Source organism: Sivoneniella epilithica UHCC 1019, from assembly GCF_040830845.1.
Lineage (GTDB): Bacteria > Cyanobacteriota > Cyanobacteriia > Leptolyngbyales > Leptolyngbyaceae > ULC077BIN1.
Map to the genome: position 1 here is coordinate 1 of NZ_JBFPDP010000015.1, position 115,343 is coordinate 115,343.

The following is a 115,343-nucleotide window of genomic DNA, read 5'->3' on the forward strand; positions in this document are numbered from 1 at the left end:
AGATGTTGTGTTCCGCTTGGAAGACGAACATGAAGTTGAAGGTGCCACTGATGCCGAGGGGCATACCGTCGGAGAAGCTGCCTTGTCCGATGGGGTAGATCAAGAAGACTGCGGTTGCGGCTGCAACGGGGGCTGAGTAGGCGACGCAGATCCAGGGGCGCATTCCTAGGCGGTAGGAGAGTTCCCATTCCCGTCCCATGTAGCAGAAGATGCCGATTAGGAAGTGTAGTACAACGAGTTGGTAGGGTCCGCCGTTGTAGAGCCATTCATCTAAGGAGGCTGCTTCCCAGATGGGGTAGAAGTGTAATCCAATGGCGTTGGACGATGGGACGACTGCACCGGAGATGATGTTGTTTCCAAACATTAAGCTACCGGCTACGGGTTCCCGGATGCCGTCGATGTCTACGGGGGGGGCAGCGATGAAGGCGATGATGAAGCAAATAGTGGCAGAAAGCAGGGTGGGAATCATCAGTACGCCGAACCAGCCTACGTACAGGCGGTTATTGGTACTGGTGACCCATTCGCAGAAGTTCTGCCATAGGGACTGGCGCTCGACGCGCTGTAAGGTCGTTGTCATGGTTTTTATAATTGCGGTAAGAATTCGGATAGATAAATTCGCTAATTGCTTAGCTATGAAGTTAATGTAACTGCTTTGTTAAGCATTGTAAATAGAATTTAGAAAGGATTCTCTTATCGATGACATAAGCTAGCCTTATAAAGGCTTTTAGTTGGGTCAAACGTTTCTACGGCACGGATTCAACCTGCTTGATGCATTTTTAAGGTTCTATGAATTAACCTTCTAGCTCGGATCGGGAATTTCGACTGATTGGGTAGTGTTCTCCTGACTGCTGCTATAAGGGAGTTGCGGCACGATAGAGACATGCAAATGTAAGTCCTCCATCGTCACCAAAACTGACCTATGATAGTCCGCTACTGGCAACCTCTTACTGAAATTGAAACCATGCGCCGTCAGTTTGACCGTGTTCGTAACGACCTAACGACTACAGATTCTGCTCAAACTGCTTGGGCACCCGTTATTGAGTTGAAGGATGTGAACGATGCCTTTACTTTACGGGTTCAACTTCCTGGCATTACTGCTGAGGATTTGGATATTCAGGTGAGCCGAAATGCGGTTGCGATCGCCGGGGAGCATCGCCAAGAATCTGAGCAATCAAACAATGGTACTGTTCGATCTGAGTTCCGTTATGGTAAGTTCCATCGCATCGTTCGCCTACCTGCTGTCGTGCAAAATGATCACGTACAGGCTGAATACAAAGATGGCATCTTGAATTTGACGTTACCCAAAGTGACTGAGGCTCGAAATCAGGTTGTCAAAATTAGCTTGGGCAAACCCGACCCCGCGATCTCGAGTAGTGAATTGGCTGCTGAGGCAGGCGAGTAGTTTAACTGCACACTGAACGGTTCGTTGAATAACTAATGAGTAGAAGGGAGGCACTGTTCTTCCTGCTATTTTAGAGTTAATAAATAGTTTCTGTATAGAGTCAAATACTGGAAAAAAGGGTATGCCTTATCCGCCTGCGCCTTGGATACTTGAGGGATATGGATTTCAGACGCTGCATCTATTAGATGTCGATCTCGCCCGTCGGTTTGTTCCGTCTGATCTGCAAATCATTCAAGTTTTACCTGGTAAAACGTTAGGCGGCGTGTACTTGGTTTATTACAGCAACAGTCCGGTGGAAGCCTACAACGAACTGATCATTGTCAGTGGAATCGTCACTCATGCTGGAAAAGTTGGAGCCTGGATTTCTCATCTTTATGTTGATAATCCCAACTCTGTTGAGGGAGGACGAAACATTTGGGGGCTTCCTAAAGAACTGGCGCAATTCCGCTGGAACCTAGAAGGATTCCCTCAAGTTCACGTTAGCCAGAATGATCTCGCTCTTTGTACGCTTACCTGTGCCAGGCGATCTCCCAGCTTGAACCTACCCTTAGCGGCTCCTGTTTTGAGTCAGCTAGATTCTAAAGTCATGTTGTTTAGTGGACATGGCAAATTTAACCTACAGCTAATTGGCTCAACCTTAGATGTACCTTCAAGTAGCCCGTTTTCTCCTCTAAATTTTGGTAGAAGTGGGTTGAGTTTTTACAGCAATCCGTTAAAGATAACGGTTGAACCTCCGCATATTGTGTAGCACTATTTACAGATGCGCTCATTCAAGTAGCGATCGATTGCAGTTTCCAAGGTTGGCAATAGTACCCCTCCGTTCACTTGCCAATACACTATAAGCCGGACGAGGCGCAATCCAGTTGAGGTCTTTGGTGGGGCGGGCATTAATGCCACGGCTATCTAATCCGGCTAAGTCAGCCACCCCCCGCGCCAAATCTGCCCAGGCGATCGCTCCGGCATTTGCCAAATGCCACAGCCCCGATTCTCCATCGATCAGCAAGTCTAGAGTGACATTGACTAGATCAGACACATAGGTAGGAGAAACAACTGCATCAGATGCGGCGATAAAGGGTTTTCCTGCGGCTAATGTGCGGAGGGCGATCGTCAAGAAGTTGTAGGAATCCCAAGAGCTAAAGAAAGCACTGGTACGAATGATCAAAGAATCGGGATGGGCAGTCAAGACCTGATTGTTCCGCGATCGCGGAACAATCAATGTATTTATCCTTTCCCACGTTAAATCTCAGGAATTGTGTGAAAGAAATGTATCGACTCGATCTAACCAATCTGCTTGGGTTTGATTTTGCTCTAAGGCAACGGCGATCGCCTCGATAAACTCTGGAACCGTATCGGCAATGTGTACTAGTTTCTCGTCACCATAGGGGCGCACCACATCGCGGATCGAGGTTGAAACAACCGGCTTGCCTGCTGCCAAGTATTCCGGCGTTTTGGTAGGGCTGATAAAACGAGTCGATTCATTGCAGGCAAAAGGCAACAACGCCACATCCCACCCGGCTAGATAGTTAGGCAACTCTTGATAGGATTTGCCACCCAAATAATAGACCTCCTGCATAAATCATGAGGCATGGTTTCGCCAGGACTAATCTCGACTCTGAAAGGGCTAAGTCGCTCCGACAAGTTCCATATCATGCAAATTTTAATTTCGGAACTAGCCCAACAAGAAATGGATCTTATTAAACCTAACCAAGCTTATCCAGTATGGTCTCCCTACGATGCTCTTGAGGCAGCAGATACGATGTTAAAAGTGTTATGCGCTGCCAAAGCTCAAGACCATGCGTAACGCTGAACGATATCCCTTTGTTTCTGGTGATACAGCATTGAGCGAAGCGGGTTTTCGCCCGTATTTGCCTTTTACTCTGTTGAATCAACAAGTTTCTATTCGAGCATCTGCGCTATTAGATACAGGAGCAAGTGTAAATGTACTGCCATATTTGGTAGGAGTCGAGCTTGGATACGACTGGGAAAGACAAACAGCAGCACTGACTTTGACAGGAAATTTGGCTCAGTACGAAGCGCGTGTTGTGCTTGTTCAATCTGCCCAACGACAGCTTGAACAAGCACAACTGGTATTTGCCTGGACACAAGCTACAAATGTTCCGCTTATTCTGGGACAGGTGAACTTCTTTATGGAGTTTGATGTTTGTTTCTACCGTTCGCAGCTAGAGTTTGCAGTTAGCCTAAAATCTGCTGCCACAGAGTAAGCTAGTTGTCCTTGCCAGTCACCTAACACTGCGTTGGTGTGGACGTACAGAGGTTATCGGTGAGAGTTCGAGTTTATCTGCCGCCGCACACTTCAACGGTATGCTGAGATCTAAAGCATTTTTAGAAGCACATTCAAAAGGTTTTCATGTCTGTTAGCACTACAATCACCGCTTTTCCTCTCGCTGCTGTCGTTGGGCAAGACGCTATTAAAACAGCGTTGCTTTTGGCGGCGATCGATCCTGGTTTAGGCGGCGTAGTCATTGCCGGACGGCGAGGCACCGCAAAATCCGTCATGGCACGCGCCCTACACGCCCTGCTTCCCCCGATCGAAATTGTGCAAAACTCGCTCAACTGCAACCCCGATTTGCCCGATGAATGGGATGATGGCGCGATCGAGTTGGGAATGGCGAAGCGCGAAGCGCGAAGGGAAGATAATTTGACAAACTCTGAACTCCGAACTCCGAACTCCGAACTTCCTACTCAAATCATTCCCACGCCGTTTATTCAAATTCCTTTGGGGATCACCGAGGATCGGCTGCTGGGGTCGGTGGATGTGGCGCATTCGATTCAGCGCGGTGAGACGGTGTTTCAGCCGGGATTGCTGGCAGAATCACACAGGGGCGTATTGTATGTGGACGAGATCAATCTGCTGGATGACCAGATTTCCAATCTGTTGCTGTCGGTGCTAACAGATGGCTGGAACCAAATTGAGCGGGAAGGAATTAGCTTTCGTCATCCTTGTAAGCCGTTGCTGATTGCCACCTATAACCCGGAAGAAGGGGATTTACGAGAACATTTGTTAGACAGAATCGCGATCGCCCTATCTGCGGATGGCGTGTTGGATCTGGGCGATCGCGTTTTGGCAGTGGAGCAGGCAACTCAATATGCCAACAATGCCCAAGAGTTTTTGAGCCACTATGCCGAAGATCTCGACTCCCTGCGAACCCAGATTATTTTGGCGCGGGAATGGCTGAAGGATGTGCGGATTCAGCCGGAGCAAATTGAATATCTGGTGACGGAAGCTCTGCGAGGTGGGGTGCAAGGGCATCGCGCCGAACTGTTTGCAGTGCGGGTGGCTAAAGCTCATGCTGCCTTAGAAGGACGTACTGATGTAAGCGCTGAAGATTTGCGCCGTGCTGTGGAATTGGTGATCATTCCGCGATCGACGATCGTCCAAACCCCGCCCGAAGAAGCCCCACCGCCGCCACCGCCGCCGCCGCCACAGGATCAGTCAGAACAAGAGCAGGAAGACGAAGAGGACAAAGAAGACGAGGAAGACGAAGAACAAGAAACCCAAGAGCCAGCCAATATCCCAGAAGAATTTGTGTTTGATCCAGAAGGGGTGATTTTAGATCCAGAAGTGCTTTATTTTGCTCAGATGGCAACCAAGCGGGGCAAATCAGGCAGCCGTACCACCATTTTCTCGGACGATCGCGGTCGCTACATCAAACCTGTACTGCCCAAAGGACAGGTACGCCGCATCGCCGTAGATGCCACCCTCCGCGCCGCTGCTCCCTACCAAAAATCGCGCCGCCAACGGGCAGACATAGGGGCAGGTTTATTGAATCGATCGACATCACCAGGGACTTTATCTTCAAACCCGCCCCTACAACCTTCGCCCCTACAAACCCCGCCCCGTAAACGAGTGTTTGTGGAACAAGCCGACATTCGCGCCAAACGGCTTGCCCGGAAAGCTGGGGCGTTGGTGGTGTTTGTGGTCGATGCCTCTGGCTCCATGGCGCTGAACCGGATGAACTCGGCAAAGGGAGCCGTGCTGCGATTGCTAACGGAAGCTTACCAAAATCGCGATCAGGTGTCGCTGATTCCGTTTCGGGGCGAACAGGCAGAAGTGTTGTTGCCCCCCACGCGATCGATTGAAGCGGCAAAACGGCGGCTAGATCGCATGGCGTGTGGCGGGGGATCACCTCTTGCCCATGGGCTGACTCAAGCAGTGCGGGTGGGCATGAACGCGCAGCAATCGGGCGATATTGGGCAGGTCGTGATTGTGGCGATTACCGATGGGCGCGGCAATATTCCCCTAGCGCGATCGCTGGGAGAACCGATGGAGGAGGGCGAAAAACCCGACATCAAAGCAGAATTGCTGGATATTGCGGGAAAAATTCGGGCGATCGGGTTTCAGCTACTCGTAATCGACACGGAAAACAAGTTTATTTCCACCGGGTTCGCGAAAGAACTGGCAAAAAATGCTGGAGGCAAGTACTATCACCTGCCCAAAGCAACCGATCAAGCGATCGCGTCCATGGCAAGAAACGCTATTTCAGATATGAAATCCCGCTAAATCTATTTCGCTAAATCTATTTCACCTGAGTGACGCGCCAGCTTAATTTGAGGTTGATCCAAAAGTTCCAGAGGGTGACAACGGCGATCGCCATCAGTTTTCCGACATAAGGATTAACGTTCAGCCAATTGACAAATAGGTTCAGCAGCAGCACATTCAAAATCAGCCCCATGGTGCAAATAATATTGAATTTTAGAAATCGCTTAATCACCAAGCGTTTCTGCGGCTGCTGTTGAGAGAGATCACCAAAAGTCCAGCGATCGTTCCAAATAAAGTTATTGAAAATCGCCAGTTCTGCTGCAACAATCGCGCTGCGAGTTAGCCCGAAACTAAACACGCTAAATAGCAGGTAGAAAGCCGTCATGTCTACCGCTAAGCCACTCAGCCCAACCACCCCAAACTTGAGGAAGCGCGCCACTGGGAAATTAAGCTTACGACCCAGCCGACCCAGCCGACCCGAAGAAATTCGCAACCTGAGCAAATGCTGTAAATAATCAAAGTACTGTTTCCAGGTGACCTTGCTTTCGCCCGCTTCCCGCTCTTGAAACACATAGCCCACTTCGGCAATTTCCGCGATCGCGCCCCGCCCCAACACCTCAATCAAAATTTTGTACCCCACGGGATCAAGCACTTCTCCCGCGATCGCGCCCCGCCGCACCAAAAAATAGCCACTCATCGGATCAGAAACCCGACTGACCACCTGTGGCAATAACACTAACCCCAGCAGTTGCGCCCCACGAGACAAAAACCGTCGGCTAGCGCTCCAGCTACTCACCCCGCCCCCATCCACATGCCGACTCGCCACCGCAAGATCCGCTCCCTGCTCCATTGCCGCCAGCAGTTGCATTAACGCTTCAGGCGGATGTTGCAAATCCCCATCGATTACGCCCAAAATCTCGCCCTGGGCAGCTTGCCATCCCCGAATCACCGCCGTAGACAAACCGCGCTCGTGCTGACGACGCATCACTCGTAAATTGGGATACTCTGCAATTAGCGATTCTGCCTGCTCCCAGGTCTGGTCAGGGCTATCATCATCCACAATGATTAGCTCATAGGCATTGGGCAAAGCGGCATCTAAAAGCTGGCTGAGTCGCTGCACGATCGCATGAATATTACTGCCTTCGTTGTAGGTCGGCACCACCAACGAGAACAGGACTGGATACAAAGGCTTTGGGTTAGACGGATTGCCCTTGCGATCGTCCAACCAGAGCGGCTTTCTAGACACTTGAAGCGCCCCAGTGGGGGTAGATAATAAGTTATGCTGTTGCGTTGTGAGCATCAAATAATCATAAAGTTTGCGAAAGTTTGCGCTTGATGCAGTGTACAACAAGACGGCTAGACCTGTGTTGTGCGATCGACTAGAAAGCATTTTCAGCATTACTGGACTTGGGGATGAACTGTGTAGCGGCAAACCCAAGAGATAGTTTTCCTCTCTCAATCATTCGTCATTCGTGACTTGATCCATCCGGCATTGTTGCTCTGCGTAAAATAGCCCCCGTTAGGTTAGCGCTACTCAGTTCCGCTTTTGCCAAATTTGCATCCGTCAGGTTTGCCCCCCGCAAATCGGCTCTACCCAAATAGGCTTCAATAAACGTCGTTTCCCTAAGATTGACCCCGCGCAGATCGGCACGGCTGAGATCGGCTCGGTTGAAACGCGATCGCTGCATGGTGGCTTGAGCGCATTTCACCTTCGCCAAGATTGCCGCTGTTAGATTGGCATCATTTAAGTTGCATCCCGTCAGATCCGATTCAGTCAGGTCTACCCGTTCTAACTTGGCATTCACCAACACTGCTTGTCGAAAACTCGTTGCAACCAGAATGGCATCTGTCAAAAAGGTGCCTTTTAGCTCCGCACCATCCAAAATGGCACCCGTTAAATTTACCTCCCGTAAACTTGCCTCGCTCAAGTTTGCCTCACTCAAATCAGCTTTGCTCAAGTCTGCACCCGTCAAATTTGCGCCACGCAGATCGGCATTGCGGAGGTCTGCACCCCGCAGATTTGCGCCTTCATAGCAGCGCTTCTCATAGCGGAGATTTGCCCCCCGCAGACACGCACCCCGCAAATTTGCGCCGCTTAAGTTTACGTTGCGTAAATCCGCACTAATTAAGTTGGCATCCAACAAATTTGCTAGAGCAATATCGGCTCCGCGCAAATCAGCAGCATAGAGAATCGCGCCGTGCAAATCGGTATCCCGCAAGTTGGTTGAGAGCAAATCTGCTTGACTCAAGTTGGCTCCACACAAGCGTGCCCCCGATAAATCAGCGCGGCTGAGGTTCGCCCGATTGAGATATGCCAACACAAAACTGGCTCCTCGCAGGTCACAGTCTGTGAAATTGACTCCAATGAGATCGGCACTATCCAAATCTACACCGCATAGATTTTCTCCTTGAAAGTCTGTAGTACCGGAATCATAGCGCTGTAGTAACTCACTGGCATCCATGGAAATCAACCGGGTTTATCCTTTTGTAATCCAGTGTGGCAGCAGATGGACAAGAACTACTACTCCTGGGCATTAAAGATGCCCGTTTTTGCCGAGTGATCATCGGCAACTGACCGTAACCGAGTGGAGTTAGTCCACGCTTCGGAAACGTCGGGCGATCGCCCAGGTGGAGTCAACTGTTGAGTTTGTTCAAACTCTGCTTCGGGCATCGTTGAGCCTTGGGTAGATTCCTCAAAATCGTCTAGAGTAATTCGGGTTGCTTGTTCAGCATTCCCAAAAATAGAAGCAGGACTACCGTGTAAATACAAAGTTCGTACACATTTAATAATCGTATCGGCAGCTTGCACTCCTTCCTCTGGTTCAGGGAGCCGTCGGGCGGTGCTATATAACACAGCTTCTAAATCGGTGTAGGTTTGAAAATTTTGCACCAACTCTCGCAGCAACCCATCCAACTCATACATTTTTAGCGTGCGCCAGTCTTCTTGGCTAAACGTAAAGTCAGAATGGAGTGTGGAAAAAACTAGAATTTTTGCTCGAAGTGGATTGGTATATTTCAAGATCCCCAATCGCACATCAAACAGACGAGCAACAGATTTTGTAGGCGGGTCTGAATTGGCAGAAACAGGAACTTCCTGGGCAACTGCGGTAGGGGTTGACTGCGGAGAGGCAGGCGATCGCTCTAGAACGGCTGATTCTGCATACATCAAACCCAAATCATGAATCAATTCTTTGGCAACCAGTGTATACTCTGCCTGCTTACTGAGCGTTTTCACTACTGCCTCTAACGCTGTTTGTAGGCGTTGAAGAGTGGGGGCTAGCGTATGTAATTCCTTCAGCAGAATTGCCGTATCAAATGCTCCTAGTTGACTAGAATCGCTAATCCATTGATTTTTACAAACATAAATAATCAGCTTCTTAAAGCGAAGGATGTAGGCGCTTTGCTCAATCTGGTTAGCCACATCGCGGTACGAAAAATTGTCTGGATTTGCAATGGATTGAGTTGCCGATGCTTGGCTGCTTTCAAGAATAGAGGCTTGAAGCTCAGGATAGAGCGGTAGAAAGTGAGTGATTAAGCCCTTGCCAACCACTTCATACTCTGCCGATTTATTCAACGTTTGCACAAACTGCGCGAGGGTTTCACTGAGTTGGTTTCCGTCTACTGTCACACTGTGAATCTCTTGCACTAAAAGGGCGGTATCAACTTGGGTCAGCCGAGTTAGGTCACTTTCCCATTGGCGGCGGCATATGTAAAAAAGCAGCTTTTTCAGTCGGATAGGATCAGTGCTGCGATCGATGCTGCGGGCAACTTGCTGATAAATCGGCTCCATTGCGCTACGCTGAGGCAGTGCTGCAACGGGCGCAAACAGAAGCCTGGTTTGATCGGTGGCAACCTCAGCCGGAGACGATGCTCCCTGATTCGGTTGAGTTGGGTAATAGAATCGATTTGCCTCACTTAACAATTCTTTAGCAACAAGTGCATATTCAGTTTGTTTACTCAGGGTTCTAATCGCGGTTTCTAGCCGATGGCTTAATTGCTCGACGTTAGACGCAAGCCCTAAAAACTCTTGAAATAACCCTTTCAGGTGAATGGCATCGAGCTTAATCGTGTCAGTTTCCCAACGATTTTTGCAAACGTAAAAAAGCAGTTTTTTGATCCGCGTCAAGTTAGGGCTTTGGGCGAGCTTTTTCGCCGCATCGTCGTAGGGATCTTCGATCGCATCTTCTGGGGTAACCAGAATTCTGTAGGCAGGCACCACCTCGCGAATATTTTTGAGTTCACGCGGTCCCAAATACTGAGTCTCCAACTGTAGCCCGTGCTTCGCTACGTCATACACGGTTTGAGAAATACAAATGCCGCCGGGGTCAGCTTCAGTTTGTAACCGGGCTGCAATATTCACCCCGTTGCCCATAACATCGGTTTCAGTGATGTACATATCGGCGAGATGAATGCCAATCCGGTGCATCAAGAAATCTTTGGGCGGCAGAATAATGGCAGTTGCCCTGATTGCCTGCTGGGTCGCGATCGCACATTCTACTGCTTTAACCGCACTAGAAAAACACATCAGCAGCCCATCGCCTGTAGTCTTTAAAACTCGTCCTTCAAACTGCTCACAGAGTCGCGTCATCAGCGCCAAATCACGCCGGATTAGGTCTAGAGTATGCTCTTCATCCACCGACATCCTGGCACTAAAGCCGACGCAATCCGTAAACACCACGGTTGCTAACGTGCGGTGCCCCTTGAGGTCTGCTGTCAGGATCTCGTCTTCCATGAGGGTCATCACCGGCAAACAATTTCAAGCTGCGAAAGATTAATACAGGAAACACAGGAAACCAGACTTAAAGATAATCAAAGTAAAATGGTCAACGCGAAAACCAACAACTCTATTTGCTTTCCTAGGTGCCTATTTTTACCTTAGAAACTCTGTATGAGCGATCGCCAAGATGACGATAGAAAGCAGGATTAGACTAACTTAGATTGGACAAGAGTTCAAATGATTTACACTCCGACTCAATAGATAACCCTGTTCTTCTCTTATTAGAGTGCCCTAGTTGCCTTAGTTTCGCACGACTCTACAAAAATCAACTTTTGAAATAAATTTGCTCTCTCCACCCAAACGACTGAACCAACAAGCCTTTTTGCCAAAAATGCCCGTAGACCCATAGCAACGGATGAATAGGTTAGGACACATAAGGCAATAAAGAATAATGGACGGTTGTTGTCTTGACCTTTCCTTGTACTGCCATAACGGATACCCAGATATTTAGACTGCTGAATAACGGACATGTTGCCTCATTGATAAAAAACAGTATGGATCGCTATTAAAGCTAACGCTCAAAATTTGCTTTTTATGCCTCTGGGGTGAATACTCTAGGTAAATTATTTGTAAAGTGTTCCATAGATGGCTTAATTGCTGGGATTTGCCCTAGCCACTCCATTGCTTGGCACACAGATATTTCAGCACTAATTTATCAGTCGAATTTTATTTAGGGCGGGTTTTAATGCAGTCAACGAAGCAAACCTATGATGTGTTGGTGATCGGGGCGGGTCACAATGGCTTGGTTTGTGCTGCCTATCTTTTGAAGGCAGGCTATAAGGTGTTGCTATTGGAACGGCGTTCAGTTCCTGGAGGAGCCGCAACCACTGAGGAAGCTATGCCAAAAGAGGCTCCTGGATTTAAGTTTAATCTGTGCGCGATCGACCACGAATTTATTCATCTAGCGCCTGTCGTGGAAGAGTTGGAGCTAACCAAATATGGATTGGAGTATTTATTTTGTGATCCCGTCGTGTTTTGTCCCCATCCCGACGGTAAATACTTTTTAGGGCATCGATCGCTGGAAAAAACCTGTGCAGAGATTGCGCGCTACAGTCCGCGTGATGCTCGTAAATATGCTGAGTTTACCGAATATTGGCAGCGGGTAATCCATGCCATGACTCCCATGTTCAATGCGCCGCCGCGATCGCTAATTAATATTGCTGGCAACTATGATCCGGGCAAGATCAAAGATTTACTATCCGTAGTGGGTTCGACCCACAAAGCTTTGGACTTTGTGCGAACCATGCTGTCGAGCGCTGAAGATTTGCTCAATGAATGGTTCGACTCCGAATTTTTGAAGGCTCCGCTTGCCCGTCTAGCTGCCGAAATGGGCGTGCCTCCCTCCCAAAAAAACCTAGGCATCGGCACGATTATGATGGCGCTACGGCACAATCCGGGGATGGCAAGACCCAAAGGGGGAACGGGTGCCTTAACTGAAGCATTGGTCAAATTGGTGCAGGCGTTAGGTGGCGAAATTTTGACCGAGCAGAGTGTGAAGCAGGTGTTAGTAGACAATGGACGGGCGATCGGGGTGCGGACGACTACCGGACAAGAATATCGGGCGGAAAAGGGCGTAATCTCTAATATCGATGCCCAGCGGTTATTTTCACTGATCGATCGCAGTGATGTGGATGCGGCTGATCCGAACCTAGGGGAACGGCTGGAACGGCGCATCGTCAACAACAACGAGACTATTTTGAAAGTCGATCTGGCTATGTCGGAGCCGCTTAAGTTTGAGCGCTATAACCATCAAGATGAATATTTGATTGGCTCGGTGCTGATTGCGGATTCCATGCGCCACGTGGAGATTGCCCACAGCGATCCGGCAATGGGGCGAATTCCCGATGCCGATCCGTCGCTGTATGTGGTGCAGCCCACGACGCTTGACCCGACTATGGCTCCTGCTGGAATGCACACGGTGTGGATTGAATTTTTTGCGCCCTACACTATTGCTGGCTTGGAAGGAACGGGCGATCGCGGCACCGGCTGGACAGACACTTTGAAACATCAGGTTGCCGATCGCGTGATTGATAAACTGGCGGAGTATGCCCCCAATGTGAAAACGGCAACGATTGCCCGTCGCGTCGAAAGTCCTGCCGAACTGGGCGATCGCTTGGGAACCCTTAAGGGAAACTACTATCACATTGATATGACCCTGGAACAAATGGTATTTTTCCGTCCCTTGCCAGAAATTGCGAATTACAAAACTCCCATCGACGGGCTATACCTAACGGGCGCAGGTACTCATCCGGGGGGTTCGATTTCGGGAATGCCGGGACGCAACTGTGCGCGGGTGTTTTTGCATACACAGCAGCCGATCGCCCAAGCCTTTAGAGACGCAAAAAGTTCTTTAGAGTCAGCCGCTAAACACCTGATGGGATGATATGAGCGCACAGGTTTTAATTTTGGGGGGCAGTGGACGGATCGGCAGCAGCGTTGCGGCGGATCTGCTCACCTTCACGCAGGCAGGGATTGTGATTGCGGGGCGCAATGCTGCCCTAGGCAAAAAAGTCTGCGATCGCTTGGGAGCACGGGGGCGATTCTTGCTGCTAGATTTGGGCGATCTCGCGGGATTAACTCACGCGATCGCGCAAGCCGATTTGGTGATTCACTGCGCCGGACCGTTTCACTACCGCGATACGCAAGTGCTAGAAATCTGCATCGATCACGGCGTGAATTATCTGGATGTTAGCGATCATCCCTCGTTTACCCGTAAGGTAATGAGTTGTAGCGCCGCCGCAGAAGCCGCAGGAATTACGGCGATCGTTAACACAGGTATTTTTCCCGGCATCTCAAACAGCATGGTGCGGCAAGACGTGGAGCAGTTGGACGAAGCAGAGACGATTCACCTGAGCTATGGGGTTGCTGGATCAGGCGGGGCTGGCGTAACAGTGATGCGAACCACCTTTTTAGGATTACAAAAGCCGTTTCAAGCTTGGATCGATGGTGCTTGGAAAACCGTGAAACCCTACAGCGATCGCGAAACGATTGAATTTCCTGCTCCCTATGGGCGCACGGGTGTTTACTGGTTTGACATGCCCGAAACTTTCACCCTATCAAGCACCTTTCCCGTCAAAACCGTCATCACCAAGTTTGGCACCATCCCCGATTTTTATAATCATCTCACCTGGAGCGTTGCCCGTTGGTGGCATCCTTGGCTGCTCAAACAAACTCTCGTGATTGAATTTTTGTCCCGGGTGAGCCACTTCATGACCGATGTGACCGATAACTTTAGCGGCATTGGTGTTGCCATCCGCTCTGAAGTCACAGGAACAAAAGACGGCAAAGCTACTCAGGTTTGCTCCACCCTGACCCACCCCAACACCGCGATCGCTGCCGGATGTGGCACTGGCAGCCTTGCCGAATTGCTGCTATCTAAGCAACTCCATAAACCCGGCGTATGGGTCGTAGAACAAGCCCTGCCAACTGATTTATTTAACCAAACCCTACAAAAACGTGGCATCCAAATTCAGCAGTCGATTAGTTGAAAGGTAAAAGGCAAAAGGTAAAAGTTTTCCAACTCCACACTCCTAACTCTCTTCTGTAGTTACTTCTACGCTGCTAACCACTCGATTTCGTCCTGTAGATTTGGCTTTCAATAGGTTTTGGTCTGCCCGTTTGAGTAAACTTCCGCCTCGTCCATCATCTGTGCTTCTCAGCGTGGCAGTTCCAGCACTGATGGTGATTGTCAGGTCGAGTCCTTCGTCAATCATAAAAGGTTGTTCGCCAATTAAGCGACATAGGCGACGAGCAACCAAATCGGCTTCGCTTTCATCGGTGTTGCTGAGGATAATTACAAATTCTTCGCCGCCATAGCGAAACAGGGTATCGCGAAATCTGAGATTGTGACGCAAACGGCTAGAAACCAATTGTAGTGCGCGATCGCCAATTGGATGACCGTAGGTATCATTGATGCGTTTGAAGTAGTCTATATCGAGCATGACCAGGCTAAGTGATTCTGAGCGCGTTTGAGCATTCTGAATTTGTCGGGGCAATTCCCAATCCAGTGCCCGACGATTATTCAGTTCGGTGAGCGGATCGGACAGGGCGATCGCAGACAAAATGTCGTTGGTTCGCATCAACTCGCGATGGGTTTTGACAGCCCGTACCCCTGCTAAAATTTGCGATCGCAATAAGCGATCTTGCTTGGCGATTTCATCCGGCTTTAACTCCTCCCCTTGAGCATCCTTTTGGGGCAACCATAGATAGCCATCGCCTCCGCCTTCCAAAGCCTCAGTCCGGGCTTCCATCTCCCAGGTTCGGCGCAGGTCAGGTTCCAACATTTGAGACGGAATTTCTAACAAGAGGCAATAAATCCACGCAAGTTTTGCCTGCCCTTTAATCTCATAACAAAGCTCAAGGCTGCCGGGTTGGTTGGCTTGCACAATAATCAAGTCAGGTTGTTGCGCTTGAATAAGCGGCACTGCTTCACTAGGACGAGACGCAACTTCTACAGTACAATTCAGCAAATTGTGGAGTCGGTCTAGAAGTGTTGCTAGAAAGCCATCACCTCCAACTAACAGAATTGACGCATCCATCGATATTAGTAGCCCAATCTGACAATGCAGGTCGTGATTTCAACAACGTATCGAATCTCGTAGGCGGCAAGCACACTTAGAGACAAAAAATGGGCACAAACTTTATCAGCAATAAAAAAGCTGGTGACCAAATATACTGATACTTTCGGTATCTACACGATCTATTCTTTCTTTTTCTGAAAGGTATTAAGAAAAACCGAATATGCTAGAGAGTAGCAGCCGAAGGCGATGCATCTGAGGTAAAACATGCATTATGCCATTCAGATCCTACTTTTGGGCAAACGTAATTGGTTTAGTTGATCTTGAAGCGTTCACGGGCTGATGTCCTATAAGGTTGCTAAGCAGAAATGCGTTATCTTCATAGGCTGAATGAATTTATTTTTAATGGGCTTTAATCAGTCAAGTGATGAGTCGCTAGGGAAGTCTTACGGAAGCATATGTTCTATTTATAACTCAGTATAGCAAGATGTTGTATAAGTTATGCCTATCTATGGATAGAGGTTAAACCTTATTGCTTAGGTGAGTGCTAAAAATTACTCATTCATCTACGCTAAAGTCCCATTACTCAACGTAAATGGGGGCTGTGCTAATTAAAACCGTGTGTTCACGGGAATCGTTCTGGTGATAGCTTTATCCAGATTGGAACAAATCATGGGCGAAAAGCGACTGGTAGGCAGGTTATAGTTGCCGCGATCGCAAGGTTATAGTTGCCGCGATCGCATTAGGTGAACTGCCTTGTGGTGAACTGCCTTGTGGTGAACTGTTTTACGGTGAACTGCCTTACTTTGTAGGGATGTTCGTGTTGAATCCGGCATACTCTTTTGTAACCCCTTCTAACCCTGCTTATGCGCTCTTCTAAGCTTCCCTGGTTTTTGTCTAGTCTTGCTGGTTTTCTGTTCGTGTTGCCCAGTTCCGTTCAAGCAAACAGCCTGCAATCTTGGCGCTTTGATGTTCGCCAAAATCGGCTAGAGTTTTCTACGGAGGAAGGCGTTCAGCCGATCGCCCAGCTAATTTCTAATCCCACACGTCTAGTGATTGATCTGCCGGGGGCAACGTTGAAGCGCCCCAAGGTGAGCGAATCTTTTAGCGGAACGGTTCAGACATTGCGAATCGGTCAGTTTGATGCGCGAACGACCCGTTTAGTGATTGAACTAGCTCCGGGCTATGGGCTAGATCCAGCCCAAGTGAAAGTGCGGGGGCAATCCGCTAATCGCTGGTCGGTGCAGTTGCCTACACCGCGCTTGGATGCTGCCAGCAAAACTGTTGTGGTTCCGACTCAAACCACGGGTGTCTCCCAGCCAGCGATCGCGCCCCTTCCCCAACTGACGGTGATGCAAACTGTGCCCCGTGCCGGAGCAACCCCTGATATGAACGGGCTACTTCCCGCAGGGCGATCGCTCAATTGGCTCCAACAACGATTGGCAAGCTTGCGATCGGGTAACTATGCCTCGCTGAAACCGGGCATGTTTTTTATGGATATGGAAACGGGTAACTATGCGGAGGTCAATGGAGATAAGGTATATTCCACGGCTAGCGTGATTAAGCTACCGATTTTGATTGCCTTGTTTCAAGAAGTGGATGCCGGAAACATTCGCCTGAACGAAACCTTAACCATGACTAGGGATGTGATTGTGGGCGGCTCTGGAGAAATTCAAGATCTACCGCCAGGAACGAAATTTAGCCTGTTGGATACTGCCACCAAAATGATTGTCACTAGTGATAATACGGCAACCAATATGATTATCAAGCGGATGGGTGGCATTCAGGTACTCAATGCACGATTTCGGAGTTGGGGCTTAGAAAAAACGGTGATGCGAAAGATGTTGCCCGATTTGAAAGGGACAAACACAACGACCGCTAGAGAACTGGTTCAACTGCTTGCCATGCTCGATAAACAACAACTGCTATCCTCCCGCAGCCAGAGCCAAGCGATCGATATTTTGCAGCGGGTTCGTAATCGCACTTTGTTACCCGTTGGATTGGGACGGGGCGCAACGATCGCCCATAAAACAGGCGACATTGGGTTTCTTTTGGGCGACGCAGGCATTATCCAAATGCCCACTGGCAAACGCTATCTAGCGGCGATGTTAGTGGAAAGCGCTTATAACGATCCTAGAGCCAGGGATTTCATTCAAGATGCTTCTCGAATTGTCTATACCTACCTGAGTCAACCGAGCAGCACTGCGTTTGCTCCATAATTAAGTTGAAGGCAGTAGGCTGGAGGCTAAGGTGGGAACACTGAGCATGAATCCCCCGCTACAAGCCCTCTATGACATCCACCCCCGCCAGCCTACAAAAATTTGTCCAGTATTGCCAGCATCTCAAAGGCGATGAAAAAGGCGAATCGCAACCCTTTTTGGATCGCTTCTTTCAGGCATTTGGGCATGAAGGGGCGATCGAAGCCGGGGCAACCCTAGAAGAACGGGTAAAAAAGGGCAGCAAAAAAGGCAATACGGGTTTTGCCGATCTTGCGTGGAAGCCCCATCTGCTGATTGAGATGAAGAAGCGGGGCGAAGACCTGAACAAGCACTACGCCCAAGCCGTCACCTACTGGATGCAGTTGCAATGCCCCAGCTATGTGATGCTGTGCAACTTTGACGAGTTTTGGATTTACGACTTTCGCAAGCAGTCAGAAGAACCAATCGAGAAGGTCAGCTTAGAGCGATTGCCCGATCGCGCGGGGGCATTCAGCTTCATGAATCCAGAGTTGGATCGTGCGCCCATCTTCAACAACAATCTGGTGTCGGTGACGGAAAAAGCCGCCGGACGCATGGGCGAATTGTTGACGCTGCTGATTACTCGATCGCGGGATGCGGTCGATCCCAAAGTTGCCCAGCGGTTTGTGTTGCAGTGCGTCTTGGCGATGTTTGCGGAAGATCGCCAACTCTTGCCGGATGACCTGTTTATTGGCATCGTGCGCGAGTGTTTGGAGCGATCGCGTCAGGGCAAATCCTCGAACACCTACGATCTGTTGGGCAACTTGTTTCAGGAAATGAACCGACCCGGAATCACACCCGCAGGACGCTATCAGGGCGTGGACTATTTCAACGGCGGCTTGTTCAAACAAGTGCAGCCCCTGGAACTCACCCAAAAAGAACTGGAACTGCTGGAAGCCGCTGCCTCCCAAGATTGGAAAGCCGTGCGCCCATCGATTTTTGGCAACATTTTTGAGTCGGCGATCGGCAAAAGTGACAGCAAAGAACGCCACGCCCACGGTATCCATTTCACCTCAGAGGAAGACATTCTCAAGATTGTGCGCCCGACGATTACGCGCTATTGGGAAGCCAAGATCGAGCAGGCGACGACCCTAGCGGAACTCTCCACCTTGCAAACCGAGTTGCGTAACTACAAGGTGCTTGATCCTGCCTGTGGGTCGGGCAATTTCCTCTACATGGCATATCTGGAGCTAAAACGGCTGGAGCGGGTGCTGCAAGACAAGCTAGATGCGCGTCGCACCTCGGAGCGGGGGCAAGGACAAATGAGCATTGGCTTTGTAACCCCGCAGCAGTTTTACGGCATGGATACCAATGCGTTTGCGGTGGAGTTGGCGCGGGTGACGCTGATGATTGCCCGAAAAGTCGCGATCGACCTCTGCGATATTCATGATCAGCCCGCTCTGCCATTGGATACGCTCGATGCCAATATTGTTTGCCAGGATGCCCTGTTTACCGAGTGGGTGCAGGCAGACGCGATTATTGGCAATCCCCCTTTTTTGGGTGGCAAACATTTACGGATGAATCTGGGCGATGACTACATCGATCGCGTCTTTTCCCGTTTCCCTGATGTCAAAGATTCCGTCGATTTCTGTGCCTATTGGTTTCGGTTAGCCCATGATCAAATTGGCGAGAACGGTCGGGTCGGATTAGTCGGCACAAATTCCATTAGTCAGGGTAAAAGCCGAATTGCCGCGTTGGATTATGTAGTGCAAAACGGCGGTGTGATCCATGATGCAGTTTCGACCCAAGTGTGGTCGGGTGAGGCGAATGTGCATGTGAGTATTGTGAATTGGGTTAAAGAACCCTCACCCCTAGCCCCTCTCCCTACTGGAGAGGGGGACAAGAAAGAAGAGGGGGACAAGACAATCCGGCTCCCTTCTCCCCTAGGGAGAAGGGTTGGGGATGAGGGAGATCGGGATAAGGGGCATTGGGATAAAGATATTTCGGACTTAGCAGGGAGAACAAGACAAATTCCACGAGCACTTTTAGAGCGAGCGCAGGAATTACGGCAGAATCAAACGCCAGCAGAACAGATTCTATGGGAATGTTTGCGCGATCGCCGTCTCTTAGATGCCAAATTCCGTAGGCAGCATAACCTGAGTCAATACATCGCGGATTTTTACTGCCACAAGGCTCGTTTGGTCATTGAGTTAGATGGTCGTATTCATGAGTCGCGCCAAGTTGAAGATGCCGATCGCGACCAGTGGATGCAAGCAAATGGCTTCACCGTTTTGCGGTTTAGGAATAATGAAGTGATAGATGACATCGCTCAGGTTTTAGGGGCGATCGCGGTAATCTTGGAACCCTCACCCCTAGCCCCTCTCCCTGACAGAGAGGGGGACAAGACAATCCGGCTCCCTTCTCCCCTAGGGAGAAGGGTTGGGGATGAGGGCAAATCCACAAACACACCAACCATGCTTTGCTACCTCGACAATCAACCCGTCTCCTACATCAACTCGTCGTTGAAATCGACCATTGATGTTTCGCAAGCCGTTCGCCTGAAAGCTAATCTCAACCAATGTTTTCAAGGTGTAATTCCACTTGGAAAAGGCTTCTTGATTACTGAAGAACAAGTTTTAGCTTGGATCAAAATCGATCCACACAACAAGAAGGTTCTTAAGCCCTTTTCAATGGGCGGAAATTTGGCAAAAGAAGTCAATGGAAAACCTGATCGATGGGTGATTGATTTCTTTGATCTAACAGTTGAAGATTCCGGCGATTATGTTTTGCCTTTCAAGCACGTTAAGGAAACTGTCAAGCCTGAAAGAGATCAAAATCGTCGAGAAGTAAGAAAAGTCAATTGGTGGAAATTTGGCGAAAACGCTCCGAAGATGAGAAGGACTCTTGATTCCTTATCCCGCTATTTCGCAGTTCCAGAAGTTTCAAAGTGGGCAATCTTCGTTCCTTGTCCTTTAGATTGGCTACCCGGCAATAAAACCAAAGCAGTTGCCTCCGATGACTTCTATGTTTTCGGCATCCTCACATCCAACGTTCATCGCACCTGGATGCACGCCCAAAAATCTACTCTTGAAGATCGAACAGCTTACACTCACAACACCTGTTTTGAAACCTTCCCCTTTCCCCAAATGCCCTCACCCCTAGCCCCTCTCCCAACGGGCGAGGGGAACAAGACAATCCGGATCCCTTCTCCCCCAGGGAGTAGACCACAGGTCGTGCGAAGCAGGGCTGGGGATGAGGGTCTTATTCACCAAATCCGCACCACCGCCCAAGAACTGCACGACTACCGATCGCAGCAAATGGAACGCAAACAGTGGGGCATCACCAAACTTTATAACGAATATTTCCACGAACCCACCAGCCAACTGTTTAAACTCCACGCCCAACTCGACACCCTCGTGCTGCAAGCTTACGGCTTCAACCCCAACGATGACCTGCTCGAAAAGTTACTGACGTTAAACTTAGAATTGGCAGAGAAAGAACAGCGGGGAGAGGCGATCGTGGGTGCTTGGGCACCACAATAAAGTATCACCTTCATTTTCTAAAGAAATTATTGAGCATGGACGAAATCATCTTTCTGATTGAAGAAGACCCTGAAGGTGGCTACCTTGCCCGTGCGATCGGCGAATCGATTTTTACTCAAGCCGATACCCTAGAATCTCTACGCGACTTCATCCGCGATGCGGTTAAATGCCATTTTGAAGACCGCGATCGCCCTAAATTAATTCGTCTCCATTTTGTTCGAGATGAGGTGATCGCCTCGTGAAACTCCCACGAGATCTAGATGGCAACCAACTTGCTAAAGCCCTCAGCAAATTTGGCTACGAGATCATCCGTCAAACGGGTAGCCATATTCGCTTAACAACTCAACAGCAAGGAGAACACCCCATCACCATCCCAAACCACAGCCCACTCAAAATCGGCACTCTAAATGCAATTTTGAAGGATGTCGCAGACCATACTGGTATGAGCCGAGATGAGTTATTGGATAGCCTCTTTTAAGCGGATTGATAATTTGCTGAAGAATCACTGACGTTAAACTTAGAATTGGCAGAGAAAGAGAAGCGGGGAGAGGCGATCGTCGATCTTGGACACCTATTGCCATACAGCGCCAACAGGCAAAATGGCTTTGGGGCAAGGGCATTGCTGCTAACACAGGAACCATTTTTAAGAGACAAGCGCCTTCTTGGGCGGGATTTCTGGTTCTGGTTGAGCAGCAATCGTCAGATCTGGCTCAGCGGCTGCGACACCTACCATCCCGCGATAGAGATCGATGTATTGAACCGCCGATTTATCCCAGCTAAAGTCTTGCCCCATGCCGCGCTGCTGTAACTCGCGCCACTCTTTTTTATATTGGAACCCTTCCCACGCTCTCACGAGGCAGGTGTATAAGTCCAACGGCTCATAGCGATCGAAGCAATAGCCCGTGCCCGTTTGATTCATCGGCTCATGATGCTGCACGGTGTCTACTAACCCACCCGTGCGGCGCACCACTGGAACGCAGCCATAGCGCATTGCCAGCATTTGGCTAATGCCACAGGGTTCAAAGCGGGAAGGCATGAGGAAGGTATCGCAACCTGCATAAATCCGTCGCGCCAAAATATCGTTATGCAACAGATAAACTGACATGCGACCGGGATAGCGAGAGGCTAGCTGCCACATTTGGGTTTCATAATAGCGATCGCCGGTTCCTAGCAAAATCATTTGGGAATCGCTGTATGCCATGAAGCGATCCAAAATTTGGATGACCAGATCCAGCCCTTTTTGTTCAACCAGGCGGGTGATCATCCCCATCAGAAATGCGCCCGAATTCATTTCTAAGCCCACTTCTTCTTGCAGGGCAATTTTATTAGCAGTGCGATTGTCTAACGTCTCTGGAGTGAACGTATGCGTCAAACTTTTATCCATTGCCGGATTGTAAGACGCCACATCAATGCCATTAACAATCCCAGAGAGTTTGCCGCTGACGAAAGACATGAGTCCTTCTAGCTGTTCGCCATAGGCAGGCGTTTGAATTTGCTGGGCGTAGGTGGGAGACACAGTGGTCACGCGATCGGCAAACTGTACCGCTGCCGCCATAGTGTTGTGTCCTTGCATATACCAGGGACACCAGGTTATTTGCTCCAAATACCAGCGCCAAGGTCCCTGATATGCCAAATTGTGAATCGTGAATACGGTGGAAATGTCAGGAGTTTCATGCATCCAAACCGGGATCATGCCCGTATGCCAGTCATTGCAATGAATAATTTGAGGTCGCCAAGCGTAGTTCCAAGCAAACTCAGCCGCGCCATTGGCAAACAGCGTAAACCGCCATGCTTCATCCTCGCCCCCATACACGCGCCGAGGCACAAACGCAGGATGCCCAAACAAATAGACTGGCACATCGGAATTAGGCAGTTTGGTTTCAAAGATTTGGACGTCCTGAAACATGACTTTGCCTTCCCAAATTGGTTCTTTGGGAACTTTTACCTTTTCAGAGATAAATCCGTAATAGGGCATTAGAATCCGGACATCGTGCCCCATTTTTCTCAAAACTTTGGGCAACGCACCCACCACATCACCCATGCCACCCACTTTGGCAAGTGGCGAAGCTTCGGCAGCAACAAACAGGATTCTCATGCTGGTTTCCATCCCCTAAACGGTCTACCCTTACTCGATTGACGACCCAATCAAACTTTACTCAGGTTCGCACTGTGATCATAAACCAGTGTGGGACGCTCCTAACTGAGAATGTATGCTATGCGACGGAGCAATATTTTTTAGTCGCGATCGAGGGTGGAAATAATCTCATCCAAAATGGCTTGGGCACCTTGTTGACGCAGCTTTTGGGCAAGCTGAATGCCCAGTTGTTCGGCATCGATCGCCGCTCCCGTGACCGTATCTTGCACCAGCCGTTGACCATCTAGGCTCGCCACAATGCCTGTCAGAGTGAGTGAATCACCGTCCAGCACTGTGTTTACGCCAATCGGAACCTGACAGCCGCCTTCTAGTTCGCGCAAAAATGACCGTTCCGCATAGCAGCGATAGGCAGTGGGCAAATGCTCCAAGGCTTTCAGCACCGTGAGTACGTCGTCATCCCCAACGCGGCACTCAATCCCCAACGCACCCTGACCCACCGCATGAAGCGAGATATTAGCGGGGATTGCCTGATGAACGCGATCGCCCATGCCCAAACGCTGTAATCCAGCCACCGCCAAAATCAGCCCATCATATTCACCCGCATCTAGCTTGGCGAGACGGGTATTCAAGTTGCCCCGCACATCCTTAAAGGCAAGATGGGGAAAATGGTGACGCAATTGTGCCAACCGACGTAACGAAGAGGTGCCAATTACCGCTCCTTCTGGCAACGTATCAAGCTGAAGCCCTTGATGTTTCGCGTGAACCACTAGCGCATCAGCAGGATTTTCTCGTTCGGTCACACAGCCCAACATCAAACCATCGGGCAAGTTCGTTGGCAAATCTTTCAGGGAATGAACCGCAAAATCAATATCACCGTTGATCATGCCGACTTCGAGTTCTTTCGTGAACAATCCTTTATCACCGATTTTTGCCAGCGCCACATCCAAGATTTTGTCACCTTGAGTACTCATCGTCTGCACTTCAAAGGTGATATCTGGAAACGCGGCTTGGAGGCAATCTTTCACCCAATAAGTTTGCACTAGCGCCAGTTGGCTTTTACGAGAACCAATGCGAATCGTGCGGGTAGAACTAGAAACTGTGGGTGCTGCGACTGTAGACATGGCGCAAATTTAAAGTGTTTTTGATATGACTTTTTTCACCTTACCGCAGTGTGCCTACCAATTGATGGGCTTTTCCACAGGCTTAAGTATTACAGATGATTAAGTTAAGACTCAGGGGCAAAAATTTGGCTATTTTGCACCCGCAAGGAATGGAAAATGCAGCTTTAAGCCTTAATCTATTCAACTTACACTAGGCTCTAGAACCTGAAAAACTGGATTGTAATCCTGACAGCACAGAGCGTTGTGGGATAGATTGAGGCGATGATCAGGAAAAGGCTCTGGGCGTAATTTGAGTAAGTGTCGTGAGTAATTATTTAGCGATCGCCACCGTGACAGCAACGTTGCAAAGGATACTGCAAGCCTTTGTGCAGGAAGATGTAGACGGGATGCGGGTGACGACGTTGCCGCCCGGACAGATTGGCAATGGCACACCCGAAACGGGGATTAATCTATTTCTGTACCAAGTGTCTCGCAATGCCGCGCTGAAAAATACCGATACGCTATCGAATCGCACGAAAGGCACCCCCGTGAAACGGCAGGCAGTGCTGGATCTGCATTACATGATTAGCTTTTATGGGAATGAAACTGAACTGGAGCCACAGCGATTATTAGGAAGTGTGATTCGTACTTTTAGCGATCGCCCAGTTCTATTGCCCAACGTGATTCAGGAAACGATCAGCGATTCCAGCTTCCGCTTTTTGGCAGACTCGGATCTGGCAGATCAAATCCAGCAGGTCACTATTACCCCAGTTGACCTCAGCCTCGATGATCTGTCGAAAGTGTGGTCTACTTTTTTTCAAGCGCCCTATCGCCTGTCTGTGACTTATAAAGTGACCATGGTGACGATTGAAGGAGAAGACTCCTTGAAAAAAGCGTTGCCCGTGCGCGATCGCAACTTTGGCAGCATTCTTCCCTTTCCGGCTCAGCCTGTGGTTGAGCAAGTGTGTTCTGAACTCGGTAAACTGGAACCCATTGGGGCAACCACGACCCTGCAAATTATCGGTAAACAACTGCAAAACTCCATTACCCAAGTGCGATTGGGCGGGTTTGAAGCCACTCCTACCCACACCAGCGATAGTCAAATTATTGTGCCGCTAACTGCGTTTCCAATCGATAGTTTACGGGCAGGTGTGCAAGGGTTGCAGGTGATACACCGTCAGCGCACCCCAACATTACCCGAACGGCTCTGTGTGCTGGAATCAAACGCTATCCCAATCGTGTTACGCCCGACGATTCAACACATACAGGTAACCAATCTTCAAGGGCAAGGCGATGATCTGCGGTCTGCCCTCCTCACGATTCAAACCGATATGATGGTTGGCATGAAACAGCGGGTCGTGCTAGTGATGAATGAGTGGGCGATCGCTCAGCCCATGGGCTACCAGTTTGAAGCCACGCCTCGCACTGCCGACACCCACGCGATCGCCATTCCCATTGAAACTGTCAAGTCAGGTGCTTATCTCCTCCGCCTGCAAGTTGACGGTGCGGAAAGTTTGCTCAGCATTGATCTTGACCCAAACAGCCCAACCTTTAACTGGTACTCCAGCCCAAAAGTCCAAATTGATTAGTCCCCATCTTTCCCTATTCCCTATTCCCTACTCCCTAATTCCTTATGAACGACGATGAACTTCAAGAACAGCGACTCAACCAAGAACTAGAAAACATTAGTTTTAACCAGTTGAATGAATTAGGAAATCGTGCCGTTCAATTAGGCTTGATTATTGGACATGGGTTTCGAGGTGGGCAATATGAGATTTTGTCTAAACAAGACGTTGTTTTACTGCCGCCCAAAGAAGCCCAACAATATTTGCAAAATATAGTTGATACTGCCAATCAATAGTTTCCGCACTACCATTGGTTGAACATAAAGCTATGGATTCTCATCAACGGTTAGACTACCTTTATAAAGAGTACGTCCGACTCAATCAACAAGCTGAAGAGTATATTAAAAGCGCCTTTGAAGACTTCAAGTTAATGGGCGTAATTGGGGCGACGATCGCCCTATGGAAGCCAGTAGTGGATTTTATTGCCCTGGCAAATCCCAAAATCAATTATAGCGGGTTGCTATTCATCGGTTTTTTGAGCCTGTTGCTCGTCATTACAACCATTGGTTTTTGGAACTTAATTAAACAGTCTTTTATTATCTTTTTTGCCGATAACCTTCAAGGCTATGAAGAAGAAATTCGGCGTGAACTAAACGAGATGCATAACTCAAGAGTTTTCAATCTCAACTTGGAAAAAGAAAGCAAGCTAATTGAGAGTTATCGAATTACATTTACTGCTTTTGTAGCAATTTTTTCCTTGACAACGACCATCGTTCCATCAGTTATCTTGCTACTTTTCGATCTTCCCTATGCGGTGATCTATCTGTTGACATCCATCACGATCTTTACGATCTACTTACAAGTACTCAAGAAATCAACGAAACGGTATTTTGCTCAAGTGAAGAAGTTATGATGCTGACAAACTCCCTGTTAGAGCCAGATGCCGCCGATTCTCATGGTTCTCACTTGATCGACGCGATCGCCCACATCCGCTATCTCTTGCAAGTCCACGCCGCCCTTAACCCCCACCCCTCGACACCCGCCATCCGCCACCCGCCACTCGCCACTCTCTGCCGCCTCTTCCATCTCTCCCCCTTCGAGCGCGACTTGCTGCTGCTGTGTGCTGGAATGGAACTAGAGGCAGACTTTGCGCCCCTGTGTGCCGCTGCTCAAGGCAACCCTCAGCGATCCTACCCCACGTTTAGCTTGGCGTTGGCAGCATTGCCGAACCCCAACTGGAGCGCGATCGCCCCGAATGCACCCCTGCGGCACTGGCGACTAATTGACATTGGGGAAGGCAATGCTCTAACTCATAGCCCGCTGCGAATTGATGAACAAATTCTGCACTATTTAATGGGCAATGACCACCTTAATGAGCAACTGGTTGGCATGAGTGCCGTGCCCTCTGACCCACTGTCACTGGTGCCCTCCCATCTACAAGTAGTTGAGCAGATGATGCAGTCCTGGCAGATCGCAGCGTCAGAAGCCGCTTCATTGCCTCTGTTGCAATTATGTGGTCATGATTTGGCAAGCCAACAGGCGATCGCCCAAGCAACCTGCGCCCAACTCAACTGGGTGCCCCACACGATCGCGATTGAATTACTGCCGACCGATCTCAACAGTCTCGCTTTGATCAAACGCCTATGGGAGCGAGAACATCGGCTAAATGGCGCGGCGCTACTGCTGGAATGGGAGGAGCGATCGCAGGATGAGAAACAGCAAGGGGCGATCGCCCACTGGATCGATAGCATTCGGGTTCCCGTCATTTTGTTGAGCCAAAACCGCCGTCGGCAAAAGCAGCGCCCCACCCTCACGTTTGATGTTGCCAGCCCCACCTCCAACGAACAGCGGATTCTTTGGCAAACGGCTCTCAGCGCGATTCGTGAAACGATCCCTACGGGAATCGCGCCCACTCTAAACGATCACGTTGAAGGTTTAGTTTCTCACTTCAATTTCACACCACCCGCCATCCACGCCGCCAGCCTCAAGTTGAAAAGTCAGATGTCAAATCATTCGACTCCCGCGATCGCTGCCCAACTGTGGAATATCTGCCGAGTGCAAGCGCGTCCCCGGTTGGATGAAATGGCGCAGCGAATGGACTCTAGCGTCGAATGGCAGGATCTCGTGTTGCCAGAGCAGGAACGGCAAGTGCTGCGCGATGTGGCGATTCAACTAAAGCAGCGTAGTCAAGTCTATGAACAATGGGGTTTTGGCGGCAAAAGCAAGCGGGGATTGGGAATTAGCGCCCTGTTTGCAGGAGGAAGCGGCACGGGAAAAACCCTGGCAGCAGAGGTGTTGGCGCAGGAAATTCAGCTTGATCTGTATCGGATTGACCTGAGTGCGGTGGTCAGTAAATATATTGGCGAAACGGAAAAGAATTTGGGGCGCGTGTTTGATGCGGCAGAAGTGGGCGGCGTGATTTTGCTGTTTGATGAAGCGGATGCGCTGTTTGGCAAGCGATCGGAGGTGAAAGACTCCCACGATCGCTATGCCAACATGGAAGTTAGCTATCTACTGCAACGGATGGAAGCCTATCGCGGCTTAGCAATTTTAACGACAAACTTGAAGGGGGCGATCGACCAAGCATTTCTGCGCCGTATCCGGTTTATCGTTCAGTTCCCTTTCCCGGATGCTGCCCAACGTGCCGAAATTTGGCGGCGAGTATTTCCGGCTCAAACCCCCACTGAGGGGCTAGACATAGCAAAACTGGCAAAGCTCAGCGTCGCAGGGGGCAACATTCGCAACATCGCTCTGAATGCTGCATTTCTAGCCGCTGCCGTAGGGCAATCTGTGAAGATGGAACACATTTTGCAGGCAACCCGTAGCGAATATATTAAGCTGGAAAAACCACTCACCGACGCTGAAGTAAAGGGCTGGGTTTAACTTATAGCTAAATAGACATCCGGAAAAATCGCGTTATTAATCATCAAACTTAACAGGTAGAGGGAATTATGGGTTCGCTATCGCACGATCAAAAAAAGGTTCCGCAATCCACTTCGGCTCCAGTGCAAAATCAAGTGCGATCGCGACCCTTTATCATTCAAGCCCAACCCGAAACCAGTCAGCCAGAAACCCCTGACCTGCAAACCCAACTCGAAACCGCCAGACGATTGGGGCACAGCTTCTCCAGAATGTCTTTAACCGCTTCCATTGAGCAGGCACGCGGCAAAGGCGCACCCCTCGATTTAGATACGCGCCAATCAATGGAGCAATCCTTGCAATCGGACTTCGGCAATGTTCGGATTCACGCCAATCCCCAAGCCGATCAACTCAATCGCTCCATTCAATCTCGTGCTTTTACTACCGGGCAAGATATCTTCTTTAGACAAGGAGCTTATGCCCCCAACAGCCCTCAAGGAAAACAACTGCTAGGGCATGAACTCACTCATGTAGTCCAGCAAAGTAGTGGAAAAGTTGCTGCGCCTCAAGGCTCTGAAGCAACGATCAATGTTGATCTAGCCTTGGAAGCAGAAGCCGATCAGCTAGGAGCAAAAGCCGCTAAAGCTCAAAATTCTCCTCTGCAACAAACTCATGTTCCAACTCAATCGTTAGTGAATAGCCTATCTATTCCTAGAAACTCTATTCAGGCAATGAAAGATGATCAAGCTGAGAAAAAGCAGACGTGGGTTAAAGGAGAGCTTTCGGCAGAGCAGAGTGAAGAGATTGCCGAAGCAAAGCAAAATGAGATCTCCACCCAGCAGAAATGGGCTAATGCCAAAGTTCCCACACCAAAAGATGAAGAAAATTTTTGGGATAGACATGAGCAGCAAGAAGCCTTAAGGCAGAAACAAAAGCTGAAGCAGCAACAAGATGATAATTTTTTGAAAAAACAAAAAAATGAGCGAACAGGAGAACTGATGAAAATGGGATCTCCACAATTAGATGCTCCAGCAATGTCGATCGCGAAGCCAAGTTATGTACGACCCCTTAAGCCTGAGCTAACCAAAGAAAAAGGTAAAGAATACATTGGTGAAGACAAGGAAGAGGGCACCTGGCGTAATCAAGAAACTAAGCAACCTGGGGTTGATACCAGAAGAACGAAATATTGGGGAGAAACTGAGCGAACCAATCATGAGGTATCAATAGATCCAGAGACTGGCTTATTGATGACTTCTACTCTCGATCCAAAAACTAAACAGCCAACAACACGACCATTAGATACGAGTAGTTCGGGCAGAGGTGCATTTAGCGGCTCTAAGGAGGGTCGCCATATCTTTGCTCAGAGTCCTGAAGGGAAGATCTACTCGGCTGACCCAGAAGTTGAGCGCAAGATTGTTAACCAGCCTAAATCTGCCAAAGGCAAAGTTGGTCAGAAGTTGAACAAATTTCTCAATCGGAATGAAACAGTTCAAGAAGATATTCATCACTCTACGTTTTTAGCAGGAGAAGATGTTGCCGCCGCAGGCGAGATTGAGGCAATGAACGGGGTTGTTACAGCAATTTCTGATAGGAGCGGTCATTACAGACCAACCAGTGAAAATATTTATCAAACTGTAAATCACCTACAAGAAGGTGGAGCCAAGATGGTTGATGAAACCTTAGTCAATGCCGAAGGAAAAGCAGTAGATCCAGAGACAGTGAAAAGCATGTCGATCGAGGAGAAGCGAGAGCAGGGAATTGGTTCAAGTAACCGTCGTGCAAAAGTGGAATTGGGCGGTAAGGTAATGGCTTATGACCATTTCCTGGCAACTGGAGGCAATAGCAGTACGATTAGTAACCAAAGTAAGTTGAATACACAAATCAACCTTGGCGAAAACGAGACACCGAAAGAAACACTAGAACGTCTGCGGCAAGATAGAACGAAGCAGATTGAAAAAGAGAAGTCTGAAAATCAAGAGAAAGAAGAAAAAAAGAAAGAAGGGTATCAATTTTAGCACTTCTAAACTATTACTCTTTCGATCGAATATACGGTGTTAGCAACACGTTCGCGTTTTTCTGTTGCCTAGACTAACTGTAGAAATACATTCACCATCTCAAGCGAAGAGAAAAGGCGATCAGGGCGATCGTCTTCCTAAATTGCTTTCACTTATCTACAACAACTCATCAACTAAATCCTTTTGCATTCTTCTTTTTGAAATTATGTAGTTTTTTGGATATTGATAATTTTGAGCGATTATACTAGCCTTATTCTCCAGCAATGACAGGGAGTTAGGTAACTATGGGTTCGCGATCGCACGTTCAAAAAAAGCCGCAACAATCCGCAACAGCACCAGTGCAAAACCAAGTGCGATCGCGTCCCTTCGCCGTTCCATCTCAACCCGAAACTAACGCCATTGAGCAGCAAGCAACTCCTGACCTGCAAACCCAACTGGAAAACGCACAGCGTTTTGGTCACAGCTTCTCCAAAATTGCAGCATCCACGCCAGCCATCATTCAACCCAAGCTCACCATCGGCGCACCGGGTGATAAGTATGAACAAGAAGCTGATCGCGTTGCCGAACAAGTGATGAGTACCTCCGAATCCGCTATCCAGCAGTCCATCCAACGCAAAGCGATGCCGGAAGAAGAAGTGCAAACAAAATCGCTCGGCAACCCAACGCTTCGACGGGAGGCAATGCCGCAGGAAGTGGAGATTCAGACGAAGCGATCGCCCGATGCAGACTTTCAAGCGGGTAGCAATCTCGAAAGTCGACTGAATAGGAGCCAGGGTGAGGGAAGCCCACTGCCGGATGAAGTGAGATCGTTCATGGAACCCCGCTTTGGCACTGATTTCAGCCAAGTGAAGGTTCATGCAGACAGCGAATCTGTTCAAATGAACCAAGAGTTAAATGCTCAAGCATTTACTCATGGGCAGGATGTGTACTTCGGAGCCGGAAAAGCCGCTGCCAATGATGCGCTGACAGCCCATGAACTGACTCATGTGGTGCAGCAAACAGGTACTGTGCAACGCAAAAAAGTAGACACAGACTTGAGTAGCGTTCACAGATTAACTCTGATACAACGCGAAGTAGATACGAAATCCAGTCCATTTTTACCTAAATACGAAAATGACGAGGTGCCAGGTTGGAAAGACGACGGCGGAGTTCCGGAGTGGGCACAGGAACAATATAGGGAGGAGTCTAAAAGAACTGTTATATGCAGCATGACCCCAGATGGAAAAATCGGAAGCGTTTATTTTGGTGCTGAAGGTAGAATACGGACAACCCACGGTGCTGGTCCAGCAAAAGAAAGCCACAGCAACCTAACGGCCGTTCAGTTCAATATAGATGAAAAGCGAGCTATGGAGGAATTTAAGAGCGTAAATCCCAAAGAGTACGCGTCGGAGGAGGAAATGTGGAACCTATTTGACCGTTGGCTCGCAGGCACACTAAACCGAGCAACAAACGCAGATCAACTCCCTGGATGGATGAAATTAGTCGACAGCCCAGACACAGCGCATGACCTTAACACTGGAAGCCCACCGGAAGATCTAAAGCTGTTTGAAATCTTCAAAAACATCAACGGTAAGGTGGAGAGCTGGCATCCGTCCCGGGGAGCCGCAGCCAAGTTTAAAACCGACAAGCAAACGATTTCCGTCTTACATGCTGCGATAAAGCACATTGACGAACGGGGAATTAAGAATCCAAAAACAAGAAACACAGCGTTTTACGCTTTCGTAGCTACACGAATTCCCAGTTTCGTGACCTACATGAGAAAACCCGCTGAAATCTAGCCACTCTTGTAGGGGCGCATGTCAGTACCATTTCCGCTCTTGTAGGGTGCGTTACTTCATTAACACACCGACTCTGATTAAGGAAGAACTGTGCGATCGCCGCTGGGAAAGGACAATCGCGTTGGGGAGATTAAGGAGCAATCGCCATCTTAGTGAGGAGAGTTAGCCATCCTTAAAAATGAACGCGACGATAGATTTCTGGCAGGGGAAGTTCTACGTTTAAACTGTGGAGGGCGATCGCCTGCTCAAGGTGAGAGTGAACTTGCCATTGCCAGCGATCGTTACTGGTGCGATCAAGGTTGTGATATTGCTCAATGTAGGGTTCGGTTTGGCTGACCAACAGATATTCATAAAAGCTGGCAAGGGAACGATATTTTCTGAACTTTTCACCTCGGTCGTAAGCTTCAGTTGAGGGCGACAAAACCTCAATAATCAGAGAAGGATTGAGAATTTCGTCAGTGCGATCGCCATTAAACTCTGGTTCGCCATTCACTACCATTAAATTGGTATAAGTTCCACACTGATAGTCAGGAATCCAAACCCACAAATCGCTGCCATACAACCGAAAATTGGTGTCTTTCAGCAAAAAACCTAAGTAAATTAATCAATTACTGGCGATCTCGCTGTGGGCTTCGGAACCTCCCGACATCGTAATAACTTCCCCGTTGCGGTATTCATGGCGTTCTGGGTTGGTTTCTTCCATTGCCCGATACTCGTCTAATGTGAGGCGAGTCATTACTACATTTGTGGAACTGGTTTGAGCAAAGACCACAATCAGACCTCTTGAATCATTAGTGCTAAAACTATTAGCAATGTTGGGATCAAGAATTGCCAGTGCCTGAGATGGCTCGGTAATACTGCGATTGCGGGGAATGAAAAGAGAGCGATCGCGGCAAGAGAACTCTCAAACTGCGATCGCTTTCACTATTTTGAGTTTTATGAATTATGGAGCCGGGGAAAGTAGGTGCTTCAATCTAAGATTTGACCGCAGCACGGCGACGGCGGTACGCTGCTAAGCCTGCTCCAGCGATCGCCAAGCCTGCCATCGTGCTAGGTTCAGGAGCCGCCTCAGAGTTTCCGCCTGCGGAACCCGTAGAAAGTCCCTCGGTGAAGTAAACGCTAATGTGAGAGACATCTTTGGTATTGCGGACATCAAAAAGAAGCTTTTCAAAGGGGGAAGTCCAAGTACCAGAGGTGACTCCCTTGTCCAGTTGATAGCCAACTAACGAGGTGCCTGCTCCGCTCTTGAAGACCAGCATCACGTTTTGCCAGGTGGGTTGCAGGGTTTGAGCGATATTCCAGAGTCCCTGTTGCCCAGAGCCACTACCACCATACCCAGCAGTTTCACCAATCTTGCCGCCAAAATTCCAATTGGTGAGTCCAAAAAAGCCTTCTTGGTTAACGGTAAGCGGCTTGTTCGGAGAAACAAAGTCTTGATTTGCCGTATTGCTATACTGGCAACCAGAAGAGCCAGACACGTTATCAGCAGTGCCAGATGGACAGCTAAAAGTTGCTGCGTGAGCGGGAGCCGTGGCAACAATGCTAGCCGCGATCGCAGAGCCAATAGCGATGAAAGCAGGTGCAGAAGAGGTCAAGGAGAAAGTGCGTTTCATAGTTAGCCTTAAAAGTTTGATGAGGTGAGAAACTTGAGTAGATATATCTTGCTGATGGGTAGATGTCATCTTTTATGTAACTTAAGCTACCAAATCTCTTTTAAGCCCACTACAGAAACTCCACGGATTCGAGGAATCTTTATCAATTTGGTAGGACTCTAAAGAGATGGAAAACTACTGCTTATAAAGCTCATCTCATTGTCTTTAAATGTATTTCTACTTAGAAAACCCAGTGTAATTACCAGGACGACCTGAGTGATCACGGCTCTCGGAAGCTACAAATCTCTAAAAGTCTAAATTTGGATAAAGTCTTACCCTAATACTTGAAAACAATGAAGAAACAGGCTTTTAAGATTCGTTGCGTATTTAATTAGTGTTTCTAGAAAAATGTGCCGTTTTAGAAAGCATCGGCTACGCTAGTCTGCGTGAATCCATGCAACGGTTTGAGTCGCGAAAGCAATGCGGTATTCTAAAAATTATCTATTTGATGTACTCAGTGGTGGTCGTTCGGCGCTTAGCTCTGCATAAGCTGAGGCGCGTTTCAATTCCTTCACAGTTTATGTTTGTACATCGGGTTGTTGAGGTGACATGGCATATTCGACGTATTCATCAACAGATTCACCCAGCAATTATCAGCCGAGTCATTCCCAACCATCCGTTTTAGAGTTGGCTCAGCGGGGAAATTTTCGGGCGATCGCCCACTGGCTCAATAGCATTTTGGTAGCGCAGGGGATTCATATTCAGGCAGAAGCGCCCCGTGCAGGCTGCCTCAAAATTATGGTTAATCTTCAGCAGACTAGCCGTTCAGCGCGATCGCCCAAAGCTCGTCAGCGGTTGGTTCGCCATATTTGCTATCGCTTGTGGACGTTGAATTCTGCTGAAATTCGAGAAGTGCGAATTTTGGGACGGATGGCGGGACAGCGAGATATTTTGTGGCGGCAATCAGTGCGGCTCAGCGCCACTACAACCCCCGGCATCAATCGGCTTCGTAAAGCGCGTCAATCTGCAAAAAGTCCGGCTCAGAAACGGTTTCAGCTTTTGCGATCGTTTCTATTGAATCGCTTTGCGTTGGCAGGATTCATCTTTTGCTACTGGCTAATGTATTTAGATGCAACGGGGCATCAGGTTGAACAACCAACAATCGCGGCAACGCCAACCCAGCCGACAACCGAAGAACCGCAAGCTGCCACACCTGCGATTGCCTTAGCCCCCCAAAAAACCCAGACTCTAGATTTTGCAGTACCGCGCCAATTCAGCGGACAAATCATCCACGAAGCCACTCCGCCAGCAGGCGCAGAAAAAGTGATTGCACTGACCTTTGATGATGGTCCCTGGGAAAATACTACCGAACAAGTGTTGGATATCCTGAAGCAAAACAACATCAAAGCCACGTTTTATATGGTGGGTCAAGCAGTGCAGGCGCATCCAGAAATTGCTAAAAAGGTTGTCGAAACCGGACATGCGATCGGTAACCACACTTGGCGACATTTAATGGATGATATGGATGAGTTGACCGCTGCTGAAGAAATGGGCAATGCGGCACGGCTGATCTACCAGACAACTGGAGTGCGAACGGCGTTGATGCGTCCACCAGGCGGCAATCTTACCGGCTCACTGGTGCCTTATTCTCAGAAAAAAGGCTATTCGATTAACATGTGGTCTGCCGATTCCAGCGACTACTATTTATCTACGCCGCTGATTATCGATAATGTGCTGTCGAATGCGAAACCGGGCGGCATTGTGTTGATGCATGATGGCGGTGGCGATCGCAGTCAAACCGTGGAAGCCTTACCCCAAATCATTTCTAGTCTGCAAAAACAGGGCTATAAATTTGTCACTGTGCCGGAACTGATGCAGCTTCAGGCAAAATGGCAAGCGATGACCACCCCAACGCCAATTAAAGAAGTGCCTGTAACCCCAGCGCCGATCGCCACCCCTTCTCCTTAAAGCATTCGTTTTTTTGGTTCATTTGTACTATACTTGCAAAACGTCCAGTTGCGGCTTTTTGAAGCGCGCGATCGGCGTAATGTCATGCTTACAAAGCTGAATCTATGAAGTTCAAGTATCTATTTTTGGGTATTGGTGCGATGGTGATCATCCTCATCGGGTCGCATTGGAGTGTGAGCAGTAAGCCTCAAAATTGGATGTGGCAGCTAGCGCCCAAAATTGCCAACTATAAACCAAACCCCAATGACACCAACTTTTACTATCCCTTACCGGAAGTGGTGGAAGTAACCAGTCCCTTTGGTTGGCGGATTCATCCTATCTATGGCGATCGCCGCCTCCATTCTGGCGAAGACTTGGGCGCACCGGAAGGAATGCCCGTTTTGTCTGCCCACTCTGGCTACATCCGATATGCCGATTGGGGCGATGGTTATGGCAACATGGTCATCATCGAATATGCCGACGGCAAATATCAAACTCTTTACGCCCACCTATCTGAAATTTTAGTTCAAGACGGCGAAGCAGTTCGGGCACGCCAAGTCATTGGCAAAGTGGGTTCGACGGGTGGCGTAACGGGTGCCCATCTTCATTTTGAACTGTTGAAAAAAGCCAATGGTGACTTTGAAGCGATTAATCCATCCGCGCAGATCAAAGCAGTAGAAGCCTATGTTGCCGTCAAACCAGACGATTCTAATCAGGAACTTAACAACACATCTCAACCTCAAGCCGCCTTGCCATCATCACTCCAAGAAATCGCTGAACCCCCGATCGCCCCATCTACACCCCCCACAGATTCCACTCAAACAATACCTGTATCCAGTGACGCTTCACCTGTCTACGAAGCACCCGGACTGCAAGCGAATACCGCAGCATCCAGCATTCCTGAAGATGGAAATCCTGTTGCTATCAACAACGGCGCAGTGAATTTTGATCCCACTTTGTTTCCGTCGGAGGCAGGAAGATGAGGGAGGCAAGGGGGTTGAGAGACAGCATTTGAGTGAGAATTACTCTAATTCAAAACTCAAAACTCAAAACTCAAAATTTCTAACCCGCCACTCCGAACTTGCTTCACGCTCGGCTTATCCCCATGAGATACAGCAATGCCATCCGCACAGCAACGCCACTGGTGACCTGTTGAGAAATCAGGCTGAACTGCGGATCATCCATTAGGTCAGAGCTAATTTCTACGCCACGATTGACGGGACCCGGATGCAGCACTTTAACATCGGCATGACACAGTTTTAGGCGATCGCGCGTAATGCCAAACTGATGATGATATTCTCGCAAGCTAGGCAATAAATGATTCGTCATCCGTTCTTTTTGCAGCCGCAGCGTCATCACAAAATCTGCATCTCGCAAAGCAGGCTCCAGCGACCAGTGCAGAAACAGCTTGCGATCTAGATCGGATAGTGAGATGCGCAGATCAGCGGACGAGAAATGATCGCTGCCATCCACTGTCACAAAATCGGCAAATAGCTTTGGTAAAAGCGTGGGCGGTCCTGCCAGATGCACTTCGGCACCACTAGCGGTGAGACTCCAAATGTTAGACCGGGCAACACGGGAATGCAGAATATCTCCGACGATCGCGATCTTTTTGCCCTTCAGTAACGATAGACGCGGTTTTTCGGAATCAAGCAGCGTGCAGATCGTAAACAGGTCGAGCAGTGCTTGAGACGGATGTTCATGCAGCCCATCCCCCGCATTCAGAACCCCAACTTTTACGTCCAACCGATCCATTTCAGCCGCGATCGCTTGAGGCACTCCCGCTTCTTTATGGCGAATCACCATCATATCGGTGCCCATCGCTAGATAGGTCTTTGCCGTATCCAAAATGGTTTCGCCTTTGGTCAACGAAGAACTTCCCGGTGCAAAGTTCAAAATATCCGCTGATAGCCGTTTTGCTGCCAGTTCAAAACTGCTGCGGGTGCGGGTAGATGGTTCAAAAAAAAGATTTGTGACAACCTGCCCTTGCAGAGTCGGCACTTTTTTGGTGCGTCGCGATAACACTTCCTGAAAACTGACCGCCGTTTGCAGCACCGTATCGTATTCTAACGGGGTGAAGTCAGCCAGGGAAAGGATATGCCGACGATCCCAGGTACTAGTAGCCATGCCAAAGGATGAAAAGGGAACGCCTTCAGCGTACATGAATTGGTTCGTCGCAGACGGATTTTCATCGAGCAGCATACACGCCTATTCACTGAAACATGAAGAATATCTTTCATCCTTCACGTTCATCAGTCAGTTTCAGGAATATGTCAGAAACATCCAACTTAATTGATTTGAAACAAATTTCTTACTGTAAATATTCTGGTGATGAAGTCATCTTGCGTAAGGACGTGGCATTCGGGCAACAGGTTAAAATGACTTCATTGAAGATTGCCTACCGAATGCTACGCCCCTACAGGCATCTGTGAATCAACAAAAAACTTATAGGTGGATAAATTTTTGTCGTTCAAGACAATTAGGACAAGGATGGGGGCAAGAGTCTATTCATAGCACCGCTGCCACCAAGAATTTTCCAGGCTGGGAAAAAGTTGAGTCGCAGTTTTCAGTAAGTCATTGACAACCTCAACAGGAGATAAAAGACCATCGACGATAATGGCATTCTCTTCGGGTTGGATTGGTTCAAAAGCAGCAATCTGGCTATGAAGCATTTCAAGCTTCATATAGTGATTCGCTCGTTGGCTGAGGCGGCGCTCTAGTTCTGTCTGAGGCACGTCTAGCCACACGAGTTGGACTCGTCCGGGTGCAGTCAGTTGCTTGCGGTACGATTGTTTGAGCGCAGAGCAAGTGATAACAGTTTCGCGATCGCGATCGTGTGCCCATTGAATGTCAGCCTGCATTTCTACCAGCCAGGATTGGCGATCGCTGTCTTGCAGTGGAATATGGGAAGCCATTTTGAGGATATTTGGCAGGGGATGACGGCGATCGCCCTCCAAAAAATCGCACTCTAGCTGCTGAGAAAGCAACCGCCCGATCGCCGTCTTGCCCGATCCAGCAACGCCGATCACAATCCATATCAACGGACATTGGCTCATTCGTCTTTTCCTTCGAGACTGCGCCTACTCTAGCTTGAGGAAAACGCCGCTGTGCTGGACTCCAGATTCTATGCCATAGCTGCTGAGGCTGAGGGATTGGAGATGGTTGAATAATGGTTTTCCAGCCAGTTCAATGATTTTTAGAATCGGAAATTGGCGCTTTAAAATCGCTTGCCCCTCAATCCAATCGAGGTAAACGTAACCATTGTTGGGTTGCAATAGCGGCGCGATCGCCTGGTTAAAGCGATCGCTGTTTGCCAAAGAACTGCTGCCCGTTTGGAGCGCTCGATCCATTGCCTCAATTGAAGTCGTAAAGAGTTCATAGTTGCCGACTGTTGCATGAACGCCTTGCACCTCTGCTTGCAAGGTTTTCGCTTGATTCTTGCCGCTCGTTGGAGTGAGCCGAGTCCAGGCGGAAACCGTTTGATCTCCTAACGGCAGCGATCCCACGCTCAAGCCTTGAGTTTTGGCGAGGTCGTCTAAATGGGCGATCGCCTGAGTTGCATCTCCCGTCGAGCGTTGAGCCACAAAAATCCAATCATTAGGAAGGGCATTTGGACGTTGAAGTTTGGCGCGTTGTTTTTTACTTTTTGCGGCAACAGGTTCAACTGCAAAATTGGGCAGTAAGCCAAGGGCATACTCACCTTTAACCCAGCTAAATACGTCTTTTTGGAGGTCAAGCTGCCAGCGCGATCGCACAGAATCCACAGGTTGATTGAGCAGTTTCGACAATACTTCATAGCCTGCCAAATCGCTACTCAATCGGCTCCAGGTACGATCTAGATGGCTACCTGATAAGGAGAATGGGCTAGTGGCTGGCAGATATTGCAGCGCTGCTACGGGTTGGGTTAAAGAAGGCGTGTTAGAGGTGACTTTGCCATCCGTCGTGAGTAAAGCGGTATCTGCCATTAAGCCGAGTGGGTTTAATCCCAAGGCGATCGCCATTGTTTGATACTTCTGGTCAATGGCTGCTTTTTTGATATCTAAAGCTTGAGTCTTTCCGGTGGCGTTGAGCGTCGATTCAGCTGCCGATCCTTCTAGCCAAGCGGTCAGTTGCGGCAAGTTAACCACGGTTAGCCCGATTCGGGACTGCGTTAAGGTATCCAAGGCTTGAGCATAGGGTTTAGCATTGCTCAGGTTCAGGTCTACGGCTTGCACGTTGGTAATCGCGTCGCGCAACACTTTCGGATGGTTGGCAAATAGGACAAATTGGTCGCCAACGACGGCGCTAGAGAGCGAGGGAAGAGGGAAGAGGGAAGAGGGAACAGTGTTGGAGTTTTTTTGTTTATTCTTTTTGGGTGGCTCTTCTGCCTCTTTTTTTCCGGCTGGCACAGCGGCGGAAATTAGCTTCACGCCTTGATATTGCTCAAAGGTCAGGTCATCTCCCGCGATCGCCCGTTTCTGCCAAAATAGCTGCAAAAATTCCCGCGATCGCTCTGGGTCTTTCGTGGCGATCGCCAGCAAATAGCCCGGTTGGTTGCCATTCAACGGATCGCGATCAAAATCCACGGTAGTCAGGGCGATTGTGATTTCATCCCCTAGCCACGGTTGCACATCGCGTTCATACTCCAACCCAGTGTTTGCCAATAGGCTCTGCTTAAACTGGGTGATCTCTTGCCGCGATCGCCGCCGATCTTGAGGACGAGTCACCACCTGCCGAAATTGCTCCAATTTATCTAAGTTGACCAATAGCGACACCATTGCAGGCGCTTGCTTTGGCACAAATATGGCAGCACTGGGAGTCTTTGCGCCCTGACTCAGCAAGCCCAGCGGACTTTGTGCCGCGATCCAATAAAATACACCTCCGCCCAGCAGCAACAGCACCATTACTGCAATCAGTAGACTCGACAAAAAAGAACGAAGCTTCATGGCAACAATGCCGCTTGGCAATGGCAACAACAGTCCAGCATCCATTATTTCAGCACATCGCCCTTTTCACACATTAACGATGATGAAGCGCGTTATACGGGAAGTTGATATTGCTGCTGGCTTTAGCAACGGATGAACAGGTTAGAAGATAAAGATCCTTGAAAAATAAGGAATAGCGGACGGTTATTGTCTTGTCTTTCAAATTGAGTGCGATCGCAGTCTCATTGAGGGGTTTTGGGAAAAGCACTGCAAGAAGCCCCCTGACAGATCGCTTTAATTCAACTAACAGATTGCTGAATGGGGCAATCGCGCTCAGACACGGTTTTCCATAAATAGGAGCCGCCTTGTAAATCTCCAATACACCAACCAAGCCCCCAAACCCATTGGGCAAAACCTTTGCGGCTCACAAGGTTAGGAAACACACGGAGAAGGTGTTTGAGTAGTTTCAGCAGACTGCGTCCGTAGTGTTTGATCACTTTAAGTCGAGTCATATCTGAACCATACTTTTGATATAAAACGACATGCGCCCTACCCCAATTTTTCCCTTGATGGTAGCGATCGCGTAATTCGGTACGCAGTCGATAGTGAACCGTGGCATCTGGCACAAACTGGAGGGGAATTCCTGCCAAATTTGCGCGCCAGCAGTAATCAGTATCCCAACTCGCAGTGCAGGCTTCATCGGGGTTGCCGATCGCTTCATAGACCGATCGCCGCAAGCCCAAGCTGCACCCACTGGCATAGGGCAAATAGAGCGGTGGAGACATAGTAGACAGTCCGGCTTGGGCGGATTGCTGCTGCCAGCCTTCTCCAACTAACCAGTCAGGGTTGAGTTTGGTATACTCAATCGCCGCCGCGACAAACGGATGATCCTGAAGTGCGTTTCCTAATGCCGAAAGCCATCCTTCGCCCACTTGATCATCCGCTTCACACAGGAGGAAAGCGTCCCCGGTTGCTGCCTGAAAGCCTACTGCATAGGAATGGGCCACGCCTCGTCTTGGTGCGGGTGGCTGATGGGCATTGACGATCTGTAGGTTAGACAAGCGATCGCGATAACGCTCCACAATTTCCAGGGAATGATCCGTTGAGCCATTGTTGACCACAATTACCTCCCACTCACCAGACCAAACCTGACGGGTCAGTGCTTCTAGTTGAATCGCGATCGTTTCAGCACCATTAAAACAAGGCAAGATAACACTAAGCTTCATAGATGCCCGGTTAGTAGATTAGCACTCAAAGATTAACCCTACACAGTATTTCCTACCCATTAGTCGATAGCAAATAGTGCTGGGATAACAGCTTTTTGGGAAACTTTGTTGACCTATATGAATCAACCTGCCAAGATAGTCCTAAATTTATTGATCTATACCCATCGAGATGTTGACTCAGTCAGCGGCGACTCAGCCAGAATCCTTTTCTGAATCTTCTAATTCATCGACTGCGATCGCTCTCAAAGCGAACCAACTCCTGTCTACTCAAGCGCTCAACACTTTGAATGTCCGGTCAAATCTCAAAGGCGGATTGCAACTAGCAGGACACCTTGCGGTGATGGGTGTGAGTGGCTATCTCTGGGCAACCCAGAGCGATAGCTTATTCATTGCGCTGCCTGCCTTAATCCTCTACGGAGTTAGCTTGGCGGCAATGTTTGCACCAATGCATGAATGCTGTCACCGTACCGCTTTTGCCAATAATCGCCTCAACGACGGGGTTGCCTGGTTTGCGGGGCTACTGTCGTTTTATAACAGCGCGTTTTACCGTCGGTATCACAAGTGGCACCATCGCTACACTCAAATTCCTGAGAAAGACCCAGAACTGAGCGATCGCAAACCGCAAACCTTGGCTGAATATCTGGTCGTCATTAGCGGCTTTAACTGGTGGATTGGCAAAATACGCGGACATCTGCGGATTGCGTTTGGCAGTCTAGAAGGCTGTCCTTATATTTCCGATACTGTCCGATCTGAGGTGATTCGCTCAACGCGGCTGCAACTGCTCGTTTATGGAGTCGCGATCGCCCTTTCGATCGCCTACCAACACCCCTGGTTTCTGCTCTATTGGGTGTTGCCGCTTGCAGTGGGGCAACCTGTTTTACGAGCATTTCTGCTTGCTGAACATACCGGCTGTACTCATGACGATAATGCTCTAACCAACACGCGCACGACGTTAACGATCGCCCCGTTTCGATGGCTGATGTGGAATATGCCCTTTCACGCCGAGCATCATCTATATGCCTCGATTCCGTTTCATGCGCTGCCTGCTGCCCATAAGGTTTTGCAATCTCACTTCAGCCACGTAGATCAGGGCTATGTGAAAGTGAACCGCAGTATCATTGCTCAATTGGGTTCGCATTTATGACCGATGGCTGTTTTATTCTCAAAGATTTTGCGCTTCAGTGTGGCAAAGTATTACCCGAAGCCAAATTGGTCTATCAAACCTATGGTGAGTTGGCAGGCGATCGCCGCAATGTCATTCTCTATCCCACGTCCTACGGTGCCCAACATAGCGATGTTGACTGGTTGATTCGTCCCGATGGCATTCTTGACCCCACGCGCTGGTTTATTATCATTCCTAATATGTTTGGCAATGGGCTATCGAGTTCGCCTAGCAATTCTGCTGACTGTGGTTTAGCGGAACAGAGATTTTGGTTTACCCAAGTTGATAATGTTCGCGCTCAGTCTCAGCTTTTGCGAAAGGTATTTGGGATTGAGCAGTTGGCGCTGGTGTATGGCTGGTCGATGGGAGCGCAGCAGGCGTATCACTGGGGTGTAATGTTCGGCGATCGCGTAGAACGAATTGCGGCACTCTGCGGCACAGCACGAACCACAGATCACAATCGGATTTTTCTCGAAAGTTTGCGATTGGCATTAACGGCAGATCCCGCCTGGAATGGCACGGGGTTTGATGGAATGCCCGATCGCGGCTTTCGCACTTTTTCCCGAATTTACGCCAGTTGGGCAGCCTCCCAAGCTTTTTATCGCACAGGGCTGTATTATCAACTCGGCTATGAGTCGTTGGATGATTATTTAGTGCGTGGGTGGGAAGCGGCATATCGTCAGCGCGATCCGCATAACTTAATTGCCATGCTTGATACTTGGTTGCGCTGCGATGTGGGCAATAATCTAAGCGGTCAAATGGACTACGCTCAAGCTTTGCGATCGATTTCGGCAAAAACTCTGGTCATGCCTTCCGCAACAGATTTATACTTTACGCCAGAAGATTGTGCGGCTGAGGCGGCTTTGATTCCCAACGCGACCTATTGCCCCATCCCTTCCATTTGGGGGCATCGGGCGGGAAATCCCTATCAAAATCCAGTAGATGAAACCTTTATCCGACAGACTGTTTGGGAATTGTTGGGGGTGTGAGACTTGGAAGGCGGCTAGTCAACAACATACCTGTACGGGCAGTTTTTGTAGCGGATTGACTAGCAAAACATTCAATCTTGGCTAAACCTGCCTCAACAGCAGGAGTTCTACTGATGCTAAACTAACCCGACAAAATTGCTGATACTGATATTAATAGTTGCTATGACCAGACTTTTATCTGAATTTGCTCGTGAAAACGAGGTTCGCTATTTTCTGATTTCTTTTACGGATCTGTTTGGGGTACAGCGATCGAAGTTGGTGCCAACTCAGGCGATCGATGCTATGGCGGTGAATGGGGCGGGGTTTGCCGGGTTTGCAGCTTGGTTGGATATGACTCCGGCTGATCCAGATATTTTGGCGATTCCCGATCGCGACAGTCTGATTCAATTGCCTTGGCAGCCGGATGTGGCATGGATGGCAGCCGATCTCTATATGAATGGGCAAGCAGTGGAGCAAACGCCGCGCTGGGTGCTGAAGCATGTGATGGGAAAGGCGGCAGCGCAAGGCTACCGGGTGAAAACGGGGGTGGAGTGTGAATATTTTCTGCTGACTGCGGATGGTGAGCAGATTTCAGATGGACGCGATCGCGCTAGCAAACCCTGTTATGACCAGCAAGCTCTGATGCGTCGCTTTGAGGTGATTTCAGAAATCTGCGATGCCATGTTGAAACTGGGCTGGGGTGCCTATCAGAACGATCATGAAGATGCCAACGGTCAGTTTGAAATGAACTGGATCTATGCGGATGCGCTAGTAACCGCCGATCGCCATGCCTTTTTCAAATATATGGTCAAGGCGATCGCCGAAAAACATAGGCTGCGCGCCACCTTCATGCCCAAACCCTTTCCCCATCTGACGGGCAATGGCTGCCATACCCACCTGTCCGTTTGGGATCTCCCCGGTAAAACAAACCTGTTTGATGATCCCAATGGCAAACTCGGACTGGCACCCTTGGCATATCAGTTCATTGGGGGCGTATTGCACTCTGCTGCCGCCCTCTGCGCCTTCACGAATCCCACGGTCAACTCCTACAAGCGAATCAATGCCCCCGTGACTGCTTCTGGCGCTACTTGGTCGCCCAACACCATCAGCTATAGCGGCAACAATCGCACTCACGCCATCCGCATTCCAGAACCGGGACGGTTTGAGTTTCGCTTAGCAGATGGTGCTGCAAATCCCTACCTGCTGCCTGCTGCTCTAATTGCCAGCGGCTTAGATGGCATGGAACATCAACGCGATCCGGGCGATCGCCACGACAACAACGCCTACACCGATCCGCTGGCACTTGAAACCGTCAAACGCTTACCTGCAAACCTGCTAGATGCGCTGCGCTGCCTAGAAGCCGATACTATCCTCACTCCCATACTGGGATCTGCCCTAGTATCGGCTTACACCAAACTCAAACACCAAGACTGGAACGAGTACAGCACCCACATTAGCCCGTGGGAACTAGAAGCCACTTTAGACTGTTAATCACGACTTACCCAGTTTGGATTGAATCTGATCAAACAAGGCTTCATCAGAAAAGAACTGTTCTTGAACCTTGCCCCAACCGCCATACTCGTCCACTGTGGCAAGCTTTTTCACAGGTGGAAACTGAGTTGCCAACGTTTTTTCATTTGCTGTGGCATAGTCACCCACCGGACGAAACCCTAGCTTGACAAACTCCGCCTGGGCTTCTGGGGTAAATAGGAACTGGGTAAAGGCTTCTGCCACTTCACGAGTACCCCGTTTGTCTACGTTTTTATCCACCACAGCAACGGGAGTATCGATGGAAATATTAGTGTCGGGCACCACAAAGTCAATCTTTTCTCCTTTTTGCTGCGCTAGAATCACCTCATTTTCATAGTTAATCAAGGCATCTCCCTGACCCTGCTTAGCAAAGATATCCGTGGCTTCCCGTGCATCTTTTGCCAGAATTGCCACGTTTTTGAAGGCTTGAGTTACAAATTCGGTTGCCTTAGCCTCATCTCCCCCATTTTTCAGGGCATAATCCCACAAAACCAGGAAGTTCCAGCGAGCGCCCCCAGACGTTTTTGGGTTTGCCGTCACCCATTTCACCCCATCGCGAGTTAAATCTCCAAAGGTTTTGATATTTTTGGGGTTTCCATCACGGGTAATCACGGCGGCAACGGATTTTGCCACAATGCCATTGTTGGGAAGTTTTTTGTTCCAGTCTCCATTAACGATTTTGGCTTCAACGAGCTTTTCCACGTCGGCTCCTATCGCCAGATGAACCACGTCGGCTTCAAGCCCATCAATGATGGCGCGAGTTTGGGAACCCGATCCGCCATAGCTTTGCCTAAAGGTAACGGTTTGACCCTTTTCTTTTTGCCACTTCTCCTGAAACAGAGAAATGATGGCATCGTGAGCCGCCTTTGGCACGGCGTAAGCGACAAGATTGATTTCAATTTCCTTTTTTTGATCAGTGGCAGGAGTAGCGCTGCCCGTCGTGCTGGTGTTGGTAGCGCCTCCCGAACAGGAGGCGATCGCTACACTTAACCCAATTCCAACTAAAAACAAGGAGATAGCGTGATTAAACGATGTGAATCGCACCTTCGCAAATCGCCGCATCCAATTATCTCCAAAATCCCAAAACTCTTGCCGCTTATTCATGACTGCATACCTTCGCCTATACTATCCACAATCTCCATCCCACTTAGAAACCGAAGATTGAAACTTGATTTTACAGAGTAGTGGACTGGAACGCAAGAAAAAACACCGATATTCCCGTCGGGAAATGAGGGATTAAACTATTCAGTTCTATCTAATTGATTGAGTCAATTTTAGGGTTGACATCAAGCAGGAGGTTTTATATAGTTCAATTGTACTAACTGGGCGAATTTAGGCGCAATTGGGGGCAACGATTTAATGCCTATCTTGATGCCGATAAATGATGCAGATAAACCTGCAATTTGATATAACCCATTGGAAGACTCACTATGACTGCCACAGAAACCCGCCGAACGAAAGCTGCCATCAAAGAGCCTGCTCCTGCCAGTCTATCAACCCGCACTCTGGCGTTGGATGCTGGCAACTATGATCTTAAGTTTTGGGATGGTAATACTCACCCTCGCGCGATTCGCTCCATTCGTTATCAGTTGCCCCAAGGTCGGGATGCCGTTCGCTACTTAGATACTTCTCCTTTGATTGAACTTGCCGATACTACACGCTATCACTTTGGCACCCAGGCATATAAGTATCGTCGTCAGCAGCAAACCGTGATTGAAAACAAGGCAGAACTGGCGCGACTCCATCTTTACGCCTGTCTTGAGCCTTGGGATGGAAGCAGTGAATTTTCGTTGAATTTACATGTTTCCACGCCAGAACCCAGCCGCACCGAACAAGCGCTGCGATCGCAACTCATGGGCATCCACGAATTTAAACGCAACGGCACTCCTTTTCGGGTAACGGTCGATCGCGTTAGCGTTGAGCGTGAAGGCATGGGAGCCTATTGTTACGCCCAGCGACTAGGGTTAATTCCCGATAATGGCTACACCGTGGTCATTGATATTGGCGGCGGCACTTGGCTGACTCGGCTAGTGGATGCGGAAGGCGATGTGATCAATGAAAATGTCATGGATCGAGGCGGCACCTACGAACTGGCAACCTCCATTAGTTTTGATAAACGCCTCGCCGATGCCCTAGGCACCACCGCTGATCCCGGCATTGTCATGGATGGGTTCAAATCGGCACACGCCTATGCCGACACGGGGTTATCTTGGTCACTGTGGCTAGAAGAATATCTCGACCCCTGGTTTCGAGGCATTTTTCAAACCGTGAAGGCACAATACACGCCCTATATGTCACGGGTGACGCGGTTTCTGGTGACGGGAGGTGGATCTCATCTGATTACTGAACGTCTGGCAGGACGCAAGCTGTTTGCTATGATTCCCGATCCTCAGTTTGCCAATGTGCGCGGTTTGTATCCACTTCCAGAGGGCTTGCAGCTATGTATGACAACAAGATAAGGCTTAGCCAGGATGTGTTAGAAAAAGCGGAAATCATTGCTCAGGAATGGGGGCTGAAAAACTCACGGGCTGCGGTTGAGGCGGTGTTTCGTCGCTATGCCGATGAGTATTTGGGGCGGCGAACCCTGCACGATTCCCTTCGGGATCGTGGAACGAATCGCGCCGGGGCAGGTGGGGCGATCGCTGTGATTCCTCCAACTATCACTAATTGCGATGCCCTAAACGAACTCGACGAATTACTGGGATTGTAAGGGTAGCTTGATGGTGAAGGTTGTCCAGCCGTTTTGGCTGGAAACCGCGATCGCGCCGTTTAAGCGTTCCACTCGTTTTTTCACCAAGGCTAATCCCAATCCAGTCCCGCCATGTTTCCAGGGGTCGTTGTTGGGAACTCGATAGAACTTATCGAACACATGCTGGAGTTCAGCTGCGGGGATTTCTACCCCAGAATTAGCAATGGCTAGGATGATGCCCGGAATTGTGGGATCGAAAGTCGCAGATACCGCGATCGCTTCGCCTAGAGGCGTGTATTTGCAGGCATTGTGCAATAATTCAGTTAAAATCATCTCTAGATAGTTAAAATCGGTTGTCAGCGGTGGCAACGCATCATCAATGGTGATAGAAAACTGTTGTTGTTGGCTGTGAGTTCGCTCTACAAACGATTCTGTAATGTGGGGCAACCAGTATTGCAGGTGATGGGTCAGCGGCAATAAGGGTTCGGAGCCAGAATCGAGCCGCGACAGATCTAGCAGATCGTTGATTAAGCTCGTTTCTCGATGACATTCCTCTTTGAGAATTTGTAGATAGCGCTCGATGCGATCGCCGGTATTGATGCAGGCGAGAGTGTCATTGCCATCGGCATAAACGAGGTGCTGTTGCTCCATGCTGATTTCTAGCATCTGCGTCGCCATTTTGATGTTTGCCATCGGGGTTCGCAGTTCATGAGAAACGGTGCTGAGGAAGTCATCTTTTAAGCCGTTGAGGCGCTCTAATTCTTGCACTTGCAACTGAGCCGCTTGATATAACCGAGATTGCCGCAGGGCGATCGCACACTGGTTTGCCACTTGCTGCACCAACCGAATCTCCAACTCATCAAAAGTATCGTGCTTAGATCGATAAAGCCACAGGTCGCCCAAAATGCCCTGGTCATCCATCATCGGACACGCCAAAATTGCATAGATTTCGCCGTGGGGTTGAGCGTAGGTTGTGACGGTAAAGCAAAACTGGAGGCAGATATTTTGAATTAGCTGATCAAAAATTTCGATCGCGGGGCAATCTGCAAACGCGATCTGCTGTCCTAGGGCAAAGGGTTGAGCGAGGGAGTATTCATGAGTAATGGTATGGGAAGTAAGCGTTAGATCATAAAGGGCAGCATTGCAACACTTGACTTGTAGCCCTTGCCCTAGCTCATCGACAGCGGTTTGCAAAATTTGGTCTTCGTCTAAACTATCTCGTACCTTATCCGTAATCCGTTTGAGCAACGCTTCAAAGCTGAGTGCTTGGCGAAGTTGAGCGGTGCGCTGCTGCACTTCTTGTTCTAGATGAATATTTAGCTGTTGGACTCGTTGATATAGCTGTGATTGTTGAATGGCGATCGCCAATTGATCTGCCACCGCACTGACTAAATCCACATCTTCGTTTTGCCAATAGGTCTGAATATCGGCGCGGAGTAATGTTAAACAGCCCCAAACCTTACCCTCAACTTCTAACGGAATTAACAACCATGCCCCCGAAAACTGTTGAGCCAGTTCTTGGTTGATGCAGTCTATCAAATGATTGGCGTTATCAATGCGAACAGTCTGATTTTGCTTGAGTTGGGCAGCGATCGGGTTATTTCGATCGACAATTCTGATATCTAAGGCAGACGGCAAACTAGAATCTCGCAAATATTCTGCGACGTGGTGCCATTCTCCCGGTTCAGGTAAATATTTAGCGATGCCCACTTGATCAACCTGCAACAGATTACCAATTTCACGAGTCGCAGTTAAAAAAATGGTTTCTAAATCTAAAGAATGGCGAATTGCCTGAGTCATTTGATTCAGTGCATATTCCCGCTCTGCCTGTCGCCGCAGCAAATGTTGCGCTTTTTCACGATCGCCTTCATTGCGTCTACGTTCATTTTCAATCCGCTTGCGATCGCTAATATCACGCACCATGATCAGCACCTCATTTTCACCAATCATCGCAACCCGAATTTCTTCATCGTAGAGATCGCCCTCAACTTCTATTTGGTGTTCATACACTTGCACCTGTCCCGTCTGCAAAGCCTGTTGCACATAACCCATGCGTTGCTTAGCTAGATCTGTGGGCAAAACATCAAAGATATTCTTGTTCTCAAAGCCATCTTCTGGTTTCAGCAACCTAACGTTTTGTCCTTCCACCACTTCCAAATAGTTTCCCATTGCATCCATGCAGATCAGCAAATCGGGAATGGCACTAATCGTGGCGCAGTTGCGGGCTTCACTCCAGCGCAGAGCCGCTTCAGTACGTTTGCGATCGCCAATATCTTGCACAATTGCAGTTGCAAATAAAATATCGCCTTGGCTATCTAGCACACTCGATACATGCACATTCACCCAGCACAATTGCCCATCTTTCCGCACATAGCGCTTTTCTAAGGAATAAGTTTGCAGATCGCCCGTTTGCATTTGTGCCGCTAGCGACACTTCTATTTCCTGATCATCTGGGTAGGTCAAGTCTCGATAGCTCATTGCCAATAGTTCAGCGTCGCTGTATCCCACCAAATTGCAAAACGCCGGGTTGACCTGCAAATAGTTGCCCGATAGTTGCGTCAGATTCATGCCAATTTCAATCTGATCAAAAACAGCACGAAAGCGTTGCTCACTGTGGCGCAGAGCATTTTCTGCCTGTTGGCGATCTCGCTGCACCCGTTCCTGATTTTCTTGTAGCGCTGCTTCAGCCTGCTTATGGAAAGTGATATTGGTTTCCACACAGGTCACCACCCAGCAATTCGCCGCCTCATTCCAAAGTGGGGTGACTGTATCTGAAATCCAGTAAATGGAGCCATCTTGATGTTGAAAGCGAAACTCCATCGTAGCAACCCGTCCAGCCAAAATGTCCTGAAAAATGGGCATGACAACTTTTTCTTGATCCTCTGGCAAAATCCGCGACATCCACAAGTCGCTATCTGCAATAAACTCCTCAGCAGTAAAGCCCAATAGCTTTTGGCAATTGGGAGAGAAATAAACGCATTTCCAAGAGCCATCTAGAAAAACGTGGCTTTGAGCAATGGTGGAGGATGACGCATTTAGAACCGTGCCGAGCTGAATTTCTAGTGCTTCGATTTCAATTTCTGCCTGTTTGCGAATGACTTCATCACGCTTCGTTTTGCTTCCCATATCCAAAAACTGCTGCAATTGCTGAATGATGTGGCGGATTAATGGGGCAGCAATAGGCGAGGGAGCAGTTCCTATCGCGATTCCTGTGGAAGACTTCGCTAAGGTTGTACGGATCGCTGAATTAACAGACTGGAAGGGTCGCAGCCCCAGCACTAGCCAGCCTATACCCATCGCTGAAACTGCCGCAATTGCAAACCCAATAATGATCAACGGAGCAAAAGATGGTTGTAAACAAAAACTACTGATCATAGGAACGGTAGATAGGAACCTGAATGTCATAGACTTTTACCCTCGCCCAATAATTAAGAGGGAATTGAAAATGCCCTAAGGTCAAAAGTTCATACGAGCCGTAAATCAGCTAAAATTCTCAATTGCACTCAATCTTAAATCGCCCCCGATAATTAATCTAGGATATCGTAGATTATTAATTGCTTTTGTATTTGTACTGCCTTAAACTGCTATCCCACTTGTTTATTTATTGAAATTTGAGCAAAGTATTCAAAAGGATGATTGTGCATTGCTGCGGTTTATTCTTTAAATGACTTAGGAGAAAAGACGAAAGGATACGGGCGATCGCACCATATCCAAAGATGCATAAACGCAAAGGAGAGTCCAAATGTCGCAGGCTAAACATGGTGACACTGTAAAAGTCCACTACACCGGAAAATTAGACAATGGCACGACGTTTGATTCATCAATTGAGCGCGAGCCTTTAGAATTTACCATCGGGTCTGGCGGAATTATTCCTGGATTTGAGCAAGCTGTCATTGGCATGACTCCCGGCGACTCAAAGACCGAGCTAATTCCTACAGACAGCGCTTATGGTGCTTATTTAGAAGAAATGGTATTGGTCGTCGATCGCCAGCAAATGCCCGCAGATGTGGAGCCAGAAGTTGGGCAACAGCTTCAGCTTCAGCATCAAACTGGTGAACTGATTACAGTGATCATCACCGATATTTCTCCTTCCACCATCACGCTAGATGCCAACCATCCCCTAGCCGGCGAAGATCTCACCTTTGATATTCAACTGATTGAAATTGCTGCCTAAATTTCAAAACAGTAAGCGTCCTGATTTCGCTGGAAAAACAGTGTAAAAATGGCGAGAGTACTATTTAAGGTTACTCTCGCCATTTTTATAGATAGGTTAAGCGCTAAACCTAGGAAATGGTCTTAGCTTTAGCGCTTTAATCAGGGCGAACGATGGGACTTGAACCCACGAATGGCGATACCACAAACCGCTGCCTTAACCACTTGGCTACGCTCGCCGTATTCGTTCCTCAGTATAACAGTTTTGCTTGAAATTGGTCTACCGGGAAAAACACTCGTATAATTGCTGAGAAATTTTTAAAGGTTAGTCCGCCTGAAAAAATGCCCCGTATAATTGCTGATAAATGGACTAAAAGGATGAGCCACTTTGAAAAGTTGATGATTCAATTTTTTTCAAAAGGAGCCGCTAAACAGACTGGAAGTGTGGTGAATTAGGAGCAAAACAAATGGAATCAAGTTGGCAGCAACCCCGATTTTTTTTGAGAAAAATGAGTTTTTTGGCAACGTTTGGAGCCGCTTCATTCGCTTGTTTGGGCGCAGCTATGGCAATTACTAATCCAACTCCTGCTGCTTATAGCCGCTACGCTACCCATCAGTTGACTCAGTATGCTCAATCTAATATCTGTGCCGAAGCTCCAACCGCCTTTGGGTTGAAAGAAGAATGTCGATCGCTGCTCAAGTCCAATCAGCCAGAGATCCAACGTTTTATCATGAGCCACACTGAGCACCGCAACTTTTTCTTTTTTAGCGTCTATACCACTGATCTGGCGATCGCGTCGTTTTTGCCAACCTATCAGCTACAAACGATAGGGTTATTCCAAGAGTTTTATGTGTTTGGCATCGAGCAATAACCAAAGCCTTTTCCACAATGCTTTTAGTGTGTACCCTACTACCCAAAACCGAAATCTCAAAGTCTCTCTCCCGCTCTACGAGAGGGATCTAGGATGAGGGCGCAAAAGTGACATGTTCTCTTAGGAAGCCTGCAACTATAGGCTCAACGTCCTGTGGGGTAGTATCTTAAGCAAGATGACTTTGCTAAAGTATTGATTGTGACGACCATAGAATCAAGAAACTCGTTTGTCCCTGAGGATAATCAAAATTTGCTTTTCACAACTATCATTCAATGAAAAAAACATTTGCTGGAGTATTCGTTGGGGCGTTGTTGGTTTTGCCGATCGCAGTGGCTCAAAGTCAAGCTCAATCGCCAAGTTCACCCCCCGCAGCCCAAATCATATCGCTTCCTGGATTGAGTGGATCAGCTAGCCCATTAGAGATTCAGCAGTTTGCCCAAGCCGTCAAACAACTGAGAAAAGTTGAGATGGAAACCCAAAAGAAAATGGCTGAAGCGCTCAAGGGAGAAGGCTTATCGCCTCAGAGGTTTCAGGAAATTGGACAACGGCAGGATAATCCTGACTCTCCTTTGACCGCAGATATTTCGCCGAAAGAGCAGGAGAAGTTTGACAAAGCATTGGCAAAAATCAATCAAATTCAACAGGATGCAGTTCCAAAGCAAAATCGAGCCGTGAGGCTCCAAGGGTTAACTCTAGAACGATTTAACCAAATTGGACGGGCGATCGAGCAAAACCCTACGTTGAAACGGCAGTTTCGAGAAAATCTTTAGCCAGTAATTCGAGGGGATTTCAAACATTCGGCTCTTCTATCTTTAGGGTTCAAAGAAGGGATTTTAGGGATTAAGCATCTTGCCCAAGAGGGTTTGAGTTTTCGCTTATTCAACCGATTGATTCATCAAACTTTCGGCAAAAGTATAGAGTTCCTCCTCTGATCGCCCCTGTAGCTGCAAGTCTTTCAGTTCGATCAATCCTTGTGCCAAGTTGGGAGCGCGTTTTTTGTAGACGTTGTTTGCGGCTAGCAGATCGGTAAAAATTTCTTGTTCAATCTGGAGGCGGCTCGCTTCATCGGATAAAGGCGACGCATATTCAACCGAGTCCACGTCGTATTTAAGTAGAAAAATCAGGGCGTTGCTGAGTTGCTTGAGGGTCTGCTGAAGTTTGCGGGTGTCGAGTTCTAGGCGATCGAAGCCGACTTGTCCTTCAATTCGCAGTTCTACCATGGGCTGGTCATTGGGATTGATCTTTCGAGATTGGATGGCTTGCTGAACTAACGCGATCGCGCTTTCTTCTAGTTCCTCTAAGCTTTCCTGTCCCCGTGTGGTTAGCCTTAAACGCAAAGCTGGACGCTGACAATAATCTTGCTTTAGTTCAGCTTGGATTCCAGCAGCATTGATTTCTACTAAATAGGCACCGCGCTTGTAGGTTGTTTCATCAATATTGTTTGCTTCTAAGGAACCGGGGTTGAAGATCCAGCCCTGTTCTTCGTAGTTCTTATGGATGTGACCGAGGGCGAGGTATTCAACTCCAGCCTGCTTTAGGGGCAGCAAATCGGTGTAGCGTAACGCCCCTTGATACCGGGCGATTTGTCCTTCTAAGCCGTGGTGGAACAGCATAATTGTGTGGGCGGTGGGGGCTGGCAAGGCGTGGATTGCTTCGGCTAACTGGGCGATCGCTTTGGGAGCCGATGCGCCATACCACTGGGAGCCAATTACCCGCACGCCGCAATCTAAGTCAATATAGCCGCCGCGCTTTTCATCGGGGTTCCACGGTTCATAAACGGGTTCGCCTAGGGCAGTGTCGCCCGGTTCTAATAGGATTAACCCATACCAATCTGCCAGATAGCGGAGCCAGCTTGTTTTGGTGCCGTAGGGTCGGTTGTCGTGGTTGCCTTCGATCGCGATTGTGGGAATGCCTGCCTCGTGCAGTTCTTGAAAGCACACCTTCGCCTGGTTGAGAATATTGGGTTGTAGCGATCGATGTTCAAATAAATCGCCTGCAATCACGACAAAATCGACCTGTGCCGCGATCGCGTACTTTCGGATCACATCTTGTAACGCTAAGAAAAAATCCTTGGTGCGTTCTTTGCTGTCATAGCGATCGTAGCCCAAGTGAATATCCGAGATATGCAAAAAGCGCGGCATGGTAAGAGATTGATGGATTAGCCCAAGTCTAGCGGATGGATTGGATCCCTCACACTCAGAAATAACAGTTTCCTTAATTACGATGCCAGCGAGTAATCCCGCCAGGCTGATCGATCAAGGTGATGCCGTTTGTTTGAAGTTCGTTGCGGATGCGATCGCCCTCGGCAAAGTTCTTTGCTTTTCGAGCATCCTGTCGCTGCTGAATTAAGGTTTCAATCTCTGCATCCGATAATCCATTGGTAGTCTCTGCATCTTGCTCCGCTTTCGTTTCCAATCCCAAGGTTTGAGCAAGCTGTTTGAGCGTCTGCCATTGCTGTTGAAGTTCTACGATCGCCAGATCGGGCTGACCTTGATGCACGAGTTGATTCACTTCCCGCCGTAGGTCTTTTGCTAGTTCAAACAGCACCGAAAGCGCGATCGGCGTATTAAAATCGTCATCCATCGCCTGGTTAAAGCGATCGACGAAGGGTTGATTAAGCGTGTCTGGTGCTGCCGTTGACCAGCCGGGTAACTTGGCAAATTGTTCGCTAGCTTGAAGCGCTTCCTTCAAAGTATTCCATCCGTTTTCAGCCGCCGAGATCGCTTCATCGGTGAAATCGATTGGGCTGCGATACTGGGCTTGCAGGACGAAGAGCCGAATCACCATCGGATCAATAGTTTCCAGCAGCGATCGAATCGTGGTGAAGTTGTTCAGGGATTTGGACATTTTGTCGCCCCGAATTTTCACGAACCCGTTGTGCATCCAAACGTTTGCCAATGGTTTTGTCGTTGCTGCTTCCGATTGAGCAATTTCGTTCTCGTGATGCGGAAACACCAGATCTTCGCCGCCCGTGTGAATATCAATGCGATCGCCCAGCAACTTCTTCACCATTGCCGAGCATTCAATATGCCAGCCCGGTCGCCCCATGCCCCAGGGTGATTCCCACTCCGGCTCCCCCGGTTTTGCTGTCTTCCACAAAGCAAAGTCAAACGGGTGACGCTTGCGGGTTTCTTCCTCGTCTACTCGTCCGCTTGCCCCCGCTTCCATCTGGTCGAGTTTGCGTCCCGACAGTTTTCCATAGCTGGGAAAGCGCTCAACGGCGTAATATACGTCTCCGGCAGCGGCGTAAGCATAGTCCTGTTGAATCAGGGTTTTGATCAAGTTAATAATTTCAGGTATCACCTCCGTCGCCTTGGGATACGCATCCGCAGGCAGTACATTCAGCCGCCCCATATCTTCTTGGTAGGCGGTGATGTACTGCTGGGTCACCTCTTGCCAGGGAATACCGAGTTCCTGCGATCGCCGAATAATCTTGTCATCAATATCCGTGAAGTTCTGCACATACTCCACGGCATAGCCCTGCCACTGCAAATAGCGCCGCACAATATCCCAAACAATGTACGATCGCGCATGTCCCAAATGGCAATAGTCATAAACCGTCACCCCACAGACATACATCCGCACCTTGCCCGGTTCGAGCGGCTGAAAGAATTCTTTGCGACGGGTGAGCGTGTTATAGATCTGGAGTGGCATAAGAAGTAGGTGTCAAGTGCTAGGTGTCAGGTGTCGGGGAAGAGGAAAGGGGTGAGAGGCAAGAGGGAAGAGTTAAATGGTTTGCTTTTGTCTCTTTGTCTTTTCTCAAATTAAACTTTCGGTTCTCTCTCCATTTAGGAGAGGGCTAGGGTGAGGGCTTCTAGTTCCCTCTCCATTCGGGAGAGGGCTAGGGTGAGGGCAGAAGATCAATTGTCAACTGTCAGACCACAAGAAGATCAGCAATAATGGAAGCAGTATTTTGACTAATGAACTAACGTTAGTCTTTACTACCATTTCTCCTTGTTATTTTCTGACGTTTTCGGTCATTGACGCTATGCAATCTGCATCAACTCTCACTTCAGTCATGGATACGCCCAAAGTTGGGTTGCCTGTCACCATCATTACCGGATTTTTGGGCAGCGGCAAAACGACCCTGCTGAATCACATTTTGACCAATCAGCAAGGCGTACGCACCGCTGTATTGGTGAATGAGTTTGGTGAGATTGGCATTGATAATGAGCTAATCGTTGCCACAGGCGATGACATGGTGGAGTTGAGCAACGGCTGCATCTGCTGCACTATTAACAATGATTTGGTGGAAGCGGTCTATAAGGTATTAGAGCGCCAAGACAATATCGATTATGTTGTGGTGGAAACGACGGGACTTGCTGATCCTTTACCCGTAGCGCTGACTTTTTTGGGAACCGAACTGCGAGACATGACCCGGTTAGATTCCATTATCACCGTGGTGGATGCGGAAAATTTTAGCCTGGATTTATTTAACAGTCAGGCAGCCGTTAGCCAAATTACCTACGGCGACATTATTTTGTTGAATAAAGCAGATTTAGTAGATGAAGAAAAGCTGACTCATCTAGAAGCTCGTTTGCGCGAGATGAAAGAAGGCGCAAGAATTTTGCGATCGGTAAAGGGAGAGGTGCCCCTACCTGCCATTCTCAGTGTGGGTCTATTTGAATCAGATCAATATTTTGAGAATGAGAAGCCAGAACCTATTCATGATCACCACGATCACGAGCCTCATCATCATGTCACACATGACCACGCTGAGCGTGATGAACACGACCATTCTGATTGTGATCACGATCATGATAAGTGCGTCCATGAACATGCCCACCATCATGACCACTCCAACCATTTAGAAGAAGATGGGTTTACCTCGGTGTCGTTTCAGAGCGATCGCCCGTTTGACATCAAAAAATTCCAGCACTTTTTAGACAATCAGCTACCCGCAAGTGTGTTTCGCGCTAAGGGAATTTTGTGGTTTCAAGAAAGCCCCAAACGTCATATCTTCCACCTGAGCGGCAAGCGCTTTTCCCTAGATGACGACGATTGGAAAGGCGCACCCAAAACCCAGTTGGTTCTCATTGGTCAGGGATTGGATCACGATACGCTGTTGGCACAAATCCAGCGCTGCGTTGGCACAAATCCAGAGCATCGGGGTAAAGGATTTGGCAAATGATTGTGGGTGAGGGCGCAGCATTTGGACACAAACCTTTCTGCGATCGCAGTGCGTTGACTGAATGCTACACCCTTATGGGAAATAGCTGATGAAAAAGGTGTATGTTTGTCAATATGTTAACTGCCTTCGCAACGGCTCGGAAGCAGTCTTCCAGGCATTTCAGGCTTGCCCGGTTGCTGATGTGGAAGTGATTGCAAGTGAATGTCAGGGACAGTGCAATATGGGGGTGACCGTGCGCGTGTTGCCCGACAATATTTGGTATTGCCGAGTTAAGCCAGAAGACGCGATCGCGATCGTCCAGCAACACTTAAAAGATGGGCAGCTAGTCGATCGCCTGCTTCATCCCCGTATTCATCGCCGCTAGAATTAAGTTTCAGGTGTTGGGTGCCCGGTTCCAGCGGTCAGAAAGTTCCCCGGTTCTTCTCTCTGACCGCTAACCTCTAACTCCTGCCCCCTAAAACCTACTTCTACAGATTTGCCTCAATCACCTCACGATACTGGCTCTTCTGCTTCACTCCTTTCAACTCAGCCACTTTGTCTTTGTGCTTAAACACCTGAATGGTTGGAGTGCCCACAATGCCAGCAGATTCAGCAATATCAGGATCTTGCTCAATGTCGATGCTGATGTAGTGAACTTTACCATCATACTCATCAATCACCTTACTGAACATGGGTTTCAGCGTATGGCAAGGACCGCATTGGGGCGATGAGTAGAAAACTAGAATCGGGCGATCGCTTTCGTGGTAGAGCTTCCGCAACGCATAGCCACCAGAATGGCGAGTGGCAGTAGGATCAAACTCACCCGATTGCTCATCCTCCGTTTTTTTGGTAGGGACATCTGCCGGACGAGTTTCCGCCTCTTTCGTCTGGTGAAACTCCTGAACTAAGCCATTCGCTGATAAATACCGCTCCGCCAACATTGCAGCCATACAGCCCGTTCCCGCCGCCGTAATTGCCTGCCGATATTCGTGATCCTGAACATCACCTGCTGCATATACACCTTCAATGTTGGTTTCAACGGAACCCTGCTGAGTCGCAATATACCCCACTTCGTCTAGGTCTATTTGTCCTTTGAATAGAGAAGTGTTAGGCGTATGACCGATCGCGTAGAACAAACCTTTAACGTGCAGTTCACTTTCTGCGCCTGTGCCTCTATCCTTCAGCTTCACGCCCTTCATGTGATCCGCTTCGCCAAACACATCCAGAATATCGGTGTTCCAATGCACCGTAATCTTGTCGTTTTGCAATACCCGATCCTGCATTGCTTTACTAGCACGCATTTTTTCGCTCCGTACCAGCAGATGCACATGAGAGCCGTACTTAGTCAAATACACTGCTTCCTCAGCGGCAGAGTCTCCGCCACCTACAACCGCAAGCTCAGCCGAGCGGAAAATCGGGGTTGCGCCATCACAAATCGCACAGGCAGAAATGCCGCGACTCCAAAATTGATGCTCTCCTGCTAAACCGAGTCGCTTTGCCGTTGCGCCTGTGGCAATGATGACGCTGTGCGCCTTGACTTCCCGGCTTTCCGACTTAATCACAAACGGACGTTGGCTAAAATCTACTTCCGCCACATCTTCCATCACCAACTCCGCGCCCCAGCGAATTGCCTGCTCTTTCATTCGCGTCATCAACATGGGACCGGTAATGCCTTCCGGGAAGCCAGGAAAGTTTTCCACTTCGGTTGTGGTCATCAGTTGTCCACCGGGCAAGCCTCCCGCCTGGAATCCCTCAAATATAAACGGCTTCAAGTTTGCCCTCGCCGCATAAATCGCCGCCGTATACCCTGCGGGACCCGAACCAATAATCACCACATTTTCAATTGCTGAGTTCTCAGTAGTTACAGTAGCCATGCCTAAATAAAACTCATAACGACTACGCTTAGTATACTACACATTTATTCAACGTGAAGGGTGAGGGCGCAACGCTAACGTTAATCGTGAAATTTCATCTGAGAGGTTTGAAGGACTTTGCCGTGTTTGTCCAAGCTGATCTGAAACTGAAACCAGGCATAATCACCTCATACAGCCGCTCCATCATTCCCAACCCACTAGAATTTGCCTGTTGAAATTATTTCTGGAAGATAATTATCAAGAGTTTGTGAAATCTAGGAGAGTAAGGGTATTTACGGGCTTTAATTGGTTAAGACGTTAAAATTTTAGCGTCTTTTAGGCGATCACACTTACCCCCCGATCGCAGCATCACTGAAATTTCTCTAGCCAACTTCCTGCAATATCACCTGTTCGTCACTCATTCTGGTTCCCAATATGAAATATGTTGTTGCGATCGCGTCTTTGCTGCTTACTGCCATTCACGCTCCTGCTTTAGCACAAATTACCACCGCCCCGGATGGCACCAACACCGGAGTGAACCAAGCTGGCAACACCTTTAATATCACGGGTGGCACTCAAGCGGGTTCTAACCTGTTTCATAGCTTTCAGCAGTTTGGACTGAACGCGGGGCAGATTGCGAACTTTTTGTCGAATCCGGCGATCGCCAATATTTTGGGGCGAGTCACGGGCGGCGACGCTTCCGTTATCAATGGGCAGATTCAAGTCACAGGCAGCAACGCCAACCTATATTTGATGAACCCGGCTGGCATGGTGTTTGGTGCCAATGCCAGTCTGAATGTGCCCGGTTCTTTCACGGCTACCACTGCCAACGCGATCGGGATTGGCGGCAACTGGTTTAACGCGATCGGCAACAATAATTACGCAGCACTGATTGGCACACCGAACAGTTTCGCCTTGACCGGACTGCAACCTGGAGCCATTATCAATGCGGGCACCCTGGCAGTCGGAACTGGGCAAAGCTTGACGCTACTGGGCGGCACTGTGGTCAACACGGGCACTCTCACCGCTCCCGGCGGCACAATCACGATCGCAGCCGTTCCTGGCGAAAAGCTCGTCCGCGTCACTCAAGACGGTAGCCTTTTAAGTTTGGATTTGCCTGTAGCCACGAAAGCCATTCTCAATCCTGTGACTGCGACACCGCCATCTTTGCCTGCTTTACTCACAGGCGGCAATTTAGGGAACGCATCAGGTTTAACCGTGGAGAATGGCGTGGTTAAACTTACGGGTTCCGGATTGCAAGTGCAAAACGGCGATGTTGTTGCCAAAACTATCACGTCTGGAACGGCAACCCTGTCAGCCACGAATAATGTGACGTTGGTAGAAAGCCAACTCCGCAACACTGGCGATCTAAATTTATTGGCAAACAACATGGTCACTGTGCGAGATAGTGTGGTGAACCCTGTTGTGATTCAGTCTGACAAAAACTTAACCATTCAAGGCAACCAGGAAGTAGACATTTTTGCCTTAAATCATCCTGTGAGCAATTTGAGTTCGGGTGGTAATATGCAGTTTCGCTCTGCCAACACCGTTCGGGGAGACGCTCATTATTTTACAGGTGGCAATCTGAGCTTTGAGAAATTAGACGGTAGTGCAGGAAATGTTTTTAGCCCTTACGATCCGGTAATTTTGGCAGCAGGTGATGTGACGTTGGCTAGTTACACGGGCGCATCCTTGCATATTTTGGCGGGGGGCAGTGTGACGATCGCAGGTGACATCGCAATTACGGCACCGGGTACAGTTGCCACAACGATTAATAGTGACCTAGCCAATCCGCTACGTCAGTTTGCCCGTGTCACTCGCGCCGATGATAGTGCGCTAGCAGTCGGTGGCATTCCTCGCTCAGATGCAACTGGCATTATTTGGACAGATAAGACTGAGTTGGTGATTGATGGCAGCGATCGCCCCACTTTGGATATTCGCGCAGGCATTAATTGGGCAGCGCTGGGAGGAATCCCTAATCAACCCATTCCCGACCTATTTCCCAATCCACAGCCGACCTTTGCTGTGCCTCCGACCCGTGCCGATATCACTGTGGGCAAAATCAACGTTAGCAATCCAGGTGTTGATCCCAACGTCAAGGGCGGAGTTGTTTTATTAACCAATCAGTACGCACCCAATGCAGCATTGGCGGGTGGTGATATTCGAGTTGATACTCAGCCAACTGCCGCTGGAAGTAGCATTAGTATTCCTATAGGTACTGGAAATCCGCAAAATGTTGGGGTTTTAGCGATCGATTCTCGTGGCAAAGTCGCGATTGGTGCTACAGATGCCGCTGGCAACCCACTTCCAATTAACATTGACCATGGAGATGTTTTTGTTGGGGGAACAATAGACATTTTTGCTGAGGAAAATATCAGCCTTGGTGACGTTTATTCAAGTGGAGGGGGCGGTCGCTTGTCTTCTACACGGCTCCATTCAACGGCTGGCAGTATATTGGTTGGAAGCATAAACTCTGGGATTCGTGGAATTGACTTAAAAGCAGCGCAATCTATACGGGTGCTGAACGCTTACCAGGCAGCGAATGTTAGCCCTAACATTTTATACAACCCGCCTGAATTGATTGATTACTTGGTGGCGCAAGGGTACTCAAGAGATCAACTACTCACAAGGGGGATTTCTCTTAATCCCAGGAAGACATTCGTCAGCTTACAATCTCGTCCATCTACCGGACCAAATGATGGAGCGGTGCCTGTGAATGCACTCAATGGCTCTATTTCAATTCGGGTCGGCGATGCGTCTCAGCCAATCGTCGATACCTCATTTGAGGTGGGTAGCACCATGGGTATCACTACAAGTCGAGTACTAATTTTAGGTGATAGTAAGCAATCGTTTGTCATTGGTCCTAATTTTGAAAATTCCGCTCCCTTTTCACCCCCTCAAGGCAATAACTTGCTGCCCTATGACCCCGTAACGAACCCAGACGGTTTCAACATTAACGCACTATATGTTTTTAGTAACGCACCATATGTTTTTGAAAGCAATGCAAACCAACCCTTAGTCTTTGGGTCGAATGATTTTCCCAGTGCTGCAAGTGGCATGGTTGGGGGAATTTATATTGGTCCAGGGAATAACGCTTCACTATACGGCTTAATTCAAGGGCGCACTTTTACTCCTCCTCCAATCCAGCCTTCCGCTCAGCCGCAAGTCAATTCCCAGCCTGTCGGCTCCACCAACTCGTCAGTTACCAGCCAACCCGTCAGAGTTGATGCGGCAAACATCGCCGTTCAACGAGCTTTTGAGCCGCAAAAACAAGGGGAAGCCTGTAATTCATCCACAACGATCGCATCTTCCACTACACCCGAAACGCGATCGCCGGACGACACTCGCAATCCTTGTACGACCTCTAAAGATGAAGCTCAAATTCTGCAAATTTTGGGTGACGATTCGGGCGAGGGTAAAGGCGTGAGATAGGAAAGTTGCGATCGGTTGCGGTTACGGAAGGATGCGATCGCAAAATGCTATCGTGAAACCAAAGTTTCGGTGAGGGATGAGGCATGAATTTGATCAGCCAACCACTCGACTTTGAAATTGAATATCCCGAAGCCGATGGCAAACCCATGTCTGAGAGCGATCAAACCCGTGACTACCTAATTTACGGTGTAGAAGCGCTGCGTCGTTACTTTAGCGATCGGTCTGATGTGTATGTATCAGGCAACCTGTTTATCTACTATAGGCAGGGAGTTCGTGATGCGGTTGTCTCGCCGGATGTGTTTGTGATCTTTGGCGTGGAAAATAAGCAGCGTCGCAGTTACAAAGCGTGGGAAGAAGGCGGTAAACTGCCTGATTTTGTTATGGAAATTACTTCCAAAACGACCCAATATCAAGACGAAGAAGAAAAGCTACACAAGTATCGCAACTTGGGCGTGACGGAATATTTCCAGTACGTCCCGACGGGGGATTATCTTCAGCCACCATTGAAGGGATCGCGGTTGGTTGAGGGCGAGTATCAGGCGATCGCCCCCACTTCTGCCATAAACGACAGTCCAATTTTTTACAGCAACGTGTTAGGACTGGAATTGCATTTGCTAGAGGGCGAACTACGCTTTTTTGATCCGCAAACGGGCGAGAAACTGCTGGATTTTGACGAAACGGAACAGGCTAGACAAGCAGCGGAACAAGCTAGACAAGATGCCATTCCTCGGCTATTGGGAATGGGGTTAAGTGCGGAACAGGTGGCATTGGCATTGGGGTTATCTACAGAAGAGGTGACAAATCATCCAATAGAGAGGTGAGAGATGAATAGGATTGAGAGAAGTAGAACCGCGATCTCGCAATTATTGCTGGCTGTGGCATTTTTTGAGTTCGTTCAGCCTCCTGCTTTGGCACAAATTACCATCGCCCCGGATGGAACCAATACGGGAGTGAAACAAGCTGGCAACACTTTTAATATTACGGGCGGCACTCAAGCGGGTTCTAACCTGTTTCATAGCTTTCAGCAGTTTGGATTGAACGCGGGACAGATTGCGAATTTTCTCTCCAATCCGACGATCGCTAACATTCTCGGACGAGTCACAGGCGGCGACGCTTCCATCATCAATGGACAAATTCAGGTCACAGGCAGCAACGCGAACCTATATTTGATGAACCCTGCTGGCATTGTGTTTGGTGCCAATGCCAGTTTGAATGTCCCTGGTTCCTTTACCGCCACCACCGCCAACGCGATCGGCTTTCGTCCAGGAATTACTGGAGTGCCGGGTCAATGGTTCAACGCCATGGGAGTGAACAACTATGCCGCATTGGTGGGCACACCCAGCGCTTTTGTGTTTTCGGCGCTGCAACCGGGCGCAATCGTCAATGCTGGAAACTTGGCAGTTGGGCAAGGACAAAGCCTGACGTTGCTCGGCGGCACTGTGGTCAACACGGGCACCCTGACGGCTCCGGGCGGCACGGTAACTCTAGCGGCGGTTCCTGGCGATCTCTATGTCCGCGTGGGTTCGACAGGAAGCATCTTGAGCTATGACTTGCCCTTAGCCGTAAAGAATACAGTCAATCCATTGACCACTCCACCCTTATCGTTGCCCCAACTCCTGACAGGCGGCACGGTGGAAAATGCTACGGGACTGACGGTGGAAAACGGGGTGGTGAAGTTGACCCCATCGGGTATCACGATTCCAACCAATGCAGCAGTGGCGATCGCCAGCAACCAAATTGATGTATCTGGCACCACAGGCGGCAATGTGCAGATTTTGGGCGATCGCGTGGGAGTGATCAGCGCCACGATTAACGCCTCTGGCACCAACGGGGGCGGCACGGTGCTAATTGGAGGCGACTATAAGGGGCAAGGAACCGTGCCAAATGCCCAACAAACCTTTGTCAGCCGCGATTCTACGCTGAATGCAAGTGCGTTACAAACCGGACAAGGTGGCAAGGTCATCGTTTGGGCAGATAGCGCCACTCGCTTTCAAGGCACGATCGCTGCAAAGGGTGGGGCAGGGTCTGGAAATGGCGGCTTTGTGGAGGTTTCAGGGAAATCTCTCTCGTTTGACGGCTCTGTGGATGTGACTGCCCCTGCCGGACAATCCGGGCAATTGCTGCTAGACCCAGATGTTGTCTTAATTGGGGCAGTGGGCACGGATGACGCTGAGCTAAATGATGGACAAATCTTAGCGGGAGATGGAGGAGCCGGAACCACCTTCCAGATTTCAACCGCCAAACTGCTGCAACTGCTGAATGGCAGTAATGTGACGATCGCCGCTAATAATGCGATCGCGGTCAATCAACCCGTGAATGCCACCCTCAACCCTAACCCCGGCAACTTAGCCCTCACTGCCACCACCATTAATGTCAATGCTCCACTGTCTATCAATGGCGCACTGACTCTAACGGGTAATGTGTCTAACAACAATGACAGAATCGTTAATCTGACTAGCAAAGGCGATTTAGTGATTCAGGGTAATGTGGCTGTGAACGATGGGGTCGGCGTTCCGGCAGCAGTTAAACTGACCTCCACTGAAGGCAATATTTTTGTCCAAGCTATTTCTTCGGGTTCAGGCGGGGTTGATATTAATGCAGCAGGACTGTTCCAGGCAAGAACGGGAATCGAGCGTGTCAATGTCTTTTTGCGAGAACGCCCACAAGATAGCCCAGAATTGAATGCATTTTTGCAATCAAAAGGCATCACGCTGGCTGCCGGACAGTTCGTCAACGTGCATTACGAATTTGGGGCAGCGAATCAAAGTAAGCCTCTGATCTACAGTGTTGCTGCTTCTCAAAGCAATAATGCTCCGGCGGGTTCTCTGAATGCGCCTGTAACGATTCGCTATGGTGGAGCCACTCGCACCTTAATCGATAGCAACTTTCCGATCGTGGCAACGGATGGCACAGGCACCATAACTCAGGGGCGCATTTTGGTTCAAGGTGGCAATGGTGCGTTCTTTGTAGGACCGACGGTCACTGGCAAATTGGTGCCTGGAATCCCCGATCTATTTTTGACTAAAGTTGGAGGAAATTTCATCCCGGTGACTGCGGCAACGTTTAATCCGGTAACCACAACGCTGTATCGCAATGAAATCTATACGGCTGCCTACCCGACTGCTGATTTTCCTGCCACGATTAGCGGTTTAGCAGGTTCAATCTACGTGGGCTTTGGCACCAATACTACGCTGTATGGCTCTAGCCAAAGCCGAGTGTTTCCGGCGATCGCTCCCACTACGGGAGGCGGGGCAGTTAGTAATTCTACGGCATCTGTATCAACTGCGCCCAGAGTTCAAGTAGCAGAAACAGTCGGAGACACGCTGCAACGGGGGTTTGAGCGCAAAACGGAAGGGTTAACCTGTGCGCCAACAATCGCGGTTGCAGCGGATGATCCTCAAAATCGTTCTACCCCCCGAGATCGCACTAATCCTTGTGCCTTGCCTCAAGATGATGCCCAAATTTTGAGGATTTTGGGAGAATCGCCGGTTAAGTAAAAACTCCTGAGAGATTTGCAATGAGGAATTGGTCTGCTGTTTATTTGAGCGCGATCTCAACAGTCTTATGCTGCCTCAGCCCATTAGTGATTTGCGCTGAGCAGATCCCCCCACCCCCCCTTATCAAGGGGGGCAAAGAAATTTCTGCGGATCAGCTTTTGCAAGCCGGCGATCGCCAATATCAACTGGGGCAAATAGACACCGCGATCGCGACTTGGAAGCAATCTCAGGCTGCCTATCAACAAGTCAACAATCGCCAAGGAGAAACCACAGCGCTTGCCAATTTGGGAATGGCGTATGTTACGGGAGAACGCTACCGAGATGCTATAGAGGTATTAGAAAGTGTTTTACCGATCGCGCGATCGCTCAACGATCAATCGGGTGAAGCTAGGGCACTGGGCAATTTAGGGATTGCTTACAAAATGCTGGGCAACTACGGGCAGGCAATTCAGACCCATCGGCAAGCGGGAAAGCTGATGCGGCAATTGGGCGATCGCCCTGGCTTGGGGCAGGTATTGCTAAATCTGGGAAACGCCTTTGAAGCCGTAGGTGACTATGACAGCGCCGCGATCGCCTATCAACAGAGTTTTAAGTTAGCGGAAGAATCGCGAGATCGCACCGGAACCGCGATCTCATTGGGGAATCTGGGAGCAGTTTATGCCAACCAGGGCAAAGACGAAGCGGCGATCGCCACCTTTCAAAAAAGCTTAGATCTTCACCGCGCCATCAAAAATCCGGCAGGAGAAGCCAGCACCCTGATTAACCTGGGTTCAACATCCCACAGCTTAGGAAAACGGGATGATGCCATTCGCTATTATCAGCAAAGTTTAGCGATCGCCCAGCAACTCAACAATCGTCGTTTAGCCGGAGAAGCACTCGGCAGCCTGGGGCTTGCCTATGACGACTTAAAAGACTTTCCCAAAGCGATCGCCCATCATCGCCAAAGTCTAGAAATTGGGCGATCGCTCAATGATCCAGAAGCCACAGGCACCGCCTTAAATAACCTAGCGCACGCCCTTTTTGGTGCAGGCAAACTAGCCGAAGCCGAAGCCACCTTGCGAACCGCCGTCACTCAACTTGATGCCCTCCGCCCCGGACTCAGCGACCTTTACCGAGTATCCATTTTTGATACCCAAGTGCATACCTACAGCCTTTTGCAGCAAGTTCTGATTGCCGCCAAAAAGTATGAAGCCGCCCTAGAAATCGCCGAACAGGGACGGGCAAGAGCGTTTGTGGAACTGCTGGCGAGAAAGCAGGGGAAAGGGCATAGGGAACAGGGAATAGGAAAAAGGGGACAGGCGGTAGAAAAAACTCTGCCCTCCGAACTCAAAACTCAAAACTCAAAACCCAAAACTCCGAACTCCGAACTCAAAACTCAAAACTCAAAACTCAAAACTCAAAACTCGCCTCCCTCGCCCCTCGCCCCTCCTTTCACCATTGCCCAAATTAAAGCGGTTGCTCGTCAGCAAAAAGCAGTGCTGGTGGAATATGCGATCGTGCCGGATGACGACTTCAAGTTTCGGGGTAAGCAACGCGCCCGTGAATCGGAGTTGTTGGTTTGGGTCGTGCAGCCCTCTGGTCAGGTCGATTTTCGTCGGGTTGATCTGAAACCGCTTTGGCAGCAAGACCTTAGTTTAGCCAAATTAGTGAGCGCCAGTCGTCAATGTCTCTATCCTGCTGCGAACTGTAACCAGCTACTCAATGCTCCCCCAAATGCTCCCCCCAAAAAATCTTCTGAGCAGATTGAGGCAATTCTCGTTCCAAAAGGCTCCGCCAATGCTGCCAACGCTGCCAACGCTCCTCGGCGATCGCGAAATCCAGCAATGCAAAAGCTTCACCAATTGCTAATTAGCCCAATTGCTGATTTATTACCCAAAAAATCAGATACCCGAATTGTTTTTATTCCTCAAGAATCCCTGTTTTTGGTGCCCTTTCCAGCCTTGCAAACCGCAGATGGCACCTATTTAATTGAGCAGCATACCCTGCTGACTGCGCCTGCCATTCAAGTTCTCGACCTCACCCGCAAACAGCGATTGGCGCAGCAAAAAGGTCAAACCAAGGGGCGATCGCTGATTGTGGGCAATCCTACCATGCCCGTTGTCGGCACCGAAGCCCTATCGCCTTTGCCGTCTTCCGAACAAGAAGCCCAACAGATCGCTGAGTTGCTGAAAACAAAAGCACTAATTGGCAATCAAGCCACTGAACGCCAGATTGTGCAGGAACTCCCCCAGGCACAACGGGTGCATTTGGCAACCCATGGACTACTGGAATATGGTCAAGATTTAGGAGATGTCGGCATTCCAGGGGCGATCGCCCTTGCCTCAGACTCCAACAACGATGGCTTATTGACCTCCAGCGAAATCTTAGATTTGCGCCTCAAAGCAGACTTGGTTGTGCTGAGTGCTTGCGACACCGGACGCGGCAGAATTACGGGCGATGGCGTAGTGGGTCTATCCCGTGCCTTCATCTCCGCTGGCGCTCCTAGCGTAGTAGTCAGCCTGTGGGCAGTTCCTGATGCGTCCACGGCGCAGTTGATGGTAGCGTTTTATCAAGCCTTGCAGCAACAGCCCGATAAAGCTAGAGCACTGCGGCAGGCAATGCTAGAAACCATGAAAACCTATCCTCGCCCCCTCGACTGGGCAGCGTTTACGCTCATTGGGGAAGCAGAATGATTGAATTTTTTAAGATGTAGCAAGTTAGCATAGCGAGTAATACCGTTTTGAGTTTTGAGTTTTGAGTTTTGAATTGTAGAAGCTTTACTCAGTCACGGTTTCAAACTAAGGTTTGTCGCATCCTCTATCTAAAACTGGTATAAGAATTTTTTTATGGAGCGAACTATGGTTCAAACCCCAGAAAAAACAGTGTCCTTGGCAGAGTTTCTGCAATTGCCAGAAACCAAACCCGCCAGTGAATACATCGACGGAAAAATCATTCAAAAGCCAATGCCCCAAGGACACCACAGCGCAATTCAGGGAGAATTAGTTAGTACTATTAATGCTGCTTTCAAAACTGAAAAGGTTGCGAGAGCCTATCCAGAGCTACGGTGTACGTTTGGAGGGCGATCGACCGTGCCTGATGTCACAGTATTTCTTCCAGAAAGAATTCCGCGTGAAGCTGATGGCAAAATCGCCAATGTGTTTTCGATTCCGCCTGATTGGACGATTGAGGTTCTTTCCCCCGACCAGAACGCCAATCGTGTGGCGCTGAACATTCTGCACTGTTTGGAACACGGCACTCAACTCGGCTGGCTGATTGACCCAGAAGAAAACCTGATTTTAGTCTATTCCCCTGGTCAGCAAGTCGCCGCCTTTGAAGATCCAGCTACAGTTTTGCCTGTTCCCCCATTTGTCACGGGCTTAACGCTAACCCTGGGCGAAGTCTTTGGCTGGCTTCTGGAGTAAAAGTTGATGTTTTGCAAGATGCCGCGATCGCCCCTTTTATCTAGTCTTCTAACAAGATCAATTGTTGGGGATTGAAGTGAACGTACCAGGGCAACGGTTGATTTTTTAAGGTTTCCCATTTTTCCTTAAACACTTCTGCTTGCAAATGATAGTCACTTGCATGGAGTGGAGCCGACTGGAGTTTGAGGAATACCGTCATGCGATGGGGTGTTTCGCTAGTTGCCGCAACCCAACAGGGAAAAGTGTTGAGAGCGGGTGTCAGGTCAGGATCTACAAACTGAAGGTGATGGGCACGGATGGCAACTTGAGTAAAGTGTGCAGGTGGGGGATCTATAACTTGGAGAGTGCAGTTCCAGTCGATCGCGTCGATTTGCTGAAAGCCATTCACCTTAGCACGGGAGAAGTTTTTGCAGCCTGTTAGTTTAGCGATGCTAACAAGATTGGGATGTTCAAAAATGGTGTGTTTATCGGCATGGGCGATCGCCCTACCCTGCTCCAGTATCAGCAGATTTTTACAAACGCGATAGGCTTCTTCCAAGTTGTGTGTCACAAATAAAGTGATCCCAGAGTAAGTGTTTAAAGTGGCGATTAGTTCTTGCTCCATTTGAAAGCGCAGATGGGTATCCAAGGCAGAAAATGGTTCATCCAGCAGCAAAACATCAGGGTCGCAAATCAACGCTCTTGCCAGAGCAACGCGCTGCTGTTGTCCACCGGATAGCTGATGGGGATAGCGATCGCCCAATCCGGTCAGTTCCACTGTTTGCAATTGTGCTTCTATGCGGTGTCGCGAGTTTTTCTTAGGAGCTAATCCAAACGCCACATTTTGGGCAACGGTCAGGTGTGGAAACAGGGCATAGTGTTGAAAAATGATGCCAATTCGGCGATCTCGGCTAGCAATATTAATCCCTAATTTTGAGTCGGATAAGACTCGCCCATTTAGCACAATGCGTCCGTGATCCGGTGTTTCAATGCCTGCAATGCAACGCAATAGAAGGCTTTTGCCTGCGCCGGATGCACCTAGGATTCCTAAAGGGTGGCGATCGGTGTCAAAGGTAAGTTGGAGGGAGAAGGAGGCAAGATAGCTTTGGATATCAACGGTGAGAGAGGGTTGAAGGGGAGGGGTAAGTTTTGAGTTTTGAGTTTTGAGTTTTGAATTGTGGAGGGGTGGAGAGGTGGAGGGGTGGAGAGGTGGAGGGGTAAGAGGGGCAGTGGTGAGGAGGTTAATTGTGGCGATTCGGGCAATGATTCCTACGGGAATTGCGACGAGGGAAATGGACAAAATGATCAGGCTCCAAAACCAGGCTTGATCGGTTGCGCCTGCTTCTACGGCGGCGTAAATTGCAAGGGGAATGGTTTCTGTTTCGCCGGGAATATTGCCCGCTAGCATCAAGGTTGCGCCAAATTCCCCCAATCCACGCGCAAAGCTGAGGGTTATGCCTGCTAAGACTCCGGGCAGTGCCAGGGGTAGGCTAACCTGCCAAAAAATGCGGAATTCCGAAGCGCCTAGGGTTCTGGCGGCATGGAGTAGATTGCTGTCAATTTGCTCAAAGGCTCCCAGGGCTGTCCGATACATCAGCGGAAAGGTAACGACGGTGGCGGCGATCGCCCCGGCATACCAGGTAAAAATAATCTCGATATTCAGCGATCGCAGCAGTTGTCCACCCCAGCCATTGCTGCCAAAAAACTGTAACAAAACAAATCCAACGACGGTCGGCGGCAGCACTAGAGGCGAGATGAACAGGGTATCGAGTAGCGATCGCCACTTTCCTCGATAGCCCAATAATCCATAGGCAGCGGCAGTTCCCGCGAAGAAGGTGATTACGGTCGCGACTGTCGAAACTTTCAGCGAAATCCAAAGGGGTGAAAGATCGATCGTTGTCATGGGCAATGAGACGGCTATAGGCAAGAGGCGATCGGTAAAATAAATTGATTTAGAACAACTCAAAACTTAAAACTAAGAACTCAAAACTAGCTAATTCCAAACCCATATTTTTGAAATATTTTTTTGGCTTTGCTGCTTGATAAAAACTGAATAAAAGCTCGTGCAGCAGTTTGATTTTTGCTACGTTTGACTACGGCGATCGGGTAAACAATTGGCGTATGTAAATTGGCAGGAATCACCTGAACCACCTTCACTTTATTAGATGTTTTTGCATCAGTGGCATACACTAGACCGGCTTGCACATTGCCTGATTCTATAAATTGCAACACTTGACGCACAGTGTTTGCTAACACAAATTTGGGTTGTAATGAGTTCCATAATCCTTGCTTTTTTAAGGCTTCCTCACTGTATTGTCCGGCTGGAACGCTACGCGGATTACCGATCGCAATTCGTTTGACGCGAGTATCCTTCAAGCTTTGGAGATTAGTTACTCCTGTACTAGTCTTGGGCACCACCAGCACTAACCGATTCGTCAACAAATTGCGGCTGCTGCCTGTCTCAATCAAGTTTTTCTGCTGCAATGCATCCATTTGTTTCTCAGCCGCAGCAATGAAAATATCGGCTGGGGCACCATTTTCGATTTGCTGTTGCAGTGCGCCAGAACTGGCAAAGTTATAGCGCAGGGTGACGTTTGGCTGAGTTTGATTATAGAGGAGGGAAATTTCTTGGAGGGCATCCGTTAGGCTGGCAGCCGCAGACACAACCAGTCGAGAACTGGCTTGCGCGATCGCCACAGATTGATTAAATCTGCTTACAGTCAACGCGATCGCCAGCGCCATTCCAACAATAAAAATAAAACTGAGCCTGCGTTTCATCCCTCCACTCCTCGCCGAGCAATTGTCGTATGTAACATTAGATACCTTCTTAAGATTGATAGTTGCCTCATCATCGGTTGGGTGCGGCTGATTTTTGGATTAATGGTGGCGATATCATGCAAAGCTCCTTAAAGCGAATGTTAGTCGGCGGGGGCTTTTTCTCAGGCACCCTAGTTGTGGCAGTCGTAGGCTATCGATTAGCTGGTTGGAACTGGCTAGACTCTATCTATATGGTGATCATCACCATTTTTGGGGTGGGGTTTGGCGAAATTGGACCGATGACCCCTAGTCTGCGAATTTTCACAATGGCAGTCATTATTTCAGGCTGCTCATCAGTTGCCTATATTTTGGGCGGCTTTCTGCAAATGATTACCGAAGGCGAAATTAAACGAGTATTGGGAGTGAGACGGATGAAGCGCGAAATTGATCTGCTAACAGACCACGTCATTATCTGTGGCTATGGTCGCATTGGGCAAATTTTAGCGCATCAGATGGAAGTGGCTCACCAGCCTTTCGTTTTGATTGACAATGACGATCATCGGGTAGCGCAGGCAGAAAGCAAAGGCTTTTTAGTCCAGATGGGGAGCGCTGCGGATGAAAATATTTTAGAAGCCGCCGGAATTATGCGAGCAAAATACCTGGCAACGGTTTTGCCTGATGATGCCATTAATGTGTTCATTACACTCACCGCACGCGGCTTGAATCCTCAGCTAATTATTTTGGCAAGAGGCGAGTATCTTTCTACAGAAAAGAAGTTATTGCAGGCAGGTGCCGATCGCGTTGTTTCTCCAGCGGCGATCGGAGCACTTCGCATGTCCCATATGATTACACATCCAGCCGCCAGAGATTTTCTGGAGCAAGATGACGGGCGCAATAGCCTGAATGAACTGCTGGCTCAAATTGACATCCAGGTTGAAGAACTGGCAATTGCTCCCGGCTCCAATCTGACAGGGGCAACGGTAGGAAGTGTGCAAGTGCGCGGCAAAGGCACTTTTGTCGTAGTGGCACTCCGGAAAGCGGCGGGTTCAACCGTAATCCACCCCGACAACGAAACCTTTTTAGAAGAAGGCGATACGCTCATCGTCATGGGGCATAAAGGCGATATTCCTAAGTTTGCGCGGCATTATGCCAATAAACGACAGATGCAATATCGTGGAGCCAAGTTTTCACGACGACAAAAATGATTACGCTTTTACTTAACTGGGTGAAGCAGCATGAGTGCGATCGTCGCTCAGCTACACCTGAATTCTATTGATCGTCTTGATTCTGAACGTTAACAGATAGCTGTAAACCCATTGCACCTAACCAACTCGCTAACCCATAAATTGCCTGACTGCCTGATTGGGATAGGATATCATCTAGCTTTTGTCGTTGCGATTCAGCCTGTTCAGATGACAGCGTAGTTTTGCTAAACGCCTCTACCACATCCAGCAAAGCACTTTTCAGTAAAGTCGGTTCGGGGTTTTCCTCTTCCAAAATGGCTGCAATGTAAGCCGCCGCTTCCTCAGGCTTTTGAAGTGACTCAATCAGATAATCGTGGAAGCTAATCTTCTGTGAAACCTTTGCACTGTTCATAATCTGCTAAAAGCCTTTTTGCTTGCTCAATATCACGGCTCTGGGTATCGTGATGCCCTCCATTAAGAGTTAGAATGCCCTCCTCTACTTCTCCAAAGTAAATTCTATATCCGCCACGACCACCAAGCCTGAACTCACTAACTCCGGAGTCAAGATACTTCCAATCTCCCAAGCTTCCTGACTCTTCCACACGCTTAAGTTTGGCCTTAATTTTTGCAGCAGCTTTAGTATCGCGCAGAGAACTCAGCCATTCTAGAAACTGAGGCGTAAAGAAAACTCGTCTAGGTTGCGCTTCCATCCACAGTATTCTCAATTAGTACGAGGGTACTTTATCATGTGCCATGGGTTGGATATAAGGCACAGCTACCGCCTCATTATACATACGAGATACATACGAGCGTAATTTTAACATATATATAAATTAAATAGCAACAATCTTTATGCCCTGCAATGCAAGACTGCAAAGCTTGTTGCTGCTTATAGCAGTGCAGGATATAAGAACAGCACAACTACTATTAAGTTTATTGAAGTATGGAGGTTGACAAGCTAGAAATAGCGTTTAGCCACTGGTAAAGAGATCGCCGTCCCCCAAATAAGCATTATCCACGCTACGGACTTTTGTAGGTTCGGGAACGCAAAAATTACGGGATGATGAGAAGGCTATTTAAGATTGGGTGTGGGAATGAGATCGCCTGAGTTGTCTGCGTTTCAATTGCTGCAAAAAGCAGCGTCTCTGTTGGTGTATCAATCGGTGTTTGATTTTGAGCAGGAAGCAGGGCAAGCTTTTTTGGCATTGCTGCAAGCGATTCACACTGCTCAGGCAAAGGTTGGAGCAGAGGTTTTGAATTGTCTTCATGCTTACGGACGCTGGTTGCGCTGTTTGGTAGAGGCGGAGCAATCCTGGCAAGATCTTTTACTTACGTGCGTTTTGCGAGATGAAAACCCATTTACCCAACAGGCGCAGCAAAAAGAGTTTCAGGAATTGTCGCCAGCCTTAGTGTTGGCGGCGCGGCACGATTTGCAAGTGCTGCAAGAGTTGTCTGAGTATGGAGAAGTGCAGTTGAGAAATTGGGTGGAGGCGATCGCGCCAGTTTCTTTCCCGGCGATCGCCTGGGAGCCATCCAGCGATTCAGCAGTAACACCTGTCAAACTTCAGCTAGAACGTACCAACTGGGCAGAGGGAATAGAAGTGTTTGCCGCCCATTATCATCAGTATGGCACTGGAATTGCGGCGAGATATGCAGCACTGCGATGGCATCAGGGCGAACTCATGGGCATTGCTCACGCCGATCCGGTGGAACTGGGTGACTTGGTGGGCTATGACACTCAGCAAGAGGCGCTGTTGAAAAACACCGAGTTTTTACTCAAAGGCTACTCGGCGCTGCATGTGTTGCTGTATGGCAGTCGGGGATCGGGCAAGTCGTCGTTGGTGAAGGCGTTGCTCAATCGCTACAGCCAGGATGGAATGCGCTTGATTGAAGTTGCCAAGTCAAATTTGCGAGACTTGCCTGCGATCGTAGATCAACTCCGCCCGTTGCCGCAAAAGTTCATCATTTTTGTGGATGATCTGTCGTTTGAAGAAGACGAGGACGATTACAAAGCGTTAAAGGTAGTGCTGGAAGGAAATTTGACGGCGCGATCGCAAAATGTAGTGGTTTATGCCACTTCCAATCGGCGGCATTTGATTCGCGAGTTTTTTGGCGATCGCCCCCGCCCCAAAGATGGCGATGAAATTCACGCTTGGGATACCGTGCAAGAAAAACTTTCCTTTAGCGATCGCTTTGGGCTAACCCTAACCTTCGAGCCACCGGATCAAGCCACCTATTTACAGATCGTTCATCATCTTGCCGCCCAAACCAATATTTCCCTTAGCTCAGACGATCTAGAGTTTCAAGCGCTCCAGTGGGCAACTCGTCACAATGGGCGATCGGGTCGCACTGCCCGACAATTCGTCGACTTCCTCCGCGCGGATTTAGCCACAGTTTGATTCCGCTTGACAACCGACCTGTTAAGCTATGGTCTGATTATTCCTTAATACCTTTAAACATCTACTGAATACCTTTAAACATCTAGTTGATTACAGTCTAAATAACATATGCAAGTTGGAAGTTGGGTAACTGCGGGTGGAATTGTCATGCTGCCGCTGTTGGGGTTTTCCCTGCTGGCAGTGGCATTAATTTTGGAGCGAGTGATATTTTGGGTCAAGATTACTCGTCGTCAAGAGCGGCTAGCGCGGGAAGTGCTGACCCTGTATAGCCACAATCCCCGCAATGCATTTTTGAAGCTGGAGAAAAATACAGATTTGCCGATCGCCCGAATTTTTTTGGCAGCATTAGAACTCGATCGCCCCAATCCTGAAGAGTTTCGGTTAGCCCTGGAAAGTTCGGCTCAGGCAGAAATACCGTTACTCAAGCGGTTCAACACCGTATTTGAAACCATCATTAGCCTGTCGCCACTCTTGGGTTTGTTGGGAACCGTGCTGGGGTTGATTCGCTCTTTTGCGTCCTTAAAACTGGGAGAACTGTCTGGCAGCAGCACCCTGGGAGTCAGCGCTGGTATTAGTGAAGCGTTGGTTTCTACGGCAGCCGGATTGATAGTCGCCATTTTCACGCTGCTGTTTGCCAATACCTTTCGCGGCTTATATTTGCGGCAAATTGCCCTGATTCAAGAATACGGCGGACAGCTAGAATTGCTCTATCGGCGATATTACGAACAAGGAGCGCCTTCGTCCTATGCGTCTACCGGATGAGCCAGATTTGCCATTTCAGATCAACATCGTACCGATGATCGATGTGATCTTTGCAATCCTCACGTTTTTTATGATGTCGTCTTTGTTTTTGACGCGATCGACTGGAGTGCCCGTCAATCTACCCAAAGCGACGACGGCTCAAGCCCAAAATTCTGGACGCTTTACCGTGACGGTGAATGCTCAAGGGCAAATTCAGTTAAATAACCAAACGGTGTCGTTGTCGGAACTTCAACCCCGACTCAAATCCTTAGTTGGCACTCAGTCAGCCCAAGTGATCATCAATGCCGACGAGCAGGTCAGCCATGGTCAGGTAGTGGCAGTGATGGATCAACTGCGCCAAATTCCAGGGTTGAGGTTGGCGATCGCCACTCAACCCAAGTAATCCAGCACTCCTCAAACTGCGACTAAAACTGAATTCCAAGCGTCGCCGCCTGCCCATTGCGGCTAATGGTGAATTGGGCAACAGCAGGAGCATTACTAATAAAGGCTTTGAGGTCATCAAAACTGCGGAGGGCGTTTCCATTCACTCCCAGCAGGCGATCGCCCACTTGTAAACCGCTGTTTGCTGCTGCTGAACCCCGATTCACACTTTGCACAACTAACGTGCGAATATCCACAGTTACGCCTAACTGCGCGCCCGCGATTGCTGGATTGCTGCCTGCTTGGGGCGATGGATAGGGTAAATCTGAGTGATAACCAGGGTCATATTGAGGAGTTGGAACTTGGGCACTCTCATAATTCTGGCGGTCAATGCCTGGATTGGAGCGATTATCATTCGGCGTTGGAATCACGACAGCACCGCCAGAATATTGACCACCAGAGTATTGACCAGAACGAGACGCAAACTGATTATTAGGTGGCTGCGACTCATAAATGGGATTATTTGAGCGCGATCGCCAAATCGGAGATTGCGGCTTTGGTAACACAATGCCACCGGGAAATTGAGCGATCACTGGATTAGTGGGCGGCTGATAAATGGGCGTTTGATTAGGCATTTGATTATAAATTGGCGCTCTTGAAGCAATACCAGCACTTCCAGCACTATTTTGGGCAATAAACGACCGGGCAGTTTGTACGCTTGTGGCAATGCTAATTCCCGTATTGCTGCCCTGCGCCGATTCCAAAATCGCCTTATTCACGCCCACCATTTCGCCCGATGCATTCAACAAAGGACCTCCCGAATTTCCGGGATGCAACACTACCCTCGATTGCAGATCGCCATTGCTTCGCGTGCTGCTAAACGTGCCTGTTGTCAACACGCCCGGACGACCATAGGGACTGCCGATCGCCAACACAGGTTCGCCCGATCTCGGTGTGCTAGTTGCCAAAGGCACTGTAGGTAGTTGCGATCCAGTTTGCAGTTGAATGAGGGCTAGATCGGAGCGGCGATCGATAGCAATCACCTGACCCACATAACTTTGCCCATCAAATGTTCTGGCAGAAACTCGACTGCCCATTGCCCCATTCACCACATGATTATTGGTGATCACCAATCCATTCGGGCTAACCACACTGCCAGAGCCAATTTCTCGCCCCGCAAACACCGTCACCACCGCCGGATTTACCCGCTGGTAAATTGTATTGGCTGACCCGGCGATCGCGCGCGATTCATAAGCAATCTGCACGGGGGCGCTAATCGTTGGAATCGGCGTAACCACTAAAGCCGAAGCTGCAAACAACAGCAAATATCGTAGTTTCATAGCATCTGAGTCAAGAGTTTTGGGTGTGAATCAACCTAGCTTTCACGTCCTCAAAACATTTGAAACAGTAAGGTTAGCGTTCTCCTCAAAAGCGCACAGTTAAAACGGTGAACAAACTGTCACACCTTTTCTAAAACTTTTGCGGAAACAGGAGAAGCTAAAAAGTATCAAGTAGAAGAGAGTGGTTACTGTTCCGACGCTCTGGCATCCCCAGGGCGTTTTTAATGTTTAAATGGAAAGCTAGAGAGTATCGTTATCTTTCAGAGGGGGTACTATGGCATCCGGATGGTTCTCAAGAAATACCCCAATGAGTGCATCCTAGTTTTGCAAATATGCCTTCATCCCCTTCTCTCAGGTCGGGAGAAGGAGAGACAACTCAAAGTCCCTCTCCTGCTTTGGGGGAGTGATTTAGGGTGAGGGCTGTAAATGTAGGATGCACCCCACTCCAATCCTTGCTAGAGTCATGACTCTATGGTGCCCAAATTCCTAGCGCCCAAATCCCTTTAATGTTTTTATTTCTCTCTAAGCTATTGCCACTATTTTTGTATCCGCTGGGTCTAGCTTGCCTGCTGCTGTTGTTGGCGTTAGGGCTACTGTTGTGGCGGCGATCGCGGTTGGCGATGATCCCCGTTGGGTTAGCGCTGATCGTTCTCTTAGTCAGCAGTAATGGTTGGATCAGTGTTGCCTTAGTTAAGTCGTTAGAATTTCAACACCTGCCCCAAGGCGAGTTGCCTACAGCAGACGCGATCGTGGTGTTGGGTGGAGCCACTAGACCTGCTTTTGCGCCTCGTCCGTGGGTTGAGGTGCAAGAGGAAGGCGATCGCGTGTTATATGGTGCCAAGCTCTATCGAGAGGGGAAAGCAACCCGTGTGATTTTGAGTGGCGGCAGAATTGAGTGGTTTGGTAAATCGAATCCCGAATCTGAAGACATGGCGACTTTAATGGAGCCGATGGGTGTGCCGCGCTCTGCCATGCTGCAAGACCCGACTTCTTTAAACACGCGAGAAAATGCGGTGAATGTGAAGAAAATCATGGACGAAAACGGCATTCGTCGGATCTTGCTAGTCACTTCAGCCATGCATATGCCGCGATCTCTGCGGATTTTCCAAAAGCTAGGAATGGATGCGATTCCAGCACCAACAGATTTTTTGGTCAGCGATCGCGATTTAGAAGCGTTACAAACCAGTCCCCAATCGGTGGTGCTGAGCTTGCTCCCCGAAGCCGATCAACTCCGCAACATCACCCGTGCCCTTAAAGAATATATTGGCATGGTGATCTATTGGCTGCGCGGCTGGATTTAGCTCAGCCGTTCTTTTGTAGCCCTTAGAAGGAAAAATCATGAAGTTTCTCAAACATTTTTAGGAGTAGTTGCTCACTAAAACATAAACAAACGTAAACAAAAATGTCCGTTTTTTTATCAAATTGTGTCAGTTAAGCTCCCAAACCCTCATGAGGTAAGCTTTTCTGATACAAACAGGGATGTGCAACGTAAAATGTAAGGTCTGATTTCTTGCTGTCACGATGGTCCCGATTTTTTGTTTTATGTCCCGCTTTTCATCCTGTTGGTGGGCAAATGCAAATCGAAAGTCCTGATCGAAAGTCCTGAGAGACTCAGCATTGACCTTTAGTAATAACGACTTGCAATTGCATGATTTAAGGAGCCTAACCGCATGTTTACTCACGTCAAGCCCACCATTAGGCATGTTGCACCCGAAATCCTAGGCGGGCGCAGTCTAGTGAAGGTGGTTTATGTCGTGCTAGAGCCTCAATATCAAAGCGCTCTTTCTGCCGCTGTTCGATCGATTAATCAGACTCATCCGAGTATTGCGGTTGAAATTAGCGGTTACTTAATTGAAGAACTCCGCGATCCCACGAACTTTGACGACTTCAAGCGGGATGTTTCTCAAGCCAATATTTTTATCGCCTCGTTGATTTTTCTAGAAGATTTGGCAGACAAAGTAGTAGAAGCGGTGGAACCATATCGCGATCGCCTGGATGTGTCGGTCGTCTTCCCTTCAATGCCCCAAGTCATGCGCCTGAATAAAATGGGCAGTTTCTCCTTGGCACAAATTGGGCAATCCAAAAGCGCGATCGCTAGCTTCATGAAAAAGCGCAAGGAAAAATCGGGTGCAGGCTTCCAGGATGCCATGCTGAAGTTGCTTCGCACGTTGCCCCAAGTCCTCAAATACCTGCCCATGGATAAGGCGCAGGATGCCCGCAACTTTATGCTCAGCTTCCAGTATTGGCTGGGCGGTTCTCAAGAAAACCTGGAAAACTTCCTGCTGATGCTGGCAGACAAGTACGTGTTTAAGGGCGAAGTGGGCATCAACGGCAGTGCTGCCCCGATTTTTCAATATCAAGATCCGGTGACTTACCCTGATATCGGTATTTGGCATCCCCTCGCGCCCACGATGTATGAAGACGTGAAAGAATACCTCAACTGGTTTTCTTCCCGCTCAGATCTTCCAGCCGACATGCGCGATCCCCTAGTGCCAACGATTGGACTGGTGTTACAACGAACTCATTTAGTCACGGGTGACGATGCTCATTACGTGTCGATGGTGTCTGAGTTGGAGGCAATGGGGGCGCGGGTGCTGCCCGTGTTTGCAGGCGGGTTAGATTTCTCCAAGCCGGTAGAAGCATTTTTCTATGATCCCATTCATAAAACTACTCCGCTAGTGGATGTGGTGGTATCGCTAACGGGCTTTGCCTTGGTGGGGGGTCCGGCACGACAAGATCATCCCAAGGCGATCGAAGCGTTGACTCGGCTAAATCGTCCTTATATGGTGGCATTGCCGTTGGTATTTCAAACAACGGAAGAATGGCAAGATAGCGAACTGGGATTGCACCCCATTCAAGTGGCGTTGCAGATCGCTCTGCCGGAACTGGATGGCGGCATTGAGCCAATTATTCTCTCTGGGCGGGATGGCAACACGGGTAAGGCGATCGCCCTCCAAGATCGAGTGGAAGCGATCGCTCAACGGGCGATGAACTGGGCAAATCTGCGCCGCAAACCCAAACTGCATAAGCGAGTTGCCATTACCGTCTTCAGCTTTCCGCCTGATAAAGGCAACGTTGGCACAGCGGCTTATCTGGACGTGTTTGGCTCCATTTACAAAGTGCTAGAATCGCTGCGCGACAATGGCTACGACGTACAAGAACTGCCGGAGTCTGCTGAAAAGCTAATGCTGGAAGTGCTGCACAACGCCCAAGCCCAGTTCAACAGCCCTGAACTCAACATCGCCTACAAAATGTCGGTGCCCGAATATGAAGCCCTTACGCCCTACCACGAACGTTTGATTCCGTCTTGGGGTCCGGCTCCTGGAAACCTGAATACCGACGGGCAAAATCTGTTGATTTACGGCAAGTCGTTTGGCAACGTCTTCATTGGGGTGCAGCCGACATTTGGCTATGAAGGCGACCCGATGCGGCTACTGTTCTCCCGCTCCGCCAGCCCTCATCACGGGTTTGCCGCCTACTATACCTACCTGGAAAAAATCTGGAAAGCCGATGCAGTGCTGCACTTTGGCACCCATGGTTCCCTAGAATTTATGCCCGGAAAGCAAATCGGCATGTCGGATGAGTGCTTCCCCGATAGCCTGATTGGTGCGATTCCAAATCTCTACTACTACGCGGCAAACAATCCCTCGGAAGCCACGATCGCTAAGCGTCGCAGCTATGCCGAAACCATCAGCTACCTAACTCCTCCGGCTGAAAATGCGGGCTTGTATAAGGGGTTAAAGGAACTCAGCGAACTGATCGCGTCCTATCAAACTCTGAAAGACACGGGGCGGGGCGAATCGATTACGAACACCATTATGGATCAATGCCGTGTGGTGAATTTAGACAAAGATGTAGCTTTACCCGATAAAGATGCGCGGGATTTAACCGCTGAAGAGCGCGATACCGTGGTTGGCAAGGTCTACATCAAACTGATGGAGATTGAATCACGGCTGCTCCCCTGTGGGTTACATGTGATTGGCAAACCGCCCACCGCCGAAGAAGCGATCGCCACCCTAGTGAATATTGCCAGTCTCGATCGCGAAGAAGACAGCATTCTCAGTCTGCAACGGATCATCGCTAACAGCATTGAGCGCAACATTGACGAGATTTATGCCAACAGCGATCGCGGCGTTCTTAACGATGTAGAGCTTTTGAATAACATCAACATGGCAGTTCGTACCGCTGTTGCTGCGATGGTTCACGCCCAAATTGACGAAGAAGGGCGCGTCTCCAAGCTTTCTATGTTTAGCAATCTGTTTAACAACAAAAAAGCGCCTTGGGTCGAAGCGCTTCACACCGCAGGCTATACCGCCGTTGATTCTGAACTCCTCAAGCCTCTGTTCGAGTATCTTCAGTTTTGCCTCAAACAAGTGGTTGCCGATAATGAATTAGGCGCTCTATTAGTCGGGCTAGATGGTCAATATATTATCCCTGGTCCCGGTGGCGACCCGATTCGCAATCCCGATGTGTTGCCCACGGGCAAAAATATCCACGCCCTTGATCCCCAATCAATTCCCACTGCGGCAGCGGTGCGATCGGCAAAAGTGGTGGTCGATCGCCTGCTCGATCGCCAGCGACAAGAAAACAATGGTGCTTATCCCGAAACGATCGCCTGCGTTCTTTGGGGCACCGACAACATCAAAACCTACGGCGAATCCCTTGCCCAAATTCTCTGGATGGTCGGAGTCAAGCCTATGCCGGACTCCCTCGGACGGATTAACAAGCTAGAGCTATTATCCTTAGAAGAATTGGGTCGTCCCCGGATTGATGTCGTCGTCAACTGCTCCGGAGTCTTCCGCGATTTGTTCATCAATCAAATGGCACTGCTCGATCGCGCCGTTAAAATGGCAGCCGAAGCCGACGAACCACTGGAAATGAACTTCGTCCGTAAACATGCGCTCAAGCAAGCCGAAGACATGGGCATTAACCTCCGCCAAGCCGCAACCCGAATTTTCTCCAATGCCTCCGGCTCCTACTCCAGCAACATCAACCTGGCGGTGGAAAACGGCACCTGGGAAAACGAGCAGGAACTGCAAAACATGTACCTGTCTCGCAAAGGGTTCGCCTTCTCATCCGATAACCCCGGCATGATGGATCAAAGCGAAGACCTATTCAAAGCGGCACTCAAAACCGCCGATGTTACCTTCCAAAATCTGGACTCATCCGAGATTTCCCTTACCGATGTTTCCCACTACTACGATTCTGACCCCACCAAAATTGTTGCAGGTCTGCGGAATGACGGCAAAAAGCCTACGGCTTACATGGCAGACACAACTACCGCTAATGCCCAAATCCGTACCTTATCGGAAACCGTTCGCCTTGACTCGCGAACCAAACTGCTCAATCCTAAGTGGTACGAAGGGATGCTTTCCCACGGCTATGAAGGAGTGCGGGAACTGTCGAAGCGACTGGTGAATACGATGGGTTGGTCTGCCACTGCTGATGCTGTGGATAACTGGGTCTATGAAGACACCAACACCACTTTCTTTAAAGACGAAGAAATGAGCAAGCGGTTGATCGATCTCAACCCCAACTCGTTCCGTAAAATGGTGACAACCTTGCTGGAGGCAAATGGGCGCGGCTACTGGGAAACCAGCGAGGAAAACCTCGATAAACTGCGCGAACTTTACCAACAGGTGGAAGATCGGATTGAAGGAATTGAGTAGCCCAAAACTATTCACTGTAAATTTTGGTCTGCGAAGTAACCCAACAACGACCCAGAAACCTCCTAACACCAGCGATCGCACGCTTCCTTGTATGGCGACGATTGAGCGATCGCTGGTCTAGAAAAAATCTAACTCAGACCGTGATCAACCTCTGGAGTATCCACACGTCCTCGGTTTAGCGCCAGCGGCGATCGCCTGATTGTCATGGCAACGATTGATAGTTTCAACGAATTGAACGAGGCGAATTATTGCCCCGTACTTGGACAGTCCACATCAAGCGGACCGTTTCTAATGATGCGGTGTTTGATGGGGCTAACGCGATCGCCCGAATCTCGGATTGCGGCATCCATCTCGTTGGGAAGTGATGAGTCAACTCCCTGCCATCTTGCCTGTTCCGCTTTATCAACATTAAGTGCTCCGGCTGGTGCGAGAACTCAGAAAATGTCAGGCGATCGCCCAGGTAGTTCAAAACTAGGGATGAGGAATAAAAATTGTCTCTATCGTGCTGGCTAACGAAATCCATTTCTTTAACAAACCCCGATGTCAGGGGCAAAAATTCACTACATTAGAAGGACTTGATCTTGAAGACAAGTTTCCGGCATTGCTGAATCTGAGGATGAAATTTGTAGGGGCAATCCCTTGTGGTTGCCCTCGATCTCCGGCAGGGTAGGCACAAGACCTACCCCTACAGTCAGAAATCATACTTATCTTCAGCAACACCAAGTTTCCTAGCCCTTACTCCCTAGCTCTCCTTCCCATGCTTTACCGACGTTTTGGACGGACTGAACTACTAATGCCTGTGTTCTCTTGTGGGGGAATGCGATATCAATACAAGTGGCAAGATGTGGCACTGAAAGCTATTCCAACGGATAATCAGGCAAATTTGGAGGCAACGATCGCGCGATCGCTAGATGTTGGCATCAATCACATTGAAACGGCACGGGGCTACGGCAGTTCAGAACTACAGCTTGGGCAAGTCCTGCCTCAGTTTCCTCGCGAAAAGCTAATTATTCAAACTAAAACCTCTCCCAAAGAGAACGTCAAGGAGTTTCGCAAAACAATTGAGCAATCCTTGGCAAATCTAAAGTTGGACTATATTGATCTCTTTGGAATGCATGGGATTAATACCAATGAAATCTTAGACTGGGCGGTGCGTCCCGGTGGCTGCATGGAGGTCGTTCGCGACTTTCAGCAGCAGGGCAAAATTCGCCATGTGGGGTTTTCCACCCATGCCGCAGACCCGCAAGTGATTGTCCGTGCTTGTGAAACTGGACAATTTGACTATGTGAATTTGCACTGGTATTACATCAATCAGCGGAATTGGGATGCCGTACAAGCCGCCACTCGTCAAGACATGGGTGTGTTCATCATCAGCCCATCCGACAAAGGAGGAATGCTCTATAGTCCGCCTCAGCGCTTGGTTGATCTCTGTGCGCCGCTTAGCCCAATTGTGTTCAACAATTTATTTTGTCTGAGCCATCCGCAAGTTCATACACTGAGTGTAGGAGCGGCTCGTCCCCAAGATTTTGATGAACATCTGAAAACCTTGGAGTTGCTCGATCGCGCTGATGAAGTGCTGCCACCGATTTTGCAGAGGCTAGAAGAAGCCGCGATCGCTCGATTGGGTGAAGACTGGTACAAAACCTGGCATGTAGGATTGCCTACGTTTGACAAAACACCAGGACGGTTAAACATTCCCGTTGTACTGTGGCTGTGGAACTTGGCGATCGCCTTCGACATGACTGACTATGCCGCCATGCGCTATAACCTGCTGGGTGAAGCAAGCCACTGGTTTCCCGGTGCCAAGGTCGATCAAATCGACCTCACCGCGCTCAAGCCTTACTTAAAAAACAGTCCTCATGGAGATAAAATTCCTGCCATTTTGCAACAAGCCCACGACTTGCTCGGTGGACAGACCTTAAAGCGCCTGTCCCAGTCCTAAGCCTGCCGCGATCTCACGCTTCATCCCGATCTTCTGCATCACCTTAACGAGGAAGATTGACATATTCTACGGGGGGGTATAGTCAGCGCAAATTTGCAATCCCCCCCCCTGAATATGAAGTGCAACGCCTTGTTCGCGCGATTGGCTCAAAGCGGTGTCGGGTCGCTGAGTGTTTTACTGATCAATCAAGTTGGCGCGATCGCCCAATCGATTACTCCCGCAGTCGTTGCCGCAGAAGTCCTCAGCCCCAACTACGCAACAGCCGAAATGGGGCAAGTTACCTCCGTTTCTCAATTAAGCGATGTTCGCCCGACAGATTGGGCATTCCAAGCATTGCAATCTTTGGTTGAGCGCTATGGCTGCATTGTGTGTGGGCTATCCTGACAAAACCTATCGCGGCAACCGTGCCCTCAGCCGCTATGAATTTGCTGCTGGGTTAAACGCTTGTCTCGATAAAATCCAAGAACTGATTGCTGCTGCTACCGCTGATTTTGTCAAAAAAGAAGACCTAGAGGTCATTAAAAAACTGCAAGAAGAGTTTGCTGCTGAATTGGCTAGCCTCCGAGGGCGGGTTGATAGCTTAGATTTGCGGGTTTCTACCTTAGAAAAGCAGCAATTCTCGACGACTACAGTGCTTTCGGGTGAAGCGGTATTTACACTAACGCAAGAATTTAATCGTAGAGTCGGTAATCAAACTGTATTGCCCCAAAGATTTACGGCGTTGCATAATTAAGGGATGATATTGAGTAAATGACCTATGCAATGCCCGGAATGTGGATCGACTAACATCCGTAAGAATGGACATCGAAGAGGTAAACAAAACCACATTTGTGCTGATTGCCGACGACAGTTCCTTGAGGATTATCAAGTTCATCTGGGCTATCCCGATGAGTTCAGGCAGGAATGCCTCAAAATGTATGTCAATGGCATCGGCTTTCGGGGCATTGAACGGGTTAAAGGGGTGCATCATACGACAGTGATTAGCTGGGTCAAAACGGTCGGTGAAAATCTCCCGGATGCCGATGATCCAGACCAAATTCCCCAGGTAGGTGAACTGGATGAACTGGAAACCTTTGTGGGATCAAAAAAAACAAAATTTGGCTGTGGACAGCGGTAGACCACTTTTGTAAAAGCATCTTAGGCTGGGTCTTGGGCGATCACAGTGCCCAAACCTTGAAGCCTTTGTGGTTCGTTGTAGCAACGGGGCAGTGCTATTTCTATGTCACGGATGGATGGTCTGTTTATCCTGGTTTTATCTCAGAGGGTGACCCGATTGTCAGCAAGACTTACATGACACGGGTAGACGGTGAAAATACCCGCTTACGCCATTATTTAGTCCGTCTCCATCGTAAAACGTTGTGTTACTCAAAGTCCGTAGAAATGCTAGGTCATTCCATCCGGCTGTTAATTCATTCCCTCAAGTTTGGTGATGTACCTGTCCCTCAACGCCCCTAGCTATTCATCCCTCTATTCAGCAATGCCAGAAAGGCTTACCCGAAACCGGAGACTATCCCCAATCCGTGGCAACCACCTGGCTGTTGAACTTTGAAGAGGTGGAAAAGCGATCGCCTGCCTCGGTGCCGATTTTGCAGTTGAGCGCCGTCTTAGCCGCCGATGACATTTTCGAACAATTGTTACTGGTCTGCGCCAAGGAATTTGGCTTGCTAGCCTGCACCGATGAGTTGGCATTCGCAGAACAGTTGGCAGCCCTGACAGACTTTTCCCTGATTCAGCGAGAGCAAACCACAGCACGCTACAGCATTCACCGCATGGTGCAGGCGGTCATCTGGCATGGCTTGACTGAGGCTGAGCGGCAAGACTGGACACAACGCGCCATTGCTGGACTGAATGCGGTGTTTCCTGATGTGACGAAGTTTGAGAACTGGCAAATTTGTGGACGACTGGTGCCCCATGTGCAGGCGATCGCCAAGCTAACCGCCGCAACCTGGTCAACTACCACCTGGGCATCGCTCCTTAATCAAGCAGGCTATTACTTAACCGAACAAGGACGCTATGGGGCAGCAGAAACGTTATACCAGCGATCACTTCAGATTATAGAACAGCAGTTAGGGGTGGATCATCCCGATACCGCCACCAGTCTGAATAATTTGGCACATTTGTACTATTCCAAAAGACGCTACAGCGAGGCGGAACCCTGGTACCTTTGGGCGATAGCTATCCTGTTTAACCATTTGGAAGACGACCATCCCAACACCCAAATGGTCTGGAACAATTTTCAACAGTTCCTTGAGCAAGTTTTGCAAGAGCGACGCACTAGAGAACTCTCAGATCATCAATTGACGCAACACCTGTTAGAGGAGCTAGCCTGGAATTAAGCATGAGGGGTGAGGGAAAAGGGAGTAGCGATTGCTCTGCGAAAAATTGAAATAAGGAACGACTATCTAAAATCACACCTGCGACAAGTGTTGCAATGTGTATTGTGAACTATTGCAGTCTGCACAAATGTGTTGCAGGTTTGTGATGCTTCGTTATGAATCGTGCCTATTTTGATAGGGCTTCAATTCTTTGAACTGGCTAAAATAGAGGGTATTGTATCGTGGAATCCGTTTATCTAGGCTTTGTTAGCTTAAAGCATAGGATTTTTAGGAGTTCTGTGGATTGGGTAAGCGGCTAGGATGCACGATTACAGAGTCTCTAGAAGTTTTCTATAGAGGGTTTATGGCTATTAACGTTCGTCAAGTCTATGCCAATCTCAAGCATATCGATGAGGTTGATCCGGTAACGGGCGCTAAATATCGTCAGTCGGCTCAAGAGGCAATTGCTGAACCGGGCATTAGCCTAGCTCGGCGGATGGTAATTGCCGATCGCTTGATGCAGGCAAATCACTTTTTGGGCATGAAAACCGCTACCAACGGCGATAGCTACTAATCTTTATTCCTCTACGATCGCGGATATAGCCATGCGGTGACTCCATCGGCGATCGCCCGTGCTAGCTTCTTCTGCTCTGCCGCATTGGCAATCCATTCATATTCAGTGGGGTTAATCATAAACCCCAGTTCTAGCAGCACCGATGGGGTGTTAGATGGACGAGTTAAGGCTAAGTTATTCCAAAACACTCCATAGGAAGGGCGTTTGAGCGTTTTGACTAGGTAGTTATGCAAAAAAATTGCCAAACTATGCGCTTGAGTTTGATACCAAAACGTTGAGACACCCTGAGTTTTGATCGCATCGCCACTATCCGGCAGTGCATTGTAGTGAACGCTTAGGGCGATCGTGGGCTGAGATGTGGCAATCAGGTTTACCCGGTCTTGCAAACCCACATCGAGATCTTTTTCGCGAGTCATGATCACAGTCGCGCCCCGCTGAATCAATTCATCTCGTAGCAGCTTAGAAGTCTTCAATGCAAAGTCTTTTTCTGGTATCCCGGCAGGTCCCACCGATCCCAAGTCTTCCGGTCCTCCATGCCCTGGATCGAGCAGAATTTTTGTTCCTCTGAGAGGTTTTGCCGCGAGCGTATTTCCTTTTCCACCACTTTTCACGTTGGGTGGATGCCTGAGCGCCAGAACTAAACTGGTGCCTTCATACCGTAGCGTGTAGCCCCATTGCTGAGGTGTTTTCAGGTTAAAAACATATTGCACCTGCCCGGGTTGGGTTTGCTGCCAGTCGAGACGGGCAATCAACGGGTCATCGTCTAGCCGGATGGTGTCGGTTTGGGCGGTGGTGTTGTAAAGGGTGAGGGTGAACGTGCGATCGCCCTGCTGTACTGCGATCGGAACCGGCACCTGCAACGGAAAAACAATCTCTGTCCAGTCGCCTACTTGTCTTGCCTTAACGCTGCGAATCAATGAAGTGGGCGGAACAGCCGTGCGCCGCACTTGCACTTCTGGACGCTTGATCCAGGCACCATAATCTAAACGCACCCAATCGCCCTCATAGCCAGTGACTCTTGCCAGCGTGCCTTTTGGCAGCGGCGTTAGGCGAGAATAGTCGGTGCTGGGTCCCGTGCGGGCTGTGCCAGCATCGGCGGTCACTTCTGCGACTTCTAGCTGGGTGGGCGACAAAATTTGGATATTGCCCGTCCCCAGTTGGCGCGTGGTATTGCCGCCCAAGTTCAGTTCAAAGACGGGGTTGCCTAAATCGCCGATTAGCACCGTGCGCCCACAGCCTCGGTAAAAGCTAGCTTCACTCACGGCAACGGGTTGATTTTGCTGAGTTAATACGGCGGAGTTCGGCGGCAATTCGATAAATTGAGATTGCGGTTGAAGGGGGATCGTTTGTTTGGTGCCTAAGCGAACCCCAACGGTGGCTCCGGGTGGGGCGATCGCCCCAAAGCAGATTAACTCATCGGGTAGCCTGCCAATATTCACAGCAGGGGTCAGGGATTCTTTAGCAAACGTGTTGCCAATTGGCAAGGGCACACCGCTGGTTTCGCGGGTGACGGTGCGCTTCAGTTCTTGGGTGCCATAGCGAAAGGTGAACTGGTTGGTGCCAATTTGCAGGGGAAAGCTGGGGGCAAAGTGTCCAGCACTGCTACGGGCGATCGCCTGCCCGTTGACCAAGACTTGTCCCCCAACGGGAGCCGTACCAATGAAAAAGATTTTGGGTGCCGTCGTTTGATGGGTTGGCGGTGGATAGGCGATAAACAGTTTAGGCTGGGCTGCGATTGCGCCAACCGAAAGTGCGATCGCGCAAACCATAGAGAGGCAAAAACAGGTGACTAGCGTCAACGAAACAGGAATTTTCATAGGAGATTTTCACGAACCTCGCTGTGTTATGGCAACGGATGAATAGGTTAGGACACAAAGATCTTTGAGAAGTAACGCAATGTGCGACTTTCTTGAAACCGTCCAAAAGCAGCCCTCACCCTAGCCCTCTCCCGCAGGAGAGGGAACCAGAGATCTTTTGAAATCCCCTCTCCTGTGGGAGAGGGGTTTGGGGTGAGGGTTCTTAGTTGCACATCGCGTAGAGTAAGGAATAACGGATGGTCGTTGTCTCGACCTTTCTTCGTACTGCCATACAATTCAAAATTCAAAATTCAAAACGTATCATTTCAGCTTAGCCCGTTATGGGGTTTGGATAACCGTCTTGATGCCAGTAAGCAAGGCGACAATAGCCGCAGTCTCGATTCATCGCAGCAAAAAGCAGAAGAAACATCATGTCCCTTCTGCCTGAGCCGATTCTAAGCTTTTAGATTTGTTGCGATTGACCTTACTTCAATAGGTAAAGCAGGATGAACAAGATGATCCAAATGACATCGACGAAGTGCCAATAAATTTCAGCCGCTTCAATGCCAAAGTGACTGGTGCTGGAGTAGTGACCGGGTTTGCGCGATCGCCACAAAACACCCAACATCAAGATCACCCCAAAGAAAACGTGCAGCCCGTGAAATCCTGTCAACACATAAAACGTGCTGGCAAAAAGATTAGTCTTAAGTCCAAACTCTAAATGGAAATATTCATAAAGCTGACCCGCCAGAAACACAGCACCGATCGCGGCAGTGATGGCAAACCACATCCGCATTCCTTTTACGTCATCCTTTTTGATCGCCGTGTCTGCGTTGTGGATCACAAAGCTACTGGAAATTAGGATGATAGTGTTGATTCCGGGCAGCAGTAATTCTAGTTCTGGCGTACCTTCGGGGGGCCACACCGGGGCGACTGCCCGAAACGTCAGATAGGCGATGAACAGCCCCATAAAAATCATAGCTTCCGCCACCAGGAAAACAATGATGCCAAAAATCCGATGATCGGGGTGGGCATGATGTCCGTGGGCAGTCTCCGAATGATGACTGGTGACAATTTGAGTGGTCGTATCAAGTGCAGAACTTTGCATGGGTTTTTCCTTATCCTTGTGCCGCCGCCGCTTCCAATGCCAGAAATGGTCCCGCTTTAATAATTTTCACCGCTTCCTCTGTGCCGTATTCATAAGGACCGATCTCAAGCACGGGATCAATCTCAAAGTTTTCGACTGGCGGCGGCGAGGTCGTTTGCCATTCAAAAGTTAAGCCACCCCAAGGATTGCTAGAGGCTTTTTCTCCCTTGAACACGCTCCAGACGACGTTGAAGATGAACGGCAAGGTGGAAACCGCCAAGATGTAAGTGCCAATGGTGCAAACCAAATTGAGCGCTGTAAATTTAGGATCGTATTCCGCAATTCGACGGTTCATGCCTTCTAGACCCAGTTTGTGCATGGGCAAAAACGCCAAATTAAAGCCAATCAGCGTTAACGCGAAGTGAATTCTGCCTAGGGTTTCGTTGACCATGCGTCCCGTCATTTTGGGAAACCAGTGGTAGGTTCCGGCATAAATACCAAACACGCTGCCGCCAAACAAGACGTAGTGTAGATGGGCAACCACGAAGTAGGTGTCGTGGACGTGAATGTCAAAGGGTACGGCGGCTAACATGACTCCGCTAATCCCACCAATCACAAACATGGATAGGAAACCCATGGCAAACAGCATGGCGCTATTCAGCCGCAGCTTGCCGCCCCAGATAGTTGCCAGCCAGCCAAAAACCTTAATACCCGTGGGCACGGCGATAATCATGGTGTTAATCATGAAAAACATCCGCAGCCAGGGAGGGGTGCCGCTGGTGAACATATGGTGTGCCCAGACGATTAAGCCCAAAAAGCTGATGGCAAAACTGGAGTAGGCGATCGCCTTATATCCAAAAATCGGCTTACGGGAGTGAACGGGCAAAATCTCTGAAATTAGCCCAAACACCGGCAGCACCATAATGTAGACCGCTGGGTGCGAGTAAAACCAGAACATATGCTGGTAAACCACCGGATTACCGCCGCCTGTGGGATTGAAAAAAGCCGTGCCCACCACCAAATCAAACGACAGTAGGATCAATGCCCCTGCCAAGACGGGAGTGGAAATCAAAATCAGCGCCGAAGTTGCCAGCATTGCCCAACAAAACAAGGGCATTTTGTTTAAGGTCATGCCGGGAGCGCGCATTTTTAGGATCGTGACCAGAAAATTGACCGCACCCAAAATGGAAGACGTTCCCAAAATCAGCAGGCTTAAAATCCAAATCATTTCTCCCGGCTTGTTATAAACCAGGCTCAATGGCGGATAGGAAGTCCAGCCCGCACCCGGAGCGCCCACAAAGAAACTACTCAATAGCAGAATTCCGCCCGGTGGAATCATCCAAAAAGCGACGGCATTTAGCTTGGGAAATGCCATATCCCGTGCGCCAACCAGCAAGGGGATCAGGTAGTTTCCAAACGCTCCGGTTGCGGCAGGCACAATCCACAGAAAAATCATCACGGTGGCGTGAACTGTGAATAAGCCGTTATAGGTTTCCCGGCTGACAAAATCGACTTCAGGAGTGGCAAGTTCGGTGCGAATTAGCGTGGCTAAAAAGCCGCCCACAAAGTAGAAAAAGAACGAGGTAACCAGGTATTGAATACCAATTACTTTATGGTCAGTGCTAAAGCTAAAATACTTGAGCCATTCGCGCTTCTTTTCCTGAATGGGGGGCGCTTGCGGAGTTTTTGCCGCTTCGTCTTGCAGTAGTTGAGTCATAGGACTTTAACAAATAGATAAACGGCTAGCTAGCGGAAGGATGGAGGTGGGCTGAATGAAGCTGCTGAAGGGTTGCAGCGTCCACTCCGAGCGGATCAACGAAGGGAGCAAGGAACTGATCAACGGGTTTCTCGGCAGCAGTCAGGGCGATCGCCTGATCCAACCCTGCTGCACTGGCAACTTTTTGACTCGCGATCCAGGCATTAAAATCTGCTGGAGTTTCAGCAATAACTTTAGTTTTCATTGCACCATGGTAAGGACCACACAATTCAGCACAAATCACCGGATATTCACCCACGCGAGACGGCGTAAAGGCAAGTTCCGTAGGTGTACCAGGGATTGCATCCTGCTTTACCCGATACTCTGGCACCCAAAAAGCATGAAGCACGTCGTTGGCAGAAATCGCTAGATTGATTCGAGTACCCACTGGAACATGCAGTTCACCCGCAATCACTCCGCTATCTGGGTAGGTAAAAATCCAGGCATATTGCAGTCCAGCGGCTTGAACCGTCATTTCTGCTGGGGCATCAGTTGCTACAGGTGTAGAGTCTGTCATGGGCATAGCGTCTGGTGCGGCGGATGCTGAAGGGGCTGAAACAGCATCAACGGTTGCGTCAGTTGTAGCGTCAGTTAGGGTTGCAGCGATCGCCGCACCCGGCATTCTTGCCATTTCATGAGTGGGCTGGCTGTGGTGGGCAACGGAATGATCCATCGGGTCCAATCCGCCCATTGTGTTGTAAATGTCAAAGCTGTAAATTGCAATCCCCAACACAATTACCGCCGGAATTGAAGTCCAGAGAATTTCTAGGGGAATATTGCCCTCAATGTATGGACCATCGGTATCATCGCCAGGTTTACGACGAAATTTGAAGAACGAATACACGATCGCTCCTTGAACCAGCAAAAACAATCCAGTTCCAATCGTCATCATGATATCAAATAGCTCGTCCACTAGAGGCGCGTCTGTAGAAGCTGCCACAGGCATTAAGCCATGATTTTGTCCATACCAGAGACTCACAATCGTTAACACGATCCCGATTAACAGCGTTGCAATTGAACCTGGAATATTCACAAATCTCTCCCTTTTAACAGGCAACAAAAAAGCCAGTGATGCTTAAACCTAAAAAATCCTTTGTAAAAAGAAGTTGAGTAAAGACGATTGAAGGCGCTATAGCTCTAGCATGAGGCTGTATTTCTAGCATTAGATTTCTAAGATTAGATTTGGCATGAATTCAATCTCGGAAATACGCTATCAATTTACAGCAGAGTAGGGATATGTTATCGAGAAAAAATTCAACTCACTCATTCAACTCACTCCTTTATTAGGGTAAACCACGTTTCCAGAGAATCCGTGTACAGCACTACCAGCATGAGTCGTTATTCACAAAAATCAACTGGTACTAACGCGCCTGTTTCCAACTTAGCGACTTTCTAGCCTTTATGCAGCCTTGGATATTGGGAGAAAGTGAAATTTATCTTTAAGTTTCACTCCCTTTTTTCTTTGGAGCAAAGGTTTAAGACTGGCGGCGATCGATGAAACTGAGAGGTATTCCTTCCTATTAAAATTAGAAGTGCCCCGATCGCCCTTTCCCTACTCCCTCATCACTATGTCTGATTCAATCATTAGGGTCACAGTCAAGCTATTTGCGGCATATCAAGAGGCGTGTGGAGTATCAGACTTGCAACTGGAGTTGCCCACAGGGACAAAGGTTGAAGCCGTGCGCGATCGCCTAATTGCCGCCCATCCTCAACTCGCTCAGTGGCAAGATTTAACCCGATTTGGCGTAAATTTACAATTTGTCCCACCAGAAACCGTCTTGCAATCCGGCGATGAAGTCGTTTTGATTCCGCCCGTGAGTGGTGGATAGTATCGCGATACCTAACATCATGCTCTACCTGCTAGTACGCTAAAGATGTTGCTACTCATTTACGTGAAACCATGACCCTTCCCCAACTTCCAATTTCTACGCCTGCGGCATTGCTTTATGGCATTGTGGCAGCATCGGCATTGATTTATTTACCTTTTTTGTTAGTGGCTTATGGGCGTATCCAAATTGGGTTTCAGGCGCTAGAAACTCCACGGGCGCTGGTGGATAAGTTGCCGATCTATGCTCAACGAGCAACCTGGGCACATCAAAACGCCTTTGAAGCGTTCATGCTATTTACAGCGGCGGCACTGATGGCTTATGTGACTCAAGTGACTTCTCCCAATGCGGCTTGGGCAGCGATCGCCTTTGTCATCGCACGCACTCTCTATCCCGTTTTTTATGTTTTGAATTTTGTTCCAGGGCGATCACTGATGTTTGCGATCGGCTCCACTAGCATCTTTACCCTGTTTGTCCTCAGCTTGAAACAGCTTGGGTAGAAGTTCGGGGGTTCAGGGTTTGGAGTTCGGGGTTCGTATTTCGCGCCTCGTACTCCGTACTTTCTGCAACACAACGTAACGTAGGGAAGCAATTGTTCCGCAGCAGAACGTTTTAGACTTTTAAGAACTGATGCATCCTTAATCTGAATTATGTTTCCAGTTCATCGTCCTCGTCGCCTTCGTAGCCATCCTCAGCTTCGCCGCATGGTGCGTGAAACGGTATTAACCACCAGCGACTTGATCTATCCGCTGTTTGCAGTTCCGGGTGAGGCGATCGCCAAAGAAGTGAAATCCATGCCGGGAGTGTTTCAGCTTTCGGTAGACAAAATTGTTGAAGAAGCTAAGGAAGTCTACGATCTGGGAATTCCTGGCATTATTTTATTTGGCATTCCCGCTGATAAGGATGACGACGCGACGGGCGCTTGGCATGATTGCGGCATTGTCCAAAAAGCGGCAACTGCGGTTAAAGAAGCGGTGCCCGACCTGATCGTGATTGCGGATACCTGCTTGTGTGAATATACTGCCCATGGACACTGCGGCTACTTGGAAGTAGGCGACCTAACGGGACGAGTACTCAACGATCCCACTTTGGAACTCCTGAAAAAAACCGCCGTTTCTCAAGCGAAAGCAGGCGCAGACATTATCGCTCCTTCTGGAATGATGGATGGCTTTGTGCAGGCAGTGCGTCAAGGGCTAGATGCGGCAGGTTTTCAAGATACGCCGATCATGTCCTATGCTGCAAAATATGCTTCGGCTTATTATGGTCCCTTCCGGGATGCTGCCGACTCTACGCCTCAGTTTGGCGATCGCCGCACCTACCAAATGGACCCAGGCAATGCCCGCGAAGCTCTCAAAGAAATTGAACTAGACATTGCCGAAGGCGCAGACATGCTCATGGTCAAGCCTGCCTTGTCCTACATGGATATCATCTGGCGTGTAAAAGAAGCCTCCAACCTGCCCGTTGCTGCTTACAACGTCTCTGGTGAATATGCCATGATCAAAGCCGCCGCCCTCAATGGCTGGATCGACGAACAGCGCGTCGTTTTGGAAACCCTAACCAGTTTCAAACGTGCCGGAGCCGACCTAATTCTCACCTACCATGCCAAAGATGCCGCTCGTTGGTTAGGCGCTTAAAGTCATGCCGTTTTGAGTTTTGGTTTTGAGTTGTGGGTTTTGAGTTGTGGAAGTTTTACTCAGTCACGGTCTCAACCTCAGATCTGTTGCGTCCTCCATTTGAATTGGTAACGCGATGTGCAACTTTTCTGAAACAACACAAAGATCGCCCTCACCCTAGCCCTCTCCCAGCGGGCGAGGGAACAAGAGGAGAGGGAACAAGAAATGTCCGAAAGCTCCTCTCCTGCGGGAGAGGAGTTTGGGGTGAGGGTTCTTAGTTGCACATCGCGTAAAATCTTGCAAATCAGGCTGGGTTAACTGTGATTCGTCCTCGGCACACGATTTGCTGTGGATGAATCGTTAACTCCTCCAAACACACCTCCGAGCCAAGATCAAACGTAAAACTGGTTGGCAAATTAGCCAGTGAACCCGGCTCCAGTCCACCTTTTAACTGGCAATCAAACTGATCCAACCGCAGGCGATCGCTTCCTTCAAGCGCGAGTTGAGTTTGCACAATTAGCGGATACTGCTGATTATTCTGCACCAGCGTTGTATTGAATATCAGTCCGCCCTCTTGCAGCGTGACTTGAATATTGTGCAGTTCAGCCGTCGTACCATCTAACCCGCTTGGGGTCTCGTTTTGCAATAAGCCAAGTAAAAAATCGCTGACCGCATTCCCCAACAAGGGCGCATGTAGGGAACTGTTCAAATCTGCTGCCGATAGCGTCACTCTGCCGCTAACCGGAAATGGAACGAGTAGGCGAAAGGGCTTGCCTCGCAGCACTTGCCCCAGATTGGTTTGAATCGCTTGGGCTGTGACTCGAACATGGCTAAAGTGTAACCCTTGATAAATTGCTTTATGGGCAGAAGCAACCACTTGAGAGAGTGAACCCGATAAAAGCTGGCGATCGCCAGCTTCAATCTCCAGTTCCAGTGCTTCTACATGCTCAAGCTGCGATCGCAGCCAAAGCCTCACCGCAGGCGACAATACCCGACTAATGACTCGGCTTTGCTGGCGATCGCCATGGCTATGTTGAGTTTCATCAACTAAATCTGCCAAATCAAGCTCTGGTAAATGGCTTTGTTCTTGAGGTTCGCGACCTGACATGTGAATACGCTTTAACGACCGTACTATGTCTCCTGAGTATATCGAGTTGTGCCGTTCAACCCGCTTAAATCTCGCAGCGCGGTTCCTAGTGATCCCCATCCGAATCAAAATGTTATGAAAATTTGACATAGTGATCTCGCGATCGCTTAAGTATTCGTCAAACGCTTCAAAATTCTTTGTTCTAGCACTTGACCCTGCCGCCGCTTTCTTGCAACATTAATTTAACAATTGATCCTGATGCGTCAAAATACCTAGTTTGCCATCAGGCGTTAGTTAGAAATCCTAGGTTTTTTATAGAAAGTCATCTTTATCCTTTCGATTAGCTTGGAGCCATTATCTTGTCTACAGAACGTCCCCCCATTGATGAAATGACGCTGCGGCAACTTCGTAGAGTCGCCAGCGAATGCGGTGTTTCCCGCTATAGCCGGATGCGGAAAGATCAGCTTTTAGCAGCGATTCAAGCGATTCAAGCCATGCAGCAACAAGGTGAGATCGCGGCTCAACGTGAAAGAGCGCCTCAAGAGGTCGTGGAAACTGCCAAATTTAATCTGGGTCAAGATGATCTCACTGGTGGAGCCTTGGCATCAGTTGATGAAGGCTTACCAGACTTACCCCAAGGATATGGCGATAGTCGAATTGTCCTAATGCCTCGCGATCCCCAGTGGGCATATACCTATTGGGATATTTCCTTTGCGGCAAAACAAGAACTTCGGCAACAAGGAGGACAGCAACTTGCCCTGCGTATCTATGATGTAACCGATGTTAGTCTGCTGTTTCAGGCACCCCACAGCATTCAGGAATATCCTTGCGATGAGCTAGCACAAGAGTGGTATTTACCCATTCCAGTCAGCGATCGCGACTATGTAATCGATATTGGCTATCGCTGTGCTGACGGACGCTGGTTAACGTTGGCGCGCTCAGCCCCCGTTCGGATTCCGCCCATCTACCCATCGGATTGGATTGAAGACCACTTTCTCACAGTTCCTTGGGAAGAAGAACTACGCGGCAAAACCTACGCCACTTTAACTTCCCCCGGAAAACAACTGGGTGTTGATCCATCTGTTTCTGCCTATGAACCAGTTTATGGCTTAACCGAAGTGAATCAAGCTGATCATGTTGCTGGGTCTATTTATAGCTCTACCGAACAAACACAAGTTCCAGGCTCGATACAACATGTAGCTGGTTCAATGCAACATGTAGCTGGTTCAATGCAACATGTGGCTGGTTCAATGCAACATGTGGCTGGTTCAATGCAACATGTGGCTGGTTCAATGCAACATGTAACTGGCTCAATGCAACATGTAACTGGCTCAATGCAACATGTAACTGGCTCAATGCAACATGTGGCTGGTTCAATGCAACAATCTGTGAGTTCTTATGTGCTTGCTTCTGGCTCTGGTATGTGGGCAGCCCCGGGTGCAATAACCATGTCTGGGGCTGGCAGCATGTCTGGAGTTGGAATAACCATGTCTGGGGCTGGCATGATGTCTGGTGTGGGCATGACAACATCTGGGGCTGGCATGTCTGGAGTTGGAATAACCATGTCTGGGGCTGGCATGATGTCTGGAGTTGGCATGTCTGGAGTTGGTTTTTCAGGCTCTTTACCCATTACCCGTCCGCGTCAATTTTGGCTCATTGCAGATGCGGAGTTAATTGTGTATGGAGCTACCGAACCAGATGCCACGGTCACAGTAGGCGGTCGCCCGATCGCCCTTAATCCTGATGGCACTTTCCGGTTTCAAATGTCTTTCCAAGATGGACTGATTGACTACCCGATCATGGCAGTTGCCGCCGATGGTGAGCAGATGCGCGCTATTCACATGAAATTTAATCGCGAAACTCCAGAACGCCGGACTAATACAAAAGAAGAAGCCGTTGAAGAATGGCTTTCCTAGCGGTTTTGATTAAAGTTTGCTTTTAGTTTTTCTCCCCTGAACGGGATCAGGGGAGTTTTTCCATGTTAGGCAGGCAAATCTTTCATCCTTTGGCAAGATCCCAAGGCGATCGCGGTATGAGAAAATACTCAAAAACTAATGATCCCAACTGAACTATCGATTCAACTCAGCCAGCTATTTGGAGAGCAAGTTGAACTCCTAGCGCCTGGATCGTGGCAAATAGATACTCCCGAATTTCGCTTGTTGGTGCTGCTGTCTGATGATCAGTCGTGGCTCCGATTGCTGGTGGCGATCGCTCCTGCTCAAGAGGCTCAACCGTTTATTGAGCAATTGATGGAAGATAACTTTGATTTCACCCAACAAACCCGCTACGCCCTACAACAAAATGTTTTGTGGGGCATTTATCAACATAGTTGTGCAACGTTAACGTCAGAAGACTTTATCTCCGCAGTACAACGGCTGCTTCAGCTTCGTCAGCGAGGTTTAAGTGATTGCTTTAGCCGTCTCATAGAAGCTAGAGTCCGTCAGATTGTTCAGGTTGCTAAACATCAAGGGCAATCCCTCGGAGCAACACTACAAACATTAGACCGTTTCTATGAAGAAGGGATGCTGGGCGATATGCAAGCAGGCGCCGAAGCGCGAGAAGAAACCCTCAGCGCATGGCGTTACCAATTAACGCGGCTATGGGAAGAAGTTAATCCATAAGGGAGATTGAAATGGATACAAGAGAAATTAAACAAGAAGCCAACAGCTTGTATATAGAAGTTTTACCTTTGCTGCAAATCAACAAAGAATATGAACGCTTTTTGCTCACCGATCTCGCTCAAATTGTTCTGATTTGTGGACGAAGTAACAATGAAATTACCGCTAATGAGTTATTAGGGTTTATTACAATCTATGCCTTAATTAAGCAAGACAAAGAACGCTTGAAAGCCGTCTTTGATCAGTGGGAGTTTTTACCAGATATTCGGTTGAAATATCAAAAAGAAGCTCTAAAACTTCTGTTAGAACTACAAAAAGAAGCGCCTGTAACTCATCAGCTTTTCTTACCCTTAATGCTGAAAAAAATGGATGAGGAAAAGGGCACAAGCTTTCTAAATAAAACGGTAAATAGTCTTTATCGATTTGCCCAATCGGTTGTTAAAGCAGATGGCAATATTACGTTAGAAGAAGCGGGAGCATTAGCCACGATTTGGCAACTTTTGCATACATATGAAACTGATCCGCAAGCCTTCACTAACCCGGCTAAAACCCTACAGGAAAAAGCGGATGCTGCTGAGGAACCAGAAAGCCTAGAGAAAGTTTTAGATGAACTGAATCAATTAGTTGGAATGACCAACATTAAAGAAGAAATTCGGACATTAACTAATTTTTTGAAAGTCCAAAAAGTTCGGACAGAACGCGGTTTGGCAACGACTTCAGTTTCATTACATTCTGTGTTTTCGGGTCCGCCGGGAACTGGAAAAACGACAGTAGCTCGATTAACGGGTCGAATTTTTAAAGCACTAGGATTTTTAGCCAAAGGACATTTAGTTGAAACCGATCGCGCGGGTATGGTGGCAGAATTTATCGGTGGCACCGCTAAAAAAGTAGACGAGAAAGTAACCTCTGCACTAGATGGAGTGCTGTTTGTGGACGAAGCTTATGCACTTGTTCCGGTGGATAGTTCTCGCGACTTTGGGCAAGAAGCAGTAGATTTGTTGTTGAAACGGATGGAAGATTATCGCAGTCGTTTAGTAGTGATTGCTGCTGGCTATACCGATGAAATGGCGCGATTTGTTGAATCTAATCCTGGGTTGAAATCGCGGTTTAATCGCTATTTTTATTTCAATGATTATACGCCCGATGAACTGGTAGCCATCTTCAAAAAAATGTGCAAAGACAGCCATTTTTCACCGACAGAAGAGGCGAATCAAAAACTGAAAACGTTACTAACAGAACTGTATGAAAATCGCGATCGCACCTTTGGTAATGGACGCTTAGTACGAAATTTGTTTGAAAAAACGATCGAGCAACAAGCAAATCGATTAGCCGTAATCAACACATTAACCGATGAAATTTTGACCACTATTTTGCCAGAAGATATTCCAGCGGCGAATGTGGTAGATCCCAGGCAAGCAATGCGCGCCCCTATTCCAGTTGTCACGGCTGCTGCTCCTGATGTTGCAGCGCCTCCCGTGTCCAGCCCTGATGCGATGCTAGACCCGTTAACAACGCTGATGTTGCAATCGCTTAAACCCATGGGAGTCACTGCCAAACTGCGAATGACGGGCGATCGCCTCCAGGTTGTTTTTGAAGCCGATCCCGCACCTGATCCCGTGGAAATGTCTGCGCTAACAGTAAGTCTGCTCAAACGAGTGCCTTGGCAACCCATCAGCCAAATTCAGCTTTATGGACGGCTACCTAATGCAGATTTTCCCGAATGGAGCCGCGAATTTGACTTGAATGAAGACTCCTAAACTGTTAGCCCTCTAAAAAACTTGTTAATAGCCAACGCATAATTTGGCTTATGCCACCAACGAGGCTTTGGGACGAGCAAAAATCATGCGTCCTGCTGAAGTTTGTAGCGCACTCGTAACAATCACTTGCACCTCTCCACCGCCCAAGTAGCTCCGCCCTTCTTCCACTACAACCATCGTGCCATCATCCAGGTAGCCAATGCCTTGAGTGGGTTCTTTGCCCTCTTTCAAAATCTTTAGATCAATGCTGTCTCCTGGCAAATAGCTTGGACGCACTGCCTGAGTTAGATCATTGACGTTTAGAACCTGAACCTTTTGCACCGTGGCAACTTTGCTCAAGTTGTAATCGGTGGTCAGCAAAGTGCCGTTAATTTCTTGCGCCAACCGTACCAGTTTGGCATCGACCATGGGCACATCGTCATAGTCTGCCGAATTAATCACAATGCGATCGGGATAAGCTTCTCGCATCCGGTTCAGAATATCCAAACCACGCCGACCGCGCACCCGCTTTTGATCGTTGGATGCATCTGCAACCTGCTGTAATTCCTGCAAAATAAACTGAGGTACGAGCAGTTGTCCTTCTAAGAACCCCGTTGCCAATAATTCTTCAATCCGACCGTCGATGATGCAACTGGTATCCAGTAACTTTGTTGAAGCTGGCTTTAAGGTGCCTTCGGTAAACAGTAAGGTTTCAACCGAGTTTGGATTGATGAGCCTGAGCAATGCCCGTCCGTGAGTGTCGGCTAGAGACGTTCCCGATACTGCAAATAGAAGACTGCCCACGACTGCAATCAGCGGCTTAATAAACGAAAATTCTGGAGGAATCGGTAGCAAAAATGTGGGAGCCAACAGCAAATTAGCCACAAGCAAGCCCAGCACCAAACCGATCGCCCGACTCAACAACACATCCGCAGGCATGGCACGAACCTGACGTTCTAATCGCCGAAAGCCCGTTTGCACTGCAAAGCCCACAACTAGCCCAATCAGTGCCCCAAAAACAGCAATGACGAATTGGAGAGCGCCCTCGTCTGACACTTGCAGCAAGACACTAGCAGGCAGGTCTTCAATGCCATAGAAGCCAATCCCCGCCCCTGCCAGCATGAATGAAATAATTATGATTGCATCTAGCATAGATTCACATGTGTTAGGGACGTATCCTGATGCCAAGAGGCTCAAGGAAATGCCAAGCTGGGTTAGATCGCCAATTTGCCCATGATAGAGGATCGATGGAACAGGGCGGGCAACTGTTCTGGCTTTGCTGACAAGTTGGCATGTTTTATTATACTCTCCACACTTGTGTTCCTTGGGACAAAAGTATGCTATCTGCTTACATCCACAGTCCGTTTTGTCGGCGACGCTGCTACTACTGCGACTTTCCTGTGTCGGTGGTGGGAGATAAAAATCCGACGACGGGCGATCGCATCAATGGCAGCAATTCCGGCACGATCGCCCGGTATGTGGAGTTCTTGTGTCAAGAAATTCGGCAGCAAGCACCGGATGCTTCAGGGTTGGGCAAGCCGCTTAACACCATTTTCTTTGGCGGCGGAACTCCTTCCTTGCTGGCAGTTGCTCAGGTTGATCACATTTTGCAAACATTAGATCAACATTTTGGCATTGCCACGGACGCAGAAATTTCGATGGAAGTTGATCCGGGGACATTCGATCTGGCGCAAATTGCAGGCTACCGAGCCGCTGGAGTGAATCGGGTCAGCGTGGGAGTTCAGGCATTTCAAGAAAATCTGCTGCAAACTGCTGGGCGATCGCACACCGTAGAGGACATTTACAGAGCATTTGACTCCATTCGAGCGACCGGGTTAATGAATATCAGCCTGGATTTGATTTCTGGACTGCCGCATCAAACCCTGGCAGATTGGGAAACGTCTTTGGAGAAAGCGATCGCCCTATCTCCCGCCCATCTATCCTGTTATGACCTAACCGTAGAGCCAGTCACCGCTTTTGGTCGGCAATATAAACCCGGCATTAAACCGCTGCCTTCCGATGAAACCACGGCTGAAATGTATCGCATGGCGCACCAGGTCTTAACCACCGCAGGCTATGACCATTACGAAATTTCTAACTACGCCAAACCGGGCTACCAATGTCGACACAACCGTGTTTACTGGGAAAATCGCCCGTTCTATGGATTTGGCATGGGCGCAACCAGTTATATTGCTGGCGATCGCGTTGCTCGTCCCCGAAAAACTGGGGAATATTATGAGTGGGTGGAAAAAGGGGAAAGGGGAAACAGGAAAAAGGAAGAAAGCGGAAATCTAGATTTACTGCTCGATACATTAATGTTGGGGTTGCGATTGCAGGAAGGATTGGCGATCGCAACCTTGGTAGAGCAGTTTGGAGAAGCGGCGATCGCGCGAGTCTGGCGGCGTTTGCAGCCTCACCGCAAAACCGGATGGGTCGCCGTTGAGCCAAAAGACACTTCGCTGGAAATGCCAATTTCTGGACGAGTCAAGCTCACCAACCCTGAAGGATTCCTCTTTTCTAACGTTGTCCTAACAGAGCTATTTGAGGAATTTGAAGCAGAATAAGCTATTCCCTATTCCCTATCCTTACAAAAGCTCTTGCATATCAGGATTGGCTTGAATTTCTTTTAGCACTTGTTTAATGTCCTGGGTGCGGTCTTTCTTCACAATCAATGTCACTTTACCGTCTCGGACAACGACAACATCTTCCAGACCCAAGGTAACGATCACTTCTTCTGGATCGGAGGCATAGAGCAGAGCGCCGCTGGTGTTTAAGCCGACATGGGTTGCCAGTTCCACGTTGGGCTTGTCGCTTTGCATCAGGCGATCGATCGCGTTCCAATCGCCCAAGTCATCCCACCCAAAAGACACGGGTAACACATACGCCTGCTGGGTTTTCTCCATTAGGGCATAGTCAATACTTTTCTTGGGCAGGCTGGGATAAATCGCCACGCCGCTTTCTTCTAAAGGAGTCAAAATTTCGGACGCATGGATTCGCAGTTGATCGAGGGTTACGCCAGCCCGAAAGACGAACATACCGCTGTTCCAGCTAAATTTGCCTGTTGCTAGAAATTCCTCTGCTGTGGCGCGATCGGGTTTTTCGGTGAAGCGATCGACCCGATAAGCCGCAAAACCCGGCTCAGGGGTTGCAGCATCGCCTCCATAAACGCCCTGCTTTTCGCCCTGCTGAATGTAGCCATAGCCTGTAGCCGGATAGGTCGGAGCAATTCCCAAGGTGACGATCGCGCTTTCCTTCATAGCCAGTTCCGCAGCGGCGGCAAGAGTGGCACAGAAAGCCGCTTCATCGGCAATCCAATGATCCGCTGGAAAGAACCCCACCACCGCATCATTGCCATGCCGACGAGCAATCTCTAAGGTACTCCAAGCCACCGCAGGGGCAGTATCCCGACCTTCGGGTTCAATCAACAAATTGCTTTCTGGCATTTGGGGCAACTGTTCCCGCACCAAGTCTGCTAGGTGAGCGGCGGTCACGACCCAAACGGCATCCCAACTGCCTGCCATCGTCAGCAAGCGATCGGCGGTTGACTGCAACAAGCTCTTACCGCTGCCATCAAGGCTGAGGAATTGTTTGGGGCGACTGCGACGGCTGAGGGGCCAGAAGCGTTCACCTTTGCCACCTGCCAAGATTACAGGGATGAGAGAGGGGGTACTCATAAAATTCTCCAAACGTTAGGAATGATTGAGCATTAGGGAGCGCAACGCGCACCATTAGTGTTCACAAGATTTCAAGCATTTGCACAGTGAGATCGCACCAATCTTCATCGGAGCTTTGAACTGACCCGTTGTTTTACGGAGGGTTGATAAAGCAAGGTCACTACTTTTGCGATCGCGTCACTATCATTCTGCCTGAAGGGTTGTTTTAGAGACCATGCGGGTTTTCTTGCGATCGCCCTCCGAAAGTCCTTCGCCAGATTGTAACCGCGTGGCGTTTTGTTGCAGCACGGTGGCGGCTCCATCATCACCCATTTGCAGCGCCGTTTTAGCAGCAGTTTGCATCATCGTTGCCGCACCTGCCATATCGCCTTGTTGCAGTTTGGTTTCCGCAATTTTAGTTTGCCGATATTTTGCTAATGCCAAAATTTGCTGCTGCACGTCAGGGTTAGGGGCGGGTTGAAAGTCGCTGATGTAGTCGGCATAGACCGGAATTTTTTCAGAGAGTAATCCTTCGGCATTGGTCGCTGGGTCATCATAGCGAATCTGGGCTTGGGCGATCGCCTGCGATCCGGCTGCCATTTGATTCAGATACAGGTTCGCCAAAATAACTCTAGGCACTTCGACCATTAAATCTCCTAGTCGCACAATAGCCTGTGAGCCTTCTTGCATCACCGTTAGCTCAATTGTATCGGGTGCCACTTGAGAAATGGGTTTCAATTCTGCCAACCGCATACCCGGAGCAAGCGATAGCACCAAATGGGCATTGGTTAACCCAATCGACTGTACTCGGCTGAGCAACCGACTAAACTCTGCCACGGCTTCTTCTGGATTTTGAATATAAGACATAGCACCGCCGCCCGCATCAGCAATACTTTCCAGCACATCTTGATTCCAAGCATCCCCTAAGCCGAGGGTATTAATCGTCAAGTTATAGCCCGTTGCTAATTTGGCTAATTTCAAGCAGCGATCGTTGTCGCCATGCTCGTTTTCGCCATCGGTCAGTAAAAATGCCTGGGAAATGGTGCCTTGCTTGCCTTTTGCCATTTCTTCAACGCCAAGACGCAACCCCTCATCGATCGCCGTTCCCCCGCTTGCCTTCAGTTGATTAATCTGCAACTTCAAACTGGCAGGATTGTCTACTACTTGATGGGGCACCAACACTTTTGCTTTATGGTCAAACCCAATAATGGAAATGCGATCGCCTAATGAGAGGCGATCTACCAATCGCTGAGCCGCCTGACGAATCGTATCGATCGGTCGTCCGCTCATAGATCCACTGTGATCCAAAATCAGGCAGAGGTTCAGCGGTGCCGTCTGGCTAAATTCATCAGCGATCGCCGACATCGAAACCGATAGCTGGCGTTGACTCAAGGGCTGAGCCACATCGACACGGGCATCACTGAGGGCAACCTGTAAACCAACTCTCATAAATGAATTATCCTGTCGCAGCGTGAGATAGAACAAGGTCAAGGCTTAAAGGCTGGAATTATGAGCTACTCGGAGCGTCCAAAGATTCAAAGCTCAATCCAATACTCCAGCATAGGCGAAATGCTGGAATAGGGACTGTCACGCTAATATGAATAAACAGTGCCGTTCTCCTAGGCAAAACATTTCAGGTGATACGCTGCTATGACATCATCCATTCAAGCTGCTCAGTCTCCCTACTATGGTGGTGGAGACTCCTACATGCGGACTCCGCCACCGGATATGCCGTCTCTCCTATTGAAGGAGCGCATCATCTATCTTGGATTGCCCCTTTTCTCATCCGATGACGTAAAGCGGCGAGTTGGGATTGATGTAACCGAGTTGATCATTGCTCAGCTTCTTTACCTTCAGTTTGAAGATCCAGAAAAGCCGATTCGGTTTTATATCAACTCCACTGGAACCTCTTGGTACGATGGCGACGCGATCGGTTACGAAACCGAAGCCTTCGCAATTTGCGACACCCTAAGCTACATTAAACCTCCTGTACACACAATTTGTATTGGTCAAGCCTTAGGCACCGCAGCAATCATCCTGTCTTCGGGGGCTAAAGGGTTCCGTGCTAGCCTCCCCCATGCCTCTATCGTGTTAAATCAACCCCGTACAGGCGCTCAAGGGCAGGCAACCGATATTCAAATTCGTGCCAAAGAAGTGCTAGCAAACAAGCAGTCTATGCTAGATATTTTGGCTAGAACCACAGGGCAATCTCCCGAAAAGCTAGCAAAAGATACCGATCGAATGCTTTACATGACTCCGCACCAAGCGGTGGAATATGGGCTGATCGATCGCGTTTTAGAAAGCACAAAAGAAGCGCCCAAAGAAGTCCTTGCCGCTGCCAGTTAACATTACCAATCCAAGTAATTTTCTTATTCAAAGGAGTATCTCTTATGCCTATTGGCATTCCTAGCGTTCCTTATCGTCTTCCTGGTAGCACTTACGAGCGCTGGATTGATATTTACACCCGGCTTAACCAAGAACGGATCATTTTCTTAGGACAAGAGGTCACTGATTCGCTGGCAAATTCTACTATTGCCGCGATGCTGTACTTGGATTCGGATGATCAAAACAAGCCCATTTACCTTTACATCAACTCTCCAGGGGGGTCTGTAACTGCTGGCATGGCAATTTATGACACCATGCAGCACATCAAATCTGAAGTGGTCACTATCTGTGTGGGCTTAGCAGCATCCATGGGAGCCTTTTTGCTAACAGCGGGCAGCAAAGGCAAACGATTAGCGCTACCTCATGCCCGGATCATGATTCATCAACCGCTGGGTGGCACCGGACGACGACAAGCGACGGATATTGAAATTGAAGCAAAGGAAATTTTGCGGATTCGCCAGGAGCTTAACGGCTTAATGGCAGAGCGGACGGGGCAATCGATTGAAAAGATCCAAAAGGATACCGATCGCGATTACTTTATGTCGGCTCAAGAAGCAAAAGAATATGGCTTGATTGATAGTGTGATTGAAACAGTCAATTAGGAACTATCTTCAAGTTCTTGTTACTAAGTTGCCTCAGCAATGGCAGAATGCTTATTATTTTGCTGTTGCTGAGCTTGATGAATTCCGCAGATTGCTATCGATTGCTTGGACTGTCTGGTGAGGCTTCCTTTGAGGATATCAAGGTTGCCTATCGGAGTTTAGCAAGAAAATATCATCCCGATGTAAGCTCTGGGGATCAACGTGCCAAAGATAAGTTCATTGAAGCAACGATCGCCTACAAATGGTTACTAAACAGTGTGCCTCGTGAAATTAATCAACACCAAGCTGTAACAAACCAGCATAACTATCAAGCCTCAGTATCAAAGGCACGTCCTGGCAAGCAAACTAAACCAGCGGTGCAGGTTCAGGTAAACCCATCGCTTTCTCCTTTAGAGCAGCAGTTAAAGGCGAGTTCCTATCAACAGTTACAGCAGCTTTTGAGAACCCAAAAATTTCCTAGAGCGATCGCCCTAGTCGAAAGCTTGGCTCAACGCATGTCTCGCGATCCAGAAGTGATTCAATGGCAGGCGATCGTTTACCAGCAATGGGGACGGTTTCTCATTCGAGATCATCAAATTGACAAAGCCCGAATTTATTTAAGAAAGGCTCTACAGACTGATCCCCATAATCGTTCTTTGTGGGCAGAAGTTGAAAAAGACTTCCGCTGCATCAGTAAATGATCTAAGAGAAAATACTGAATTTTGATCAAGTTGAGCCTTACAACTCTCATAAAAAGGCGAAACTTCCCTCTACAGGTGCATTTTCAGAAAGACTTTGATATAGTTTAAGTGAAAGGATTCTATTTAGAGCTTCGGTTCTACGCTTTGAGACGTGCTTCTCACATAGTCCTTCTAGTATTCTTTAGATCAAGCTCATAAAACTAAATTAGCTAAGAACTTTGGTAGATCTCATTGAGAGTTTACGGATTTTATATTTTTTTAGTTTATTGCTAATACGGTGCTTAATTTTTGAGTTGTCCGTCTGACCTGTTGAATAGTACAGGGTTTTTTGAGTGGTAGCTATTTCTTCTCATCCAGTGAAGCGAAGTTGGAATACGATAAGCTTTGCTTCAACTCTTTATTTAGTTCCTATTTTGGAGTTGCTGCTAGCAGAAATTCCATGTCAGTGGAGATCAGAGGTGAAGCTTGGGCTGCAAGAAGCTTTAGTCAATGCAGCGAAGCATGGAAACAAGCTAGACCCCGGCAAAACGGTCTTAGTTCGGTTTTCAATTATCACTGATCACTATTGGTGGATCATTTCAGACGAAGGGGCTGGGTTTAGACCTCCCCAAGCTTGGGAGATTGGGTTAGATCAAAGTTCGGTTTGCCAAGAGCGAGAATGCGGTCGTGGACTGTATATTCTTCACCAAGTTTTTGACAAGGTGCAGTGGAATCGCCAAGGAACAGAGCTTCGCTTATGTAAGCAAGTGAAGAATCTATCTAAGATGCCCATAGTTCAATAAAGAGTAGCGCAAGGCACTATTGATTCCTAAGCAGGTATTTTTGTTGAAAAGCAATTTTTACTGCTGAGGGGGCGAAACAAGTGATTGTGTTCTGGATGATATAAAGGCGATCGCTCCCTTTCTCCGGAGCGATCGCCTTTTTTAGAACTCTAAAGTGATCGATTTTCAAAGCGACCATATTTTTGCCAGTGTTCGTAGCCGCTGCGGACTTGTCTCAGGCGGACTGCGTTGGCAACATCTGGATTTTTGGTGAGATAGCTCGCTTCGTTGAATCGGGGAAAGCGTCCTTCATAGCGCCCAAAACTGCGGTAATGGCTGCAAGCAGTTTTAACCCGTCCTTGGCGGATAGCGGCTTCTACGTCTTGGTAGGCGAGGCGATAAAACTGCTCGTCAAATCCATTAACTGAGCAGGCGTTTGAATTGCGATCGTCATCATACCGATTGTTGTTGCGATCGCGATTATTGCGGTTGTTACGGTTGTTGTCGTTATCAACGAGCCGCCCACAAACAACCTGTCCGGAGTTAGTTTCGACACAAGCTTGCTGTTGAAATTGGGAGAAGGCTGGTTCCACCATAGCTCCTAGCCCCACCATTGAAATTAGGGTTGAAACCACACCGAACGCACCCCAACCCATACGAGTCGGCACAGAAGCTACCATAGATATCTCCTTAAGGAAAATCAAAGTGATCTAGATCTGTTTTTCTAAGACAGAATTTTTAGAGGAATGTTCCACTCTCGGCTAAAAAATTAGGGCAGCGGATGGCAGGCAAAGTGCGAAGTGCGAAGTCCGAAATGCAAAGTTGAAAGGCAGAAGGTAACGGAAATCCTTTTTCCACATGGCTTCTACCTTTTTGTGAACATTCACAAAGTGCATCTAACGATTTGACCCAAAAACAGTCTAATTTTTTTGGTATCCTCGTCATCAGTGTTTTGCGAATTGGTGAATGATCCGGGTTAAGTCTTTTTCAAGATGGCATTAGGCGTACATTCGTCAAATCGCTGATTAAGAAGGACGAAAAATATGATTATGTTCTGGGTTATACAAGCGCGATCGCGTTGGAGCAAATGGCGCAGAGAAGTTCTGGGTTGCGATCGTTTTAGGAACCGTGGTAGCCGCTAAAGCAGGACTAACAATATACAGTGTTGTCCGAATCAAATTTTCTGCTTGGGTTACTTCTGCCATCTGGGTTAACGGCACCAGCAGAATTTTTTCATCCTCCCAACCAATGCGAAAGCAAATCGCAACGGGTGTGTTTGCCGGGTAGTGCTGCATTAATTGCTGTTGAGCCTTTTCTACATGCTGAGCGCTCAGGTATAAACAAAGGCTAGCCTGATGCGCTGCCAAAGTTGATAGCTCTTCTGCCTCTGGAACTTGAGTGCGTCCACTGATGCGGGTCAAAATGATGCTTTGCACTATGCCTGGAACCGTTAGCTCTACTCGCAATTTAGCAGCAGCAGCCTGAAACGCACTAATTCCTGGGATCACTTCAAAGGGAATTTCTGCTTCTAACAACGCTTGCATTTGCTCTTGGATGGCTCCATATAAGCAAGGATCGCCTGAATGAAGCCGCACAACTGACTTTCCTGCTTGCACTTTTGCCACCATTACCGCCAAGATTTCATCCAAGGTTTTGTGGGCAGTCCGAATGACTTCAGCATCGGATCGAAGCGATCGCAACAGTTGCTCAGGCACCAGGGAATCAGCAACTACAACCACATCCGCTTGGGCTAGCAGGCGGTGGGCTTTGACTGTCAATAGCTCTGGATCGCCAGGACCCGCTCCAACGATGTAAACCATGGGAGGAAGGAAAGGCTGCATCGTTTTTTTTGACAAACTCGTCATAAATTTTGCAATTTCAATTCAATTACTCCGGATACGAGACTGATTTTTAGAAGAAAGAAATGGTAGATGCACCCTGATTAAAACCCTGGAGTTTATCTCTGGGGTTTTCTTTTTTATTCCATGGGTCAGCCGCTTACCTATAAGTAATGGGCTGTTGGGGAATCTGCAAATTCTATTGGTTAGAATCACTCAGATCTGTTTTTTGCAGTGTGGCAGCAGGGACGACATCCGGTAGCGATCGCCCCAGTTTATAGAGCCAAATTAATCCCAACACTCCTATCGTGATTTGCACCAAGCTAATCACTTGAGCAATGCGGAGCGCACCAAACATCAAGCTATCGGTTCGTAATCCTTCAATCCATAGTCTTCCAGCGCTATAAGCAACCAGATAAACCAAAAACAGCGTTCCAGTCTTGAGTTTTGGTTTGCCTTTTAAGTCTCTAAAAAACAGCACCATTAGCAGGGTGAAAACCATGAGATTCCACAGCGACTCGTATAGAAAAGTGGGATGGTAATACGCCATAGTTTCAAATCCAAAAGGACGGCGATCGCGCGGAATAAATAATTTCCACGGCAGATCAGTTGGGCTGCCAAATGCCTCAGAGTTAAAGAAATTGCCCCAGCGTCCAATCGCCTGCCCCAAAATCAACGACGGCGCAACTAAATCCGCTAGCTGCCAGAAAGAAATCTGCTTTAAGCGCGAAAAGATTAGGGCTGCCAGCAACCCACCCAAAATGGCACCATGAATCGCAATTCCCCCATTCCAAATCGCAATGATTTGCTCAGGACGGTTCACATAATCTTGCCACTGGAATAAAACGTAATATAAGCGGGCGCTAGGAATGGCGGCAACGACCAACCAAATTGCCAAATCAGCAATTAACTCTGGATCGACTCGACGACGACGCGCTAAATATTGAGATAAATTCACCCCAATTAAGACGGCTGAAGCAATCAGCAATCCATACCAGCGAATCGAAAATCCCGTTCCCTGAAACCAAGGAAGCTCTGATCCTGGAGACGTAAATTGAAAAGCAGGCAGCAGCAAGGAAGAAACCAAGGGACGTTCTCCTAAGAACGATTGACAAGCGACGGCTGCAAATATAGCAGTACAAGGAAAGGTCAAGACAACAACCATCCGTTATTCCTGATTTCTCAAGGATCTTTGTGTTCTAACCTGTTTTAACCACCGTGCCACAGACTTGATTCTAGTTGCTATGGGTGATTTTGCAGGAAGCTTTTATCGTCCCCGAATGCGATCGCCCCTAGGGGCGATCGTGTTCAAGCCTTTCAAGTCGCGAATATCAGCATTTCAGCGTGTCCTTAAAGCCGACTTTTCATCTCCTTAACAATTTTACTGGTTGCATCATCAGCAGCTTTACTCAAAATTTCGTCTGAACCGCTGCTACCACTGCTGCCACCTATCCCAAACACAGACCCACCACCGCTGCTGCTTGAGGATTCTCCAACCGAATTCCAAGCTGCAATAATGCTTTGAGTGGTGGTATCAACAGCACGGGCAGTAAGTTGCACAGTGGCTTTCTGGGTTTCCGAATTGCCACCAATGCCAAAGAGTCCGCCGCTTGCCCGTTTAGTTTCAACATTAAAGCGAGTGACTGTGCCCACGATGACGGCATCTACACCCAATGCTTTACCCACTTTAACTGCTGTAGCTTCATCCATTGGACCGCTGATGCCTTTTTCTTTCAGATAGTTTTCGACAGCACCGCGAGAAACGACTGAATAGGTTCCGTCGTTCACTAATTTGTTGATCAACAGTTCACTAATGCCTCTCGCAGCACCACTGCCTCGATAGGAATACCAGTAGCTAGAATCGCCAGTATTGGCAAAGTCGAAGTCAACGACAACAACTTTTTTCTTTTTAGTTGGAACTTGAGCCACAGCCTGCTCAGGAGACCCTACCCCTGGAAAAA

The 115,343-nt window shown here is 48.8% G+C and carries 96 protein-coding genes, 1 tRNA gene and 1 pseudogene (1 of these 98 running past the window's edge); 59 read left to right on the forward strand and 39 right to left on the reverse strand.

What is annotated here, in order from left to right; all coding sequences use genetic code 11:
- Positions 1-577: photosynthetic reaction center family protein (locus AB3R30_RS11240; RefSeq protein WP_458649275.1), on the reverse strand; the 577-nt coding region annotated here is incomplete at its 3' end.
- A gap of 342 nt (positions 578-919) precedes the next feature.
- Here AB3R30_RS11240 and AB3R30_RS11245 point away from each other — a divergent pair.
- Both AB3R30_RS11245 and AB3R30_RS11250 read left to right on the forward strand, forming a co-directional pair.
- The gene (locus AB3R30_RS11245) at positions 920-1,402 is read left to right on the forward strand and encodes an Hsp20/alpha crystallin family protein (RefSeq protein ID WP_458649276.1); all 483 of its coding nucleotides are present in this window, start codon (positions 920-922) and stop codon (positions 1,400-1,402) included.
- A gap of 121 nt (positions 1,403-1,523) precedes the next feature.
- The gene (locus AB3R30_RS11250; protein ID WP_458649277.1) at positions 1,524-2,150 is read left to right on the forward strand and encodes an acetoacetate decarboxylase family protein; all 627 of its coding nucleotides are present in this window, start codon (positions 1,524-1,526) and stop codon (positions 2,148-2,150) included.
- Between the two features lie 18 nt (positions 2,151-2,168).
- Here the strand turns inward: AB3R30_RS11250 and AB3R30_RS11255 are convergent, their stop codons facing one another.
- Together AB3R30_RS11255 and AB3R30_RS11260 are read right to left on the reverse strand one after the other, a co-directional pair.
- The gene (locus AB3R30_RS11255) at positions 2,169-2,618 is read right to left on the reverse strand and encodes a sugar nucleotide-binding protein (RefSeq protein ID WP_458649278.1); all 450 of its coding nucleotides are present in this window, start codon (positions 2,616-2,618) and stop codon (positions 2,169-2,171) included.
- Positions 2,619-2,645: 27 nt separating this feature from the next.
- A complete protein-coding gene (locus AB3R30_RS11260) occupies positions 2,646-2,975 on the reverse strand; it encodes a glycosyltransferase (protein ID WP_458649279.1) in 330 nt (109 codons plus the stop codon).
- Positions 2,976-3,195: 220 nt separating this feature from the next.
- Here AB3R30_RS11260 and AB3R30_RS11265 point away from each other — a divergent pair, with 220 nt between their 5' ends.
- On the forward strand, positions 3,196-3,624 hold the full coding sequence (locus AB3R30_RS11265; RefSeq protein WP_458649280.1) for a hypothetical protein: 429 nt from the start codon (positions 3,196-3,198) through the stop codon (positions 3,622-3,624).
- 146 nt (positions 3,625-3,770) lie between these two features.
- Positions 3,771-5,924, forward strand: coding sequence for a magnesium chelatase subunit D family protein (locus AB3R30_RS11270; RefSeq protein WP_458649281.1), 2,154 nt, complete (start codon positions 3,771-3,773; stop codon positions 5,922-5,924).
- 16 nt (positions 5,925-5,940) lie between these two features.
- Here the strand turns inward: AB3R30_RS11270 and AB3R30_RS11275 are convergent, their stop codons facing one another.
- From AB3R30_RS11275 to AB3R30_RS11285, 3 genes are all read right to left on the reverse strand, one after another.
- Positions 5,941-7,203 (reverse strand): glycosyltransferase, encoded by a 1,263-nt coding sequence (locus AB3R30_RS11275; RefSeq protein WP_458649282.1) that lies wholly within the window; start codon positions 7,201-7,203, stop codon positions 5,941-5,943.
- A 166-nt stretch (positions 7,204-7,369) separates the two neighbouring features.
- Positions 7,370-8,365, reverse strand: a complete 996-nt coding sequence (locus AB3R30_RS11280) for a pentapeptide repeat-containing protein (RefSeq protein WP_458649283.1) — start codon at positions 8,363-8,365, stop codon at positions 7,370-7,372.
- 59 nt (positions 8,366-8,424) lie between these two features.
- Entirely contained in the window at positions 8,425-10,635 is a 2,211-nt protein-coding gene (locus tag AB3R30_RS11285) for an adenylate/guanylate cyclase domain-containing protein (RefSeq protein ID WP_458649284.1), read from the reverse strand.
- A gap of 730 nt (positions 10,636-11,365) precedes the next feature.
- On the opposite strand from AB3R30_RS11285, the gene crtO reads away from it, so the two are divergent.
- Both crtO and AB3R30_RS11295 read left to right on the forward strand, forming a co-directional pair.
- The gene (gene crtO, locus AB3R30_RS11290; protein WP_458649285.1) at positions 11,366-13,063 is read left to right on the forward strand and encodes a beta-carotene ketolase CrtO; all 1,698 of its coding nucleotides are present in this window, start codon (positions 11,366-11,368) and stop codon (positions 13,061-13,063) included.
- Between the two features lies 1 nt (position 13,064).
- The gene (locus AB3R30_RS11295; protein ID WP_458649286.1) at positions 13,065-14,168 is read left to right on the forward strand and encodes a saccharopine dehydrogenase family protein; all 1,104 of its coding nucleotides are present in this window, start codon (positions 13,065-13,067) and stop codon (positions 14,166-14,168) included.
- A gap of 42 nt (positions 14,169-14,210) precedes the next feature.
- On the opposite strand, the gene AB3R30_RS11300 is transcribed toward AB3R30_RS11295, so the two are convergent.
- Positions 14,211-15,218 (reverse strand): GGDEF domain-containing response regulator, encoded by a 1,008-nt coding sequence (locus AB3R30_RS11300; RefSeq protein WP_458649287.1) that lies wholly within the window; start codon positions 15,216-15,218, stop codon positions 14,211-14,213.
- Positions 15,219-16,090: 872 nt separating this feature from the next.
- Here AB3R30_RS11300 and AB3R30_RS11305 point away from each other — a divergent pair.
- The 4 genes from AB3R30_RS11305 to AB3R30_RS11320 all read left to right on the forward strand — a co-directional run bounded on the left by AB3R30_RS11305 (position 16,091) and on the right by AB3R30_RS11320 (position 21,394).
- A complete protein-coding gene (locus tag AB3R30_RS11305; protein ID WP_458649288.1) occupies positions 16,091-17,416 on the forward strand; it encodes a serine hydrolase in 1,326 nt (441 codons plus the stop codon).
- Positions 17,417-17,487: 71 nt separating this feature from the next.
- Positions 17,488-20,916, forward strand: a complete 3,429-nt coding sequence (locus AB3R30_RS11310; protein ID WP_458649289.1) for a DNA methyltransferase — start codon at positions 17,488-17,490, stop codon at positions 20,914-20,916.
- A gap of 35 nt (positions 20,917-20,951) precedes the next feature.
- A complete protein-coding gene (locus AB3R30_RS11315; RefSeq protein ID WP_458649290.1) occupies positions 20,952-21,158 on the forward strand; it encodes a 2-oxoisovalerate dehydrogenase in 207 nt (68 codons plus the stop codon).
- Positions 21,155-21,394 (forward strand): type II toxin-antitoxin system HicA family toxin, encoded by a 240-nt coding sequence (locus AB3R30_RS11320; RefSeq protein ID WP_458649291.1) that lies wholly within the window; start codon positions 21,155-21,157, stop codon positions 21,392-21,394. Before AB3R30_RS11315 ends, AB3R30_RS11320 begins: the two co-directional genes overlap by 4 nt.
- 165 nt (positions 21,395-21,559) lie before the next feature.
- Here the strand turns inward: AB3R30_RS11320 and glgA are convergent, their stop codons facing one another.
- Both glgA and hemC read right to left on the reverse strand, forming a co-directional pair.
- Positions 21,560-23,011, reverse strand: coding sequence for a glycogen synthase GlgA (glgA, locus tag AB3R30_RS11325; protein WP_458649292.1), 1,452 nt, complete (start codon positions 23,009-23,011; stop codon positions 21,560-21,562).
- Positions 23,012-23,151: 140 nt separating this feature from the next.
- Positions 23,152-24,132 carry a hydroxymethylbilane synthase gene (gene hemC / locus AB3R30_RS11330; protein WP_458649293.1) on the reverse strand — a complete coding sequence of 327 codons (981 nt, stop codon included), beginning with the start codon at positions 24,130-24,132 and terminating at the stop codon, positions 23,152-23,154.
- A 302-nt stretch (positions 24,133-24,434) separates the two neighbouring features.
- On the opposite strand from hemC, the gene AB3R30_RS11335 reads away from it, so the two are divergent.
- From AB3R30_RS11335 to AB3R30_RS11360, 6 genes are all read left to right on the forward strand, one after another.
- Positions 24,435-25,700, forward strand: coding sequence for a DUF4255 domain-containing protein (locus tag AB3R30_RS11335; protein ID WP_458649294.1), 1,266 nt, complete (start codon positions 24,435-24,437; stop codon positions 25,698-25,700).
- Positions 25,701-25,744: 44 nt separating this feature from the next.
- A complete protein-coding gene (locus AB3R30_RS11340; RefSeq protein ID WP_458649295.1) occupies positions 25,745-25,972 on the forward strand; it encodes a hypothetical protein in 228 nt (75 codons plus the stop codon).
- A 32-nt stretch (positions 25,973-26,004) separates the two neighbouring features.
- Positions 26,005-26,589 (forward strand): hypothetical protein, encoded by a 585-nt coding sequence (locus AB3R30_RS11345; RefSeq protein ID WP_458649296.1) that lies wholly within the window; start codon positions 26,005-26,007, stop codon positions 26,587-26,589.
- A complete protein-coding gene (locus AB3R30_RS11350) occupies positions 26,586-28,559 on the forward strand; it encodes an ATP-binding protein (RefSeq protein WP_458649297.1) in 1,974 nt (657 codons plus the stop codon). The genes AB3R30_RS11345 and AB3R30_RS11350 overlap by 4 nt, the downstream gene beginning before the upstream one ends.
- 68 nt (positions 28,560-28,627) lie before the next feature.
- Complete coding sequence (locus AB3R30_RS11355; protein ID WP_458649298.1) at positions 28,628-30,550, forward strand: eCIS core domain-containing protein; 1,923 nt, start codon at positions 28,628-28,630, stop codon at positions 30,548-30,550.
- A 284-nt stretch (positions 30,551-30,834) separates the two neighbouring features.
- Positions 30,835-32,328, forward strand: coding sequence for an eCIS core domain-containing protein (locus AB3R30_RS11360; protein WP_458649299.1), 1,494 nt, complete (start codon positions 30,835-30,837; stop codon positions 32,326-32,328).
- 172 nt (positions 32,329-32,500) lie between these two features.
- On the opposite strand, the gene AB3R30_RS11365 is transcribed toward AB3R30_RS11360, so the two are convergent.
- From AB3R30_RS11365 to AB3R30_RS11375, 3 genes are all read right to left on the reverse strand, one after another.
- Complete coding sequence (locus AB3R30_RS11365) at positions 32,501-32,914, reverse strand: Uma2 family endonuclease (RefSeq protein ID WP_458649300.1); 414 nt, start codon at positions 32,912-32,914, stop codon at positions 32,501-32,503.
- A gap of 18 nt (positions 32,915-32,932) precedes the next feature.
- Positions 32,933-33,064 (reverse strand): Uma2 family endonuclease, encoded by a 132-nt coding sequence (locus AB3R30_RS11370; protein ID WP_458649301.1) that lies wholly within the window; start codon positions 33,062-33,064, stop codon positions 32,933-32,935.
- A gap of 238 nt (positions 33,065-33,302) precedes the next feature.
- Entirely contained in the window at positions 33,303-33,941 is a 639-nt protein-coding gene (locus AB3R30_RS11375; RefSeq protein WP_458649302.1) for a PEP-CTERM sorting domain-containing protein, read from the reverse strand.
- Between the two features lie 588 nt (positions 33,942-34,529).
- Between AB3R30_RS11375 and AB3R30_RS11380 the strand changes: the two genes are divergently transcribed.
- Positions 34,530-35,888, forward strand: a complete 1,359-nt coding sequence (locus tag AB3R30_RS11380) for a polysaccharide deacetylase family protein (protein ID WP_458649303.1) — start codon at positions 34,530-34,532, stop codon at positions 35,886-35,888.
- 104 nt (positions 35,889-35,992) lie between these two features.
- Entirely contained in the window at positions 35,993-36,850 is an 858-nt protein-coding gene (locus AB3R30_RS11385) for a M23 family metallopeptidase (RefSeq protein ID WP_458649304.1), read from the forward strand.
- A gap of 103 nt (positions 36,851-36,953) precedes the next feature.
- Here the strand turns inward: AB3R30_RS11385 and AB3R30_RS11390 are convergent, their stop codons facing one another.
- The 3 genes from AB3R30_RS11390 to AB3R30_RS11400 all read right to left on the reverse strand — a co-directional run bounded on the left by AB3R30_RS11390 (position 36,954) and on the right by AB3R30_RS11400 (position 40,792).
- On the reverse strand, positions 36,954-38,069 hold the full coding sequence (locus AB3R30_RS11390; protein WP_458649305.1) for an aspartate carbamoyltransferase catalytic subunit: 1,116 nt from the start codon (positions 38,067-38,069) through the stop codon (positions 36,954-36,956).
- A 302-nt stretch (positions 38,070-38,371) separates the two neighbouring features.
- The gene (locus AB3R30_RS11395) at positions 38,372-38,923 is read right to left on the reverse strand and encodes a gluconokinase (RefSeq protein ID WP_458649306.1); all 552 of its coding nucleotides are present in this window, start codon (positions 38,921-38,923) and stop codon (positions 38,372-38,374) included.
- Positions 38,924-38,947: 24 nt separating this feature from the next.
- Positions 38,948-40,792, reverse strand: a complete 1,845-nt coding sequence (locus tag AB3R30_RS11400; RefSeq protein ID WP_458649307.1) for a DUF3352 domain-containing protein — start codon at positions 40,790-40,792, stop codon at positions 38,948-38,950.
- Here AB3R30_RS11400 and AB3R30_RS11405 point away from each other — a divergent pair.
- Positions 40,791-40,928, forward strand: coding sequence for a hypothetical protein (locus tag AB3R30_RS11405; protein WP_458649308.1), 138 nt, complete (start codon positions 40,791-40,793; stop codon positions 40,926-40,928). The two genes, AB3R30_RS11400 and AB3R30_RS11405, sit on opposite strands and share 2 nt — an antisense overlap.
- Before the next feature lie 142 nt (positions 40,929-41,070).
- On the opposite strand, the gene AB3R30_RS11410 is transcribed toward AB3R30_RS11405, so the two are convergent.
- Positions 41,071-41,997, reverse strand: a complete 927-nt coding sequence (locus tag AB3R30_RS11410; protein ID WP_458649309.1) for a glycosyltransferase family 2 protein — start codon at positions 41,995-41,997, stop codon at positions 41,071-41,073.
- Between the two features lie 169 nt (positions 41,998-42,166).
- On the opposite strand from AB3R30_RS11410, the gene AB3R30_RS11415 reads away from it, so the two are divergent.
- The 3 genes from AB3R30_RS11415 to glnT all read left to right on the forward strand — a co-directional run bounded on the left by AB3R30_RS11415 (position 42,167) and on the right by glnT (position 45,618).
- Complete coding sequence (locus tag AB3R30_RS11415; RefSeq protein WP_458649310.1) at positions 42,167-43,141, forward strand: fatty acid desaturase family protein; 975 nt, start codon at positions 42,167-42,169, stop codon at positions 43,139-43,141.
- A complete protein-coding gene (locus AB3R30_RS11420) occupies positions 43,138-44,148 on the forward strand; it encodes an alpha/beta fold hydrolase (protein WP_458649311.1) in 1,011 nt (336 codons plus the stop codon). Before AB3R30_RS11415 ends, AB3R30_RS11420 begins: the two co-directional genes overlap by 4 nt.
- 162 nt (positions 44,149-44,310) lie before the next feature.
- A complete protein-coding gene (gene glnT, locus AB3R30_RS11425; protein WP_458649312.1) occupies positions 44,311-45,618 on the forward strand; it encodes a type III glutamate--ammonia ligase in 1,308 nt (435 codons plus the stop codon).
- On the opposite strand, the gene AB3R30_RS11430 is transcribed toward glnT, so the two are convergent.
- On the reverse strand, positions 45,619-46,761 hold the full coding sequence (locus AB3R30_RS11430; protein ID WP_458649313.1) for a sulfate ABC transporter substrate-binding protein: 1,143 nt from the start codon (positions 46,759-46,761) through the stop codon (positions 45,619-45,621).
- Positions 46,762-47,087: 326 nt separating this feature from the next.
- Here AB3R30_RS11430 and AB3R30_RS11435 point away from each other — a divergent pair, with 326 nt between their 5' ends.
- Together AB3R30_RS11435 and AB3R30_RS11440 are read left to right on the forward strand one after the other, a co-directional pair.
- Positions 47,088-48,116 (forward strand): ParM/StbA family protein, encoded by a 1,029-nt coding sequence (locus tag AB3R30_RS11435; protein WP_458649314.1) that lies wholly within the window; start codon positions 47,088-47,090, stop codon positions 48,114-48,116.
- On the forward strand, positions 48,098-48,367 hold the full coding sequence (locus AB3R30_RS11440) for a hypothetical protein (RefSeq protein WP_458649315.1): 270 nt from the start codon (positions 48,098-48,100) through the stop codon (positions 48,365-48,367). Before AB3R30_RS11435 ends, AB3R30_RS11440 begins: the two co-directional genes overlap by 19 nt.
- On the opposite strand, the gene AB3R30_RS11445 is transcribed toward AB3R30_RS11440, so the two are convergent.
- Positions 48,353-51,721 (reverse strand): PAS domain S-box protein, encoded by a 3,369-nt coding sequence (locus AB3R30_RS11445; RefSeq protein WP_458649316.1) that lies wholly within the window; start codon positions 51,719-51,721, stop codon positions 48,353-48,355. The two genes, AB3R30_RS11440 and AB3R30_RS11445, sit on opposite strands and share 15 nt — an antisense overlap.
- A 367-nt stretch (positions 51,722-52,088) precedes the next feature.
- Between AB3R30_RS11445 and AB3R30_RS11450 the strand changes: the two genes are divergently transcribed.
- Positions 52,089-52,520 carry an FKBP-type peptidyl-prolyl cis-trans isomerase gene (locus AB3R30_RS11450; protein ID WP_458649317.1) on the forward strand — a complete coding sequence of 144 codons (432 nt, stop codon included), beginning with the start codon at positions 52,089-52,091 and terminating at the stop codon, positions 52,518-52,520.
- A 144-nt stretch (positions 52,521-52,664) separates the two neighbouring features.
- Here AB3R30_RS11450 and AB3R30_RS11455 read toward each other — a convergent pair.
- Positions 52,665-52,737, reverse strand: a tRNA-His gene (locus AB3R30_RS11455).
- Positions 52,738-52,965: 228 nt separating this feature from the next.
- Between AB3R30_RS11455 and AB3R30_RS11460 the strand changes: the two genes are divergently transcribed.
- Positions 52,966-53,370: a DUF4359 domain-containing protein gene (locus AB3R30_RS11460; protein WP_458649318.1), complete on the forward strand. Its 405-nt coding sequence runs from the start codon at positions 52,966-52,968 to the stop codon at positions 53,368-53,370.
- 272 nt (positions 53,371-53,642) lie between these two features.
- A complete protein-coding gene (locus AB3R30_RS11465; RefSeq protein WP_458649319.1) occupies positions 53,643-54,140 on the forward strand; it encodes a DUF4168 domain-containing protein in 498 nt (165 codons plus the stop codon).
- A gap of 105 nt (positions 54,141-54,245) precedes the next feature.
- Here AB3R30_RS11465 and AB3R30_RS11470 read toward each other — a convergent pair whose 3' ends face one another.
- Together AB3R30_RS11470 and cysS are read right to left on the reverse strand one after the other, a co-directional pair.
- Positions 54,246-55,511 (reverse strand): metallophosphoesterase family protein, encoded by a 1,266-nt coding sequence (locus tag AB3R30_RS11470; RefSeq protein WP_458649320.1) that lies wholly within the window; start codon positions 55,509-55,511, stop codon positions 54,246-54,248.
- A gap of 73 nt (positions 55,512-55,584) precedes the next feature.
- Positions 55,585-57,024 carry a cysteine--tRNA ligase gene (gene cysS, locus AB3R30_RS11475; protein WP_458649321.1) on the reverse strand — a complete coding sequence of 480 codons (1,440 nt, stop codon included), beginning with the start codon at positions 57,022-57,024 and terminating at the stop codon, positions 55,585-55,587.
- Positions 57,025-57,358: 334 nt separating this feature from the next.
- Here cysS and AB3R30_RS11480 point away from each other — a divergent pair, with 334 nt between their 5' ends.
- Together AB3R30_RS11480 and AB3R30_RS11485 are read left to right on the forward strand one after the other, a co-directional pair.
- Positions 57,359-58,501 carry a CobW family GTP-binding protein gene (locus tag AB3R30_RS11480; RefSeq protein ID WP_458649322.1) on the forward strand — a complete coding sequence of 381 codons (1,143 nt, stop codon included), beginning with the start codon at positions 57,359-57,361 and terminating at the stop codon, positions 58,499-58,501.
- Between the two features lie 88 nt (positions 58,502-58,589).
- Positions 58,590-58,865, forward strand: a complete 276-nt coding sequence (locus tag AB3R30_RS11485; RefSeq protein WP_458649323.1) for a (2Fe-2S) ferredoxin domain-containing protein — start codon at positions 58,590-58,592, stop codon at positions 58,863-58,865.
- A 103-nt stretch (positions 58,866-58,968) separates the two neighbouring features.
- Here AB3R30_RS11485 and trxB read toward each other — a convergent pair whose 3' ends face one another.
- The gene (gene trxB / locus AB3R30_RS11490; protein ID WP_458649324.1) at positions 58,969-60,354 is read right to left on the reverse strand and encodes a thioredoxin-disulfide reductase; all 1,386 of its coding nucleotides are present in this window, start codon (positions 60,352-60,354) and stop codon (positions 58,969-58,971) included.
- Positions 60,355-60,768: 414 nt separating this feature from the next.
- Between trxB and AB3R30_RS11495 the strand changes: the two genes are divergently transcribed.
- The 5 genes from AB3R30_RS11495 (at position 60,769) to AB3R30_RS11515 (ending at position 70,663) form a co-directional block, all read left to right on the forward strand.
- Positions 60,769-63,765 carry a two-partner secretion domain-containing protein gene (locus tag AB3R30_RS11495; protein WP_458649325.1) on the forward strand — a complete coding sequence of 999 codons (2,997 nt, stop codon included), beginning with the start codon at positions 60,769-60,771 and terminating at the stop codon, positions 63,763-63,765.
- A gap of 83 nt (positions 63,766-63,848) precedes the next feature.
- Complete coding sequence (locus AB3R30_RS11500; protein ID WP_458649326.1) at positions 63,849-64,586, forward strand: Uma2 family endonuclease; 738 nt, start codon at positions 63,849-63,851, stop codon at positions 64,584-64,586.
- A 3-nt stretch (positions 64,587-64,589) separates the two neighbouring features.
- Positions 64,590-67,262, forward strand: coding sequence for a two-partner secretion domain-containing protein (locus tag AB3R30_RS11505; protein WP_458649327.1), 2,673 nt, complete (start codon positions 64,590-64,592; stop codon positions 67,260-67,262).
- Positions 67,263-67,282: 20 nt separating this feature from the next.
- On the forward strand, positions 67,283-69,934 hold the full coding sequence (locus tag AB3R30_RS11510) for a CHAT domain-containing tetratricopeptide repeat protein (RefSeq protein ID WP_458649328.1): 2,652 nt from the start codon (positions 67,283-67,285) through the stop codon (positions 69,932-69,934).
- 165 nt (positions 69,935-70,099) lie between these two features.
- The gene (locus AB3R30_RS11515; RefSeq protein WP_458649329.1) at positions 70,100-70,663 is read left to right on the forward strand and encodes a Uma2 family endonuclease; all 564 of its coding nucleotides are present in this window, start codon (positions 70,100-70,102) and stop codon (positions 70,661-70,663) included.
- Positions 70,664-70,703: 40 nt separating this feature from the next.
- Here AB3R30_RS11515 and modB read toward each other — a convergent pair whose 3' ends face one another.
- Together modB and modA are read right to left on the reverse strand one after the other, a co-directional pair.
- Positions 70,704-72,545, reverse strand: coding sequence for a molybdate ABC transporter permease subunit (gene modB, locus AB3R30_RS11520; protein WP_458649330.1), 1,842 nt, complete (start codon positions 72,543-72,545; stop codon positions 70,704-70,706).
- A gap of 86 nt (positions 72,546-72,631) precedes the next feature.
- Entirely contained in the window at positions 72,632-73,420 is a 789-nt protein-coding gene (gene modA, locus AB3R30_RS11525) for a molybdate ABC transporter substrate-binding protein (RefSeq protein WP_458649331.1), read from the reverse strand.
- 62 nt (positions 73,421-73,482) lie between these two features.
- On the opposite strand from modA, the gene AB3R30_RS11530 reads away from it, so the two are divergent.
- Positions 73,483-74,604: a potassium channel family protein gene (locus tag AB3R30_RS11530; RefSeq protein ID WP_458649332.1), complete on the forward strand. Its 1,122-nt coding sequence runs from the start codon at positions 73,483-73,485 to the stop codon at positions 74,602-74,604.
- Positions 74,605-74,668: 64 nt separating this feature from the next.
- On the opposite strand, the gene AB3R30_RS11535 is transcribed toward AB3R30_RS11530, so the two are convergent.
- Together AB3R30_RS11535 and AB3R30_RS11540 are read right to left on the reverse strand one after the other, a co-directional pair.
- Positions 74,669-74,995 carry a hypothetical protein gene (locus tag AB3R30_RS11535; protein ID WP_458649333.1) on the reverse strand — a complete coding sequence of 109 codons (327 nt, stop codon included), beginning with the start codon at positions 74,993-74,995 and terminating at the stop codon, positions 74,669-74,671.
- Positions 74,964-75,293 carry a type II toxin-antitoxin system RelE/ParE family toxin gene (locus AB3R30_RS11540; RefSeq protein WP_458649334.1) on the reverse strand — a complete coding sequence of 110 codons (330 nt, stop codon included), beginning with the start codon at positions 75,291-75,293 and terminating at the stop codon, positions 74,964-74,966. Before AB3R30_RS11540 ends, AB3R30_RS11535 begins: the two co-directional genes overlap by 32 nt.
- 384 nt (positions 75,294-75,677) lie before the next feature.
- Here AB3R30_RS11540 and AB3R30_RS11545 point away from each other — a divergent pair, with 384 nt between their 5' ends.
- The 3 genes from AB3R30_RS11545 to AB3R30_RS11555 all read left to right on the forward strand — a co-directional run bounded on the left by AB3R30_RS11545 (position 75,678) and on the right by AB3R30_RS11555 (position 78,126).
- Positions 75,678-76,982: an ATP-binding protein gene (locus AB3R30_RS11545; RefSeq protein ID WP_458649335.1), complete on the forward strand. Its 1,305-nt coding sequence runs from the start codon at positions 75,678-75,680 to the stop codon at positions 76,980-76,982.
- Positions 76,983-77,090: 108 nt separating this feature from the next.
- Positions 77,091-77,744 (forward strand): MotA/TolQ/ExbB proton channel family protein, encoded by a 654-nt coding sequence (locus AB3R30_RS11550; protein WP_458649336.1) that lies wholly within the window; start codon positions 77,091-77,093, stop codon positions 77,742-77,744.
- Positions 77,728-78,126, forward strand: coding sequence for an ExbD/TolR family protein (locus AB3R30_RS11555; RefSeq protein WP_458649337.1), 399 nt, complete (start codon positions 77,728-77,730; stop codon positions 78,124-78,126). The genes AB3R30_RS11550 and AB3R30_RS11555 overlap by 17 nt, the downstream gene beginning before the upstream one ends.
- A gap of 22 nt (positions 78,127-78,148) precedes the next feature.
- Here the strand turns inward: AB3R30_RS11555 and AB3R30_RS11560 are convergent, their stop codons facing one another.
- Complete coding sequence (locus AB3R30_RS11560) at positions 78,149-79,444, reverse strand: S1C family serine protease (protein WP_458649338.1); 1,296 nt, start codon at positions 79,442-79,444, stop codon at positions 78,149-78,151.
- A 530-nt stretch (positions 79,445-79,974) separates the two neighbouring features.
- On the opposite strand from AB3R30_RS11560, the gene AB3R30_RS11565 reads away from it, so the two are divergent.
- The 9 genes and pseudogenes from AB3R30_RS11565 to AB3R30_RS11605 all read left to right on the forward strand — a co-directional run bounded on the left by AB3R30_RS11565 (position 79,975) and on the right by AB3R30_RS11605 (position 89,944).
- A complete protein-coding gene (locus AB3R30_RS11565; protein WP_458649339.1) occupies positions 79,975-80,745 on the forward strand; it encodes a YdcF family protein in 771 nt (256 codons plus the stop codon).
- A gap of 369 nt (positions 80,746-81,114) precedes the next feature.
- Entirely contained in the window at positions 81,115-85,113 is a 3,999-nt protein-coding gene (locus AB3R30_RS11570; protein WP_458649340.1) for a magnesium chelatase subunit H, read from the forward strand.
- Positions 85,106-85,234 carry a hypothetical protein gene (locus tag AB3R30_RS11575; protein ID WP_458649341.1) on the forward strand — a complete coding sequence of 43 codons (129 nt, stop codon included), beginning with the start codon at positions 85,106-85,108 and terminating at the stop codon, positions 85,232-85,234. The genes AB3R30_RS11570 and AB3R30_RS11575 overlap by 8 nt, the downstream gene beginning before the upstream one ends.
- A gap of 170 nt (positions 85,235-85,404) precedes the next feature.
- Positions 85,405-85,626, forward strand: coding sequence for a hypothetical protein (locus AB3R30_RS11580; RefSeq protein ID WP_458649342.1), 222 nt, complete (start codon positions 85,405-85,407; stop codon positions 85,624-85,626).
- Between the two features lie 244 nt (positions 85,627-85,870).
- Positions 85,871-87,055 carry an aldo/keto reductase gene (locus AB3R30_RS11585; protein WP_458649343.1) on the forward strand — a complete coding sequence of 395 codons (1,185 nt, stop codon included), beginning with the start codon at positions 85,871-85,873 and terminating at the stop codon, positions 87,053-87,055.
- A gap of 114 nt (positions 87,056-87,169) precedes the next feature.
- Positions 87,170-87,728: pseudogene (locus tag AB3R30_RS11590) on the forward strand (iron uptake porin); the annotation flags it as partial.
- Between the two features lie 84 nt (positions 87,729-87,812).
- Positions 87,813-88,510, forward strand: a protein-coding gene (locus AB3R30_RS11595; protein WP_458649344.1) for an IS1 family transposase whose coding sequence is annotated in 2 segments (ribosomal slippage) — positions 87,813-88,137 and positions 88,137-88,510 — 699 coding nt in all. Because the reading frame shifts where the segments join, the coding sequence is not laid out codon by codon here.
- 65 nt (positions 88,511-88,575) lie between these two features.
- Positions 88,576-89,391: a tetratricopeptide repeat protein gene (locus AB3R30_RS11600; RefSeq protein WP_458649345.1), complete on the forward strand. Its 816-nt coding sequence runs from the start codon at positions 88,576-88,578 to the stop codon at positions 89,389-89,391.
- A gap of 343 nt (positions 89,392-89,734) precedes the next feature.
- Positions 89,735-89,944 (forward strand): hypothetical protein, encoded by a 210-nt coding sequence (locus tag AB3R30_RS11605; protein WP_458649346.1) that lies wholly within the window; start codon positions 89,735-89,737, stop codon positions 89,942-89,944.
- An 11-nt stretch (positions 89,945-89,955) separates the two neighbouring features.
- Here the strand turns inward: AB3R30_RS11605 and AB3R30_RS11610 are convergent, their stop codons facing one another.
- From AB3R30_RS11610 to AB3R30_RS11625, 4 genes are all read right to left on the reverse strand, one after another.
- Positions 89,956-91,761 carry an N-acetylmuramoyl-L-alanine amidase gene (locus AB3R30_RS11610; protein ID WP_458649347.1) on the reverse strand — a complete coding sequence of 602 codons (1,806 nt, stop codon included), beginning with the start codon at positions 91,759-91,761 and terminating at the stop codon, positions 89,956-89,958.
- A gap of 463 nt (positions 91,762-92,224) precedes the next feature.
- Positions 92,225-92,848, reverse strand: coding sequence for a cytochrome c oxidase subunit 3 (locus tag AB3R30_RS11615; protein WP_458649348.1), 624 nt, complete (start codon positions 92,846-92,848; stop codon positions 92,225-92,227).
- A gap of 10 nt (positions 92,849-92,858) precedes the next feature.
- Complete coding sequence (ctaD, locus tag AB3R30_RS11620) at positions 92,859-94,544, reverse strand: cytochrome c oxidase subunit I (RefSeq protein ID WP_458649349.1); 1,686 nt, start codon at positions 94,542-94,544, stop codon at positions 92,859-92,861.
- Positions 94,545-94,569: 25 nt separating this feature from the next.
- The gene (locus AB3R30_RS11625) at positions 94,570-95,616 is read right to left on the reverse strand and encodes a cytochrome c oxidase subunit II (RefSeq protein ID WP_458649350.1); all 1,047 of its coding nucleotides are present in this window, start codon (positions 95,614-95,616) and stop codon (positions 94,570-94,572) included.
- A 535-nt stretch (positions 95,617-96,151) separates the two neighbouring features.
- Between AB3R30_RS11625 and AB3R30_RS11630 the strand changes: the two genes are divergently transcribed.
- The 3 genes from AB3R30_RS11630 (at position 96,152) to hemB (ending at position 98,043) form a co-directional block, all read left to right on the forward strand.
- A complete protein-coding gene (locus AB3R30_RS11630; protein ID WP_458649351.1) occupies positions 96,152-96,412 on the forward strand; it encodes a MoaD/ThiS family protein in 261 nt (86 codons plus the stop codon).
- Between the two features lie 71 nt (positions 96,413-96,483).
- Complete coding sequence (locus AB3R30_RS11635) at positions 96,484-96,909, forward strand: MAPEG family protein (protein ID WP_458649352.1); 426 nt, start codon at positions 96,484-96,486, stop codon at positions 96,907-96,909.
- Between the two features lie 150 nt (positions 96,910-97,059).
- Entirely contained in the window at positions 97,060-98,043 is a 984-nt protein-coding gene (hemB, locus tag AB3R30_RS11640) for a porphobilinogen synthase (RefSeq protein ID WP_458649353.1), read from the forward strand.
- A gap of 283 nt (positions 98,044-98,326) precedes the next feature.
- Here the strand turns inward: hemB and AB3R30_RS11645 are convergent, their stop codons facing one another.
- Positions 98,327-99,130, reverse strand: a complete 804-nt coding sequence (locus tag AB3R30_RS11645) for an LmeA family phospholipid-binding protein (RefSeq protein ID WP_458649354.1) — start codon at positions 99,128-99,130, stop codon at positions 98,327-98,329.
- 338 nt (positions 99,131-99,468) lie between these two features.
- On the opposite strand from AB3R30_RS11645, the gene AB3R30_RS11650 reads away from it, so the two are divergent.
- The 3 genes from AB3R30_RS11650 (at position 99,469) to AB3R30_RS11660 (ending at position 103,484) form a co-directional block, all read left to right on the forward strand.
- A complete protein-coding gene (locus tag AB3R30_RS11650; RefSeq protein ID WP_458649355.1) occupies positions 99,469-101,025 on the forward strand; it encodes a DUF4912 domain-containing protein in 1,557 nt (518 codons plus the stop codon).
- A 138-nt stretch (positions 101,026-101,163) separates the two neighbouring features.
- Positions 101,164-101,730, forward strand: coding sequence for a hypothetical protein (locus tag AB3R30_RS11655; protein WP_458649356.1), 567 nt, complete (start codon positions 101,164-101,166; stop codon positions 101,728-101,730).
- Between the two features lie 11 nt (positions 101,731-101,741).
- Positions 101,742-103,484, forward strand: coding sequence for an AAA family ATPase (locus AB3R30_RS11660; RefSeq protein WP_458649357.1), 1,743 nt, complete (start codon positions 101,742-101,744; stop codon positions 103,482-103,484).
- A gap of 48 nt (positions 103,485-103,532) precedes the next feature.
- Here the strand turns inward: AB3R30_RS11660 and AB3R30_RS11665 are convergent, their stop codons facing one another.
- Entirely contained in the window at positions 103,533-104,615 is a 1,083-nt protein-coding gene (locus AB3R30_RS11665) for a PIN domain-containing protein (RefSeq protein ID WP_458649358.1), read from the reverse strand.
- 185 nt (positions 104,616-104,800) lie between these two features.
- Between AB3R30_RS11665 and hemW the strand changes: the two genes are divergently transcribed.
- Entirely contained in the window at positions 104,801-106,027 is a 1,227-nt protein-coding gene (gene hemW / locus AB3R30_RS11670; RefSeq protein WP_458649359.1) for a radical SAM family heme chaperone HemW, read from the forward strand.
- A gap of 21 nt (positions 106,028-106,048) precedes the next feature.
- On the opposite strand, the gene AB3R30_RS11675 is transcribed toward hemW, so the two are convergent.
- Positions 106,049-107,137, reverse strand: a complete 1,089-nt coding sequence (locus tag AB3R30_RS11675; RefSeq protein WP_458649360.1) for a mannose-1-phosphate guanylyltransferase — start codon at positions 107,135-107,137, stop codon at positions 106,049-106,051.
- Positions 107,138-107,320: 183 nt separating this feature from the next.
- On the reverse strand, positions 107,321-108,565 hold the full coding sequence (locus tag AB3R30_RS11680; RefSeq protein ID WP_458649361.1) for a vWA domain-containing protein: 1,245 nt from the start codon (positions 108,563-108,565) through the stop codon (positions 107,321-107,323).
- A 201-nt stretch (positions 108,566-108,766) separates the two neighbouring features.
- Here AB3R30_RS11680 and AB3R30_RS11685 point away from each other — a divergent pair, with 201 nt between their 5' ends.
- The 4 genes from AB3R30_RS11685 to AB3R30_RS11700 all read left to right on the forward strand — a co-directional run bounded on the left by AB3R30_RS11685 (position 108,767) and on the right by AB3R30_RS11700 (position 111,565).
- Positions 108,767-109,462 (forward strand): ATP-dependent Clp protease proteolytic subunit, encoded by a 696-nt coding sequence (locus AB3R30_RS11685; RefSeq protein ID WP_458649362.1) that lies wholly within the window; start codon positions 108,767-108,769, stop codon positions 109,460-109,462.
- Positions 109,463-109,506: 44 nt separating this feature from the next.
- Positions 109,507-110,103 carry an ATP-dependent Clp protease proteolytic subunit gene (locus AB3R30_RS11690; protein WP_458649363.1) on the forward strand — a complete coding sequence of 199 codons (597 nt, stop codon included), beginning with the start codon at positions 109,507-109,509 and terminating at the stop codon, positions 110,101-110,103.
- Positions 110,104-110,150: 47 nt separating this feature from the next.
- Positions 110,151-110,783 carry a J domain-containing protein gene (locus AB3R30_RS11695; RefSeq protein ID WP_458649364.1) on the forward strand — a complete coding sequence of 211 codons (633 nt, stop codon included), beginning with the start codon at positions 110,151-110,153 and terminating at the stop codon, positions 110,781-110,783.
- Positions 110,784-111,115: 332 nt separating this feature from the next.
- Positions 111,116-111,565: an ATP-binding protein gene (locus AB3R30_RS11700; RefSeq protein WP_458649365.1), complete on the forward strand. Its 450-nt coding sequence runs from the start codon at positions 111,116-111,118 to the stop codon at positions 111,563-111,565.
- Between the two features lie 149 nt (positions 111,566-111,714).
- On the opposite strand, the gene AB3R30_RS11705 is transcribed toward AB3R30_RS11700, so the two are convergent.
- From AB3R30_RS11705 to lgt, 3 genes are all read right to left on the reverse strand, one after another.
- Positions 111,715-112,224, reverse strand: a complete 510-nt coding sequence (locus AB3R30_RS11705; protein ID WP_458649366.1) for a hypothetical protein — start codon at positions 112,222-112,224, stop codon at positions 111,715-111,717.
- 345 nt (positions 112,225-112,569) lie between these two features.
- Complete coding sequence (cobM, locus tag AB3R30_RS11710) at positions 112,570-113,409, reverse strand: precorrin-4 C(11)-methyltransferase (RefSeq protein WP_458649367.1); 840 nt, start codon at positions 113,407-113,409, stop codon at positions 112,570-112,572.
- 172 nt (positions 113,410-113,581) lie between these two features.
- Positions 113,582-114,547, reverse strand: coding sequence for a prolipoprotein diacylglyceryl transferase (gene lgt / locus AB3R30_RS11715; RefSeq protein ID WP_458649368.1), 966 nt, complete (start codon positions 114,545-114,547; stop codon positions 113,582-113,584).
- A 79-nt stretch (positions 114,548-114,626) separates the two neighbouring features.
- On the opposite strand from lgt, the gene AB3R30_RS11720 reads away from it, so the two are divergent.
- The gene (locus tag AB3R30_RS11720; RefSeq protein WP_458649369.1) at positions 114,627-114,758 is read left to right on the forward strand and encodes a hypothetical protein; all 132 of its coding nucleotides are present in this window, start codon (positions 114,627-114,629) and stop codon (positions 114,756-114,758) included.
- Here the strand turns inward: AB3R30_RS11720 and AB3R30_RS11725 are convergent.
- Positions 114,733-115,343, reverse strand: the 3' portion of a protein-coding gene (locus AB3R30_RS11725; RefSeq protein WP_458649370.1) for a CsgG/HfaB family protein. It continues 88 nt past the right edge of the window; 611 of the gene's 699 nt are visible here — the last part of the coding sequence; its start codon lies off the right edge, out of view; its stop codon occupies positions 114,733-114,735. The two genes, AB3R30_RS11720 and AB3R30_RS11725, sit on opposite strands and share 26 nt — an antisense overlap.

Excerpts from the sequence above, each read along its gene's own strand:
- AB3R30_RS11245 (WP_458649276.1), top strand. The coding sequence starts at position 920 with ATGATAGTCCGCTACTGGCAACCTCTTACTGAAATTGAAACCATGCGC.
- AB3R30_RS11250 (WP_458649277.1), top strand. The coding sequence starts at position 1,524 with ATGCCTTATCCGCCTGCGCCTTGGATACTTGAGGGATATGGATTTCAG.
- AB3R30_RS11260 (WP_458649279.1), bottom strand. The coding sequence starts at position 2,975 with ATGCAGGAGGTCTATTATTTGGGTGGCAAATCCTATCAAGAGTTGCCT.
- AB3R30_RS11265 (WP_458649280.1), top strand. The coding sequence starts at position 3,196 with ATGCGTAACGCTGAACGATATCCCTTTGTTTCTGGTGATACAGCATTG.
- AB3R30_RS11270 (WP_458649281.1), top strand. The coding sequence starts at position 3,771 with ATGTCTGTTAGCACTACAATCACCGCTTTTCCTCTCGCTGCTGTCGTT.
- AB3R30_RS11275 (WP_458649282.1), bottom strand. The coding sequence starts at position 7,203 with ATGCTCACAACGCAACAGCATAACTTATTATCTACCCCCACTGGGGCG.
- AB3R30_RS11280 (WP_458649283.1), bottom strand. The coding sequence starts at position 8,365 with ATGGATGCCAGTGAGTTACTACAGCGCTATGATTCCGGTACTACAGAC.
- AB3R30_RS11285 (WP_458649284.1), bottom strand. The coding sequence starts at position 10,635 with ATGGAAGACGAGATCCTGACAGCAGACCTCAAGGGGCACCGCACGTTA.
- crtO (WP_458649285.1), top strand. The coding sequence starts at position 11,366 with ATGCAGTCAACGAAGCAAACCTATGATGTGTTGGTGATCGGGGCGGGT.
- AB3R30_RS11295 (WP_458649286.1), top strand. The coding sequence starts at position 13,065 with ATGAGCGCACAGGTTTTAATTTTGGGGGGCAGTGGACGGATCGGCAGC.
- AB3R30_RS11300 (WP_458649287.1), bottom strand. The coding sequence starts at position 15,218 with ATGGATGCGTCAATTCTGTTAGTTGGAGGTGATGGCTTTCTAGCAACA.
- AB3R30_RS11310 (WP_458649289.1), top strand. The coding sequence starts at position 17,488 with ATGACATCCACCCCCGCCAGCCTACAAAAATTTGTCCAGTATTGCCAG.
- AB3R30_RS11315 (WP_458649290.1), top strand. The coding sequence starts at position 20,952 with ATGGACGAAATCATCTTTCTGATTGAAGAAGACCCTGAAGGTGGCTAC.
- glgA (WP_458649292.1), bottom strand. The coding sequence starts at position 23,011 with ATGAGAATCCTGTTTGTTGCTGCCGAAGCTTCGCCACTTGCCAAAGTG.
- hemC (WP_458649293.1), bottom strand. The coding sequence starts at position 24,132 with ATGTCTACAGTCGCAGCACCCACAGTTTCTAGTTCTACCCGCACGATT.
- AB3R30_RS11340 (WP_458649295.1), top strand. The coding sequence starts at position 25,745 with ATGAACGACGATGAACTTCAAGAACAGCGACTCAACCAAGAACTAGAA.
- AB3R30_RS11345 (WP_458649296.1), top strand. The coding sequence starts at position 26,005 with ATGGATTCTCATCAACGGTTAGACTACCTTTATAAAGAGTACGTCCGA.
- AB3R30_RS11350 (WP_458649297.1), top strand. The coding sequence starts at position 26,586 with ATGATGCTGACAAACTCCCTGTTAGAGCCAGATGCCGCCGATTCTCAT.
- AB3R30_RS11355 (WP_458649298.1), top strand. The coding sequence starts at position 28,628 with ATGGGTTCGCTATCGCACGATCAAAAAAAGGTTCCGCAATCCACTTCG.
- AB3R30_RS11360 (WP_458649299.1), top strand. The coding sequence starts at position 30,835 with ATGGGTTCGCGATCGCACGTTCAAAAAAAGCCGCAACAATCCGCAACA.
- AB3R30_RS11370 (WP_458649301.1), bottom strand. The coding sequence starts at position 33,064 with ATGACTCGCCTCACATTAGACGAGTATCGGGCAATGGAAGAAACCAAC.
- AB3R30_RS11375 (WP_458649302.1), bottom strand. The coding sequence starts at position 33,941 with ATGAAACGCACTTTCTCCTTGACCTCTTCTGCACCTGCTTTCATCGCT.
- AB3R30_RS11380 (WP_458649303.1), top strand. The coding sequence starts at position 34,530 with ATGGCATATTCGACGTATTCATCAACAGATTCACCCAGCAATTATCAG.
- AB3R30_RS11385 (WP_458649304.1), top strand. The coding sequence starts at position 35,993 with ATGAAGTTCAAGTATCTATTTTTGGGTATTGGTGCGATGGTGATCATC.
- AB3R30_RS11390 (WP_458649305.1), bottom strand. The coding sequence starts at position 38,069 with ATGCTGCTCGATGAAAATCCGTCTGCGACGAACCAATTCATGTACGCT.
- AB3R30_RS11395 (WP_458649306.1), bottom strand. The coding sequence starts at position 38,923 with ATGAGCCAATGTCCGTTGATATGGATTGTGATCGGCGTTGCTGGATCG.
- AB3R30_RS11405 (WP_458649308.1), top strand. The coding sequence starts at position 40,791 with ATGGCAACAATGCCGCTTGGCAATGGCAACAACAGTCCAGCATCCATT.
- AB3R30_RS11400 (WP_458649307.1), bottom strand. The coding sequence starts at position 40,792 with ATGAAGCTTCGTTCTTTTTTGTCGAGTCTACTGATTGCAGTAATGGTG.
- AB3R30_RS11410 (WP_458649309.1), bottom strand. The coding sequence starts at position 41,997 with ATGAAGCTTAGTGTTATCTTGCCTTGTTTTAATGGTGCTGAAACGATC.
- AB3R30_RS11415 (WP_458649310.1), top strand. The coding sequence starts at position 42,167 with ATGTTGACTCAGTCAGCGGCGACTCAGCCAGAATCCTTTTCTGAATCT.
- AB3R30_RS11420 (WP_458649311.1), top strand. The coding sequence starts at position 43,138 with ATGACCGATGGCTGTTTTATTCTCAAAGATTTTGCGCTTCAGTGTGGC.
- glnT (WP_458649312.1), top strand. The coding sequence starts at position 44,311 with ATGACCAGACTTTTATCTGAATTTGCTCGTGAAAACGAGGTTCGCTAT.
- AB3R30_RS11430 (WP_458649313.1), bottom strand. The coding sequence starts at position 46,761 with ATGAATAAGCGGCAAGAGTTTTGGGATTTTGGAGATAATTGGATGCGG.
- AB3R30_RS11435 (WP_458649314.1), top strand. The coding sequence starts at position 47,088 with ATGACTGCCACAGAAACCCGCCGAACGAAAGCTGCCATCAAAGAGCCT.
- AB3R30_RS11440 (WP_458649315.1), top strand. The coding sequence starts at position 48,098 with ATGTATGACAACAAGATAAGGCTTAGCCAGGATGTGTTAGAAAAAGCG.
- AB3R30_RS11445 (WP_458649316.1), bottom strand. The coding sequence starts at position 51,721 with ATGATCAGTAGTTTTTGTTTACAACCATCTTTTGCTCCGTTGATCATT.
- AB3R30_RS11450 (WP_458649317.1), top strand. The coding sequence starts at position 52,089 with ATGTCGCAGGCTAAACATGGTGACACTGTAAAAGTCCACTACACCGGA.
- AB3R30_RS11460 (WP_458649318.1), top strand. The coding sequence starts at position 52,966 with ATGGAATCAAGTTGGCAGCAACCCCGATTTTTTTTGAGAAAAATGAGT.
- AB3R30_RS11465 (WP_458649319.1), top strand. The coding sequence starts at position 53,643 with ATGAAAAAAACATTTGCTGGAGTATTCGTTGGGGCGTTGTTGGTTTTG.
- AB3R30_RS11470 (WP_458649320.1), bottom strand. The coding sequence starts at position 55,511 with ATGCCGCGCTTTTTGCATATCTCGGATATTCACTTGGGCTACGATCGC.
- cysS (WP_458649321.1), bottom strand. The coding sequence starts at position 57,024 with ATGCCACTCCAGATCTATAACACGCTCACCCGTCGCAAAGAATTCTTT.
- AB3R30_RS11480 (WP_458649322.1), top strand. The coding sequence starts at position 57,359 with ATGCAATCTGCATCAACTCTCACTTCAGTCATGGATACGCCCAAAGTT.
- AB3R30_RS11485 (WP_458649323.1), top strand. The coding sequence starts at position 58,590 with ATGAAAAAGGTGTATGTTTGTCAATATGTTAACTGCCTTCGCAACGGC.
- trxB (WP_458649324.1), bottom strand. The coding sequence starts at position 60,354 with ATGGCTACTGTAACTACTGAGAACTCAGCAATTGAAAATGTGGTGATT.
- AB3R30_RS11495 (WP_458649325.1), top strand. The coding sequence starts at position 60,769 with ATGAAATATGTTGTTGCGATCGCGTCTTTGCTGCTTACTGCCATTCAC.
- AB3R30_RS11500 (WP_458649326.1), top strand. The coding sequence starts at position 63,849 with ATGAATTTGATCAGCCAACCACTCGACTTTGAAATTGAATATCCCGAA.
- AB3R30_RS11505 (WP_458649327.1), top strand. The coding sequence starts at position 64,590 with ATGAATAGGATTGAGAGAAGTAGAACCGCGATCTCGCAATTATTGCTG.
- AB3R30_RS11510 (WP_458649328.1), top strand. The coding sequence starts at position 67,283 with ATGAGGAATTGGTCTGCTGTTTATTTGAGCGCGATCTCAACAGTCTTA.
- AB3R30_RS11515 (WP_458649329.1), top strand. The coding sequence starts at position 70,100 with ATGGTTCAAACCCCAGAAAAAACAGTGTCCTTGGCAGAGTTTCTGCAA.
- modB (WP_458649330.1), bottom strand. The coding sequence starts at position 72,545 with ATGACAACGATCGATCTTTCACCCCTTTGGATTTCGCTGAAAGTTTCG.
- modA (WP_458649331.1), bottom strand. The coding sequence starts at position 73,420 with ATGAAACGCAGGCTCAGTTTTATTTTTATTGTTGGAATGGCGCTGGCG.
- AB3R30_RS11535 (WP_458649333.1), bottom strand. The coding sequence starts at position 74,995 with ATGAACAGTGCAAAGGTTTCACAGAAGATTAGCTTCCACGATTATCTG.
- AB3R30_RS11540 (WP_458649334.1), bottom strand. The coding sequence starts at position 75,293 with ATGGAAGCGCAACCTAGACGAGTTTTCTTTACGCCTCAGTTTCTAGAA.
- AB3R30_RS11545 (WP_458649335.1), top strand. The coding sequence starts at position 75,678 with ATGAGATCGCCTGAGTTGTCTGCGTTTCAATTGCTGCAAAAAGCAGCG.
- AB3R30_RS11550 (WP_458649336.1), top strand. The coding sequence starts at position 77,091 with ATGCAAGTTGGAAGTTGGGTAACTGCGGGTGGAATTGTCATGCTGCCG.
- AB3R30_RS11555 (WP_458649337.1), top strand. The coding sequence starts at position 77,728 with ATGCGTCTACCGGATGAGCCAGATTTGCCATTTCAGATCAACATCGTA.
- AB3R30_RS11560 (WP_458649338.1), bottom strand. The coding sequence starts at position 79,444 with ATGAAACTACGATATTTGCTGTTGTTTGCAGCTTCGGCTTTAGTGGTT.
- AB3R30_RS11570 (WP_458649340.1), top strand. The coding sequence starts at position 81,115 with ATGTTTACTCACGTCAAGCCCACCATTAGGCATGTTGCACCCGAAATC.
- AB3R30_RS11580 (WP_458649342.1), top strand. The coding sequence starts at position 85,405 with ATGATGCGGTGTTTGATGGGGCTAACGCGATCGCCCGAATCTCGGATT.
- AB3R30_RS11585 (WP_458649343.1), top strand. The coding sequence starts at position 85,871 with ATGCTTTACCGACGTTTTGGACGGACTGAACTACTAATGCCTGTGTTC.
- AB3R30_RS11605 (WP_458649346.1), top strand. The coding sequence starts at position 89,735 with ATGGCTATTAACGTTCGTCAAGTCTATGCCAATCTCAAGCATATCGAT.
- AB3R30_RS11610 (WP_458649347.1), bottom strand. The coding sequence starts at position 91,761 with ATGAAAATTCCTGTTTCGTTGACGCTAGTCACCTGTTTTTGCCTCTCT.
- AB3R30_RS11615 (WP_458649348.1), bottom strand. The coding sequence starts at position 92,848 with ATGCAAAGTTCTGCACTTGATACGACCACTCAAATTGTCACCAGTCAT.
- ctaD (WP_458649349.1), bottom strand. The coding sequence starts at position 94,544 with ATGACTCAACTACTGCAAGACGAAGCGGCAAAAACTCCGCAAGCGCCC.
- AB3R30_RS11630 (WP_458649351.1), top strand. The coding sequence starts at position 96,152 with ATGTCTGATTCAATCATTAGGGTCACAGTCAAGCTATTTGCGGCATAT.
- AB3R30_RS11635 (WP_458649352.1), top strand. The coding sequence starts at position 96,484 with ATGACCCTTCCCCAACTTCCAATTTCTACGCCTGCGGCATTGCTTTAT.
- hemB (WP_458649353.1), top strand. The coding sequence starts at position 97,060 with ATGTTTCCAGTTCATCGTCCTCGTCGCCTTCGTAGCCATCCTCAGCTT.
- AB3R30_RS11645 (WP_458649354.1), bottom strand. The coding sequence starts at position 99,130 with ATGTCAGGTCGCGAACCTCAAGAACAAAGCCATTTACCAGAGCTTGAT.
- AB3R30_RS11655 (WP_458649356.1), top strand. The coding sequence starts at position 101,164 with ATGATCCCAACTGAACTATCGATTCAACTCAGCCAGCTATTTGGAGAG.
- AB3R30_RS11660 (WP_458649357.1), top strand. The coding sequence starts at position 101,742 with ATGGATACAAGAGAAATTAAACAAGAAGCCAACAGCTTGTATATAGAA.
- AB3R30_RS11665 (WP_458649358.1), bottom strand. The coding sequence starts at position 104,615 with ATGCTAGATGCAATCATAATTATTTCATTCATGCTGGCAGGGGCGGGG.
- hemW (WP_458649359.1), top strand. The coding sequence starts at position 104,801 with ATGCTATCTGCTTACATCCACAGTCCGTTTTGTCGGCGACGCTGCTAC.
- AB3R30_RS11675 (WP_458649360.1), bottom strand. The coding sequence starts at position 107,137 with ATGAGTACCCCCTCTCTCATCCCTGTAATCTTGGCAGGTGGCAAAGGT.
- AB3R30_RS11680 (WP_458649361.1), bottom strand. The coding sequence starts at position 108,565 with ATGAGAGTTGGTTTACAGGTTGCCCTCAGTGATGCCCGTGTCGATGTG.
- AB3R30_RS11685 (WP_458649362.1), top strand. The coding sequence starts at position 108,767 with ATGACATCATCCATTCAAGCTGCTCAGTCTCCCTACTATGGTGGTGGA.
- AB3R30_RS11690 (WP_458649363.1), top strand. The coding sequence starts at position 109,507 with ATGCCTATTGGCATTCCTAGCGTTCCTTATCGTCTTCCTGGTAGCACT.
- AB3R30_RS11695 (WP_458649364.1), top strand. The coding sequence starts at position 110,151 with ATGCTTATTATTTTGCTGTTGCTGAGCTTGATGAATTCCGCAGATTGC.
- AB3R30_RS11705 (WP_458649366.1), bottom strand. The coding sequence starts at position 112,224 with ATGGTAGCTTCTGTGCCGACTCGTATGGGTTGGGGTGCGTTCGGTGTG.
- cobM (WP_458649367.1), bottom strand. The coding sequence starts at position 113,409 with ATGACGAGTTTGTCAAAAAAAACGATGCAGCCTTTCCTTCCTCCCATG.
- lgt (WP_458649368.1), bottom strand. The coding sequence starts at position 114,547 with ATGGTTGTTGTCTTGACCTTTCCTTGTACTGCTATATTTGCAGCCGTC.
- AB3R30_RS11720 (WP_458649369.1), top strand. The coding sequence starts at position 114,627 with ATGGGTGATTTTGCAGGAAGCTTTTATCGTCCCCGAATGCGATCGCCC.